Source organism: Massilia sp. TSP1-1-2 (genome assembly GCF_049896185.1).
Classification (GTDB): domain Bacteria; phylum Pseudomonadota; class Gammaproteobacteria; order Burkholderiales; family Burkholderiaceae_D; genus Telluria_A.
The window spans coordinates 1-114,124 of record NZ_JAFCTU010000007.1; the positions used below are offsets into that span (position 1 = coordinate 1).

A 114,124-nucleotide genomic window follows, 5' to 3' on the forward strand; every position below is an offset into this window, starting at 1 on the left:
CGAAACCGTATATATGGACCGCGAAAGCGACCGACATTCTTGCCAAAGTCACGCGCGCTCGTGCCAAACTTAATAAGCTTCAATCTGTTTGACGCACTACACTAGTGCCAAATGCGGTGCGCCTGTTCGATGAATTCAGTTACAAGGCTGGCTCATGGCCGAGGGCCTGGCGCGTGCTATTGAAGGCGGAGGTCATGGCGCCTGCGAAAACACGCGTTTCATCGTAACGTCGCTCCCTGGACTTGATGCCGGCACGCTGTACGAAGACGTTTATTGCGAGCGTGGTCAATCCGAAAATTACATCAAGCACCTCAAGGGCGATCTGGCGTCAGACCGCACTTCCTGCACGAGCTTTCTTGCCAACTGCATGCGTCTGCTTCTGCATGCCGCTGCTTATGTCCTACATCAACAGATGCGCACCGAAGCACTGCAGAATACGGAGCTGTCGCAGGCGCAACCGTCAACCGTGATCAAGAAACTGTTCAAAATTGCTGTGCAGGTCCGGCAATACAAGAATAAAATCGTTCTTCATCTACCAAGCTCGTGCGCTCTCAAACATCTCCTACAGACATTGACCGAGCGACTCTATCTGCCGACTCCGGCAAAGATCCTCAACTCGTCCTGAACAGGGCACGTCGGGTCTGCCGAGAATTGACCGCCCACCATCAACCGCTAACCCTCATGCCGCTTCATTCCTTTCCCGTTCGCTCGGGTAGGGCAGATTTCGTCCGAGACATCCGAACTACGGTCAGCGCCAAGCGATGCCGAAAAACCGTAAGCGCGATGGAGATTCATGCAACATTCGGGCTAGGGCACGCGCCTGGGCCGCCAGCAGCTTACCCTCGCTGGCAATGCACAGGTAATCGTTGCCGGCAAGCATAAGTGCGCCGGCGCCGGCCGGCTTCCACACATGCATGTGTTCACCGCCGAGCAGTTGTTGAACCCGCGTCACATAATGCTCGTCCATACGCTTTGTTACGAAAGAAGGCATGCGCAATTCGGCGCGGATGGGGTTTAACGTTTGATTTGCGGCAGATGTCATGATGATTTCTCCTGAGAAAAGAAATTTCATTTTCTGCCTTCAATTATTGGCATTGGTGCAACATCGACGATGTTTGATCTAAATCAAGTTATCCATTGTCAACATAAGACAGGATTACGATTGATGCGAATCAATTTGATAAATATCAAGAACTTACGAGATGACTGCAGATGGGCTTGCCGAGGCGCACTTTTAAAACGACCAGACGCCGGCTGCAGCAAAGTTCGCTGCGGGCCGTGCAGCGCTATGAACGCAAATTCGATCACGCCACCTGGCGCTACATCGTGCTGGCGTGGATAGGCTGCCTCGGCATGCCCACTTACTACCTGATCTGGACCTACGTCTTCCCGCAGGCGTACGAAAGCCTGCCCCTGCGCCTGGTGGGAGCGGCCCTGTGCGTGCCGGCGCCATGGGCCGGCACGCTGTTCAAGGGCCCGCTGCGCGACACTTACCTGTTCGTGGCCGTCACCTACGTACTGCCATTCCAGTTCACCTTCCTGTTCCTGATGAACCATGCCTCCGGCGTGTGGAGCCAGTCGCTGCTGGTGGCGCTGATCGTGCTGTTTCACTTCTCGACCGCGTGGGCGCTGATGTCGTTTGCGACCGGCGTGGCCGGCGCCTGCGCGCTGTTCGCGCTGGTTGGCGACCCGGCTTTTTTAAGCAGCCACCAGGTACTGCAAAACCTGCCGATCTACGCCTTTACCATTGTCGTGGTCGCAGTGTCCAAGGTCGGGCGGCGCGTGCTGGCCAACGAAAAGCTGGCCGGCATGGCGCAGGGCCTGGCCACGGTCTCGCATGAATTGCGAACGCCCCTGGTGAGCGTGGACGCCAATGTACGCGGCATCCACCGGCGCCTGAACGCGGCTGCCAATCCGTCGCCTGCCGACTGGCACGAGATGAGCGAAGCGATGACGCGCATCCAGCATGAAGTGCGCCACATGAACCACATGGTCGACCTGTTCCTGCTGTCGGCGGCGGCCGTCAACGAGCAGCTTGAAGCGGACGAATATGTCTCGATGCAGGAGGTGGTCGAATCGGTCATCCGGCGCTATCCGTTCACCGCGCAGTCACAGCGCGACGCCGTCAGGATCGACGTGCGGGCCGACTTCACCTTCGCCGGCAAGCATGAACTGTCGGTCGTCATCCTGCTCAACCTGCTACGCAACGCGCTCAAGGCGCTGCACCGCGCCGGCAAGGGTCGCATCCGGATCATCATCGACGGCAAGCGCGCCACCCCGCGCTTGCTGTTCATCGATACCGGCTGCGGCATTCCGGCGCCACAGCTGCCGATGATCTTCAAGCGCTTTTATTCGTACCCGCCCAAATCGGGATCGGGCATCGGCCTGGCGCTGTGCAAGGAAATCGTGGACGCCTGGAAGGCGCGCATCCGCTGCGTCTCGCGCGAGTGGGCGTACACCATTTTCGTCCTCGAATTCCCCCCGGTCCAACTCGCCAAAGCAAAGTAATCGCCCCCACTCTGTCAGGATACCGCTCCATGCCACTGCCGATTTATCACCATCCCAGCCTGACCGTCCTGATCGACGACAGCGACAGCTTCCTGAAAAGCCTCTCGTTCCAGCTCGACCCGGCGCTGGCCAGCAAAGCCTTCCACGACACCAGTTCCGCGATCGCGTGGCTGACGGGCCAGGGCGGGCGCGACGAGGCGCACCAAAACAAGCTGTGCGCCAGCTATGACACCTATCCCAATTCGCACGAACAGGCCAACGTCACCTTCGACGTCGACCAGATCCACCGCATCAGCTTTGAGCGCAGGCGCTTCGTGACGCCCTCGGTGCTCGTGGTCGACTACTCGATGCCGCAGATGAACGGGGTGCAGCTGTGCGAAGCGCTGGCCCACCTGCCCTGCAAGAAGATTCTGTTTACCGGTGTGGCCGATGAAAAGGTGGCGGTGGACGCCTTCAACCGCGGCCTGATCGACCGCTACATCAAAAAGAGCGACGACGACGCGCTCGACAAACTCGAGGCCGAGATCGTGGCGCTCCAGCGCGAATATTTCGCAGCCAGGTCCGATCCGCTGCGTGAACTGCTCGCGCTGCACAATTACAGCTTTGTCAGCGACCCGGTGTTCGCGCAGCTGGTCAAGGGCATCCTCAAAGAGCAGCGGATCGTCGAGCATTACGTGTTCTCGAACCCGGCCGGCATCTTGATGTACGACGCCGACGGGCAGGCGCAGTTGATGGTGGTCGAAACCGAGGCCAGCATGACGTCGCACTATGAAGTCGCCTGCGACAACGAGGCGCCGCAATCGTTGCTGGTGGCGCTGCGCGAGCGCTGCATCATCCCGTGGTTTCGCGAAGGCGACGGCATGTACTCGGCCGACTTTGCGGCCGGCTGGCACAAATACATCGCGCCGGCGCAGGTGTGCGAGGGCGCCCAAAAATATTACTGGGCCTTGTTCAAGCTGGCGCCGGGCGAATTGGCGGAGATGGCCACCTCGTTTTCCGACTACCTGCACGAGCGCGAACCGGCGCTGTAACAATTCGCGACTGCATCACGGCACCCGGGGTCAGGCTTCGCGCAGCGTTTGCAGGGGCGGCTGGCTGAGGACGTGGCGCAATCCTAGCCAGCCGCCGATGACGGCGCAGGCGGCGCCCACCACCACGCCGGCCAGCCATACCGTCGGGCTGAACGTCCATTCGAACTTGAATTGGTAGGTTGCCAGCGCCCACCCCAGCGCCGCCGCGCCGCTCGCGGCCAACAGGCCGGCCAGGGCGCCCACCAGCGAAAACTCGATCCACTGCGCGCGCGCCAGCTGCCGGCGCGTGGCGCCCAGCGCCCGCAGCAAGCCCGACTCGCGCGTGCGTTCATCTTGCGAACCCATCAAAGCCGCATACAGCACCAGCACTCCCGACGCCAGCGTGAAGGCGAACAGGAACTCGACTGCCGTCACCACCTGGTCAAGCACATCTTGTAATTGGCGGATGATGCCCGAGACGTCGATCACCGATACGTTAGGATAGGCGCGCGCCAGTTCATTGGTCAGTCCCGATGCGTTTTGCGGCAGGTGGAAAGCGGTCATGTAGGTCTGGGACGTGTTCGCCATCGCGGACGGATTGATGATGACGAAGAAATTGGCCCGCATCGAACCCCATTCAAGCTTGCGCAAGCTGGTGACCTTGGCGTCCACCAGCGTCCCGCCCACGTCGAAGCGCATCACGTCGCCCAGTTTCAAGCGCAGCGTTGTGGCGATGCCCTGCTCGACCGATGCTTCGGCCACGCCCGGCTTGTCCTGGTACCACGTGCCCGCCACGATGCGGTTGGTGGGCGGCAGGTCGGTGGTTGTCGAGAGGTTGAATTCGCGGTCCGACATGCGCCTGGCGTTTTCATCTTCATAAGTGGCGCCGGTGATCGGCACGCCGTTGACGGCCGTCAGGCGCCCGCGGATCATCGGGTACAGCACCGGCCCGGCCACCTTGGCCGCTGCCAGGCGGCGCGCCACATCCGCCTTTTGGTCGGGCATGATGTTGATGATGAAGCGGTTCGGCGCGTCCGGCGGCGTGGCGCTGCGCCAGGCCGCCATCAGGTCGCCGCGCACCACGGTCAGCAGCAGCAGCGCCATCAGGCCGAGCGCCAGCGACACCACCTGCACGATGGTGGCGCCGCGGCGCCGCTGCAGCGAGGTGACGGCAAAGCGCCAGCTCTGGTTGTCGATGGCGCCGCGCAGGCGCTTGAGCGAGAGCAGGCCAAGCCAGCCGGCCAGCGCGAACACGCCAAAGGCGCCCAGAAAGCCGCCGGCCGTGACCAGCGCCAGTTTCAGGTCGCCCGCCTGCCACAGCAGCAGCAGCGCAAACACGATCACGCCCAGCGCGTAGGTGGCCAGCGCCAGCGGTGCGGGAGCGGCCTGCTCGCGCCGGATCACGCGGTTGTGCGGCACGTTACGCAGTTGCAGGATGGGCGGCAGCGCAAAGCCGACCAGCAGCAGCATGCCGGTGACGACGCCCTGCAGCGCCGGCATCCAGGACACCGGCGGCAGCTCGGTTTCGATCAGTTTGCCGATCAGTTCGAGCAGCACCAGATGCCCGCCCAGCCCCACCAGCACGCCCAGCGCGCTGCCCACCAGGCCGACCAGCGCGAACTCGGTCAGGTACAGCACCGTGACCTGGTTTTGCGTGAGCCCCAGGCAGCGCAGCATGGCGCAGGCGTCCAGGTGGCGCAGCATGAAGCGGCGCGCCGCCATCGCCACGGCCACCGCCGCCAGCATCGCCGAGAGCAGGCCAACGAGCGACAGGAAGCGGTCGGCGCGCTCCAGCGTGGCGCGCATTTCGGGGCGCCCGTTTTCAAGCGACTCGACGCGCACGCCCTTGATGGCGCCGGCCTCGATGCGCTCTTTGAGCCAGGCTTCGTAAGCGGCCACGGCGGGCAGCGCGCGGGAAGTCGGCGCGGCCACTTGCAGGCGGTACGTCACGCGCGAACCGTTGTCGATGAGGCCCGTGGCGGCCAGGTCGGCCGTCGAGAGCATCACGCGCGGTGCAAAATTGGCGAACGAGGCGCCCCGGTCGGGCTCGGAGGCGATCAGTTGCGTGATCGTGAAATCCTTGTCGCCCACCTTGATGGTGCCGCCCACGCGACTCTTGAGGGCAGTAAGGATGTTGGGGTCGACCCAGACCGTGCCGCTGGCCGGCGTGGCGTCGGTCTTGACGCCGAGCGCGGACGTGGCCTGCGATGCGTCGGTGGTGATTTTGAGTTGCCCGCGCAATGGGTAGCCGGGCGAGACGGCCTTGATCGAGGCCAGCTGGGCCACCGACTGCTCGCCCTCGCCCGCCTGCGCCATGCTGGGAAAGGTGACGGTGTCGGCCAGCACCAGGCCGCGCCGCAACGCTTCCGCGCGCCAGGCCGGCAGCAGCGGGGAGTCGGCGTTGATCAGCAGGTCGGCGCCGAGCAGTTGGTGCGCATCACGCTCTAGCCCGGCGCGCATGCGGTCGATGAAAAACCCCACCGCCGACAGCGCGGACACGGCAACGATCAGGGCAATGAGCAAAAAGCGCAGCTCGCCGGCGCGCCAGTCGCGCGCGGTCATGCGCAGGGATTGGGCGAGGATCGGGGTGCGCATGGGAGTGGACATGACGGTCGGCATCGGGAAAGGAGTTGGCGCGTCTATTTATATAGTGGCGAAAAAACGGTCGACTTCATCGAGGTAGCCCTGCTTTTGCACGGGATCGAGAAAGGCGGCGAGGAAACTGTTGCGGGCCAGGCGCTGGGCATGCACACGGCTGAGCGGCAAGGCATCAAATACGGCCAGGAAATTATCATTCATGTAGCCGCCAAAATACGCGGGATCGTCCGAGTTGACCGTGGCCAAGAGACCGGCGTCGAGCAAGTCGAACAAGTTGTGCGATCCCATGTCGCCAAACACGCGCAACTTGACGTTCGACAACGGGCACACCGTCAGCGCCACCTGCTCGCGCGCCAGGCGACTGGTGAGCGCGGCATCTTCCAGGCAGCGCACGCCGTGATCGATCCGCTCCACCTGCAGCACGTCGAGCGCGGTGCTGATGTAGGCGGGCGGACCTTCCTCGCCGGCATGGGCCACCAGGTGCAGCCCCAGCTGGCGGCAACGGGCGAACACGCGCGCGAACTTTTCCGGCGGATGGCCTTGCTCCGAAGAGTCAAGGCCGACGCCGATCAGCTTGTCGCGAAACGGCAAGGCATCCTCGAGCGTGGCCAGTGCTTCCTCTTCGGACAGGTGGCGCAGGAAACACATGATCAGGCCGGCACTGATGGGGCCATCCTGGCAGGCGCGCCAGATGCCGTTGATCATCGTCTCGAAGGCAATGCCGCGCTCGGTGTGGGTTTGCGGGTCGAAAAAGATTTCGGCATGCACCACATTGTCGGCTGCCGCGCGCGCCAGGTAGGCCGCGGTCATGTCATAAAAATCTTGCTCCTTAATGAGAACGCTGGCGCCGGCGTAATAAATGTCCAGGAACGATTGCAGATCGGTAAACGCGTAGGCGGCGCGCAAGGCGTCGACCGATGGGTAAGCCAGGGAGATGCCGTTGCGCTGCGCGAGTGCAAAGATCAGCTCGGGCTCGAGCGAACCTTCGATATGGATGTGCAATTCCGCCTTCGGCATCTGTTGCACAATGGCGCGCAGTTGGTCGTTCGGCATGAGGATTCTCCGTGGCGTTGGTGGGGCGTGCTGCAAATCATGCAGTGTAGCGCAAGCGCGCCGGACCGATTGGACGGGCCTTGAAAGTGTGACACGCGCGCCATGTTCGTGCGCCATCGGCCGCCCAGATCGTGCACTATGTAACGGCCCTCTGTGGATGCGGTGCACTACTTTCCCGGCCCCTCTAAAGCGTGTGGCAATAAGCATATGAAAGCGCGATGAATCACCCCGAAACGTCACGCTTTATCCACATAAAGTTGAACTTTTTTCGTTTTAAATCAACCGCTTAATTCGGTTACATTCGCTCACACGACATTGCTTTGACTTCCAGAACTATTAGGCACATAATTAATTTCATAGGCGTAAGAATACCTTGCAGCACGCACAATTCACCGGAGGAATCCGGAACAAAAATAAAACGTCGTTACACGTTTTTTTGTTTCAGAAAGATTGGAACTTGGAATGGTCGTAACGATTCAAAGAGGAGTACGCAAAGCAATCGGCCTGGACGGAACGCCAATAAATCCCTGCCAGTGACAGTGATGTAGTGTTAGCCCATTAAAGGACATTCAAATGACCATTTTTGACAACTACGCAGCTCGCTACGAGCGTACCCGGGAAGAGGAATATTCCCTCTCAGAGTATTTGACACTGTGCAAGAAGGACAAGCAGACCTACGCCAGCGCTCCGGAACGCATGCTGGCAGCCATCGGCGAGCCCACGCTGGTCGATACGCGTAACGATACGCGTTTGTCGCGCATCTTCGCCAACAAGGTCATCAAGATCTATCCCGCGTTCAAGGAGTTCTACGGCACCGAGGAAGTCATCGAGCAAGTCGTCTCTTACTTCCGGCACGCCGCGCAAGGCCTTGAAGAGCGCAAGCAAATCCTCTATCTGCTGGGCCCGGTCGGTGGCGGCAAATCGTCAATTGCGGAAAAACTCAAGGTTCTGATGGAGCAGGTGCCCTTCTATTGCCTGAAGGGTTCGCCCGTCAACGAGTCGCCGCTCGGCCTGTTCAACGAAGACGAAGACGGCGTGATCCTCGAAGAAGACTTCGGCATCCCCCGTCGCTACCTGCGCACCATCCCCAGCCCGTGGGCCGTCAAGCGCCTGCACGAATTTAACGGCGACATCAACCAGTTCCGCGTGGTCAAGCGCTACCCGTCGGTGCTCAAGCAAATCGCCATTTCCAAGACCGAACCTGGCGACGAAAACAACCAGGATATTTCCTCGCTGGTGGGCAAGGTCGACATCCGCAAGCTCGAGGATTATGCCCAGGACGATCCGGACGCTTACAGCTATTCGGGCGGCCTGTGCCTGGCCAACCAGGGCTTGATGGAATTCGTGGAAATGTTCAAGGCGCCGATCAAGGTGCTGCACCCGCTGTTGACGGCGACGCAGGAAGGCAACTACAAGGGGACCGAAGGCTTCGGCGCGATTCCCTTCGACGGCATCATCCTGGCCCACTCGAACGAGTCGGAATGGAAAACGTTTCGCAACAACCGCAACAACGAAGCTTTCCTCGACCGGATTTATATCGTGAAGGTGCCTTACTGCCTACGCGTGGCCGACGAGATCAAGATCTACGACAAGCTGATTCGCAATTCGTCGCTGGAAAACGCCCCGTGCGCGCCCGGCACCATGAAAATGATGGCCCAGTTCGCGATTTTATCGCGCCTGAAAGACCCGGAAAATTCATCGATCTTCTCCAAAATGCTGGTCTACGACGGCGAAAACTTGAAGGACACCGATCCCAAGGCAAAGTCGATGCACGAGTACGTCGATTACGCGGGTGTGGACGAAGGCATGAATGGCTTGTCGACCCGCTTCGCCTTCAAGATCCTGTCCAAGGTCTTTAACTTCGACAACACCGAAGTGGCGGCCAATCCGGTGCACCTGTTATATGTGCTGGAGCAGCAGATCGAGCGCGAGCAATTTCCGCCCGAGACCGAACAGCGCTATTTCTCGTATATCAAGGAACACCTGGCGCAGCGCTATGTCGAATTTATTGGCAAGGAAATCCAGACCGCTTACCTGGAAAGCTATTCCGAATACGGCCAGAATATTTTCGACCGCTACGTCACGTTCGCCGACTTCTGGATCCAGGACCAGGAATTCCGCGATCCGGACACGGGCGAGAGCTTCGATCGCGATTCGCTGAACAACGAACTGGAAAAGATCGAAAAGCCGGCCGGCATCAGCAACCCCAAGGATTTCCGAAACGAAATCGTCAACTTCGGGCTGCGGGCGCGGGCGACCAACGGCGGCAAGAATCCCGCCTGGACCAGCTATGAAAAGTTCCGTACCGTGATCGAGAAGAAAATGTTCTCCAACACGGAGGAGCTGTTGCCGGTCATTTCGTTCAACGCCAAGGCAAGCGCGGAAGACGCCAACAAGCACGCCGACTTCGTTGCCCGCATGGTGGGAAAAGGGTACACCGCCAAGCAGGTGCGCTTGCTGTGCGAATGGTATTTGCGGGTACGCAAGTCGTCATAGTCCGCCGCGTGGCGGTACGCCAACGCGGCCGCGCACCGCCCGCTTGCACAGCGGCGCGATGCGCGCGAAGTAAACGGTTTAAGGCAGGAGGCCCGTTTTGACCTATCTCATCGACCGACGCTTGCAAGGCAAGAACAAGTCTGCGATCAACCGCGAGCGCTTCCTACGGCGTTACAAAAGCCAGATCAAGGACGCTGTCGGGCGTGCCATCAAGGGCCGCTCGATCACCGATATCGAAAGTGGCGAGAAAGTATCGATTCCCGTCAAGGATGTGAATGAGCCGAATTTTGGCCACGCCCACGGTGGCGTGTGGGAAACCATCAACCCCGGCAACAAGGAATACCAGAAGGGCGACCAGTTCAACCGGCCGCGCGGCGGCGGCGGTGCGGGCCGCGGCAAGGCCGGCAACAGCGACCAGCAATCGGAAGACGATTTCATTTTCGAATTGTCGCGCGAAGAATTCATGAATTATTTCTTCGAGGATCTTGAGCTGCCGAATATGGTCAAGACCCAATTGACCGCCACCACCGAATTCAAGAACCAGCGCGCCGGCTACAATATGTCGGGCACGCCATCGAACATCCACGTGCTGCGTTCGCTGCGCGGCGCGCTGGGCCGGCGCATCGCCGTGGGCGGCACGTCGCGCAAGTCCTTGCTGCATGCCGAACGCGAACTGGTCGCGCTGATCGAAGAAGGCATACCGCTCGACGATGCGCGCGTCATCGAGCTCAAGCACCTGATCCATCACCTGCATACCAAGCTGCTGGCGATTCCCTTCATCGACCCGTTCGACCTGCGCTACAGCAACCGCGTGAAGGTACCCAAGCCGATGACCCAGGCCGTGATGTTTTGCATCATGGACGTTTCCGGCTCGATGGACGAGTCGCGCAAGGACACGGCCAAGCGTTTTTTCATCTTGCTGTACCTGTTTTTAAAACGCGCCTACGACAAGATCGAGGTCGTCTTCATCCGCCACCATACGGCCGCGGCCGAAGTGGACGAGGAAGAATTTTTCCACTCGCGCGAATCGGGCGGCACCGTCGTGTCGTCGGCGCTGCATTTGCTAAGCAAGGTGATCAGCGAGCGCTACGGCAGCGGCGCATGGAACAGCTACGTGGCCCAGGCCTCCGACGGCGACAACTGGGACAATGATTCGGTGCTGTGCAAGCAGTTGCTCGTCAACACCATCATGCCGGCGGTGCAGTATTACACCTACGTGGAAATTACCGACGGGCCGCCGCAAAACCTGTGGGAGCAGTACGCCGAGGTCGGCGACCATCACCAGAATTTCGCCATGCAAAAGATTGTCACGCCGGCCGACATTTATCCCGTCTTCCGCGAACTGTTCAAAAAGCAGGCCAAATAGACCAGGGGGCATGATGCCAAGAGATCCAAAACATCCGCGCGCCCTGCCCGAACAGTCGGAGTGGACCTTCGACCTGATCGAGCATGCGCACGAAGAAATCCGCCGCGTGGCCAAGTCCTTTGGCCTGGACACCTATCCCAACCAGCTCGAAATCATCACCGCCGAGCAAATGATGGACGCTTACACGTCAGTGGGCATGCCCGTGTCGTATAACCACTGGTCCTTTGGCAAGCATTTCCTGTCGACGGAAAAGAGCTACAAGCGCGGCCAGATGGGCCTGGCTTACGAAATCGTCATTAACTCCAATCCCTGCATCGCCTACTTGATGGAAGAGAACAGCTTGACGATGCAGGCGCTGGTCATCGCCCATGCCGCCTACGGGCACAATTCCTTCTTTAAGGGCAATTACCTGTTCCGCACCTGGACCGATGCGGACGCCATCGTCGACTACATGGTGTTCGCCAAGAACTACATCGCCGAATGCGAACGGCGGCATGGCATCGATGCCGTCGAATTGCTGCTCGACTCTTGCCACGCCCTGCAAAACTATGGCGTGGATCGTTACAAGCGGCCCGCCAAGCTGTCGATGGCCCAGGAAAATGCGCGCCAGAAAGAACGCGAAGAGTACGCCCAGTCGCAGGTGAACGCGCTGTGGCGCACGGTGCCGCGGCGCGACGAAGAACTGGCCGACGTCGCCGCGCCCCGCTTTCCCCCGGAGCCCGAAGAAAACCTGCTGTACTTCATCGAGAAGTACGCACCGCTGCTCGAACCCTGGCAGCGCGAGATGGTCCGCATCACGCGCAAGATTTCCCAGTACTTTTATCCGCAGCGCCAGACGCAGGTGATGAACGAAGGCTGGGCCACCTTCTGGCACTACACTATCTTGCAGGAGCTGTACCAGGAAGGCGTCGTCGGCGACGGTTTCATGCTCGAATTCCTGCAAAGCCATACCAACGTTGTCTATCAGCCGCCGGCCACCAGCCAGCATTACAGCGGCATCAATCCGTATGCGCTCGGCTTCGCCATGATGGCCGACATCCGCCGCATCTGCGAAGACCCTACGCCCGAGGACCGCGAATGGTTCCCTGCGATTGCCGGCAGCGACTGGCGCAAGACGCTGGACTTTGCCATGCGCAACTTCAAGGATGAGAGCTTCATCGCGCAATACCTCTCGCCCAAGCTGATCCGCGACTTCCACTTTTTTGCCGTGCTCGACGATGACAGCAACGACAAGCTGACCATCTCGGCCATTCACGACGAGCGCGGCTACCGCGACGTGCGCCAGAAATTGGCCGACCAGTACAACCTGGGCAACCGCGAACCGAACATCCAGGTCTGGCAAGTCAATACCCGCGACGACAGGGCGCTCACGCTGCGCCACGCCCAATACCAGCGCCGCCCGCTCAACGGCCAGGCGCAGGAGGTGCTCAAGCACGTGGCGCGCCTGTGGGGCTTCGACGTGCGACTCGATACCGTCGATCCTGACGGTAACGTGGTTAGTACGCTGGAATGCAAACGCGAAAAACGCAACCGCAACTGACCTCCTTCCCCATCTTCGGGCCGCTTTCGCGGCCCGTTCGCTGTTGATATGACTTCGCAACAACACTACGAACTCCCCTGCCGCCCTGCATGCCAGAGTCAAGCAAGAAGATTTGCCATGCTCGCGCAAAAAACACTAGGCAGGGTCCGTCAATATGCTATATTGCGATCGTGATGACCGTCATTCCCCAGCCGCATAGCTGAGGAGATCCAGCCAGTCCAGACAGCGCGCACTGAAGCGTCGGCAAAGTCAGTGTCGCAGGCGCTTTTCATGCGCCTGGCTGGTCCGCCCGGATGACGTTCAATAGAACGCCCCGCCTTGCTGAAACTAGTTATAGTTAGCATAAATGCCATGCCGGCTGCAAACTATGTTCGGTATTGGTCGCCTAGGTCCGTTAAAACATCACGCAATACTGAATGCGACCGTTTTATCTGCGGTTAGAAGGAATGCTCCAGAATGGTGCGGTCGCCGAGTATTGATTTTTTTATCAGAAGGTGCAGGTCGGAGCGAAAAGACCCACTCCGGCACCCACTTCTCCCCATGAATCGAACCGATTTGGAGGTGCAAAAAAGGGATGGTAAAAAATGAATACGTAGGTATAATTCGCCGACGTCCCGGATACGGCTCAAGGTTTCGTCGTGTTTTGTGGGTTTAGTCGCTACAAAAAGAGTTGGTATTGGAGAAAGCAGGCATGAATTTTTCGCACGAGAAGAACCCCGGGAAGAATTTCACTGGCATTGCAGTCGTCATCTTGATTCACGCGTTGGTTGCTTGGGGCATAGTCTCTGGTCTGGGCACCCGCATGGTCGCGAAAATGGCTGATGCTGTTGAAACCAAGATCATTGAGGAAGTCAAGCCTCCTCCACCGAAGGAAGTGCCGCCGCCGCCGCCGCCGCCGGAAATGAAGGCGCCGCCGCCTCCATTCATTCCGCCGGTCGAAGTGAACGTGCAACAACCTCCACCGGTTCAGACCGCGATCGCCAACGCGACCAACGTCAAGCCGGCAACCACTGAACTGCCACGCCCTTCGGCACCGGCAGCGCCAGCACCGGCCGCTCCCGCCAACCCGAACCCGGTTCGGACGGCAGCAGTGGCAGACTTCAATACTTGCGCTAAACCGGAGTATCCAAAAGCTTCGCTGCGTAATGAAGAAACTGGCACCGTCACCGTGTCGTTCCTGATCGGCGTCGATGGCCGCATGGTCGACTCGAAGATTACCAAGTCCAGCGGCTTCCGGGACTTGGACAAGGCCGCTCAGGCAGCGATCGGCAAATGCCGCTTCAAGCCTGCGATGGTCGACGGCAAGCCGGAACAAGTTTGGCAGCCAGTACAGTACCAGTGGACGCTGGAATAAAAACCGAGGCGCTCAGCCTCACACCGTGATTTTCGTTGTCATCATGTTCAGCGAACTGATTATTTTATAAATTTGGAGGAAGCATGTTTAAGAATACCCGTTTGTCCGCTGTTTTGGCGGCTGTCCTGTTTTCGGTTACGGCAGCTTCAGCGCTGGTTTCCGCACCAGCCTTCGCTGACGCTCCTGCACCGGCAGCTTCCGCTCCAGCAGCGGCCGCAACCGATCCAATGGCAGCACCAGCAGCAGCGCCGGCCGCCGCCGACGCAGCACCAGCAGTTGCGCCGGCAGAAGCCGCAGCCGCACCGGTAGTCAAAGAAGAAGTGCGCAACCCGTATGGCATCGGCGCACTGTGGGCCGAAGGCGACTTCGTTTCCAAAGGCACGCTGATCATCCTGTCGCTGATGTCCATGGGTTCGTGGTACATCATCATCACCAAACTGATCGACCAGATGAAAATCTTCAAGCAATCCGCTGAAGTCCAGCAGAAATTCTGGAAAGCTTCGTCGATCGCCGCAGGTTCGGCTTCGCTGAAAGAAGGCAGCCCATTCCGCTTCATCGCTGAAACCGGCACCAAGGCTACCGTGCACCACGACGGCGCCCTGCTCGAGCAGATCGATCTGTCGACCTGGGTGACGATGTCGATCGCCCGCGCTGTTGAAAAAGTCCAGTCGCGTCTGCAAGATGGCCTGTCGTTCCTGGCAACCGTTGGTTCGACCTCGCCGTTTATCGGTCTGTTCGGTACCGTATGGGGTATTTACAATGCACTGACCGCCATTGGTATGTCGGGTAACGCATCGATCGACAAGGTTGCAGGTCCCGTGGGTGAAGCGCTGATCATGACCGCCTTCGGTCTGTTCGTCGCCGTTCCTGCTGTTCTGGGTTACAACTGGCTGGTTCGCCGCAACAAGTCGGCAATGGAAGATGTTCGCTCGTTTAGCGCCGACGTTCACTCGGTCCTGATCTCTGGCGCCATGTCGACCAGCGAAGCTGGCCGCGCTGCCGGCGCTAAAAAGATCGGGTAATCACCATGTCCATGAGCGTCGGCTCCGATAGCGGAGAAGAAGACCAGGTCATGTCAGAAATCAACACGACGCCGCTAGTCGACATCATGTTGGTTCTGCTGATCATCTTCCTGATTACGAGCCCGGTTGTTCTGAAGCTGCAAAAGATTTCGCTGCCTTCCGAGACCAACCAGGCACTGAAGCCAAAGCCGACCACGGTCAACATTGTGGTCAACAAAGATGGCGACATGTACTTCGACCAAAAGCGCCTGGCCGATACGAACGAACTGTTCGATTTCCTGAAGAAGGAATCGGTCAAGCTGCCGCAGCCTGAAGTGCACGTCCGTGGCGATCAAGAAGCACGCTACGAGTTCATCGGCAAGGTGATCTACACGGCACAACGTGCTGGTATCCAGAAGGTCGGATTCATTACCGAACCGCCAGATAAGACTCCTGGCAGTAAGTAACGTCCTTCGGTAGCGCGCGGTGGTGACACCTGCCCGCGCGCTGCGGGTCCCAACATTAGAAAGGAAATACCATGAGTATGAATGTCGGTTCTTCTTCCGCCCCAGGCGCGGATCCGGAACCAATGATGGAAATGAACATGACTCCCTTGATCGACGTGATGTTGGTCTTGATTATCATGTTGATTATCACCATTCCGAAGCAGCAACACTCGGTCAACCTGAACATGCCTGTCGGTACGCCACCGCCTCCGACCAAAGAGCCAGTCGTCATTACCATTGACGTTGACTTTGACGGTACGATCCTGTGGGACGGCGCAGTTGTTCCTGACCGTAAGGCTCTGGAAGCAAAAATGTTGGCCGTTGCAGCCACAGCAGACCAGGCCGAAGTTCACCTGCGTCCGAACAAGCTGGTGTCTTACAAGTATGTGGCTGGCGTCATGGCTACTGCCCAACGTCTTGGTGTCACCAAGATCGGCATGGTCGGCAACGAACAGTTCCAGTAAGCGCTATTGTTGATAGACGAACGGCAGGTATCCCCTGCCGTTTCTTTTTGATTGAAAGATTTCCTATGATCAAGTCACGCCTCGCACATCTCGGCCTCGCTCTGGCCGCACTCGGTTTTACCGCCGTCAGCCCGGTTATCGGCTTGTCCACCGCGCACGCTGAAACGGTGCGTCCGGAAATCGGCGGCCCACTGCAAGCCGCCCAAAAAATGATGTCCCAAGGTAATGCCAAGGGCGCCATGAACGAGCTGCGCAAGCTCGACGGCATGAAAAAATCGGACAACGAAGCCTATCTGGTCGAGCGCGTGCGCGCCGCCGCCGCTTCCTCCTCCGGCGACTACGATACGGCCGCCCGCGCTTTTGAATACCTGATCAATTCGGGCAAGCTGTCTGGCGCAGAAAGCAATAAATTTTCCGAAGGCCTGGTCGGCATTTACATGCGCGCCCGCGAATACGGCAAAGCCAACGCCGCCATCAACAAGGCGCTCGCCAAAGGCGACGACGCCCGTCTGCGCGGCTACCTGATCCAGAACTATGTTTCCATGGGCAACATAGGCGAAGCCATGCGGCTGCTGCAAAACGACTTGCGCAACGCTGAAAAAGCCGGCCGTTCGCCACAGGAAGACCAGCTCAAGATGCTGGCCAACCTGCAAAACATGAAGGGCGACAAGGACGGCTACGTCAATACCATTGAAAAGCTGGCGCAGTACTATCCGCAGCCAAGCTACTGGGCTGACCTGCTGAACCGCGTCAAGGCCAAGTCCGGCTTTTCGTCGCGCCTGAACACCGACGTGCTGCGTCTGCAACTGGCCAACAACCTGCTGAAAAAGCCAAGCGAGTTCATGGAACTGGCCCAACTGGTGCTGCGTGACGGCGCCCCCGGCGAAGCGGTCAAGATCCTTGCCAAGGGTTACAAGGACGGCGTGCTGGGCGTGGGTCCCGATGCGCCGCGCCACCAGCGCCTGAAAGACCTGGCCGACAAAAACCTGGCCGATGCGGCCAAGAATCTGGCCACCGAAGAAGCCACGCTGACCAAGGCCGCCGACAACAACGGCCTGCTCAACCTCGGTTACGGCCTGGTGCAGTCCGGCCAAGCCGACAAGGGTCTGAAGATGATGGAAAACGCCATCAAGGCCGGCGGCCTGAAGCAGCCTGAAGACGCCAAACTGCGCCTGGGCGAAGCCTACGCCGCAGCGGGCAAGAAGGCGCAAGCGATTACGACCTTGAAATCGGTCGGCGGCAAGGACGGCACCGCCGAAATCGCCCGCTACTGGATCCTGGCGATCAACCGCCCGATGGCTTGATCGTTCCTGCGGTCGTGCCTCGCTTAAAGCGCTGCCTGCATCTTGCAGGCAGCGCTTTTTAGCTTTGACCGTATAATCTCCATTTCCATAGTTTCATCACAAGGTTCTTGTACCCCAGCCCATGAAGGTATTTCGCGGACTTCCCAACGACAGGGCACGCGCGCCGTGCGCGCTTACGATCGGCAATTTTGACGGTGTCCACCGCGGCCACCAGGCCCTGCTCGCGCGCGTGCGCGAGAACGCAAGCCGGCTGGGAATCGAGGCGGCCGTGATGACGTTCGAGCCGCACCCGCGCGAATTTTTCGCGCGCCGCTCGGGCGACATGTCCAAGGCGCCAAAGCGCATCGCGAACCTGCGCGACAAGCTGCAGTCGCTGGAAAGCGCGGGCATCGACCGCGTCATCGTCGAACACTTCAATACCCAGTTTGCCGCCATCGCGCCGGACGACTTTACGTCGCGCGTGCTGGTCGATGGCCTGCACGTCAAGTGGCTGATGGTGGGCGACGACTTTTGCTACGGCGCCCGGCGCGCCGGCACCGTCGCCATGCTCAAGGAGGCGGGCGCGCGCCACGGCTTTCAGGTCGAGACGCTGCCCACGGTGCTGCTCGGCGCGCAGCGCGTCTCGTCCTCGGCGGTGCGCGCGGCGCTGGCCGGCGGCGACTTTGCCCAGACCCGCGAGCTGCTCGGCCACTCCTACAAAATATCCGGCCACGTGATCCACGGCGCCAAGCTTGGCCGCACGCTCGGCTTTCCGACGCTGAACCTGCGCGTGGCGCACCGCCCCGCCCTGGCCGGGATCTTCGTGGTCCAGGTGCACGGACTGGCGGACCAGCCGCTCCCTGCCGTGGCCAGCCTGGGTGTGCGCCCGACGGTCGACGACAGCGGGCGCGTGCTGCTCGAAGTGCACGTCTTCGACTTCAACGCGTCCTGCTACGGCAAGGTGGTGCAGGTTGAATTTCTCGCCAAGCTGCGCGACGAAGAAAAATACACCGACCTGGCCACGCTGACCGAAGCCATCGCGCGCGACGGCGAACAGGCGCGCGCCTGGTTCCGCCGGCGTGCAGGCGCCCTCACCGCCACCGACCGAATTTGACGCCGAATTTGACGCCGGCTTTGCCGCCGACTTTGCCACCACACCCCTGCGCGCGCCGTGCGCCGCTCCCCGAATACCCAGATACACACCTTTGAAGAAAAATATGTCCGATACCAAGCCAGACCAGCCAGTCCATGCCAGCACCAACGCCGCCGCACCGACCGCAAACGCCCCGCGTGCGGGAAAGAAAGAAGCTAAACCTGCCTCCAGATACCCGGTCAACATGACCGACACGCCGTTCCCGATGCGCGGCGACCTCGCCAAGCGCGAACCGGGCTGGGTCAAGCAATGGCAGGACAAAAAAATCTACGAGCGCGTGCGCAAGGCCGCCAAGGGCCGCCCGATGTTCATCCTGCACGACGGCCCGCCGTACGCGAATGGCGACATCCACCTGGGCCACGCCGTCAACAAGATTTTGAAGGACATGGTCGTCAAGTCGCGCACCATCGCCGGCTTCGACGCGCCGTATGTCCCGGGCTGGGATTGCCACGGCATGCCGATCGAAATCCAGATCGAAAAACTGCACGGCAAAGGCTTGCCCACCGCTGAAGTGCTGACCAAAGCGCGCTCCTACGCGCTCGAGCAGGTCGACCGCCAGCGCGCCGGCTTCATCCGCCTGGGCGTACTGGGGGAATGGGACAACCCTTACCTGACGATGGCCTACAAGAACGAGGCGGACGAGCTGCGTGCGCTTGGCACGCTGCTCGACAAAGGCTATGTCTACCGCGGCTTGAAACCGGTGAACTGGTGTTTCGATTGCGGCTCGGCGCTGGCCGAAGCGGAAGTCGAATACCAGGACAAGCGCGACCCGGCAATCGACGTCGGCTTCCCGTTCGCGCAGCCTGACAAACTGGCGGCCGCTTTCGGCCTGCCCGCCATGCCGGCCGGCGACGGCTTTGTCGTCATCTGGACCACCACACCCTGGACCATCCCGTCCAACCAGGCGCTCAACGCGAACGCGGAAGTCACCTACGCGCTGGTGGAAACGGCGCGGGGCGGCAAGCCCTTGTTCCTGATCCTGGCGCAAGACCTGGCCGAGTCGTGCTTGGCGCGCTACAAGCTCGAAGGTAAAGTCATCGCCACCTGCCTTGGCGCGGCGCTCGAAGGCATCTCCTTCAAGCACCCGCTGCACGCGGCCGATCCTTTCTTTGACCGCCTCTCGCCGATGTACCTGGCCGACTACGTGACCACCGAAAGCGGCACCGGCGTGGTGCACTCGGCGCCCGCCTACGGCCAGGAAGACTTCATCTCGTGCAAGGAGCACGGCATGCAGGACGATGACATCCTCACGCCGGTGATGGGGGACGGCCGCTTTGCGTCCACCCTGCCCCTGTTTGGCGGGATGACCATCTGGGAAGCGTCCAAGCCGATCTGCAGCGCCCTGACCGCTGCCGGCGCGCTGTTCGAGGTGAAGATGTTCGACCACAGCTACATGCATTGCTGGCGCCACAAGACCCCGATCGTCTACCGCGCCACGTCGCAGTGGTTCGCCAGCATGGACAACACGCCCAAAGACGGCGGTCCATCGCTGCGCGAAACAGCCTTGAAAGGCATTGCCGAGACCAAGTTCTTCCCTGACTGGGGCCAGGCGCGCCTGCATGGCATGATCGAGAACCGTCCGGACTGGACGCTCTCGCGCCAGCGCCAGTGGGGCGTGCCGATGGCCTTTTTCCTGCACAAGGAAACCGGCCAGCTGCACCCGCGCACGCCCGAGCTGCTCGAACAGGTCGCCAAAATGTTCGAGGAGCGCGGCATCGACGCCTGGCTGTCGGTCGAGCCAAAAGACTTGCTGGGTGAAGACGCCGACATGTACGTCAAGAACAAGGACACGCTCGACGTCTGGTTCGACTCCGGCTGCACCCACCAGACCGTGCTGCGCGGCTCGCACGCGGCGCAATCGCGCTTTCCGGCCGACCTGTACCTGGAAGGCTCGGACCAGCACCGCGGCTGGTTCCATTCGTCGCTGCTGACGTCGTCGATGTTGAACGGCTGCCCGCCATACAAAGCCCTGCTCACGCACGGTTTCACGGTGGACGCCGAAGGCAAGAAAATGTCCAAGTCGCTGGGCAACACGCTGGCGCCGCAAAAAATCTCCGATACGCTGGGCGCCGACATCTTGCGACTGTGGGTGGCCGCCACCGACTACACGGGCGAGCTGTCGATCTCCGAAGAGATCCTCAAGCGCGTGACCGAGTCGTACCGCCGCATCCGCAATACGCTGCGCTTCCTGTTGGCCAACACGTCCGACTTCGACTACGCCAGCAATGCCGTGCCGGTGGCCGACCTGGTAGAGATCGACCGCTACGCCATCGCCAGCATGGCCGCGCTGCAGGCGGACATCGCCGCCCACTACGAACGCTACGAATTCCATCCGGTCGTGGCGCGCTTGCAAAACTACTGCTCGGAAGACCTGGGCGGCTTTTACCTCGACATCCTCAAGGACCGCCTGTACACGTCCGCGGTGGATGCGCCGGCGCGCCGCTCGGCCCAGACCGCGCTGTGGCACATCACGCAAAGCCTGCTGCGCGTGATGGCGCCGATGCTCTCCTTTACGGCCGAAGAAGCGTGGGCCGTGTTTGCCAGCCCGGAAGCGTTCGCCGCCAGCGACGAGACCATTTTCACCCAGACCTTCTGGGCTCTGCCGGCCATTGACGGCGCCGGTGCGCTGCTGGAAAAATACGCGGCGCTGCGCGCGGTGCGCGCCGACGTGACCAAGCAACTGGAAGAATTACGCGTCTCCGGCGCCATCGGCTCGTCGCTGCAGGCTGAATTGACCATCCAGGCTGCTAGCGCCAAGTACCAGCTGCTCGCCAGCCTGGACGACGACCTCAAGTTCCTGTTCATCACTTCGCAGGCGCAAGTGAGCGAAGTGGCAGCAGAAGCCGACGAAGCGATTGCCGTGACCGCGTCGGACGCACCGAAGTGCGAGCGCTGCTGGCACTACCGGGCCGACGTGGGCAGCCACGCCGAGCACGCGGGCCTGTGCGCGCGCTGCGTGAGCAATCTGTTTGGCAGCGGCCAAAAACGCGCCTTTGTATAAACGATAATAATCACATCTATGGCAAGCAAAAAACAGCTGTTCTCCACCTCCAAGTCCTCCGGCGGCAGCCTGCTGCCGTGGCTGGGCGTGGCCGCCATCGTGATCTTGATCGACCAGCTCACCAAGATCACGATCGCCAAATTGTTCACCTTTGGCGAAGAAAAGGCGTTCACCTCGTTCTTCAACCTGGTGCTGGCGTATAACAAGGGGGCCGCCTTCGGCTTCCTGAACAACCAGCCGGGCTGGCAGCGCTACTTTTTCACTGCCATCGCGCTCATTGCCGTCGGCGCCATTTTGTACATGCTCAAGAAGCATTCCGGACAGCGCCTGTTTTGCTGGGCGCTGGCCTTGATCATGGGCGGCGCCATCGGCAACGCGATCGATCGGGCACTGTACGGGCACGTGATCGACTTTCTCGACTTTCACGTCAAGGGCCAGCACTTCCCGGCCTTTAATGTCGCCGACAGCGCCATTTTCCTTGGCGCGGTCCTGTTCATCTACGACGAGCTGCGGCGCGTGAACAAAAATTGAAGGAGCCATGCCGATGGATTTGAAAGGTAAGAAAATCGTGCTCGGCCTGTCCGGCGGCGTTGCCTGCTACAAGGCTGCGGAGCTGTGCCGCGCGCTGGCCCGCGAAGGCGCCACCGTGCACGTCGTCATGACCGAAGCGGCCAGCCACTTCATCACCGCCGTCACCATGCAGGCCCTGTCGGGCAACCCGGTCTTTACCGACCAGTGGGACGCGCGCGTGGCCAACAACATGGCCCACATCGACTTGACGCGCGGCGCCGACGCGGTGCTGATCGCGCCCTGCTCGGCCGACTTCATGCGCAAACTCGCGCACGGCGTATGCGACGATCTGCTCTCGACGCTGTGCCTGGCGCGCCCGCACCTGGTGCCGCTGTTGATCGCGCCGGCCATGAACGTCGAGATGTGGCAGAACCTCGCAACCCAGCGCAACGCCAAGCAGCTGCGCGCCGACGGCGTGCGCATCCTGGGCCCGGCCGCCGGCGAACAAGCCTGCGGCGAAGTGGGCCTGGGCCGCATGCTCGAGCCGCTCGACCTGCTCGATGAACTGGTCGCCTCGTTCCAGCTTAAGGTCCTGGCCGGCAAGCGCGTCCTGATCACGGCCGGTCCGACCTTTGAAGCCATCGATCCGGTGCGCGGCATTACCAATCTGTCGTCGGGCAAGATGGGTTACGCGATTGCGCGCGCCGCGCGCGAAGCGGGCGCCGACGTGCAGCTGGTGTCGGGACCGACCGCGCTGGCCACGCCGCACGGCGTGCGCCGCACCAATGTGCAAAGCGCGCAGCAGATGCATGACGCCGTGATGGCCCAGCTCAAGGGCCAGCACGTGTTCATCGGCGTGGCCGCCGTGGCCGACTGGCGCGTCGTCAACGCCAGCGACCAGAAAATGAAAAAGCAGGATGGCGCCATCCCGACACTCGAATTCGCGCAGAACGCCGACATCCTGGCCGACGTCGCGGCGACCACGTCGATTTCAGGCTGGCCGTACTGCGTCGGCTTTGCCGCCGAATCGGAAAACCTGCTGGATTATGGCGCCACCAAGCGCGAGAAAAAAGGCATTCCATTGTTGGTGGGCAATATCGGCCACCACACCTTCGGGCAGGATGATAACGAGATCATCCTGTTCGACGAGAGCGGCCACACCGTGCTGCCGCGCGCCGACAAGCTGACCCTGGCGCGCCAGCTCATTTCCGAGATCGCCAAGCGCCTCGAACAACGCTCCCTGCTCAAATAAGACCATGAAAACGATAGACATCAAGATCCTCGATCCGCGCATGACAGACCTGCTGCCCGCCTATGCCACCGAAGGCAGCGCGGGCCTGGACCTGCGCGCCTGCATCGACGCGCCGCTCACCATCGAAGCGGGGCAGACGGTCCTCATTCCCACCGGCCTGGCCATTCACCTGGCCGATCCTCGCTACGCGGCCATGATCCTGCCGCGCAGCGGCATGGGCCACAAGAACGGCATCGTGCTCGGCAATCTGGTAGGCTTGATCGACTCCGACTACCAGGGGCAACTGATGGTGTCGACCTGGAACCGAGGACAAAGCGCCTTCACCCTCACCCCCATGGAGCGGCTGGCGCAACTGATCGTGGTGCCTGTCCTGCAGGTGGGATTCAATATCGTCGATGAATTCGACACAAGCGAACGCGGTGCGGGCGGTTTCGGCAGCACCGGCAAACAATAAAAATATGGAGAATGTTATGACCCGATTCATCGGTCTGCGCCCGGCTGCGCCGGCAATCCTGGTCGCTCTGCTGCTGTCGGCGTGCGAAACGATCGCGCCGGTCCAGACCGGGCCGGTCGTCGCGCCCAGCGTGCCGGTCGACACCACCCCGGTCATTTCGCCAAAAGTGGCGGCGGCGGCCGACTCGCTCACCAAGCTGGCCGCGATGCAGGACCGCCTGTATCGCGTGGCGGCGCCGCTGTTGATCAACAACGCCGAACTATGCAAGGCGCATGCGCGCAATCTGCTCGGCTTCACGGCCCGCAACCGCTACTGGTACCCGGGTGAATACAACGAGGCGGCGCAAGTGGCCTTTGGCATGGGCGAGCGGCTGCAGGTCACCGGCGTACTGGCCGGCAGCGGCGCGGCGCGCGCCGGTTTGCGCCGCGGCGACGACCTGATCTCAGCCAACGGCAGGCTGCTCCCGACCGGTCCGAACGCGTCGAGTTCGGCCGGCGCCGTATTCGGTCCGCTGGTGGCCTCCAAGGCGGCGCTCGACATGCAGATCGAACGCGATGGCAAGAACCGCGAACTGAATATTCCGGTCACGCGCGCCTGCGGCTTTCTGATCGAGCTTGGCAACACCGACAACATCAATTCCTACGCTGACGGCAATCGCGTCATGGTCACGCGCGGCATGCTGCACTTTGCCCAGTCCGACGCCGAAGTGGCGGTGCTGCTGGCCAAGGGCATGGCGCACAATATCTTGAACCATCCCACGCTGATGCGCAGCACCGGCACGCTTTCGAGCATGATCGACAACCTGGCCCATGTGCGCCCGGACAGTTCCATGCTCATCGGCAGCGCCGGCATCAAGGCCACGCCGGCCGAGATGGACGCCGTGGCCGACGGCCTGAGCCTGTACCTGCTCTCGCGCGCCGGCTACAGCATCGACGCCGCGGCGCCGTTCTGGAAGCGCCTGGCGGCGACCTATCCAGCCACGGTGCTCAACAGCTATGTGGCCAATCACCCCGCCACCGCGGCGCGCCTGGCCGCGATTGAAAAAACCAGCGCGGACATCAAGGCCAAGGGCAACAAGAAGACGCAGTAATCCGGGGCACGAGGCTGCCGCGAAAGAGGCCACGATGCAGCACAGCACATCGTGCTCGCGCACGCGGGGACCCATAGAACAGTTGCTCAGTTGACCTGTTCGATGGATCCCCGCATACGCGAGGACGATGTTGTTTGGGTGTTCGCGTAGGCAAAAATTGGCGATGGCTGTGCAGTTAGATGGTTGCACAACATGCGTAACAACTGCGGCCGCAACAAGCAAGCAGCTGAAGGAAAAGTGCCGGCAAAACCGCCTTTAGCTCGGGAAATTCGGGAAATACGTCCCCATCACCCACGTCAGCACCCCGCAAAACACCACCGCCCCTACCAGCACCACAAGCAGCTTGCCGAACTTGGGCGAGCCGTCGTCATTTTTCGTATCATTGCTCATCATCGCGCCGTATGCTGGTCTAAACCACCAGTATATTCGACGCCGCAGCCATTTCACAGCGGACATGCCGCGCGTGGTACGGGCATGGTATCGTCCCGCTCTCATGCAACAGTCCATAGGCCTCCAACTTGACCAGGTCGATTCCACTACCGGATGACTACCGCAGCGACGACATCCTCGCCTTTCACAGCCGCGACCGCGAAGCGCTGGCCGAAAAAGTCCAGCCGCAGCGCATCCGCAAGGGCGTGCTGATCGACGGCGTGCCGGTGCTGCTCGACGTCGCGCTTGCGAGCGGCGCGGCGCGCTGCACGGTCGACGCCGACGGCGTGCTCACGCCTGCGGCTCTGGACCAGGTCGACGATGCGCTGCTCAATATCCTCGCGCTGCGCATCGACCCCGCGCCGTTTCTAAACGCCGTGCGCGCCGACACCCTGCTCGGCCCCGTGGTGCAGCGCCAGCGCGGTCTGCGCATCGTGCAGTCGGCAACGATTTTCGAAGCGCTGACCTGGGCCATCATCGGCCAGCAGATCAACCTCACGTTCGCCATCGCGCTGCGGCGCACCTTCATCGCCCAGGCCGGGCGCGCCCACGCCAGCGGCCTGTGGTGCTATCCGGAGGCGGCCGACGTCGCCCGCCTCGCGCCGGAAGAGCTCACCACGCGCAAATTTTCGCGCGCCAAGGCCGACACGCTGCTGCGCCTGGCGCGCCTGGTCGACAGCGGGAGCCTGGTGCTCGATCGCAGCGCCGACGTCGCGCAGCTCAGCGCTGCGCTGCTGGCCGTCAAAGGCATCGGTCCATGGACCGTCAACTATGCGCTGCTGCGCGGCTACGGCTATGCCGACTGCTCGCTGCATGGCGACGTGGCGATTCGCGCCGCCTTCCAGCTGCTGCTTGGCGAAGAGGCAAAACCGGACATTGCGCGCACCGAAGCGTTGCTGGCGCGCTATGCGCCGCACCGGACCATGGCCGCCGCCCACCTGTGGGCCAGCCTGCATCCGCCCACGACAGAAAACGCTTGACCCTCACGCCGCGTCAGCTTTCACACTGGCTTTACGTTGAAGACATGGAGCAAAGATGGAGCACCGCATGGAACACCGCATGATGCATCTGAAAATTGGCGAGCTGGCGAAACGGTCGGGATTGACGGTGCGCGCGCTTCACCACTACGACAGCATCGGCCTACTCCGTCCTTCAACGCGCACCGATGCCGGCTACCGCCTCTACAACCGCGATGACATCGCGCGCCTGCACCAGATCCAGGCGCTGCGGCGTTTTGGCGTGGCGCTGGCCGACATCGGCACTTTCCTGGCCAATCCCGGCTCCCGCCTCCCCGCCATCGTCGACCAGCAGATCGCCGCGCTCACGCGCCAGATCGAACAGGCCGGCGTCTTGCGCGACCAGCTCACGCGCCTAAAGCGCCAGCTGGCCGCCGACGAGGAGCCGGCGCTGGCCGACTGGCTGACTACTTTGGAGCTGATGACCATGTACGATAAATATTTTACGCAAGAGCAGCGCGAGCGCCTGCCGTTTTTTAACGGCAGCGAGGAATGTATCGCCGAATGGGATGCGATGGTCGCGCGCATGCACGCGTTTCGCGATGCAGGCACGCCGCCGGAGACGCCCGAGGTGCAGCAGGCAGCACGCACCTGGATGGCGATGCTTGAGCGCGACACTGGCGGCGACGCGCAGCAGTTGGTGCGCCTGAATGCGATGCAGGATAACGAACCGGCGGCGCGGGCGCAAAACGGCATCACCGCCGAATTGGGGGACTACGTCAAGGCGTCCTTCAGCGCGTGGCGCCTGGGTCTGTATCAAAAATACCTGAGCCCGGATGAATTTGCTTTTATGAAGGCCAACTATCCCGTCCGCATGCAGGAGTGGGGACCGCTGATCGCCAAGGTGCGCGCGCATATCGCCACGGGCGCGTCGCCGCTTGATCCCGCATCGAAGCTACTGGCGGGCGAGTGGATGGAACTGTTTTGTTCGTATGCAGGGCAAGATCCTGCTACACATATGAAAATCCGGGAAGCGCACGAAAAGGAAGCGGGGCTAAAGACGGGAACCTTTGTCACTGACGAATTGCTGATGTTCATACGGGCGGCCGTGGCCGGCTAGCCTGTGGCATACAGAGCAGCATAAGGGCAACCGCCCCAGACACCAAAAAGCCGCTGAACTCTTGCGAATTCAGCGGCTTTGGAATTTGGTTGCGGGGACAGGATTTGAACCTGTGACCTTCGGGTTATGAGCCCGACGAGCTGCCAGACTGCTCCACCCCGCGTCTGTATGCAGTGATTATACGGGCGTTTTCCGTCTTAGGCAATATCAATCTATCTTCAATGTGCGATAGCAGCACGAAAAATCCGGTGCCGCCGCCCTTTCGCCGCATTCTCGAACCGCCACGCCCCGCGCAATCGGTGTAAAGTAGGCGAAAATCCAACTGACGGTCACATATGAAATTCTGCTCCGAGTGCGCCTACCCGGTCGTGCTGCAAATTCCCGAAGGCGACAACCGCCCGCGCTACGTCTGCGCCCAGTGCGAGACCATCCATTATCACAATCCCAAGCTGGTGGTCGGTTCGATCCCCGTGTGGGATGAAGACGGCCGCATCCGCGTGCTGCTGTGCAAGCGCGCCATCGAGCCGCGCCATGGCTTTTGGACCTTGCCGGCCGGCTTCATGGAAAACAATGAAACGACAGCCGAGGCTGCCGTGCGCGAAACCGAGGAGGAAGCGGGCGCCGACATCGAGATCGGCGAACTGTTCAGCCTGCTGAACGTGGCCCAGGTGCACCAGGTGCACTTGTTTTACCTGGCGCGTTTGCGCAGCCTGGACTTCAAGGCCGGCATTGAAAGCCTGGATGTGCAACTGTTTGCCGAACATGAAATTCCTTGGGAGGACCTGGCCTTCCCCACGATCCGCAAGACGCTGGAACTGTTTTTTGCCGACTGCGTCCAAATCAAGGAGAGTGGTGCCGGCTTCGGCTTTCACACCCATGACATCACGCACCCCATGCGCATAGCGAGCCTGCCGAAAGACTCATGATCCCCTGGCTTGAGACCCACTCGCCCTTTCCCGACGTGTCCGAAGCATTGACCTTGGACGCGCCGGGACTGCTTGCGGCCGGCGCCGACCTGTCGCCCGAGCGCCTGCTGGCCGCCTATCAGCGCGGCATCTTCCCGTGGTTTTCCGAAGGCCAGCCCATCTTGTGGTGGAGTACGGACCCGCGCATGGTGCTCAAAACCGCCGACTTCAAGGTCAGCGACAGCCTGCGCAAGGCGCTGCGCCGGGTCGAGCGCAGCATGGCCGAGCATGGCCGCTGGCAAGTGAAGTTCGACAGCGCCTTCGAGCGCGTCATGCGCGCCTGCGCCGCGCCCCGCAAGGACGGGCCCGGTACGTGGATTTCGGAAGACATCATCGACGGCTACACCGGCCTGCACGCGCTCGGTTACGCGCACTCGTCCGAACTGTGGCTCGATGGCGAACTGGTCGGCGGCGCCTACGGCGTGTGCATCGGGCGCATGTTCTACGGCGAATCAATGTTCGCGCGCGTGACCGACGGCTCCAAGATCGCGCTCGCTTTCCTGGTCGACTTTTTGCGCAGCCAAGGCGTGACGATGATCGATTGCCAGCAAGAGACCGGGCATCTGGCGTCGCTTGGCGCCGCACCCATCGCGCGCGCTGCCTTTTTGCACCATTTGCGCATCGCCATCGGGCAGGGGGCGGTGTCCGGATGGGAGTTGCCGCCCCGCTTGCGCGCGATACGGTAAAGACGGTAAAGGCGGTAAAGACGCCAAAGTTTCGATACAATGGACGCCAGAGGAAGCAACCACGTCGCCTTGAAAGCTCATGCATGGCCCACTTAAATGACCTGCCCTTCTCGACGCTGCAGTTCTACACCACGGCGCCCTACCCTTGCAGCTATCTGGACGCGCGCCAGGCCAGGTCCCAGGTGGCCACCCCTTCGCACCTGATCAACGCCGACGTGTATTCCGAGCTCGTCAAAAACGGCTTTCGGCGCAGCGGAATTTTTACGTACCGCCCGTATTGCGACGGTTGCCAGGCTTGCATTCCGGTGCGCGTGCGCACCGCCGAATTCAAGCCCAGCCGCGCCCAGCGCCGGGCCTGGACGCGCCATGCGGCGCTGGTCGCCAGCGTCGCCAACCTGAGCTTTTCGGACGAACATTACGCGCTCTACCTGCGCTACCAGACCACGCGCCACGCAGGCGGCGGCATGGACCAGGACAGCCGCGACCAGTACGCCCAGTTCCTGCTGCAAAGCCGAGTCAACACGCGGCTGGTTGAATTTCGCGACCCTGAAGGCGTGCTGCGCATGGTCTCCATCATCGACGTGTTGTCCGACGGCCTGTCGTCGGTCTACACTTTTTTCGACCCCGACCTGGCCGGCGCCTCGTTCGGCACCTACAACGTGTTGTGGCAGATCGCCCAGGCGCGCGAACTGGTCTTGCCGTACGTGTACCTGGGCTACTGGATCGAGCAAAGCCCCAAGATGGCTTACAAGATCAATTTCAAGCCGCTCGAAGCACGCATCGACGGTGCCTGGAGCGTGCTGGACCGATAGGCGGACTGGGCTGTTACCGCGGTACAAGGTAAAATGCTGCACCCGCACCAACCCGAGTGGCCCATGTCTGAAAAATTGTTGTACGCCCTGACCCGTCCCCTGCTGTTTTCGCTCAATGCGGAGGCTGCGCACAACCTGACCCTGCCTGCGCTGCGCAAGGCGCACGCGCTGGGCCTGACGGCCAGGCTGCGCAAGGCGGCGCCGGATCCGCGCGTGGTGATGGGCCTGACCTTTCCCAATCCGGTCGGCCTGGCCGCCGGGCTGGACAAGGACGGCGCCTACATCGACGCGCTGGCCGCACTCGGTTTCGGATCGATCGAAGTGGGCACCGTCACGCCGCGCGCGCAGCCGGGCAACCCCAAGCCGCGCATCTTCCGCCTGCCGGCCAAGCGCGCCATTATCAACCGCATGGGCTTTAACAATGGCGGCGTCGATGCGTTTGTCGCCAATGTGCAGTCGTCGAAATTTTATCAAAATAAAGAAGGCATCCTGGGCCTGAACATCGGCAAGAACGCCGCCACCCCGATCGAGAATGCGGTCGACGACTACCTGCACTGCCTTGAAAAGGTCTATCCGTACGCCAGCTACGTGACGGTGAATATTTCGTCGCCCAATACGGCCAACCTGCGCCAGCTGCAGGGCGCCTCGGAACTGGACGCGCTGCTCGCCACGCTCAAACAGGCCCAGTTGCGCCTGTCGGACCAGCACAAGCGCTACGTGCCGCTGGCGCTCAAGATCGCGCCCGACCTCGACGCCGAGCAGATCAAGAACATCGCCGACACGCTGCTGCGCCACAAGATCGACGGCGTCATCGCCACCAACACCACGCTCAATCATCGCACGGTGGACCGCGTGCGCAACGGGAACGAACAGGGTGGCGTCTCGGGCGAACCGGTGTTCGAACTGTCGAACATCGTGATCCGCGCGCTCAAGCGCGAAATGGGCGACGCGCTGCCGATCATCGGCGTGGGCGGCATCATGAATGGCGACGATGCGCGCGTCAAAATGAAGCTGGGCGCCTCGCTGGTGCAGCTGTACACCGGCCTCATTTACGCCGGCCCGGGGTTGGTGCGCGAGTGCGCGCAAGCGATTGGAGGACAACATGGACAAGATGGACAAGCGTAAGCTGGGCGCCACGGCGCTGGAAGTATCCAAGGTATGCCTCGGCACGATGACCTTCGGCGAGCAAAACAGCGAGGCCGACGCCCACAGCCAGCTCGATTACGCGCTTGAACGCGGCATCAACTTCATCGATACCGCCGAGATGTACCCGGTCATGCCGCGCGCGCAGACGCAGGGTGCCACCGAGCGCTTCATCGGCTCGTGGCTCAAAAAAAGCGGCCGGCGCGGCGAGATCGTGCTGGCCTCCAAAGTGGCCGGTCCCAACGCGGCGATGCACTGGGTCCGCAACGGCAAGAACAACCTCGATGCGGTCAATATCCGCGCCGCCGTCGAGGCCAGCCTGGCGCGCCTGCAGACCGACCATATCGACCTGTACCAGATCCACTGGCCGAGCCGCAACGTGCCGATTTTCGGCGCGACCGCATTCGAGCCGGCCAAGGAGCGCAGCTGCGTGGCGATTGAAGACACGCTGGCCGTGCTGGGCAAGCTGATTGACGAAGGCAAGATCGGACACATCGGCGTATCCAACGAAAGCGCATGGGGCGTGAGCGAATACATCAAGCAGGCCGAGGCCAAGGGCCTGCCGCGCATTGCCACGATCCAGAATTTGTACAACCTGACCGCGCGCAGTTTTGAAACCAGCTTGCTTAACGAAACCTGCTATCGCGAAGAAGTGAGCCTGCTCGCGTATAGCCCGCTGGCGTTCGGGCAGCTGAGCGGGAAGTATCTCGATGACCCGACAGCGTCGGGACGGCTGACGATTTTTCCCGCCAACTGGAGTCCGCGCTATTTGCGGCCAAGCGTGCTGGCGGCGGTCAAGGACTATGTTGAACTGGCCAGGGCGAACGCGATGACGCCGACGCAGATGGCGCTGGCGTGGTGTTATTCACGCTGGTTCGTGGCCTCGACCATCATTGGCGCGACCAGCCTGGCGCAGCTGAAGGAAAATATCGATGCGGCCAGCGTGGTGCTGGCGGCAGAAGTGGTTGATGCGATTGATGGGATTCATGCGCGGATAACGAATCCGGGGGCATAGCCTCGGCACTGAACGACAGCGCCTGAAAGGCACGCCCGCCCGCCTAGGATCAAACAACAACGCCACCCTCGGGTGGCGTTGCTGCATCTTGCGGCTCACATTTTATTTCATCGGTACGCCATTTACCATGTCGGCCGACGCTGCCTGCGCAGGCGCTGCGGATGGCGCCGCCGCTGTCGATGGTGGCAACACTGAATTGGCAACCGCGTCGTTCATTTTGATCTGTAACAAAACCGGGTAATCATAAGCTGCACCGGAAGCTGCATCGACGCCGGCGCCAATCACGCCGCCGAAAATGATATTGCCGGCCATCATACCTTTAGTTTTGGACTTGACGCTGGCCATACCCGTTGGAAAGCCCGCCTTTTCGCACTTGACATTCATGTCGCCATAAGCACGGCGGACTGTCACGGTGCCAGGCGTCGTGACAAAATAAACACCCTTATCATTTTGAAGTTTGCAACTGGCGCCATCGACTTTACCAGCGTCGGAGAGTGTTTCGACCGAAATAATCTGGCTCGTTCCACTAACGATTGACGCGCAGCCGGGGGTAATGATCAGCGCGGCCAATGCGGCGCTCGTTCCCGCCAAACCGATATAACGTTTTGCAAACATGTTTTGATCCCTGTATGGTCAGACCGAAGTTTCCGGAATGAATTGTTCTTATGAGGAATCATTATATGATGTAATTAAATATTTGCAATTTTTTAATTGTTATTATTTCAATCTGCTTGTCTATACAAACAGTTAAAAATAACAAGGTACTTATTGCACATCTGCATTTAACGCCTTCTCCACTTGCGCGCGCGTCACCTCGGGCGCGAATTGCGCGATAAACCGATACGCATACTCACGCAAATACGCCCCCCGCCGCAGGGCCAGCCGCGTCACATTGGGCGCAAACAAATGCGACGCCTCGACCGCGCGCAACCCCTTGTCGCGCCCGTGATCGAACGCCATCGAGGCCACGATCCCCACGCCCATCCCGAGCGACACATACTGCTTGATCACATCCGAATCCATGGCCGTAAGTACGATATCGGTCTTCACGCCAGCCTGGGCAAACGCCGCATCGATATGCCCGCGGCCCGTAAAGCCCACGTCGTAGGTAATCAGGGGAAAAGCGGCCAGGTCCTCGAGCCGGATCGGCGAATGGCCCAGCAGCGGATGCCCGTCCGGCACCACGATCAGGTGGCTCCAGCGGTAGCACGGAAACGACACCAGATCGGGAAACTGCGACAAGCCCTCGGTCGCAATGCCGATGTCGGCCTTGCCCGACAAGACCCACTGCGCGATATGGTCGGGCGTACTTTGCTGGAGCGCGATGCGCACGTCCGGAAAATCCTGCCTGAACGACTGCACCACCTTCGGCAGCGCATAGCGCGCCTGCGTGTGGGTGGCCGCGATGGTCAGCGTGCCGCTATTCTGGCCCGCGTAATCGAGGCTTGCCTGCTGCAGGTTTTCCGCTTCCACCAGCAGCCGGTCGATGATTTTGAGGATGCCCTTGCCCGGCTCCGTCATGCCGGTCAGGCGCTTGCCGTTGCGCTCGAAAATGACGACGCCAAGTTCGTCTTCGAGCTCGCGGATCTGGCGGCTCACGCCCGGCTGCGACGTAAACAGCGCGTTGGCCACCTCGGTCAGGTTGTAGCCGCGGCGCGCCGTTTCGCGAATCGAGCGCAATTGTTGGAAGTTCATATCGATGCTCCCTGGTCGACAAACACGTGCATCCGGCGCGGGCGCACCAGCAGCGTGTCGCCTTCGCGCAGCTGCAGCTGGCTGTAGCGCTCATTGGGAATGACGGCCTCGATCAGTTCCGCGTTGTCGGCCCGTTCCAGGTCCAGCTGGGCGAGCGGACCGATCGCATGCGCGCGGCGCAGCGTGACGACGATGCCTTCGCCGCCGGCCACGTAGCGCTCGACGTCCAGGTCATGCGGACGCACGTAGGCGATGCCTTTGCTGTCTTGTACCTGGGCGTGGTCGGGCACCGTAAAGCTGGCGTCGCCGCTGGCCAGCACCCCTTCGTGCACCCGCCCGTGAAACAGGTTGACGTTACCCAGAAAGCCGTACACGAAGGGCGACGCCGGGTTGTTGTAGACCTCGTCGGGCGCGCCCAGCTGTTCGACCCGCCCCTTGTTCATCAACACCACCTGGTCGGCCACTTCCAGCGCTTCCTCCTGGTCGTGCGTGACAAAGATGGACGTCACATGCAGGTCGTCGTGCAGGCGGCGCAGCCAGCGCCGCAATTCCTTGCGCACCTTGGCGTCGAGCGCGCCGAATGGCTCGTCCAGCAGCAGCACGCGCGGTTCGACCGCCAGCGCGCGCGCGAGAGCAATGCGCTGGCGCTGTCCACCCGACAGCTGCGGCGGAAAACGGTCGCCCAGCCAGTCAAGCTGCACCAGCTCGAGCAGATCCTTGACCTTGCGCCGGATCTGGTCTTCGGGCAGGCGCTCCTTGGCCGGCTTGACGCGCAGGCCGAAGGCGACGTTCTCGAACACCGTCATGTGCTTGAACAGCGCATAGTGCTGGAACACGAAGCCGACCTGGCGCTCGCGCACATGGCGGCGCGACGCATCCTGGGCGTCGAGCAGCACGCTGCCCGAATCGGGATGCTCCAGGCCCGCAATGATGCGCAGCAGTGTCGTCTTGCCGCAGCCGGAAGGCCCGAGCAGCGCGGTCAGTTCGCCCGCCGGGAACTGCAGCGACACATTGTCGAGCGCGACGAATTCGCCGAAACGCTTGTTGATATTCTTGACTTCGATCGTCATGGTCAATGCTCCCTGTTGCGTGCTGCCGATTCGACCGGGTCGGTCTCGTGCAAACGCCATTCGATAAATGATTTGATTGCCAGCGTCACCAGCGCCAGCAACGCCAGCAGCGAAGCGACGGCAAAGGCGGCCGCGTAGTGGTATTCGTTGTAGAGGATCTCCACGTGCAGCGGCATGGTGTTGGTCTGGCCGCGGATATGGCCCGACACCACCGACACCGCGCCAAATTCACCCATGGCGCGCGCGTTACACAGGATCACGCCGTACAGCAGGCCCCATTTAATGTTCGGCAGCGTCACCTTGATGAACGTCTTCCAGCCCGACGCGCCCAGCACCAGCGCCGCTTCTTCTTCCTCATTGCCCTGCGACTGCATCAGCGGAATGAGCTCGCGCGCCACGAACGGGAACGTGATGAATACGGTCGCCAGCACGATGCCCGGCAACGCGAACAGGATCTTGATGTCGTGCTCTTGCAGCCATGGGCCAAACCAGCCCTGGGCGCCGAACATCAGCACGTAGATCAGGCCCGAGATCACGGGCGAAACCGAGAACGGCAAGTCGATCAGCGTGAGCAAGATGCTCTTGCCGCGAAACTCGAACTTGGCCACGGCCCACGCCGCGCACACGCCAAACACAAGGTTCAGCGGCACCGAGATGACGGCGGCGATCAGCGTGAGCTTGATGGCCGAGACGGCGTCCGGGTCGGTGATCGCGGTCAGGTAGGTTTGCCAGCCCTTTTTGAAGGCCTCGACGAACACCGCCACCAGCGGCACGAACAGGAACAGCGCGAGAAAACTCAAGGCGACCAGCGTGAGCACGATCCGGATCCAGGCCGGCTCAAGCACGTTGTTGGATGACTGGCGTGAACCGTTCATTATTTGCCCGCCCGTTTGCGCGTCCACGCCTGCAAAAGGTTAATCGACAGCAGCATCAGAAAGGATGCGACCAGCATCACGACCGCGATCGCCGTGGCGCCCGCGTAGTCGTATTGTTCCAGCTTGGTGATGATGAACAGCGGCGTGATCTCGGACACCATCGGCATGTTCCCCGCGATGAAAATGACCGAACCGTATTCGCCGGTGGCGCGCGCAAAGGCGAGCGCGAAGCCGGTCAGCATGGCCGGCATGATGGTCGGGAAAATGATGCGGGTAAAAGTTTGCAACGACGTGGCGCCCAGGCTGGCGGCCGCTTCCTCGAGTTCGCGCTCGGCGTCTTCGAGTACCGGTTGCACCGTGCGCACCACGAACGGCAAGCCGATGAAGGTGAGCGCCACCACCACGCCGACCGGCGTAAAGGCGACCTTCCAGCCGAGTTTTTCCAGGTACTGGCCAATCCAGCCGTTGGACGAATACAGCGCGGTGAGCGTAATGCCGGCCACTGCGGTGGGCAGCGCGAACGGCAGGTCGACCAGGGCGTCGATGATGCGCTTGCCGGGAAACTGGTAGCGCACCAGCACCCAGGCGACGATGCCGCCGAAAAACACGTTGATGGTGGCGGCAATCAGCGACGCGCCAAAGCTGAGCCGGTAAGACGCCATCACACGGTCCGACGTGACGGCCGCCCAAAAGGCTTCCCACGTCATCGTGAAGGTTTTCAGGAACACCGCCGAGAGCGGGATCAGGACGATCAGCGCCAGGTAGAAAATGGTGAACCCCAACGACAGGCCGAACCCGGGCATGACCCGGTAAGGCGCGCGTTGAGGCTTGGGGGTAGGAGACATGGAGCCCTCTTATTACATTTTTATCTAAGAAGGCTCAATAATCGCACTATGGAGTCATAAAGGAAACGAAGCTTTCCTCATTTGCATAGTCGTTTTTTGTTATTAGGAATGCGCTGAGCGATCAGTAAATGAGTTTTGCAGCGACGCCGGTCAAGGTCAGGGCCAGCAGTACGCGCAGGAATTTTTCCGGCACGGAGCGTGCGAACCAGGAACCGATGGTGATCCCGGGAACCGAGCCGATCAGCAGCATGGCCAGCAGCGTCCAGTTGATCGATCCCAGCCACCAGTGGCCGAAGGCGGCGATTGCGGTCAGCGGCACGGCGTAGGCGATGTCGGTGCCGGCCACTTCGGCCGAACTCAGGCGCGGGTAAAGCATGACCAGCAAGGTGGCGCCAATGGCGCCGGCGCCGATGGAGGACACCGTCACGAGCGTGCCGAGCACAACGCCGGCGACGATGGTTGCCGTGTCCAGTGCCCTGCCTTGCAGTTGGCGCTCCGGATGGGCGGCCAGCCAGGCCAGCATTTTCCCCTTGAACAAGATGGCGACCACGGTCAACAAAACCGAGCCGGCGATGGAGTAGCGGATGACTTGCCCGATGCTCTTGTCGACGGTGCCGAAGTATTTCAGGGCCAGCGTGGTGAGGACGGCCGCAGGCAAGGCGCCGTAGCACAGCAGCTTGACGATGTCCCAGCGCACCGTGCCGCGCAGGCGGTGGGTGAAGGTGCCGGCCGTCTTGGTGATGGAGGCGAAGGCCAGGTCGGTGCCCACGGCCACGGAGGGTGGAATACCGAAGATGAGCGTGAGCAGCGGCGTCATCAGGGAACCGCCGCCCACGCCGGTCATGCCGACCAACAAGCCGACGGCAAAGCCGGAAATAATATATGTAGTAAGCATGCGAGAACCCCTAAAGTAGCTGCAAGGGTAAAGGGGCTCAGCAGTAAAACAAACGACAGAAAGCTTATTTGCTTATGCGTGTGGTGGAAATGAGCGGGGTTTGAGCAAAATACACCGTGTCTGCGCGCATGCTCTTCCACCACGTTGTTGGGCAAGCTTACTTGTTCGGCTGTGGCGTCAACCGCAAATATGGCCGGGCTGCAGTAAAACCTTTCGGATACTTTTGCTTGATCACATCCGGATCCTGCACGGTCAAGGGAATGATCACATCGTCCCCATCCTTCCAGTTGCCGGGCGTAGCCACCGTATGCTTGTCGGTCAGCTGCAAGGCATCGATCACCCGCAGCACTTCGTCGAAATTGCGCCCCGTGCTCATCGGATACGTGATCGACAGCCTGATCTTCTTGTTCGGATCAATCACAAACAGCGAGCGCACCGTGGCCGTGGCCGATTGCTCCGGATGAATCATGTCGTACAGCGCAGCGACTTTCTTGTCCGCGTCGGCAATGATGGGAAAGCCCACCACCGTCTGCTGCGTCTCTTCGATATCTTTGATCCACTGCCGGTGCTGGTCGGCCGGGTCGACCGACAAGGCAATCGCCTTGACATTGCGCTTGTCGAACTCGGGCTTGAGCTTGGCTGTCAAGCCCAGCTCGGTCGTGCACACGGGCGTGAAGTCGGCCGGGTGGGAAAACAGCACCACCCATGAATCGCCCGCCCACTCATGGAACTTGATGGGACCCAAGGATGAATCCTGCTCAAAATCGGGGGCGGTATCGCCCAGACGCAAAGTCATAATGATCTCCGTGAAATGAATCAAGTGAATAATACTAAGTCAATCATGCCGGAATGGCCGCCATCCTATTGTGCGCCTTTTCAGCCAGCCGGCGCAATAGCGCCTGTCCCTGCGGCCAATTTCCCAGGCCGGACTCGGCATTGATATGCCCCAGCAGCCCTCCTTCGACCAGCTCGCTGCCCCAGCGCCCCGCCCACCGCGCGGCGTTGTCGGCGCGCATCCACGGGTCATTGCTGCTGGCGACCATGATGGACGGACACGGCAGCGGCAGCGCCGGCAGCAGATCGGCAACGGAAAATTTGTCCGGATCGGCCGGCGCCACCAGCAAGGCGCCCGCCAGGTTGCTGCAGTCGCGGGCAATGCTGTGGACCGCCGTCAGGCAGCCAAAGCTGTGAGCGACCAGCAAGGCCGGGCGCGGATCGGCAGCGCGCACCTGCCCGAGACGGGCGGCCCAGGCAGCAAGCTGCGGGCGGTCCCAGTGGTCCTGGCGCACGCGCGCAAATTCGGGATGGCGGCGATGCCAGCGCGATTGCCAGTGATCCGGGCTGCTGTCATGCAAGCCGGGAACAATAATGACATGAAAATCGGGAAAAAGTTGAGTAGCCATGCGCGCCTCCTGAGTCAGGAGAATACGGGCAGGCGCAGCGAAAGTGAACGAATGCTTTCGTGCTAGTTTATGCGCTTAGTGGAGCGGTCTTAGTAAAAACGGTTGAACAGCACCACAGCCCAGCATGCCACGGCCAGGAAAATTGACAGCATGACGGCCGCACTGCCCATGTCCTTGGCGTTCTTGGACAAGGGATGGCGCTCGAGCGAGACGCGGTCGACGATCGCTTCAATGGCCGAGTTGAACAGTTCGACGATCAGCACGAACACCAGCACGCCAACGAGGAACAATTTCTGGAATGACGACACTGGCAGCAACAGCGCCACCACGGTACCGATGACAAACAGCACCAACTCCTGGCGGAACGCATGCTCATTCTCATAGGCAGCTTTCAAGCCTGCGATGGCATAGCCCATGGCGGGCAGGATACGCTGGAGTCCGCTCTTGCTCTTGAATTCGCTCACTGGCTGGGTCATGGTGGTCATCCGCTGCAATTTCGATGCAGCATTATGCCTTACCTCCCTGCCCCAAAGTCATCCACAACAGGGAAATTGCCAATCCTTTTCACATTATGGTATAAAGGATCCATATATACTGCAGCGCACAAACCACATTATGAAAATTGAAACCGTCGAAGCCCCGAAAACATCCATCCAGGTCATCGAACGCATGGTGGCCTTGCTCGACGCGCTGGCCAGCTACACCGATCCGGTGAGTCTGAAGGAATTGTCCAAGGTGTCCGGCTTGCACCCGTCGACCGCGCACCGCATCCTCAACGACATGGTCATCACCCGTTTTGTCGATCGCGTCGAACCGGGCACCTACCGGCTCGGCATGCGCCTGCTGGAACTGGGCAACGTGGTCAAAAGCCGGCTGTCGGTGCGCGAAGCGGCGCTCGACTTCATGCGCTCGCTGCACAAAAAAACCCAGCAAACGATCAACCTGTCGGTGCGCCAGGGCGACGAAATCGTCTACATCGACCGGGCTTTTTCGGAGCGCTCGGGCATGCAGGTGGTACGCGCCATCGGCGGGCGCGGCCCGCTGCACCTGACCTCGACCGGCAAGCTGTTCCTGTCGGTGGACGAGCCAAAGGCGATCCGCGCTTACGCCACGCGCACCGGCCTTGCCGGACACAACAAGAATTCGATCACGGACCTGGCCAAGCTCGAACGCGAGCTGAGCCTGGTACGCACGCGCGGCTATGCGCGCGACAATGAAGAACTGGAATTGGGCGTGCGCTGCATGGCGGCAGGCATCTATGACGATTCAGGCAAACTGGTGGCCGGCCTGTCGATCTCGGCGCCGGCCGACCGGCTCCAGGAAGAATGGCTGGATGACCTGGTCGACACGGCCAAGCAGATTTCAGCCACCCTGGGTTACACCGGGCTGTGAATTGCTGGCAGGTTGCGGCACCGCCGGTTGCGGTGTGGCCGGGCGCACGATGGTCGGGCGCGTAAAGAGCGGTCGCATGGTGGACGGTTGCGCCGTCGCCGGTTGCGCCATTGCCGGCGCCATTGCCGGCTGCGCTGTTACCGGTTGAACAGCGGCCGAGCGCGTGATGACCGGCCGCGTGACCGGCAGCGTATTGTCGCTCTGCGTGTACAGCGGCTGGGTCAGCGCCGGCGGCTTGTTGAACGCTTCGAGCCAGCGCTTGACGCGGCCGGCGTCGGCGGTACGTGACTGCTTGCCCTTGGAATCCAAAAACACCATGATCACCGGGCGGCCCTGAATAATGGTTTGCATCACCAGGCAACGCCCCGCCTCATTGATGAAGCCGGTTTTTTGCAGGCCGATATCCCAGTCAGGGTTTTTCACCAGGTAGTTCGTATTGTTGTACTGCATGATACGTCCACCCGCATCGACCTGCGACTGCGGATCGGTCGAGAACTGGCGCAACAGCGGCTGGTGGTAGGCAAACGCAACCAGCTTGGCCAGGTCGCGCGCGCTGGACACGTTACGGCTCGACAGACCACTCGAATCGACATAGCGCGTATGAATCATGCCCAGTTCGCGCGCCTTGGCGTTCATCGCTTCGACAAAGCCGGCCACGCCGCCCGGATAGTTGCGCCCCAAGGCTGCCGCGGCGCGGTTCTCCGAACTCATCAGCGCGATATGCAGCAGGCTGCTGCGCGTCATTTGCGAGCCCACCTGCAGGCGCGAGCGGGTGAATTTTTCGTGGTCGACATCGTCGTCAGTGACGGTGAGCACTTGCTCCATGTCTTGCTTGGCTTCGACCACGATCAGGCCGGTCATCAGCTTGGTGATGGAGGCGATCGGCAAGGCGACATTCGAATTTTTCTCGAACAGTACTTCCGAGGTGCTCTGATCGAGCACCAGCGCCACGCTCGACGCCAGATCGAGCGCATCGCGCGTCAGGTTCAAGCCGGCGCGGTCGCCCGCACTCATCGCGACCACCGGTGCGATGTTGCGCGCGGTGACGATGCGCTCATAGACCAGCTTGCGCTTGCCCCTGACGACAACGCTGCGGCTGACATAGTTATTGTGTGGCACGGCATCGGCCCGACCGGCACGGCGCTTGCCGCTCGCCTTACCACCAACGCGGACCTTGTTGGCGCTGGTGGCTTTGCCGGCTTTGCCGGCCTTGGTGACCTTGGTGACCTTGGCCCGGTGATCGGCGCGCGCGGCGTCGGCTGGCGTGGCAACAAGCAGGACTGATACGAGGGCACTGAAGACAAATTTATACATCTGGAAATCCTTTACCGCAGACATCTGCATCTTGTTGCAGTGTAACAAAGCGGACGTCGATGGCAAGCGAATTCAGCCTCGACGTAGCGCCTGTTGTGCACTGGCTGCTACGCTATTTCGGGCGAGCAGTTATTGCGATGTAACAGTGTACCCTCAATCAAAATATCGAGCGAAGCCTGAGACCGGCTCCCGTGCGGTGACCAGGGTATTCTCAATTTTGTCGGGGTCGGCGTAGCCGAGCGCCATGCCGCACACCACCATTTCGCCGGGCGGCAGCGCCAGGTGTTGCTCGATAATCTTGTGGTATTGCGTAAACGCCGCCTGCGGACACGTGTCCAGCCCGCAGCCTCGCGCAGCAATCATTATGCTTTGCAAGAACATCCCATAGTCGAGCCATGAGCCCTGCTCCATCACCCGGTCGATGGTGAAGATGAAGCCGACGGGCGCGTCGAAAAAGCGGTAGTTGCGGCCATGCTGGGCCGCCATGCCAGCCTTGTTGTCGCGCGTCAGGCCAAGCAAGGCGTACAGGTCCCAGCCGACCTTGCGCCGGCGGTCAACGTAGGGCGAGACCCATTCGCGCGGATAGTAAGCGTATTCCTCGCTGTGCTGGGCGCTGAGCGTTGGGTCCTGGTGGGCGGCGAGAATGGCGTCCGACAGGCGCGTCTTGCTGTCGCCGGTCAGCACATAGACTTTCCAGGGCTGGGTGTTGGTGCCGGACGGCGCGCGCGCGGCCACTTCAAGCAGGCGCTCGATGTCGGCCCGCGCAATCGGGTCTGGCAAAAAAGCCCGAATCGCGTGGCGGCTGGTGATGGCGGCATCGACAGCGTCCTGCCGCTGTTGCTGTTGTTGCTGCTCTTGCTGCTCTTGCTGCTGGCTGACAAACATGACTGCTCCTATTTTTTAACGACACACACAACGCCGACAATGGCGACCGCCATGCCCGCCACGCCCAGCAGGCTGAACGCCTCGCCGAACATGATCCACGCCATCACGGCGGTGGTGGGCGGCGTCAGGTAAAGCAAGCTGGTCACCACAGTCGCGTCACTGCGCTGCAGCAGGGTGAACAGCAGGAAAATGGCGCCGATGGACAGCGCAAAGACCGACCACAGCAAGGCGCCGATGAAGCTTGGCGTCCATTGCACAGTCGCCAAGCCGGGCGAGAAGCCTTCAAACACGATGGCCAGCGGGAGCAGCAAGGCCACGGTCGCGCCGAACTGGATCACGGTACCGGTGCGCAGGTCAAAGCGCGGGCAAAAGCGGCGCTGGTACATGGTGCCCGCCGTAATCGACAGCAACGCCAGCACACAGTAGCCGACTGCCAGCGGCGACAGGCCGACCAGCGACATTTTGGCATACACCACCAGCGCCACGCCAGCCAGGCCCAACAGAAGCCCAAGCCACTGGCGCGGACGCACCGATTCGCCGATCAGCGGAGCGGCCGCAGCCGTCAGGATGGGCTGCATGCCGACGATCAGGGCCGTGACGCCGGCGGGCATGCCCAGCTTGATGGCGCACCAGACGCCACCCAGGTAGCCCGCCTGCAGCAGCAAGCCGGCCACGGCGATATGGCCGATACTTCCCGTCGGCCATGGCGCCCTGACCGCCCCGACCAGCGGTACCAGCACCAGCAGCACGCACGCGCAGCGCAGCAGCAGGAAGGTGAGCGGGGGCGCGAATGGCAGGCCGAACTTGGCAACGATGAAACCGGTACTCCACAAGAACACGAAAAATACCGGTATCGGACTCAAGCGCGCTCCGGATTGTCGCGTTGCAACATTTTTTCAGCGTTCTTTGACATTAATCAATAGTTTAGTTGGTCACACATGTGATATTGCGCCAGATCACAAGCTCATCAACATGGCGTGACGAGTCTAGCACGCCCCTGTTGGGGACGTGCCCTGGACCCTTGTTCTCCTATGGAAAGCACTGTTGCAGCGGCCTCGTCATGGCATGGCAAAATGCGCTGACAGTTGGTGAGAATTGATTTTGGTGCACCGCACAAAAAGCGCTTGACTCATCACCAGATCTGAGTAAAATAGAACTTGTTGCGCTGCACAATACACCGTCAGCCTGAAAGTTTAGGATCTACCTGCTTCATTAGTTCTAAGCAGCACCCATTCATTTATACAATACCGGAGAATTCTATGTTTGCAATCCCAGAGCAGTTTTCGAACGCCACCAAAGCCAATTTCGAATCGCAATTCGCCATTTTCTCCTCGCTGACCTCGAAGGCATTCGAAGGCATGGAAAAGCTGATCGAACTGAACATGACTGCTGCCAAGGCATCGCTGGAAGAGTCGTCGGCCGCCGCCCGTCAGTTGCTGTCGGCTAAGGATCCACAGGAATTCTTCTCGCTGAGCGCCGCACAAGCCCAGCCAAACGCTGAAAAAGCGATGTCGTACAGCCGCCAGGTTGCAGCGATCGCCGCCGGCACCCAGGCTGAGTTCACCAAAGCAGCCGAGCTGCAAATTGCTGAAACCAACCGCAAGGTCATCACCCTGGTTGACGAAGTGACCAAGAACGCGCCTGCCGGTTCGGAGAACGTTGTTGCTGCCTTCAAGTCGAGCCTGGGCAATGCCAACGCTGGTTACGAGCAAATCACCAAGACGGCCAAGCAAGCTGTTGAAGCCATGGAAACCAACGTGAACACGGCTGTCAGCCAGTTCACCCAGGCTGCACAGAATGCCGTGCAAAAAGCCAAGAAGTAATTCCTGGTTGCTGAATGAAAAACCCGCCGAGGCGGGTTTTTTTACGTCTGCGTCATCAAGCAGCGGATCGTCCCCGCGTGGACGACTCTGGCAAAAGCGTAAGCCGCAAAGTTACATCTGGCTCACGATGCTGTCGCAATCACGGTGACGGTACAGCAGAGCAACATCGTCCTCGCGAACGCGGGGGCCCATGGAACGGTTCAACTGAGCAACTGTTGTATGGGTCCCCGCATCCGCGAGGACGATGTGAGCTATCGCTACTACCCGGCCTCTTCGCCCAGATACGCCGCCTTTACCCGCGGATCATGCAGCATGTCGTCCGCATTCCCGCTCATGATCACGGCGCCCGAATCCATCACATACCCGCGGTGCGCCGCCTGCAGCGCCAGCTTCGCGTTCTGCTCGACCAGCAGGATCGTAATCCCCTGCTTCGACACATCGCGAATCACCTCAAAAATCTTTTCCACCATGATAGGCGAGAGCCCCATCGACGGCTCGTCAAGCAGCAGCAAGTCAGGGTGACTCATCAGCGCGCGCGCCATCGCCAGCATCTGCTGTTCGCCGCCCGACAAGGTACCGGCCATTGCCGACGCCCGCTCCTTTAGCCGCGGGAACACCGTGAACCACTTCTCCACATCCAGCGCAATGCCCGCCTTGTCGTTGCGCGTGTAAGCGCCCATCAACAGGTTTTCTTCAATCGACATGCGGGTAAAGACGCCCCGCCCTTCCGGCACCATGGCCAACTTTTTCTCAACCAAATGGAACGACTTGGCATCCTTGAGCGACACGCCCTTGTAGCTAATCACCCCTTCCACCGAGCATGGCGGCAAGGTACCGGTGATCGCCTTCAAGGTCGTGGTCTTGCCCGCGCCATTGGCCCCGATCAACGTGACCAGTTCGCCTTTGTTCACTTCCAGGTCGATCCCCTTGACAGCTTTGATGCCGCCGTAGGCAACCTTCAGACCCTGGATCTTCAGCATAGTTTCGCTCATTAGTGGCCACCTCCCAGATAGGCTTCAATCACGGCCGGATTTTTTTGTATCTCGGCAGGCAAGCCTTCTGCAATCACCTTGCCATACTCCAGCACCGTGATGCGGTCGCACAAACCCATCATCAGCTTGACGTCGTGCTCGATGAGCAAGATCGTCTTGCCCTCTTCCTTGATTTTCACCAGCAACTCGCGCAAGGCCAGCTTTTCCGTCGCATTCATGCCTGCGGCCGGCTCGTCGAGCGCCAGCAGCACCGGATCGGTGGCCAGCGCGCGTGCAATTTCCAGGCGCCGCTGGTCGCCGTACGACAAGAATTTGGAGGTGCGCTTGGCGAACGCGCCAATGCCGACAAAGTCGAGCAGCGCTTGCGCGCGTTCGCGGATCATCGCTTCTTCGCGGCGCGCCGCCGGGAAGCGAAATACGGCGCCGAACACGCCCTGGTGCGTGCGCACGTGGCAACCGACCATGACGTTTTCCAGCGCCGTCATTTCGCCAAACAGGCGGATGTTCTGGAAGGTGCGGGCAATCCCGGCCTTGGCCACGGTGTGCGGCGCCGACGGCGAATACGGTTTGCCGGCCAGGAAAAAACCGCCCGTATCCGGCTGGTACAGCCCCGTAATGACATTGAAAAACGTGGTCTTGCCGGCGCCGTTGGGGCCGATCAGGCCATAGATCTGGCCTTGCTGGATCTCGATGCCGACATTGGTCAGCGCCTGCAAGCCGCCAAAGCGCTTGTTCACGCCTTCGATTTTAAGGATAGTCTGTTGGCTCATCGTCATCTTCCTCACGCAGCCGGAAAGGCGTCTTGCTTGTTGGTCTCGGCCGCGTCCGGACGGTCTTCATGCTTGGGCGAGGGCCACAGGCCGGCCGGGCGATACAGCATGATCAGCACCATCGCCAGGCCGTACAGCAGCTGGCGCAACACTTCCGCTTCCACCAAGACCTTGCCGAACACCAGCATCTGGAACGGCTCGACCGTGTGACGCAGCACTTCCGGCAAGGCAGCCAGCAGCACGCCGCCCAAGATCACGCCCGGCACGTGGCCAATACCGCCCAGCACCACCATCGCCAGCACGGCGATCGATTCGGTCAGCGCAAACGATTCAGGCGACACAAAACCCTGGAACGACGCAAACATCGCGCCGGCCACGCCACCGAAGGACGCGCCCATGGTGAACGCGAGCAGCTTGATGTTGCGCGTGTTGATGCCCATGGCCTTGGCGGCGATTTCATCTTCGCGAATCGCGACCCAGGCCCGGCCAAGGCGCGAATGCTGCAGGCGCGAGGTGACGAACACGATGGCGATGCACAGGAACAGGAACAAGAAGTAATACGCATTCACCGAGGGCATGGCGTAGCTGCCCAGCATGACGGTGGCCTTGGAACCGGCTTCGCCCGCCAGCGAAACGCCGGCGATCGAGACCGGGTCGATCATGTTAATGCCTTGCGGGCCGTTGGAAAAATTGATGGGCGCATTCAGGTTGTTCATGAAAATGCGGATAATTTCGCCAAAGCCGAGCGTGACGATGGCCAAGTAGTCGCCCCGCAGTTTCAGCGTAGGCGCGCCCAGCAAGGCGCCGAAAAAGCCCGCCACCAGCGCGGCCAGCGGCACGATCAGCCAGACCGACAGGTGAATGCCGTTATCCTGCACATCCTTGGAAATGAGGCCGCTGCCCAGCAGCCACTCGCTCAAGCGCGGATACTCGTCGGCCACCGACGTTAGCAACACCGCAAAATGGGGTGACGCCAGCAGCGCGGCCAGGTAAGCACCGATCGCAAAAAACGCGATGTAGCCCAGGTCCAGCAAGCCGGCAAAGCCAACCACGATGTTCAAGCCCAGCGCCAGCATGATGTACAGCAGCGCCATGTCGATGATGCGCACCCACGAGTTGCCAAAATTTTGGGCAACGAAGGGGAAAATCAGCAGCAGGAGCAGCACCACGCCCATGCTGGCAAATGCTTTTTTCTTGTTGTGCTCAACGTCAAAAGTGAGAAGTGCCATGGTGATCCTTTATCGGTTGTCGGTCAGGCGCGGTCGGCGACGCGTTCGCCCATGATGCCGGAGGGACGCACCGTCAGCACCAGGATGAGCACCACAAACGCAAAGATGTCCTGGTAGTGGCTGCCCAGAAAGCCGCCCGTCAGGTCGCCGATGTAGCCGGCGCCCAGCGCTTCGATCAAACCCAGCAAAATGCCGCCGATCATGGCGCCGTAGATATTGCCGATACCGCCCAGCACGGCGGCGCAGAAAGCCTTCAAGCCGGGCAGGAAACCCATCGCAAACTGGATCGATGAATAGTTGGCGCCCCACATCACGCCGGCGATGGCGGCCAGCGCCGCACCGATGGCAAAGGTTGCTACGATGACCTTGTTCGAGTCCACGCCCATCAGGCCGGCAACGCGCGGGTTTTCGGCGGTGGCGCGCATCGCGCGGCCCATCTTGGTTTTTTCAACCAGCACCACCAGCGCGGCCATCGCCATCACGGCCAGCGCCAGCAGCACGACCTGGGTTTGCGAAATGACGGCGCCGCCGATATTGATCGGCTCGGACGAGAGCAGTTGCGGGAACGACAGCGGGCTGCGGCCCCAGATCATCATCGCAAACGTAGTCAACAGGTAAGAGACGCCAATCGCCGTAATCAGGGGCGCCAGGCGCGGCGCGTTGCGCAAGCGGCGGTAAGCGACCCGTTCGATGATGACGTTCACCAGCATGCACACGGGAATGGCGCCGGCAATGGCAATGCCCAACATCGCAAAGCCGGGCAAACCAGGCGCGACAATGGAGAGTCCTTTGAGGATCGACAGGCCGACCATGGCGCCGATCATCAACACGTCGCCGTGCGCGAAGTTAATCAGGTTCAATACGCCGTACACCATGGTGTAGCCGAGGGCGACCAGGGCATACATGCTGCCGAGCACAAGACCGTTGATAATCTGTTGGATGAATGTATCCATGTTTAAGCGCCTCTTTTAAATCGTCGTAACAAAAACGGCACCCGGGGAAACCCCCGAGGTGCCGCTCCTTGTTTCATGGTTCCAATGTAACCGCGCACCGCACGAGGCGTATTTACTTGCCTCCAGCGACAAAAATTCCGAGCGTCGTCATGATAGCGAGGAATGATAAAAACTAATATCGGAAAATAACACGTGTTCCAAATATTATTTCGCCAAGCACGGTTTTTTTGGCTTAAGCTGCCCCGACCAAGCCTTTGGGCAGCGGGAACGTCACATGTTCCTCCACGCCATCGAGCGCGCGCACGCTGCGCGCACCGAGTTCCTTGAGCCGGTCGATGACGGCCTGCACCAGCACTTCAGGCGCAGAAGCACCAGCCGTGACGCCGATCCGCAGCTTGCCAACGAGCCATTGCGGATCGATTTGCGAGGCGTTGTCGACCATGTAGGCGGGCGTACCTTTCTTTTCAGCCACCTCGCGCAGCCGGTTCGAATTCGAACTGTTGGGGCTGCCAACCACGATCACCACGTCCACCTGCGGCGCCATGAATTTGACTGCTTCCTGGCGGTTGGTGGTGGCGTAGCAGATATCGCCTTTTTTAGGCTCGATCACGTTTGGATATTTTTGCTTGATGGCGGCAATGATGTCGGCCGTGTCGTCCACCGACAAGGTGGTCTGCGACACAAACGCCAGATTGTCCGGGCTCGTCACGGCCAGGGCGGCCACGTCGGCCACGGTTTCAACCAGGTACATGCCTTCATTGGTTTGGCCCATCGTGCCTTCCACTTCCGGATGGCCGTCGTGGCCGATCATGATGATTTCGCAGCCCTGGCGGCGCATCTTGGCCACTTCCGCATGCACCTTGGTGACCAGGGGACAGGTGGCGTCGAAAATGGTCAGGCCGCGCGCTTCGGCCTCGGCCCGCACCGCTTTCGAGACGCCGTGCGCGGAAAACACCAGCGTATTGCCGGCCGGGACGTCGTCCAGGTCTTCGATAAAGATCGCGCCCTTGTTGCGCAAGTCGTCCACCACATAGGCGTTGTGCACGATTTCGTGGCGCACATAAATAGGCGCGCCAAACTGCTGCAGCGCGCGCTCGACGATTTCAATGGCACGGTCGACCCCGGCGCAAAAGCCGCGCGGCTGGGCCAGGAGAATTTCACTGGTCATTATGTTTCCCTCACGTTACTTGTTACTTGTCACTTGTTACAGCACCGAAATCAGTTTGACTTCGAATGTCAGCGACTGGCCGGCCAGCGGATGGTTGAAGTCGAAGGTGGCGCCGTCCTCGCGCAGTTCGCGCAGGATGCCGGCAAAGCGACCGCCGCCGGGCGCTGCAAAGTCGACCAGGTCGCCGATGCGGTAGTCGGCGCCCGGCGCCGAGTTTTCATCGAGCGTGGCGCGCGAGACGTCGCGCACCAGCTCGTTGTTGCGCTCGCCGAAAGCTTGTCCGGGAGCGAGCTCGAACACCTTGTGCGCGCCCTCTTCCAGGCCCAGCAAGGCGTCTTCGAGGAACGGCGCGAGCTGTCCCTGGCCCAGCATCAGCGTGGCCGGGTTGCCGCCGAAGGTCGTGATGAGGTCGGTGCCCTGCGCGCTGGCAAGCCGGTAATGCAGGGTCAGGTAGGCCGACGGGGTGACGACCAAGGGAGTGGCATTGGACATGATGTTCGCTAGAGCTGGGAAAGCGATATTGTACCGCGTCAGGCTGGTGCATTCCGACCCCACGATGAGCACATTAATAGTTCCATTCGGTCAACTTTGCCGTATGCTACATGTTTCCCCATTTCAGGTGCCGCCATCATGGGCTTTGCCATACTCTCGCTGTTCTGTTCTTTTCTGATGTTTCTGACTGCCTGGCTGGTGCTGCCGCTGCTGGTGCTGTTGCCGGTATCGATTTTCTTCGGCTGGAAAGGCTACCGGGAAACGATAACGACCTATCCCGAAGCGGGCATCCTGGTGCGCCTGCTGGCGATGGCGCCGATCTTGGTCGCCATCGCCACCGTCCCGCTGGCACTGCTTTTTATCAATGCCAATTACCAGGCTTGACGGCGCCGCGAACTCCAGCCTGCCTCAGCGGTCCAAATAACACGGTTGCAATCGGGCGCCGTAGACCGGTGGAGAATGTGGATGGGAAGCATCAGCGACTGGCCGGAACAGCAGCGTCCGCGCGAACGCATGAACCGCGAAGGCGCCAAGGCGTTGTCGGACCCTGAACTGCTGGCGCTGTTCTTGCGCGTGGGCGTGCGCGGCAAAAGCGCGGTCGAACTGGGGCGCGACCTGATCGCCACCTTCGGCTCCCTGCACGCCTTGCTTGGCGCCGGCGCCGGGCAGCTGTCGGCGGTGCACGGTCTGGGTCCCGCCAAGTCCGCTCAGTTGCAAGCCATCATGGAACTGGCGCGGCGCGCCATCGGCGAGCAGCTGCGCGACGGCACCACCCTGTCCTCGCCCGACGCGGTGCGGCTTTACCTGCGCCTGCAACTGGGGCGTCAGGCGCATGAATCCTTCGTCGTGTTGTTCCTGGATGTAAAAAACCGCTTGATTGCCAGCGAAGAAATGTTCCGCGGCACGCTCACGCACACCAGCGTCTATCCGCGCGAGGTGGTAAAGGCGGCTCTCGTTCACAATGCGGCCAGCGTGCTGCTGGCGCACAATCATCCGTCCGGGGTCGCCGAGCCGAGCGAGGCCGACCTGCTGCTCACGCGCGCGCTGACGCAGGCGCTGGCGCTGGTCGATGTACGCGTGCTGGACCATTTTGTCGTGGCCGGGGCGAGCGTTCACTCCTTTGCCGAGCACGGCCAACTGTAGTTCGTCGGCGCTGCGCCGTTCCCGGGCGTTCGTCATGTTCAACCATCCATGACGCTGCCAAGCGCTATTCCCGTAGCTCCTTCAGGCGCGCGCGCCGGCTCTTGAACTTGAGAAGCGACAGGATCGCCAGCGCAAACACGGCGCTTAGCACGGCCGTCCCCTCGCGTCCCATGCCCGCCGCGACCCCGATCGCAGCTGTCAGCCACACCCCGGCCGCCGTGGTCAGCCCGGTCACCTGTTTTTCGTTCTCCGACTTCAATATGGCGCCCGCGCCCAGAAAGCCGACGCCGGCGGTCACGCCTTGCAGCACACGCGACGCATCCATCAAAGGCATGCCCGCCTGCAAGGGAATCAGCACGAACAAGGCAGAGCCGAGCGAGACCAGCATGTGCGTGCGCAGGCCGGCCGAGGCGCCCACCGATTCGCGCTCGTAGCCGAGCATCGCGCCCAGCACGATCGCCACCGTCAGGCGCACAACCACCCGGGTAATGTCCGAGGCATCGCCCAAATCGGAAAATTCTTCCTGCACGGTCATCCAGCATTCTTGAAACCACGGCTCCATGCGCAACTCCTGTTTTATTGGTATTTGACAGACCAGATTGTAGATGGATTCTTGCCCAGCCCCACGAACGTTGCAATGTGTCGCACATTGTTAAGTTTAATAATCTTAGAAGACACAATTGTTTTTCACAAGTCGTTGATTCTCTAGCGCTTTTCACGCTATACTCTTTCTTTTCCAAGTTTGGATTTATTTTAGGAGTGCGCTATGGCACGTGTTTGCGTAGTAACTGGCAAGGGCCCGATGGTTGGTAACAACGTCTCCCACGCTAACAACAAAACGAAGCGTCGTTTTTTGCCTAACCTGCAAAATCGCCGTATTTTCGTCGAATCGGAAAATCGCTGGGTCTCCCTGCGCTTGTCCAACGCCGGTCTGCGCGTCATTGACAAAGTCGGCATCGATGCCGTCTTGGTCGACATGCGTGCCCGTGGCGTTAAAGTTTAATTAGGGAGCTATCATGGCAAAAACTGGCCGCGACAAAATCAAGCTGGAATCGACTGCAGGTACGGGTCACTTCTACACCACCGACAAGAACAAGCGCACGATGCCTGCAAAAATGGAGATCATGAAGTTCGATCCCAAGGCACGCAAGCACGTCATGTACAAAGAAACAAAGATCAAGTAATCCGGATCCCCATTTCAGTACCAAAAGAGCCGCCCACGCAAGTGCGCGGCTCTTTTGTTATGGGCCGTGTTGTGTGCCCTGTTATGTGCCTTGCTGTGTGATCTATCTGTGTCGGCGCAAGTGCTCGATCAAGCCGTCGGAAGCGTCTTCAATGTAGCCCAGGACCAGGTCAAAGCCATCGTCCTCGCCCTGGTAGGGATCGGGCACGATGTCCGAATCGGCATGCCTGGCGTACTGCATGAACAAGCCCAGCTTGTGGCGATGCTCGGGCGGACAGGCGCGCGTGAGCGCGGCCAGGTTCTCGTTATCCATGGCGTAAATATGGTCGAACTCGACAAAGTCGCTCGCCACGACCTGGCGCGCGCGCAAGCCCGACAGGTCGTAGCCGCGCCGTGCGGCGCAGGCTGCCGAGCGCGGGTCAGGCTCGCATCCGATGCGGTAGTTGTGGGTGCCGGCCGAATCGATCTGCAGCCGGTCGGCCAGCCCCGCTGCGAGGGCGCGGGCGCGGAAAACGCCCTCGGCCGTGGGGGAGCGACAGTAGTTCGCCATGCACACGAAAAGGATGGAAGTAATTTTCATGTTGCAATCATCCCACAGGCTTTCCGGAATCACTCCACGCCGTTGACGTTCTTGTACATCACATCGGTGCGCAGCACGTACTTGACCTCGCGCAGCAATTCGGCCCCCTGGTGCGTCGCACGGTGCGGAAACACCAGCGCCATTCCCGTGCGCGGCTGGATCACTTCCACCTTGAATTCGGTCGCGCCGCCATCAAAGCCGTCATTGAGGTAGATCATAAACGTCAACATGCTCTCTTCATCCGGCCCTTTGGCGAAAGAGCCGTCCCTGTGCCACTTGAAATACTGTTGCGGCGTGTAGCGGTAGAAACGCAGCCGCTCATTGAAGCCGGAAAGCTGCCAGCCCGAAACCTCAGCCGGCAGCATGTGCCGGGCACGTTCGAACAGTGTCGCGGCGAGCGTTGCATCGTCGAAAATGACCCGGTCATTGTTGCGAATTTCTGCGGCGCGGCGCGACCCGGTGGAAAAGTTCACTTCAGACTCAACATAACCAATGTCGTCACCCAGCGCAATATAGCGCGCGCATTCCTCGGGGCTGAAAAAGTGTTCAATTGTGAAGACGCCCGGCGTCAGCTTGTTCACGGGCAGGGTCGCATTCATAGTGGTACTTTCAGAAAATAACAGGCCGAGGGCGATAAGTTCATCATAGCCGACTTAATTATCTACTGCAACTAACTTATTTTCCGTTTGCCACCAACCGCCTTGACGCCGTACAATCTGCCCTTGCATCGAGAGGAAAAGTATGTCGCCCACTGAAATGACGGAACAAGAATTTCTTCAAACATACGATATTCACGCATTCGACGTACCGCTCACCAGCGTTGACCTGGTCATTTTCACGCTGCGCGAGCAAGCGCTGCAAGTGCTGCTGGTCAAGCGCGGCGAGCACCCTTGCAAGGGCAAATGGGCGCTGCCCGGCGGCTTTATCGACATCCGGCGCGATGCCGACCTGGACGCGACGGCCTTGCGCAAACTGCGCGAAAAGACCGGCGTCGACGCGCCCTATTTGGAGCAATTGCAAGGCTTTGGCAGCGCCACGCGCGACCCGCGCGGCTGGTCGGCCACGTTTGCCTACTTTGCGCTGATCGATGCGAATGGCGTGAGCCTGGCCCACGGCGGCGGCAGCAACGCGGCCTCGTGGCATCCGGTCGACGGCCTGGCCGAACGGCTCGACCTCGCGTTCGACCACGCGCAGATTTTCAACACGGCACTGCTACGCCTGCGCAACAAGGTGGAATACACGTCGCTGCCGGTGCACTTGCTGGCGCCTGAATTCACGCTGTCCGATCTGCAGCACGTGTACGAGACAGTATTGGGCCGCAAGGTCGACAAGAGCGCTTTTCGAAAGCGCATCATGGATGGCGACTTCCTGCAAGAGATTCCCGGCAAGCAGCGCCACGCCAGCAACCGTCCCGCGCAGCTCTACACCATCCGGCAAGGCCAGCCCACCGTGTATTTTGCCCGCGCGATGGGTGCGTTGCGCTGAAACACCACTGAAACCGCTGAAAAAAAAAGCGGCTCCCGAAGGAGCCGTGTTAGCGAAGTAAGGTGCGCCGCTGGCGCGTTATGCGTAGCTGCGCAAGCGCATCGAGAACTCTTCCAGCGACTTGATGCCCGATGCCTCGGCGCGGTTGCACCAGTCCTGCAACTGCTGCAGCAACTGGTCGCGCGTAAAGTGCGAGCGCTCCCAGATAGCGCCGAGCTCGACACGCATTTCATGCATGGTCTGCAGCGCTTTGCTATGCTGAAATAGCTCAACTAATTGTTGCTTGTGCGACGCTTCCAGCTTGGCCGGTTCGCGCTGCAACAGCTTGCGCGACGACTTTAAAAAGCGTGCCTCCAGCTCGGCCTTGGTTTTCAGGTGCGCCGCTTCTTCGCGCCAGGCCGCCTTGAGCGACTTGGCATACTTGGCCATCACATCGTAGCGATTGGCGATCACGGACTGCAAGGTATCGAAGTCCGCCACCACCTTGCCCTGGTCGAAAGCCGGCTTGGGCGCGAGCTTCTTGACCTTGGCCAGGCCCATCACTTCAAGCACGCGGATGTAAAAATAGCCAATGTCGAATTCGTACCATTTGGACGACAGCTTGGCCGACGTGGCAAAGGTATGGTGATTGTTATGCAACTCTTCGCCGCCGATCAAAATACCGAAAGGAATGATGTTGGTCGCTGCATCAGCGCAATCGTAATTGCGGTAGCCCCAATAGTGACCAATGCCGTTGATGATGCCCGCCGCAGTGATCGGAATCCACGCCATCTGGATGGCCCAGATGGTGATGCCGATGACGCCAAACAACGCAAAATTGACGATAAACAGCAGCACGATACCCTGCCAGCTAAAACGCGTGTAGACGTTGCGTTCGATCCAGTCGTCCGGCGTGCCCGAGCCATACTTCTTGATGGTTTCCAGGTTCTTGGACTCGATGCGATACAGCTCGGCGCCTTCAAACAGCACCTTGCGGATGCCGCGCGTAACCGGGCTGTGCGGATCTTCTTCGGTGTCGCACTTGGCGTGATGCTTGCGGTGAATGGCGGCCCATTCCTTGGTCACCTGGCCGGTGGTGAACCACAGCCAGAACCTGAAAAAATGGCTCGGCAGCGCGTGCAGGTCAAGCGCGCGGTGCGCCTGATGGCGATGCAAATAAATGGTCACGCTGGCGATGGTGATGTGGGTCACCACCAGGGTGTAGATCACGACTTGCCATCCCGACAATCCAACAATACCGTGCACCAGGAAATCGAAAACCATACTTAACAAATCCATTACTGCTCCAAAATAGTGGCGCTCGCGCCAGCCTGCACAAGAACTGAGGAATACGCCTATTTTACGTCGAACAAGTGCCGCACGGCACGCTGGTAACGAATGATTTCAATTTATGAACGGGTCATCCCAGTCAATACAGCCAGCATTTGCGCGTCCAGTTCACGCATGTCGCGTGACGGATATGCAAGCTTGATTTTTCCATCACGCACCAGCGCGTATATGCCTTTGTTCACTTCGGACACCACGCCGCCACGACCGTTTTGCGGATCGGCGATCCAGAATCCAAGCTCGAGTTCATAACCGTCGGCACCGAACTTCTTGAGCGCGACACCCGGCCCGGGATCGGCCAGCACGCGCGGCAAATTGCGCGGCACCGCTTCGAGCAAGGCGATCACGGCGTCGAGATCATTATCGTACGACACTGTCAATTGTGTCGCCACCTGCACGTTAGGATTGGACAACGATTGGTTTTGCACGGGACCGGAAATGAGCATTTCGTTGGGCAGCACCGTGTCCACGCCATCGAGGCCTTGCAAGATGGTGTAGCGGGTATTGATCTGGGTAACTCTGCCGGAATACTTGTCGACCGTGATCATGTCGCCAATGGCCAGGCTGCGCTCGATCAGAATCACGAAACCGGACACATAATTGCTGGCGATCTTTTGCATGCCCAGCCCCAAGCCCACGCCCAGCGCGCCGCCGAACACCGACAGCACGGTCAGGTCGATGCCCACCAGCGACAGGCTGACCAGCACCGCCACCACGATCAGGAGCGCGCGGCTCATGCGCGCAATCACGACCCGCAGCGAACTGTGCAGTCCTGCCAAGCCCATCAGACGCTCTTCCATCAGGGCGCCGGCCCACATGGCCAGCATCAGCAAGATGACGACCGACACCGCGGCCTGCAAGATGGTCGATAGCGCGACGTGATTTTTGCCTAGCGGCAGCGTGGTTGTGTCCAGGAACAGGAACACATCGCCCCACAGCCCGGTCAGGTAGAGGGCAACCCCGAGCCAGACCAGCAGCGAAAAGATTTTTTCGAACGTCACGAGGGTCGCGCCCACCGTTCCGCGGCGCGCGACGGCGCCGCGCAGCAAGTAGAACGCCAGGCGGATCAAGGCCAGCGAACCGAACACCGGCAGCGCCACCTTCAACAGATTGACGTTGCCCAGGTACGCTTTGGCGACAAGTTTAGAAATGGCAATCAGGGCCGCAATCAATGCGGGCGTGAGTACATCGCGGAAATTGGTCGCGCCCACGCGCAGCGCGCCGTTGCCGTTGACGCGCAACAGGCGCTCGAGCAACCAGCCGAGCGCCACACACACAACAATGATGCCCGCCTGCCAGACGATCTCTGGCTTGTGGATGTCGCCAAACAGGTCGGTCAGCAGGTTATGTAGTGGCATAGGCTCGCTGCGCTTTATTGCGCAGCGTCGGCGTCAGGGTTGGCGTCGGCGTCGGCGTCGTCAAGCGGCTGTTCGCGCGGCGCTTTCTTTTCGATCGGTTTGCGCTGCATGACGGCGGCAAAGAAACCGTCGGTATGATGCTTGTGCGGCAGCAGCTTGAGATAGTCGCCCATTTCCAGGTCGATCTTTTGCTCGGCCAATACCTGGCTCATCGGAACCAAGTCGAACTCCGGGTGCGCGGCGAGGAATTGTTCGACGATGAAATCATTTTCTTCGTTGAGCAAGCTGCACGTCGCGTAGACCAGGCGCCCGCCGCCCTTGAGCAGGCGCGCCGCGCCGTCCAGGATCGACGCTTGCTTGACTTGCATCTCAGCCACTGCCTCCACCTTCTGGCGCCACTTGACGTCAGGATTGCGGCGCAAGGTGCCCAGGCCACTGCACGGTGCATCGACCAACACCCGGTCGATCTTGCCGGCCAGGCGCTTGATCTTGGCATCGCGCTCGTGCGCAATCTGCACCGGATGCACATTCGACAGGCCGCTGCGCGCCAGGCGCGGCTTGAGCTTGGCGAGACGCTTTTCGGAAATGTCAAAGGCGTACAGGCGGCCCGTGTTGCGCATCAGCGCGCCCAGCGCCAGCGTCTTGCCGCCGGCACCGGCGCAAAAGTCGACCACCATCTCGCCGCGCTTGGCGCCGACGATCTGCGACAGTACCTGGCTGCCCTCGTCCTGCACTTCGATTGCGCCGCTTTTGAACAGCGGCAGGTTTTGCAGCGACGGCTTTTTCAGCACGCGCAGGCCGAGCGGCGCATACGGCATCGGCAGCGCCGCGATCGGCGCTTCGAGCAAGCCGGCCTGCACTTCGTCGCGCGTGGCCTTGATCGAATTGACGCGCAGGTCGAGCGGCGCGGGCTGGTTCAAGGCGTCGGCCAGGGCCAGCGTTTCCGCTTCACCATATTGGGCGACGAATTTGTCGAACAGCCACTTGGGCAGGTTGGTGCGCATCTGCGCCGGCATCAGGGTCCGGTCGATTTCCTTGATGCGTTCCAGGAAGGCGGTCTCTTCTTCGGTCAGGCCGCCCAGCGCGTCGGCGCCCACCGCTTCGGCCAGGCCGAGGATGGTGAGGCGGCGCATGGTCGGGCTCTGGCCCGCTTCGGCAAAGTCGGTGAAAAAGGATTTGTTGCGCAAGATGGCATAAATGCCTTCGGCAACGGCGCCGCGCTCACGCGAGCCCAGGCGCGGGTGGTCCTTGAAGTAACGCGACAAGGTCGAATCGGCGGGCGCCGAAAAACGCAAAATCTCGCGCAATACTTCTTCTGTATTGCCGAGTATTGCTGGTGGCAATCTCATGGTATTCCTTGGTTATTTTGTTGACTCGTGACGTGGCTCGGCGATCCGAACCTTGCCCTGATCAATACTGAGCCGGTCCTCGATGAACAGGCGGATCGCGCGTGGATAGAGCTGGTGTTCCTGCACCAGCACGCGCGCGGCCAGTGTGTCTTCGGTGTCGCCCGGCATCACGTCGACGCTGGCCTGGGCCACCACCGGCCCGTGATCAAGTTCGGCGGTCACGAAATGGACGGTGGCGCCGTGAATTTTTTCGCCGGCGTCGATTGCCTGCTGGTGCGTGTGCAGCCCGGGAAACAGCGGCAGCAGGGACGGATGGATGTTCAACAGCCGCCCGTCATAATGGTCGACAAAGGCAGGCGTGAGGATGCGCATGAAGCCGGCCAGCACCACCAGATCGGGCGCAAAACCGTCGATCACTTGTTGCAAGGCAGCGTCGAACTGTTCGCGGCTGGCGTAATCCTTGTTGGGAACGACGACCGTGGGAATGTGGTGCGACTGCGCAAATTGCAGCCCCTTGGCATCGGCCCGGTTACTGATGACAGCCGCAATACGCGCCGGCCATTGCTCGGCCCGCGCTGCATGCACGACCGCTTCCATGTTGCTACCGCGACCGGAAATGAGGATCACAATGTTTTTCATAAGGCGGCATTGTACCCTGAGCGGGAAGCCGGACCAAGCAGGCAGGAAAAATATGTTGCAGTGCAGCAGCCCGCTGCGGCCTTATTCGAAGGAGTAAAACACGCGGAACGGGACCTTTTTCTCGGCCCAGAAGTCGGCCGCGTCGCGAAATACGTCGAGCAAGGTTTCGCGCGCTTCCTTGTCGAATTTCTGAGTATTGGGCAGTTGCTCGATGACGACGATGAAGCCGGGCTGCGGACCGGCCTTGCTGATCGTGTCGGTCAATACCTCGCGCAGTGCGTCAAAATTTTTGCTGCTGGGTTTGGGGAAATGAAAGCTTTCGCCGATCCGTCCACACACCTGCTGCTTGGTCAGCGTGTTGGCGCAATGGGCATACAAAAAATGCTGGCCAAGGCGCCCCGCTTCCTCCTGCAATTCCACAACTCGGAAAGCACGGATGGACTGTACAAGATTGGGCGGCACTGTTATCAACAAATCCATTATTCCCTCAAGTCGTCCTGGTGTATCGGGTGCGCTATCTATCCTCGAATGCCTGTTGGTGGTTGCCACGCGCCAATATACCCCCTAATCGTATAAGGGTAACGTTTTGTGTAACTTGAATCAACCCGAATGTGATTTCAAACGCAATATTTGTTAATAATCAGAAGGTTTTACCTAAATTTACGGGTCATGGCGAAGTCATGCGTTGATTGTGCGGTGCTGCGTGGCTCTCGCCATTTGCTGTTACATCTTGTTGCCACGAGACTTACGTAAAAGGCGCGGACCGGATTACCATACAAGCATGGCGCAAGCCAGCCTGTCAAATTGCACGTAATAACGACCTAGAGGTAATCATGAAACTGTCTATCACGCTTTTGCTGTCTGCCCTGGGCGCCGCCGCCGTGCCGGGCGCCAGCGCCGCCCAGTTTGAAGAATTTGGCCGCGTCCTGCGCGTCCAGCCGCGCACCGAGCAAATCCGCCAGCCGCGCGAAGAATGCCGCACCGAATACGTACAGGGGCAATCCCAGTATGCGCAGCCGCAGTATCAGCAGCAGCCCCGCAGCGCCGGCGGCGCCATCCTGGGTGCGATTGCGGGCGGAATCATCGGCAACCAGGTGGGCGGCGGCAGCGGGCGCGCGGCAGCAACGGCGGTCGGCGTCATGGCCGGGGCCGTGGCGGGCGACCGGATCAGCAACCAGGGCCGTCCGGTGGACCAGGGCCAGTACGCGCAGTCGCAGTATCCGCAAGAGCAGGCGGTGCGCCAGTGCCGCATGGTCGACGCGTACGAATCGCGCACCATGGGCTATGACGTCACGTACGATTACCGCGGCCGCAGCTACACCAGCTTCATGCAGCGCGATCCGGGCGAGCGGGTGCGCCTGCGCGTGACGGTGGAGCCGGACCAGTACTGATCGCTATGTAAATCGCGCCCCAGCACGACCGCCACATCGTCCGCCCCCGGGGACGATGTGGTTTTTTTCGCTTGCACTACGGTAAGGCACCAACAGATAATGGGCGATCGAACCAGGCCCCTTATGCTCATCAAACGAAAATCCATCGAACAAGTCGAATCCTCGCGCCGCCCCGCGCGCAAACCCAAATTTGCCCCCGTCACGCTATCTGAACAGGATGGCGTGCGCTACCTGCATTTCGGCACGGAATGGGTCCAGGGCGCGATGCGCATCCGCAAGCCCGACTGGCCGGAACTCGAATACGCGCAACAAATGATGGCCTGGATGCTGTTTCTCGAACAGCCGCGCGCCATTGCCCAGCTTGGTCTGGGGACCGCCACCCTCACCAAATTTTGCTACCGCCAGTTTCCCGAAGCCAGCGTCACCGCGGTTGAACTCAATGCCGCGGTCGTGACGGTGTGCGCCTCGATGTTCAAGCTGCCGCCCAACGACGCGCGCCTGAACGTGATTGAAATGGACGCGCTCGACTTCGTCAACGACCCGGCCAATGCCGACGCGTTCGACGTCCTTCAGTGCGACCTGTACGACGCAACCGCGCGCGGCCCGGTGCTCGACACGCCCGAGTTCTACCGCGCCTGCTGCGCCTGCCTGGCGCCGGGCGGTATCATGACGGTCAACCTGTTTGGCGACCACCCGAGCTTTGCTCGCAACATCAAGGCCATGAAATTCGCCTTCGCGCACGTCATTTGCCTGCCTGAAGTGCATGATGGTAATGTAGTGGCGATCTGCTTCCAGGCCCGCCCTGCCCTCGACTTTGACGTGCTGACCGCGCGCGCGCTCCAGATCGTGGCCGCCACCAAGCTGCCGGCCAAATCGTGGGTCAAGGGTATCAAGACTGCAGTGCAATAAGCAACGCAACCGGAGCGAACTTGAACGCAGAACACCATAAAGAAACGGCGCCCAAGACCCGGCCCAAGGCGCTCGACCTGCAAGCCATTTTCACCTGGCTGCTGGCCGACGGCATTGTTGAAAAAGCCACCGTCAAGGCCCAGTTCGCGCACGCGCAGGGGATCCACAAAAATGCCGTGGCGATGCATCCGCTGTCGGCTGTGGCGCTGTGCAAGATCGTCTCGGCATTGCCGCCGAATCGCTTGATGACGCTTGACGCGCTGACCGAGTGGGCGGCCGGCAAGGTTCACCTGCCCTTCATCCGCATCGACCCGCTCAAGATCGACTTCACCAAGGTTGCCGACGTGATGTCGGCCAGCTACGCGGCGCGCTTTAACATCTTGCCGGTGGAATTGAGCGCGACCAGATTGGTGGTGGCCACGGCCGAGCCGTTCAATATCGACTGGGCCCGTGAAATCGCCAAGATTTCGCGCCGCGACATCGAATTGGTGCTGGCCAACCCGCTCGACATTGCCCAGTATATTTCGCAATTTTTCAGCCTGGCCAAGACCATCAAGGATGCCAACAAGTCCAAGGGCCAGGACCTGGCGCTGCGCAACAACTTCGAGCAACTGGTTGAACTGGGCAAATCGAACAAGCTCGACGCCAACGACCAGCACGTGGTCAACATCGTCGACTGGCTGTGGCAATACGCGTTCGAGCAGCGCGCTTCCGACATTCACCTGGAACCCAAGCGCGAAATCGCGTCGATCCGCTTTCGCATCGATGGCGTGCTGCACCAGGTGTACCAGGTGCCGGCGGTGGTGATGATCGCCATGACGGCGCGCATCAAACTGCTCGGGCGCATGGACGTGATTGAAAAGCGCCGCCCGCAGGACGGGCGCATCAAGACGCGCACCTCCGGCGGCCAGGAAGTCGAGCTGCGCCTGTCGACCATGCCGACCGCGTTTGGCGAAAAGATGGTGATGCGTATTTTCGATCCCGACGTGGTCGTCAAAACGCTGCCTGAACTGGGCTTTCCGCCCGAGGACGCCGTGCGCTGGGACAGCCTGACGGTGCGTCCGCACGGCATCATCCTGGTGACCGGGCCGACCGGTTCGGGCAAGACCACCACGCTGTACACCACGCTCAAGGCCTTGGCCACGTCGGAAGTGAATGTGTGCACGGTGGAAGACCCGATTGAAATGGTGGAGCCGAGCTTTAACCAGATGCAGGTCACCCCTTCGATTGACCTGACCTTTGCCGACGGCGTCAAGGCGCTGATGCGGCAAGATCCGGACATCATTATGGTGGGCGAGATCCGCGACCTGGCCACCGCCGAAATGGCGATCCAGGCCGCGCTGACGGGCCACCTGGTGCTTTCGACGCTGCACACCAACGACGCCCCGGCGGCAGTGATGCGCCTGCTCGAACTGGGCGTGCCCTATTACCTGCTGGAAGCGACGCTGGTCGGCATCATGGCGCAGCGCCTGGTGCGCACGCTGTGCAAGCACTGCAAGTCGGACGATGGCGAGATTGCGGACGATGTGTGGGACAGCATCGGCGGCAATTGGAACATGCCCAAGCCGGCCAAGGTGTACCGGGCGGTCGGCTGCCCGGAATGCCGCCAGACGGGCTACCGGGGCCGCACGGGCCTGTACGAGCTGCTGACCATCTCGGAAGACTTTACCAGGATGATCGGCAAGGAAACCAACCTGGCGTCGCTGCGCGCGCAGGCGGTCAAGGATGGCATGAAGCCGCTGCGCATTGCGGGTGCGTTCAAGATCATGGAGGGCTTGACCACGGCTGAGGAAGTGCTCAAGGTCACGTCCAAGCTGACCAATTAAACGACAGGTAAAAAAACTGCCTAGCGGAAATCGGATTCAGCGGCTATAATATTGCCTCTTCGGGTCGTTAGCTCAGCTGGTAGAGCAGCGGACTTTTAATCCGTTGGTCGCAGGTTCGAATCCCGCACGGCCTACCACGAATACCCAAAAAGCCCACAAGGTAACTTGTGGGCTTTTTGCATTTGCGCGCCATTTCGGCTTGTGAACTGGCAGCGTTGGGTGTTTTGGTACCGTCCCGCCGAGCCGGACCGTCGCGTTTTGAACCATGCGGAACACAAGCCGGATTGCTTGATGCAACTCAATACCGAAATTCGCAACCCATCCAAATTTATGGTTTCCCAACGGCATTTTCTGCCGGGCGACAAGGCGCGATTATTACCGTCGCCAATACACGTTTCGCGGAGCCTCTGTTTTTCCTGTTTCGATAACATTCTTAGCATAAGTTCACTAAGCAATTTTCTTCGCGCACTTGCAGTGCGCCCGCCACGATAACAAGGCGCCCTTTCGCTGGAGGACCGTGCATGAACTTGAGCAATCTCCCCCTTGACCTTAGCGGCCTCACAGAAGCGAATCGCCCCATTCGTTTGCGCCTGTCCAATGAGAAAGGCGTCGTCGACGATCTGTTGCTGGTCAAACAAGTGAGCGGAGTAGAAACAATCTGCGGCGGGATCGAATACGCCTTGCTGTGCGTGTCCACCAAGGCGGGCATGCAGCTTAAGCAATTCATCGCCAATCCCGTCGAATTGCAGTTTGTGACGGATTCAGGTGGCTTGCGCTCCGTGTGCGGCATCGTTGGCGCCGTGGTGGAAGGGCACGCCGATGGCGCTCTGGCCACGTACCAGTTGATCGTGCGCGATGCATTCTCGCTCTTCGAGAAAACCTGCAACACGCGCGTCTTTCGCAACGCAAGCGAAGTCGATATCACCAACGTCATATTGCGGGAATGGCGCGAAGCCAATCCGGTAGCGGCGCGCGCGTTCAACTTCGATCTCGGGTACCTGAAAAGCTATCCGTCGCGTGAATTCACGATGCAGTACAACGAATCGAATGCGGGGTTTCTGCGCCGTCTATGGAAACGGCGCGGTATCGCTTGGTTCGTCCAACCTGGTTCGGCTACCGACCGGGGAAACGACCAGACGCCCGTGCACACTCTGGTTTTGTTCGACGATGCCATGTCGCTCAAGGAAAACGCCGCGGGTGCTGTGCGCTACCATCGCGACGCCGGCACTGAGCTGCGCGACACCATCACCAATTGGCAAGCGGTTCGAACCCTGACAGCGGGGAACGTCACGCGCCGCAGTTGGGACTACGCGCAAGCATGGTCGATGGGCAGCGCCGACATCAGCGGCAACGACCAGGGGATCCTCGGCAATCAGTTCGCGGCCAGTCTGGATGACTATTTGATTGACGTCCCACACGCCGGTGATGATCCCACGGATTACCGCAGCCTTGGCGCGCTACGCATGCAGCGGCAAGAGTACGAGTCAAAATTCTTCCAAGGCGAAGGCAGTGACCGCAACATGTGCTGCGGCCAGTGGAATGCTGTCACGGGCCATCCGGAGATAGACTCACACCCTGCCGAGGAACGCGAATTTATCATCACGGAACTGCGTATCGAGGCCGAAAACAATCTCCCCAAGACGCTCGACGAGCGGGTGCGCCGCCTGTTCGCGCTGAATCACTGGGGCGGCAGCAGCGGCGACCTTGAACAAGCAAGCTTCGAGCGCGGTGTGCGCTATACCAATCACTTCACCTGCGTGCGGCGCGGCATACCCATCGTACCCGCCTATGACCCACGGTTTGACCTGCCCCGCACTGAAGCGCAAACAGTCACCGTGGTCGGCCCCGTCAATGAAGAAGTCCATTGCGACGAATTCGGCCGCGTCAAAGTGCGCTTCCCGGGGTGCCGCGTACCCGACCACGCGCATGCGCAGGGCGCGGGTACATCCGACAGTGATAAGGACTCCGCCTGGCTGCGGCTTGCCGGCAGCTGGGCCAGTGCGCAGTATGGCGCGATATCCTTGCCGCGCGCAGGCGACGAGGTGGTGGTTATCTTCCTGGGGGGCGACCCGGACAAACCGTTGATCGTCGGCCGCGTGCACGGCGCCAAGACGCCGCCGCCCTCCTTCAGTCGCACCAGCAAGCTGCCCGGCGACAGATACCTGTCCGGCATCCGGAGCAAGGAAGTCAAGGCGCAGCGCTACAACCAGCTGCGGATGGATGATACGCCGGGGCAGATCAGCGCGCAGCTGGAAAGCGAACACGGACACAGCCAGCTCAATCTCGGTTACCTCACTCACCCGCGCTGCGACGGCAAAGCCGACGCGCGGGGCGAGGGCTTCGAACTGACGACCAACGACAGTGGCACTATCCGCACTGCCAAGTCGCTTCTCATCTCGGCGTGGAAGCGGCTTGATGCCTGCGGCAAGCAGTTAAGCAGTGAGGAGCATCTTGGGCTGATGCAGAACTGCCTGGACTTGTTCAAGTCGCTTGGTCAGTATGCTGCCGAGAATCAAGCACTGGCCCTCGACGCCGCGCCGCAGGCGGAGATCAGAAAGGACGTCGAGGCGGCCGCGGCTGGCAGCAACACGGAACCGAATGGCGATGGGGGCAAGCCGAGCATCAGCGTCACCGCACCCGCCGGCCTGGCCTTCACGACGCCCAAGACCATCGTCAGTTATGCCGGCGCCAACATCGATACGGTGGCTCAGCAGCACCTTCAGTTGACCGCTGGCCAGCGTTTCAATCTAAACGCGGGCAAGGGCATTTCAATGTTTGCGCATCACGATGGGATCAAGGTCATTGCGCACAACGGCGACCTGCTGATGCAAAGCCAGCACGGCGACATCCATATCAACGCCGACAAGAACATCAATTTAACGGCCACCAATGGCGCGATCAAACTGATGGCCAAGGAAATTCACGTCATCGCCGAAGATGGTTCCTTCATCAAGATCGGCGGCGGGATCACGCTTGGCACGAAGGGAGACATCGCCCACAAGGCAGCGAATTTCCCGTTTGGTGGCCCAGCAACAATGGCGACTGAATTTCCCACTTTTAGCGGTGGCGCTCCCGACCAGAAATTTACGCTCCAGTACCACCCGTTCGGGGAAAGCGCGGTCATCGCGCCCAACGTCCACTACGAGATCGACATGTCCGATGGGAGCCTCCTCAAGGGCGTCAGCGACGCGCAGGGCAAGACGGACCTTCTGCAGCGCGACGCCATGCATATTGCCGCCATTCGCATCTTGAAGCAAAACTCGTAAGGGCTACACCATGGCACTCTACTCAAAAATACCTTATGTTGGCGGCGAAGACACCAGCGTCCTGCAAACCGGCCGTAAGTCCGACAAGACCGTGGCGGTCAAGCCGGACCTGCCTGGCAATGTCATTGTCATTCACGGCGTGAACGACGTCGGCGTGGGCTTTAACGCCGTCGAGGAAGGCCTTTGCGCCGGGCTGAGCAAGCGATTGTCCGTTGGCCTGGTGCCGGCCGGCTACCGCATGCCTACTGCGGACGACAAGGGCAAGCTCGTTGACGACCCAGACGCCTTGTTTTTCAAGCGTCATGTCACCAAAGAGACCTTCAGTCCCGTCATTCCGTTTTACTGGGGCTACCGAGAGGAAACCAACGCGGGGAAGGTCGCGTTTGGGCAAAAGACCGATCGCAACGGCAATCGCATGGATAAGGATTTGTCGAAAGGGGGTGGCCCGTTCGCCAACGCCACCGGCACCATTCCCGATATGTGGAACAAGGGAGCGGGTGCGCCGACCGACCCGGTAGGCGATCCGATTCGCCCGGTTCTGAACGCCCCGGGTCGGATGTACATGATTTTGGCCGCCAAGAGACTGGCGGCGCTTATCTCGATGATCCGCGATTACGATGAACACGAGGTGGTATCCATCGTCGCCCACAGCCAGGGAACCATCATTAGCCTGCTCGCGCAAGCGTTTCTGTTGGATTTGGGCGCACGGCCAGCGGACACGCTCGTTCTAGTGAATTCCCCCTATAGTCTTGAAGCGCATACGAGTTTATTGATGGATGCTGCCGAGTTGTTTGCCGGTGAAACGAACACGGCAATGACGAGTCGCGACTACAATATGATCCACGGTCGGCAGGCCTTCGACGCGCGTTTGGACACGCTGATCAATATCGTTCAAGGCGTTGCGCAAAAAAAATCTGTGACGCCCGTCTTCGCTACCCTCGACAATCATGCAAAACATTGCGGCATGGTAGGCGCGAAATGGGTTGCGGAGAACGACCGCGATAACCGCGGCAAGGTGTATGTTTATTTCTCTCCGGAAGACATGACCGTTGCGCTGGACCATTTGCACGGAATCGGATGGCAAGGCGTACAGGATGTTGCCAGCGATGGACGCGGTGGAATGGCTAGTAGACATGCGATGGCGGAATTGACCAAGAACGTGGGCACCCCGCCCGCATCGGGTTTCTATCAGCGCGTTTTCACTATTAAACGCCGGTTCGACCTCGCGACAAAAAAGGTGGGACCGGTATTACTTGGAAGAAGTCCTCCCTATGATTTCGCCCTGCGCATAAAAGGCGAGGACATGGGCTCGCACGTTGCGGCCGACAATCGAAGCCATCGTGGCACTTCAAAAGAAGTGGCTTGGCCGGTCGTCGACAAGGGCCCGTCTTGGTATGAAGCCAAACAGGCGCACGACAATGACGTGCGCGATGGCATTCGCACTATCAACGGGGAAGAATTGCGAACCCCGGTAGCGGCGCAACTGCGCGGGGGAGAAGCGGTCGTCCCAGCCACTTCGCTGCAGGCCAAGCTCAATCTGCCCCGCGATAAACAAGGCCCATGTGAGGAAGTAGACCCGATCGACGCAGCAATTGCCGTCGCCGGCGCAAAAGGATATTTGGATGTGTGGATCAGCATTACGGATCCGGGGCCGGTGGACAAAGGCAGGAACCCGAGAGCTGGGTCCCGCGACAGCCCGGCACCACACCTCTACAAAGGCAGGGCGCAACTCACAACAGAGAAGATGGCGCTGGTGCAGAAGCACTTAAACGAAGGCAAACCAGAAACCCAGCAGTGCGTGGTGGTGGAAGTATTCAGCTGTCAGGGACCAGACCTGTCGGCAACCGGGCAGTTACTTGTCAAGCGCAAGGAAACTCCAGACGAGGCGCGCAAGCGATGGCAAAGCGAAGTGAGCCCGAAATCCTTCCACGGCGCTATTTTTGGCAACAAAGCCAACCATGCCAATGTGACCGCCTATGATGTCGCCATTGGCGGTGGCCTTGCTTCTTCCCATCCGATTTTTTACGCCTATCTGTGCGCTGTAGCGGACTGGCGGTTGAAGAAAGGGAAGTCGAAGGAGCTACGCGATGGGATTTTTAGTTGGAAGGAATTCTTAACGACATTTGCGGCGGCGCCATCCGCGGACCCGAAGCACCCGACCGCCAACTACTGGTCGGTGGAACCCAAGTGGCGCAAGGATGTGATAGAAGGCAATGCCCATTACTATAGTACCGGGGTGCTTCCAGCCTGCATACCATCCATCACTACCGGATTGCCAGGCGCGGTGATTTGTCAACAAATCGACAGACCTGCAATGCAGCATCCGCTCCGTGCCGTTGCCAAGCCAGTTGCCCGTGTCACCAAGCAGGAAGCGGCCAAATGAATACCGATCAGATGCCTGAGCCGCCAAAATTTGGGCGATACTTGCTGGGCTGCGCCATTGCGATGATCATCTTGATTCCGCTGTGGACAATCTTCGTCATGTCGGTGGTTCAGCCAGTCAGTTTAATGTCACAGGAGCAGACGATGGGAGTTCGACTTTGGTGGTGGGTTGCAGGACCGGTGACAGTCATCGCATTGTTTGCCGGTGCCCGTTGGGTGATGGCATCTAAAAACGCGCAGCCGGCGCCGCAGGTGCAGGCGCAGCAGCCGGCCGTCCTCACTGACCAGGCAAAACGGGAATACGTGCTGGAGGTGATCGGCCTTGGCGTTACATTTGACAAATATCGTCAAGGGACCTTGTGGGATGAATTGCAAAAAGGTAGTCCGCACACGACTATTCGCGAGCAAGACAAGAACAAATACCCATGGAGCGTGAACGAGCGGAACGGCCAGACCGGCAACCGCTTCGGCAACACGCTTGAGAATGGCGCGAACGATACGCCGACGTATTGGGGCGTGCCGGTTTTTAATGCGGAAGCACCGATACACGATCCTGACTTCAAGGATCAGCCAAACGATCCCACCATGGGATTGGCCGATGGCGCCAATTCGTCCGGCATGCAATTTCATCTGTTCGTGGCCGGTCCGCGGCGCTTCGACGAACGCCCCGACCGCATTCTGGACGATGTGTTCGCATTCTTCGATGCGCATCCGGATATCCCGTACATCGTTCTCAATTCCTCAGACGACATGTATACGCGTAACCTGACCCGTACGCCGGGCACGCCACCGCTGTCAACCGATGGCAATGCCATTCCCGCAATGCCAGATGCTTCCGCGCTGTTCGTGCTGGCACGGCGCGAGCGGGTCGATGCGGTGCGGCGGTTCGCATTCGAGGATCTAAACGACGACACGGAGACCGTGGCAAAGCTTAATCAACACGGTTTCGCACGTCGTTTATTCCTCGCGCATAACGCGCTCGCACGTTCCCTGCCCCATCCCGACACGCGAACCGAGCGGCCACCGTCGGTCTCGGAGTGGTTGGCGGCCACCGCGCAATTCGCCCATCGCCCCGAGATCAACGGCACCGGCACCAGCACCAGCGAGCTGCTCAGCGATCTTGCCCAAGGGGGCCACCGCCCTCCAAAAGAATGGAAGCCAACGCCATGGTTCCCTATCCCATGGAACAAGGCCCAACTGGAAAAATTCGACAGGCTGCCGACCCTGGGCTACATTCACCGACCCACGTTCGTTAGCTTTGTCGACAAGGACGGCCACCCTTTGATCCGCGCGGACGAGCGCCAGAAGGCAATGCAGGCCGGATGGGATCAGGCATTGCAAACGCTGCCAGAGGCGCAACGAAAAGCCGCTCCCGCGCGCGTCATCGTCGCTACCGGCGGCAATACCGATCAGATGCGCGTCTTGCACGGAGCACTGAACGAGCACGCGTCCAAGGGCGGGCCAGAGCTGACGGGCAGCGCTCCGGGCCTGCTGATCGATACCGACCGCCGGCTGGGCAATACCGGCGCCGCCACCCTGTTCATGCAAATGGCCATCGGCGTCATGGGCAGCTACCGCGCCGGCGGCGTGAGCGCTGCGGTCAACATGCGCGACCCGAATGAGGCGAGCATCATCATGGTCAGTCCGCCATCCGAGGCGCTGCGCAAGACCCAGCACCATCCAAATGGCGGCGACGTATTCCAGCATCACGGCACGCCTGCCGTCGATCCCGAAAATTACAAGCAATAGAGGAGCGCCATGCGCAACGTTATTCGCCTGAACGACCCCACCAGCCATGGCGGAAAAGTAGAAAGCGTCACCGCCAGTCACTTTATTGTGCAGGGCATTGCTGTGGCTCGCGTCGGTGACCCATGCAGCTGCCCAATAGCGGGCCACAGCGGCTGCACCATCGCCGAGGGCGACCCGCACTATACGATTGACGGCATCCAAGTAGCCTTTCACGGGCATCACACGACTTGCGGTGCTACACTGCTATCGACAGTGGGAAACTTCACTCTGGCATAGTGGCGCCACAACGCAAACCGTGCAGGGATTGTCATCCCGCAGTCCCGGCGCCCGGGAAAAAATCTCCAGCGTTTTTCGCGCGCGTCAAAGCAAGCAATACCCAGAACCGGGCGCCACGATAGCGCCCGCTCCCCTCACCTTAAAAGCGCAGCAAGCGCCCCGACAGCGGCGCCACCGTGATCAAGAACTTGCCGTTGGCGTCCACTTCCACTTTACCGTCAGTCATCAGATCGTTCAGCGCCGCTGCACCCGACACCACCGCGCTGTCGAGCGTGATCGTCGCCGCCTTGTTTTTCACGTTCAGCACCAGCAGCACCCGGTTGCTGCCACTGTCCTTGCGGTCAATGTACACGTTGGTATCGGAATAGACGTGGGTCCGCGCACCGCCCGCCAGTGCCCCATTGACGGAGCGTACCCGCATCAGCGACGCCACATAGCCCTTCAACTCGCGCGCCCTGGCGCTCAGGGCGGGACCTGCCACGCCATCGACGACGCCGTCATCCCGGCTGACATGATCCTCGCACAGGCCCGCTTCGACACAGTTGACGCTGACCTTGGCCGCAAAGTTGGGTACTTCCTGGCCAATTTCATCGCCGTAGTACAGCGTGATCGGTCCGCTGAACGCAGCCATGAAGGTGAACGCCGCCTTGTGGCGCAACCAGTACTGCTCATCGTCCGGGTTGCCCAGTCCGGCGCGCTGCACCAGGTCGCCGAAGCGCACCAGATCGTGATTGCCGAGCATGAGGTTGGGCATGGCATGGTCGGGGTAGACAGCGTGCGTGGCAAAACCGGCGTTCAGCGTACTGGCCGGCTGGCCCGACAAACCCGATTCTTCGGTTGCCAGCGTCTGCACCAGCTTGTAGCGCAGCGGGAAGTCGAAGGCTGAGCTCAGCGCCGGCGCCAGCGTGCTGCCGTAAGTGGCCGCGATCTCGGACTCGCCCTTCCACACTTCGGCAACCATGTAGCCAGCTGGCCGAACAACCACGCCGTCGGCATTGAGGTAGCTGTTGCGGCTGGAGGCTTGCTGCACCGTGTCGCGCAGGCTGGCCAACGCCGCCGGCGGCACCTGGTAGGCCTGGTCCAAACGCCAGCCGTCGATCTGCAGCTGATCGATCCAGTAGCTCGCTACTTCCCGGTAGAACGCCAGTGTATCGGGATGGGTGTAGTCGACCGGATCGTGGCCGCCAAACGGCTTCAGGCCGCCGGGCGAGGCCGCGATATTCGCCTTGTGATGGCCGAACACGCCATCGAACAATACCGCCAGGCCGCGCTTGTGCGCTTCCTGAACCAGCGTGCGCGCCTGCGCCAGGGTGCCAAATTTCGGGTCAATCTTGAAGTAGTCGCTCGAGAAGTACCCGGTGGCGTCGAGGCGGTCTGCCCCCAGGTCCTGGCCGGCAACGGGTGCGGAAAGGAAGATCGGGGTCAGCCACAGCGTGTTGGCCCCGGTGCTCTTGATGTAGTCGAGCGAAGCGGTAATGCCGGCCAGGTCGCCCTTGTGCTTGCTCGTGCCATAGCCAGCGTTAAAGTTGGCGGTCGGGTCGCCATCGACAAAAGCTTCCACCATGACCTGGTAGATGCGCATCTGGCAGGCCGCCTGCGCCAGTACCCGGTTGCAGGCCAGCCGTTGTTCGATGCTGCCCGAAGCTTTCAGGATGCTTACTTCATGCGTTGCCGGCACCGGCGCCGGTGCCGGCGCGGGTGCAGGGGCAGGCGCCGGAGAGGCACCGGCACCGGCACCGCCGCCGCCACAACCGGCAAAAGCGGCCAAAGCGAGTCCATAACCGAGTGCTGCTATGCTCTTTTTCATTTTTGTCTCCAATCAATGTGAACGGGTGTTATTTATTATTTTCTGTAATGTTACTACACCATTCGCAATATTTTGGAATAAGATCACCCAAAAGCCCGTTGCAGCTTGTAATTTGATTACATTTGGAGTCCTAACGATGGTCGTTGCGCACCGTGTCAAAAAACAGCACTTCACCGTTGCTGTTGGCGACGATGAGCTGGCCGTCGTGCCACAGGCGCGAGGCGACAAAGGCGCCGAGTCGCTTGACATGCTCAAGCGCCGAATCGAGCGCATGCAACTGCCCCTTCATCGATGCGCCCACCAGCATGCCGTCCACGACCAGCGGCGCGGCAAAGGTCCACACAGCGGTACTGAAGCGGAAGCGCTCCTTGCCGGTGCGCTGGTCGAGCGCCAGCAGCAAGCCGGTGTCGGAGGTGCCGAAGTAGACGGTGGCGCCATCGAAAGCTGCAGCGAAGACAATCCACGAGCCCTGCGCATCGTAACGCCAGTTCTGCTTTCCCGTGGCCGCATCGAGCGCATAAAAATAGCCGTCGCGCGAGCCGATGTAGACGCTGTCGCCGTGGACGCGGGGCGAGGCCTGGATGCCCAGCACGATGCTGCTCTTTTGTTCGGTCTGGGTCTGGAAGCGCCAGCGCTGCTCGCCGCTGGCCGCGTCCAGCGCATACACCGCGCCATCCCAGCTGCCCACGACGATACTGGCGCCGGCCAGTGCGGGCGAGGAATGCACCATGCCGCCGGTCTTGAATACCCATACCGGCTTGCCGCTGCGCGCGTCGAGCGCGTAGACGCACTGGTCACTGCTGCCAAAGTAGACTTTGCCATCATGCACCAGCGGCGACGAGAGGAACAAGTCCCAGGGATCGCGCACCGGCGTTGCGGTCAGCTCCATGCCGAACATGCCATGGGCCGAGAACGATGCTTCGCCCCCCGTGCGAAAACTCCACAGCGGTGCGCCCGTTGTGGTGTTCAGCGCGTGCCGGCGCCCGTCGCGGCTCAGAAAGTACACGCTGTCGCCGGCTACGGCAGGCGTGGAACTGACGCCGGGGCCGGGTGCATCAGCGTTCGCCTTGAAGCGCGCCCGAGCGCCGGCGCTGCGGGCAAAGGTGTTTGAACGTGTTTACCGGATCCCGTGGCAAGACCAGGAAGGCACTGGACTGGGATTGGCGATCGCCGAGCGGGCGGCCGCCAAGAACGGCGCCACGATCCGGTTCGCCACCGGCGCAGGCGGGCAAGGCCTGGCCGTCATCATTGACTTTTACAAGGAAAACCACACGTGCTAACCAATAAAAGAACCTTCTTTGCGCTGGTCCTGGCGCTGGCGTGCGCCGCCTGCGGCAACAGTGGCAATGGTCCCGTCACCGCCCAGCAAGCGCCGTCGGCTGCCGTTGCGGCCACGCCGAGTGCACTGCCCGCTGTCCTGCTCTTGCCGGAGCAACTAAGCATGCCAGGACTGAACCGCAAGCGCCAGATCCGCCTGTACCTGCCGCCCGCTTACGCCACCTCGACCAAGCACTATCCGGTCCTGTACATGCACGACGGCCAGAACCTGTTCGACAACGCCACCGCCTACGGGGGAGAGTGGAAGGTGGACGAGACGATGGACGCACTTGCGCGCGAAGGCAAGCTCGAACTGATCGTCGTTGGCATCGACAATGGCGAAGCCAAGCGCATGACGGAACTGAACGCCTGGAGCAATTTGCAGTACGGCCCGGGGGAAGGCGAACTGTACATGGACTTCATCGTCAAGGTGCTCAAGCCGCTGATCGACAAGCAGTACCGCACCATGCCAGAGCGCGACCATACTGCACTGATGGGTAGTTCAATGGGGGGCCTGATCTCGCACTACGGCATCAACCAATACCCGGAAGTGTTTGGCAAGGCGGGCATTTTTTCGCCATCCTACTGGGCGGCGGGAAGCGCAGCGTTTAACTTTGCCGCTTCAAGACCGGCGCGCTCGGACGCCCGTCTGTACCTGCTGATCGGCGCACTCGAAGGCGGGCCGATGGTGCCCGACGCGCAGCGCATGTACGACCAGGTCATCAAGCGCGGCCACCCGAGCGCCAATGCGACGCTGAAAATCGTCCCGAATGGGAACCACAACGAAGCTTTCTGGAGCAGCGAGTTCCGCGAGGCGATACTGTGGCTGTTCCCTCCTGCCTGAGACAGAACCGGGCGCAGGCGCACGAGCAATTCTTGATCAGTGCCCATGATGGCGACATGCTGCCACAACTCCTACGCGTGATTGCGCAGCAGGCCCCGCGCCTGCAGAAAAACACGCCCTTGTTCACGCAGAAACGCTTTCAAACAATTTTCGTTGTCATTTTGCCGTCATTGCCACGTAGTTTTTGCTTGGTTTAATCACGTCCACGCTGACGCCGGCGCTAAACGGCGCGTTACCAATCTCCCGGACAAGGATTCGCCATGACTGACAACGTTCTCTCTTCATCCCGCCGCAACATGCTCAAGGGCTTGGCCAGTGCTTCCGCTTTGCCTTTTGTCGGCGCCTTTGCCGCCATGCAGTCTCAGCAAGCGCTTGCTGCCAATGGGTCGACGGCGCTGATCGACAGCCCTTACGGCCCGATCGCGCCTGCCAACGATTTGTCGACGGGCTTGCCTTTGCTCCAGTTGCCACCAGGCTTTAGCTACAAAAGCTACGGCTGGCGCGGCGACCTGATGACCAACGGCAAAAGCTGCCCGGCGGGCCACGATGGCATGGGCGTCATCGTCTCGCGCAAGGTTGGCCGCAGTACCGAACTGGTGTTGGTGCGCAACCACGAAGTGGGCGCCACATCGGCGGCCAGTTTCATCAATGCGCCGGCCGTCTATGACAACGGCAACAGCGGCGCAGCGACCAGCAACAAGTTCGGTGGCGGTACCAGCAACTTGCTGTTCCGCGATGGCAACTGGGTCAGCATGACGCCCAGCCTGGGGGGCACGCAAGGCAATTGCGCTGGCGGCGTGACGCCGTGGGGAACCTGGCTCACGTGCGAAGAAGTCGGTTCCGACGCGGTGGGCGTGGCCGGCAAAAAACATGGCTACGCCTTCGAGGTGACGGCCGATCCGGCGCACACGGTTGGCGTGCCCATCGTCGGCATGGGCCGTTTCGCGCATGAAGCGGCAGCCGTCGACGCGGCCACCGGCATCGTCTACGAAACCGAAGACAGTTCGGGCAAGTCCGGCTTCTACCGTTATGTGCCCGACATCACGCCTGGCTACCCTGGCTCGCTGGCAATGGGCGGGCGCCTGCAGATGGCCAAGGTCAAGGGCGTGGCCAATGCCAACCTGGCCACCGCGCCCGTGAATGCCACCTACGCACTGGAATGGGTGGACATTGCCGAACCGGACCGCAACCGCGGCAACGCCACCGGCCCTACCGGCATCACGGTTTCGAACGCGGCTGGCCCCTTCGTGCAAGGCTGGAAGCAAGGCGCGCTGCGCATGAACCGCGGCGAAGGCATCTGGTATTCGCTCGGCAAGATGTTCATCATGGATACCTCCGGCGGTTCGGTCGCGCGCGGCACCATCTGGGAACTCGATCTGGCCAGCCAGGTGCTTACCTGCATTTACTCCAGTCCAAGCGCGCTGGTCGGCAACATGGGCGACAACCTGACCGTCAGCCCGCGCGACGCCATCCTCATTTGCGAAGACGCATCGAGCGCCGCCAACGACAGCTTCGGTTTTGGCCAGCGCCTGATGGGCTTGACCGCCCAGGGCGATGCGTACATTTTTGCCAAGAACAATATTGTGCTCTCCACCGAGCAATTGATCGTGACGGGCAAACAACTTGGCTTGCAAGGCGACCACCGCGCGAACGAATTTGCCGGCGCCTGCTTCGACCCCACCGGCCGCTATCTCTTCGTCAACATCCAGACGCCCGGCATCACGTTCGCCATTTCCGGACCGTGGGCAAAAGGTCCTTTGTAATCGCTCCGCCCTTCATACCATTACCAGGAAACTTACGATGAAACTCAAACAGCTTTGTCTTGCAATCGGGACCGCACTGGCCTTGTCCGGCGCGGCCAACGCGGCCCTGCTGACCGGCAGCACCGGATCCTCCGCCAATCTTGTCACCGATTACAGCGCGCCTGGCATGCTGTCCTTCGACCTCGACCTTCACAATTTTGCGGCAACGCGGTTTGAATTCACCATCGAAGACAGCGACCTGATCGGCCCGATGAGCATGAATGCCCTGGTTCGCAATCTCAGCGGCAGGAGCTTGACGAACTTCTCGTTTTATCTGGAAGGCATTGCGTTTTCAAGCGCGGGCAGCGTCACGCCGACCTTTGGCACCACCAGCCAGATTAACTACACCAGCACGGCCGCCGCGATCACTTTTGCCACGCCAGAATTCGCGGAGTTTAGTTTTGGAAACCCGTTCAGCTTGAATAACAAGAGCGACTGGTACTTCGACACCACCGGCCTGCGCGCAGGCGACGCCTTTTCGATCAGCGCAACCGTGCCGGAACCGTCCACCGCAATGCTGATGCTCTCTGCGCTGGCCATGTTCGGCGGCCTGTATCGCCGACAACGGCGCATGCAGCCTTAAGCGAGCTATGTCAAAATCGTATCAATCACGTTAAAAAAATCATCACTCCGGGCTAATTTTCCGATGCTACTATGGCATCACCTTTTTCCGGAGAGCACATTCATGACAACTTCATCTGCTTTATCGGCGGGCCGCCCGTTCGCCGCCATCGCCGCCTGGCTGGCCGTGTCGCTGACACTGCTGGCCAGTCCTGCCCAGGCCGCCAACTGCAGCGCACCCGTGGTCAACGGCGGCCTGTACAGCATTGCCAATATGGGTTCAGGCAAGGTACTCGACGTCACAGGTGGCGCACTGCAGGGTGGTGCGTATATCCAGCAGTGGGGCTACGGCGGCAGCGCGAACCAGCAATTTACCTTGCGCGACCTGGGCAATGGTTATTGGAGCATGACGGCGCGCAACAGCGGCATGCTGCTTGACGTGCTGGAGCTGTCAATGATCGAAGGCGGGCGTCTGGTCCAGTGGCCCGCCAACGGCGGCACCAACCAGCAGTGGCAGCTCAAGCGCTCCCTGGCGGGCGGTTACAACGTCGTTGCGCGCCATTCCGGCAAGTCCTTGACGGTGGCCGACGGCGCCAGCGGCTCGCGCGTGTATCAGGCCAGCGACCTGGCCAAAGCCCAGCAGCGCTGGTTTTTCAATCCCGCCTCGGGTCTGTGCAACGCGACGCCGGAAGGCTTTGCCTCCCAGGCCGGCCCGGACGGCTTGTCCAGCACCACCGGCGGTGGCTCAGTGCCACCGGTCACGGTCAACTCGTGCAGCGCACTGGTTGGCGCCTTGCAATCGAGTGCGCCGGCCGTGGTGCACATTGCCGCAGGAACGGTGATCGATTGCCGCACGCCAGCCCGCAGCCAGGGTGCGTGCGCCATCAGTTGCCCGAGCTATCAGGATGCGGGCAAGTCCATCTATCGCATTCCTGTCGGCGCCCAGACCTGCACAGAACTGGGCGCGACCAGCGAAACCAAAGTGGCCCGCAGCCGCAACGAGATCAACATCCAGGTCGCTTCCAACAAAACGCTGTTGGGCCTGGACAGCAACGCCACCATTGTCGGCGCGACGCTTAACCTGAGCAACGCCAAGAACGTCATCATCCGCAACCTGTCGATTCAGGACGTCAATCCCGGTCTGGTGGAAGCGGGCGACGCCATCACCCTTGCCAACTCAAGCCACGTGTGGATCGACCATGTCCGTTTCAGCCTGATCAGCGACGGCCACGTGGATATCACCGAAAGCAAGAATGTGACGCTGAGCTGGAATCGCTTCGACGGCGCCAACCCGGCGGTCTGCGGCAACCAGCATTTCTACACGAATATGGTGCTCAATTCCCAGGTAACGTTCCACCACAATTTCTGGAACCGCAGCGCGGGACGCAATCCCAAGCTCGATGGCGGCGCCACCCGCGCCCACCTGTACAACAATTACTGGCTGGACATTCCATACTTTGCCATCAATGCCGCGAACTGGGCACAGGGAAAAGTCGAGGGCAATTTCTTTGCGAATGCTTCCCGGCCACACTGGAACGCGGGTCTCGGCGCCCTGGACGCGCCGCTCTGGTCCAACCGCTACACCGGCATCTCCGCCACGGATATCCGCCGCGATACCGGAGACACCGTCTTTAGCGGCCTCTCCATGTATCCGTACACGGTGGACAATGTCGACGACATTCCCGCCAAGGTAAGCGCGGGCGCCGGCCCACGCTGACAAAAAAAAAGCGGCCGCCCGGCCGCTTTTTTTATTCTGCCCGCCACTTATGCCGGGGCGCGGCGCCGCCGCGCGCCCAGCAGCGCCAGGCCAAGCCCAAACAGTGCAAGCCCGGCAGGCTCGGGCACCAGCGTGATGTTGCCGTCTGTTGCTTCGACCAGATAGTCGGCATAGCTGGCGAGCACCACGCCGCCAAAGTACGTGCCGAAGGTGCCAGGTTCCTGCCCGTTGAACCAGCCGCCGAAGGTGTTGTTCGCTACCAGCATCAATTCCCCATACATGTTGACGAAAGACGGCCCGCCCGAGTCGCCTCCGCCGATGCCCGCTTCGCGGTTGTTGGGCAACTGCGGCGAGCAGGCGTCGAAAAAGTCGCAGAACGTGTCCTGGCCGGCGCCGTCGAAGTCCGCGTACCAGACTTCCCTGGGGCCGCCAAAGCCTTGCTCGTCGTCGCCATCGAACAGGTCGACATAGTTTTCGCCCGTGCGCTTGATGCGAAAGTCCGCCCCTACCGTAAAGCCATTGATGCCGTCGCCCGAGGTCCCGTAGCCGGCCATGGTGACGCGCGTGCCCGCCTGCAGCTCATTGACGGCGACCTTGTAGATCCTGGCGCTGGCCGGCGCGTCGGCGCCTAGGGTGATGACGGACAAGTCATCGTTCAGGCAAAACGCGGTCACGCCCAGCGGGCACTTGCCGAACCCCTGGTAGGCGGGATTGAGCGAGACCGCGCTGGCGGTGATGACGGAATTGGCAACGCCGTCATTGAAGACGACGCGCACATCGTTGCCCGGCGCATTGAGGTCGATCACGGTGCCGGCACCAGTGACGTCGACACAGTGCCCGGCCGAAATGACCTGGCGCCGCCCCACCAGCGCGCCCGAGCAAATATACGATGCGCCGTCAAACCGGATGTTGATGCTGACCACGCCCGAAAAAGGCGACGCCGGCAGGTTGGGGTCGATCCGCGCGTCCGGCGAATCGGGCGGCGCACCGGCGGTGATGAGGGGCACGAAGTGTCCCGTGCTGACAACCGAGGCTTGCACCGGCGCGGCCGCGACGAGCACCACGCACGCGGCCAGCACGCGCACCAACTTGTTTTTTAACGACAATGTACGAGCAAACATGATTGTCCTTTTCATTTTGCAAAGCAAGACATCCCGAAACCAGACGGATGCATGCAAGGCCCCGTGCAGGAACCATGCCCGGAAAAAAGAAGCACGTTTTCAGGGAGTTGCCGCGCTGTCCGCAACAGCCGGGCCCGCCTTGTCAATTTTGCCGACGGTGGGTCACGGCGAAAAAAAACGGCCCCCAGGCCGTTTTCTTATTTTGTCGCACTATCCTATCGGCCACGGTGTCAACATTTCCGACACACCTTGGCGACCGTTACAGCGAGCGTGTATCAAACGTATTGCATTGCTCCATCTGGCCGCCCTGCAAGCCCTTCGAGAACCAGCGCGCGCGCTGCTCGGACGTTCCGTGGGTAAATGAATCGGGCACGACGCGCCCCTGCGACTGCCGCTGCAGCGCATCGTCGCCAATGGCCGTAGCCGCTTTCAGCGCCGACTCCACATCGCCCTGTTCGAGGATGCTGCGCGCCTGGTTGCCGTGGAAAGCCCACACGCCGGCAAAGCAGTCGGCCTGCAATTCAAGGCGCACCGACATTTGATTGGCTTGTTTCTCGGAACCGCGTTCGCGCACTTGCTGCACCTTGTCTGAAATATGTAACTGGTTTTGCACATGGTGGCCGATCTCGTGCGCGATGACATAGGCCTGGGCGAATTCGCCGGAGACGCCGAAGCGCTCTTGCATCAGCGTGTAAAAACTCAGGTCGATGTAGACGTCCTGGTCGGCCGGGCAATAAAACGGCCCGCTGGCGCTTTGCCCGGTACCGCACGCGGTGCCCGTGGCGCCGGAGAACAACACCAGCTTGGGCTTGACATACTGGGCCCCCTTTTCCTGGAACAGTTTGCCCCACACGTCTTCGGTATCGGCCAGCACGACCTTGACGAAGCGCGTCTGCTTGTCGGTCGCCGGCGTTTGCTGCGTGGCCGGCTGGGAGGATGGCACTGCACCACCGCCGCCGCCGCCACTAAGCATGTCGAGCACCTGCAGCGGATTGATGCCAAATACCGCGCCACCGATCAGCGCAATGACGATGGTGCCGATCCCGATACCGCGCCCGCCCAGGCTAAATCCCCCGCCCCCGCCACCACCGCCTGCGCCGCGCCGGTCTTCAACATTGTCGCTTTCGCGATTGCCTTCCCATTTCATACTTCTCTCCGCTAGGTTTTGTCAATTTACAAATAGAATACGCTGAATGAGAAATATTTGGCGCTACGTAAGACCGGCGTCTTGCTGCGATAATCCAACACCGCTCAACCTGGATCACCATGACCCTCAGTTCCTTCGCCGGCACGCTCATCCGGATCGTCGCCATGCCCCCCACCAACCTGCTGCTGCTGATTGCGTTCGGCTACCTGCTGCGGCGGCGCTGGCCGCGCGCGGCGCGCGTGGTGAGCGGCGCGGGCGTGGCCGCGCTGCTGGTCATTTCCACCAATGCGGGCTCGCTGTTGCTGGTCGCCCCCCTCGAACAGCGGACCGCGCCGCTGGCCAACGCCGGCGCTGCCGGCGCCCAGGCCATCGTGGTGCTGTCAGCCGGCATCGTCGACGCCGCCCCGGAGTATGGGGGCCAGGACACGCCGGACCCGGTCACGCTGGTGCGCTTGCAGTACGGCGCCTGGCTGCAGCACCAGACCGGCTTGCCCCTGCTGGTGAGCGGCGGCATTGTGCCCGGCACCGAATCGACCCGCTCGCTGGGCGCGATGATGGCGCGCGCGCTGCGCGAAGACTTCAAGACGCCGGTGGCATGGATCGAGGACCAGTCGGAAGACACCGACCAGAACGCCGTGAACAGCGCGCGCATGCTGAAGGCGGCCGGCGTCAAGCGCGTGCTGCTGGTGACGCATGCGATGCACATGGCGCGCTCGCGCGAAGCCTTTGTGCGCCAGGGCATTGAGGTGGTGGAAGCGCCCACGATGTTTTACTCGCGCGCCAGATGGTCGGCCTTCATGCTGGTGCCCAGCGCCAGCGGCCTGTACCGCTCGTACTATGCCATGCACGAATGGATCGGCCTGGCCTGGTACCGGATGAAGGCGTAAGCCCTCACGCGACGCTCACACCACGCTCAGACCAGCAAGGCCGCGCTCATCGATTGCACTTCGCCTTCGGACTCTTGCAAGATGCTCTGCAAGGTTTCGTCGTCGATGACAAAATCGAGCACCGAATCGGCATGCTCGGGCATGGCGACTTCCTGGGGGCCGAGCGGCGATGGGACGGGCGAAAACTGATTGGCCAGCAGCAGCGTGTCGAGCAGCGTGCTGGGGGGCATGGTGAGCCAGCCGTCGCGCAGCGCCAGGATGGCATTGGCGACCTGCTCGGGCACGGCCAGCTTTTTCAGCACTTCGCGGCTGACCACTTCTTCGCACAGCTCGGCCCACTTCTCGGGATCTTCGTCAAGCAGGCCGGGGAACTCGTCGGCGCGCGAGAGCAGGTAAAACCCGCCCACTTCGTGCACGATGGCGGCAAACATGGCGGTATCGGGATTGACGAACGTGACCCGGCGTGCGATCACTTGCGCGAGCGCGGCCACATGCGCCGTGTGGACCCACAATTGCTCGGCTTTGGCCCGCAGTTGCGGGTCAACGATGCGGGCGCCGAACTGGCGCACCACAAGGCTGGAGACCAGCGTTTGCAAGCTGCGGTAACCCACCCGCATCACCGCCGAACGCACGTTGGTGATGGTGGAGTCGCCATTGCGGTTGAATGCTGCGGAGTTGGCCAGCGCAACAGTACGCGCGGCCAGTTGAGGTTCGCCCAACACCAGTTTGATGGCGTCTTCAATATGACAATCGGGGTTGTCGAGGGCTAGTTGCAGGCGCAAGGCGGCGTTCACGCTGGTTGGAAGAGTGATCTCCCCACGCGCGGCTTGTGCGGCAATATATCCGAAGGCTTCTAGTCTGTTCACGGGAAAATTATACCCTCGACCAGACGACCCCAAGCGAAAATTCGAACGCGGACATGCCGCCGGTGACTGCAATGCCACAACGGGCATTGCAGTTCCGAAAAATGCTGATGTGCGCGCTTGTTTTCGCCCGGCTTGTCGGGCGCGATTGCGCACTTGCATGCGCGTCACATTCAACGCGCGATTCAACGCACATTTCAGCGCTAGCTTCAGCTCGCTTCAGCGCTTGCGTTGGCGTTTACTTCACCTTGATCGCACTCTTGACCTGGCTCACGCCGTCCACGCTCTTTGCCAGGCGCACCGCCTTGTCGGCGTCAGCCTTATTGTCGACAAAACCGCTGAGCATGACGACGCCTTTTTCAGTTTCCACGTGGATCGCCATCGCGCTCAATTCCGGCTCCTTGAACAGGTCGGCCTTGACCTTGGTGGTAATGACCGAGTCGGCAACCACTTTGCCGCTGCGGCTGGCAGCGTCCGCCGTCTTGTCGGCCATGCGGTCCGTTGCGCCGTCAGTCTTGATGGTGGCGCGGTCGGTGGCCGCTCCCGTACGGTCGGCAACGCGGTCAACGGCGCGTCCAGTCTTGTCGGCAACGATAGCGGCCGCGTTCTTGGTTTTTTGCACAGCGGTTTCCGCCACGCTTTCGGTCTTTTGGCCCACCGTTGCGGCCCCGTCGCGGGTATTGGCTGCGGCGTTGGCAACCGAGCGGTCCTTGTTGTCGATCAGGCAGCCGGTGCTCGGTTTGCCTGCGATCTGGGCACACTTGTCTACGGCAGCCGCCTTGGCCGGCTCGCGCGTCTGGGTATTGGCGACCAGGCCTTTGTCGTCCACGCGGGCAGTGGCGGCAACGCGGGTATCGCGGTCTGCCTTGGCGTCGGCCAGCGCAGCGGTGTGGACCGACGTGGCCGTCGCCATGCAACTATCCTTGTCGGCGCCGGTCATGGCGGCGCACTTGACCTTGGCCAGCGCGTGCTCGGCATGGGCCAGCGCATTGCGCGCGGAAGTGCGCGCCTTCAGCGTGTTGTTGTGCTCGGTTACGGCGTCCAGATTGGTGTGGGCGCGCGCCACCTTGGCTTCTTCGAGGCACGTCGATTTTTCATTGCCCGTGCTGCCGGTGCATTGCGCGGTGGCGGCCTTGTAGTCGGCCGCTGCCTTTTGTGTCACGGTTTTGTAGCTTGCGCTGTCGGCTTTGCCGTCTTGCTGTGCGGCGTAGGCGCCCGAAAAGGCGAGGGTCAGTGCGGCGGCGAGCAGGGTAGCTTTAAATGGTTGCATAGTGTGGTCTCTTTGTTTGTGGTTGTCGGTACAACATTTAACAACCAGCAGCGGAGCCATTCTGTGCGAGAACGTACATACCGGGACAATTAGCGGCGATTATCCCGACAGCAGCGCGCTAGTCGTCGCTCAGCAAACCGGCGCGCCAGAGCACGCCGGCCGCGTCGAACGGCGTTGCCGCCTGCTTGAACACGCCGCCGTCTGCGGCCAGGCTGGCCCAGGCGCGCGTGTCGTGGGCGCCGCCCGCTGCCGGCTGCTCGGCGCGCACTGCGGCCAGCCAGGCATACACCGGGCCGTAGCTGTCCGCATGGAAACGCTGGGTCCAGGCCAGCGCGACCATGTCGGCAAAGCCCTCCTCGCGCCGGCTGTCGCGCAGCGCGGCCGATTCGCCCGCCGGCCCGCTAGCCGGTGCCGCCGCCGTTTCGGTAAATCCGGTTGGCAAGGCGTGCCACGCACCTTGCGCATAACGCCAGCAGTGGCCCACTTCATGGGCCGCCATCGCTTCCATCAACACGCCGCGCTGTTCTTGCGGCACGCTGTCCAGCAGTTTTTCGGCGTCCGGATTGCCGCGCATCGACAACACCAGTTTGCACCGCCCATCCATGAAACCCACAGCCAGCGGCACGTCGCTCGGGCGCGCCCGCGGTTGCACAATGATGTCGATGGGAAGCTTGAGGCGCTGGGCGTAGGCCAGCACGGGCGCAGCTGCTTTCAGCCAGCGCGTTTCGATCTCGGTCAGCTGCGCGCCGGCGTGGGCCAGCGCGGGTACTGTGGTGATCGCGGCGAACAACATCTGCTTGAACATGGGATGCTCCGGTCGAGTCTATAAATGCCTATCGGCAATTTTATAGTCGTCTGCACCCCATTTTACGAAATATATTTCTTTGTGGAAAAATATTCACACGGGTTCAAGTGGAATTGAGCCCGCCCGCTACTTACAAGCTTTCCCATTCGTCAGCATCCGATCTGGAATTGACAATCTTGCGCTGCGGCGCAGCCTGGCGTTGCACGGGCCGGGCACGCGCCGGAACCCGCAGCAACTGCGACGGCGCGGCGGCCCGCTCTTCGTGACCCAGCGTGAACACGCTTACCACCTGCGCCAGCGCCTGCGCCTCGTCCTTCAGGGCTGCCGACGCGGCCGTGGCCTGCTCCACCAGGGCCGAATTTTGCTGGGTCACTTCATCCATCTGGCCAATCGCCCGGTTCACCTGCTCGATGCCGGCGGTCTGTTCGGCGCTGGCATGGCTGATCTCGGCCATGATGTCGGTCACCCGCTTCACGCTAGAAACAATTTCCTGCATCGTGCTGCCAGCTTCATCAACCAGTTTCGCGCCCACTTCGACCCGTTCGACCGAACTGCCGATCAGCGCCTTGATTTCGTGCGCCGCCGCCGCCGAGCGCTGCGCCAGGTTGCGCACTTCGGCCGCGACCACCGCAAAGCCGCGCCCTTGCTCGCCGGCGCGCGCCGCCTCTACCGCCGCGTTAAGCGCCAAAATATTGGTTTGAAACGCAATGCCGTCGATGACGCCGATGATGTCCACGATTTTCTTCGACGATTCATTAATCGAGGCCATCGTGTCGACCACCTGCGCCACCACCGCGCCACCCTTGACGGCCACGGCCGACGCGGAAACGGCCAGCGTGTTGGCTTGGCGCGCGTGCTCGGCATTCTGGCGCACGGTGCCGGTCAGTTCTTCCATCGACGAGGCGGTTTCTTCCAGCGTGCTGGCCTGGGTTTCGGTGCGTGCCGACAAGTCCATATTGCCGGCTGCAATTTCGCTCGAGGCCGTGGTGATGGTCACGGTGCCGGCCCGCACCTGGGCCACGATGGACACCAGGTTGTCGCGCATGCCTTTCATGGCGTACAGCAAGCTGGCGCTGTCGTTGACTTTGGTATCAATCTGCACCGCCAGGTTGCCGGCCGCAATGCTGCCCACGATGGCGGCCGCGTAGTCGGGCTGCCCGCCCAGCTGGCGCAACAGACCGCCACTGATGTACCAGGCCGCCATTGAGCCGACCGCCACCGCAATGGCGCACAACACCACCATCCACAGCAAAAAGGTGCTGGCAAGGTTGGATGCCTTACCGGCCTCGACGGCGTTCAGTTTTTCTTCCAGGTCGATCAGGCGGTTGACGCTGGCGAGCCATTCAACAAACGCTGGCGCGGCCTGGGCCGAGAGCAAGGCTGCGGCCTCGGCATTGGCTGGTGCAATGGGTGCAACCGGTGCAGCCGGCGCGCCTGCCTGTGCGGTGGGAGCGGTCTCGGCCGACAACAGCGTTGCAGGGGCCGGCGCAGGCTCGGGCGCGGCCAGACGCAGTGCAATCACGCTGGCAATCAAAGGCTGGGTCTTGCGCTCGCTGTCCTTGATGCCGGCCAGCGCCGCTTTTTCCTCGGCACTGGTATCGGTGCGGGCAGCAAACAATTCATCGAGCGGCGCGGCCGAGCGGGCGTAATTGTCGGCCAGCTTCTTGATCAGTTCAACATGGGGTGCGGCAGCGCCGGCATCGGCCGCCAGCACCACGTCGCGCAAGGCAATGGCCCGGTCATGCACGCTGCCGCGGAAATTGATCGCGTAGCGCTGTTTGACGTTATTGACCTGGTTGATCTGGTTCAGGCTCATTTCAATCCCGCGCACGCGCGAAATCGCCATCGCCGAGAGCAGCATGATAAGAATAAATACACCGCCAAAGCCGATTGCCAGGCGTGTCCCAATGGTCATGCTCGATGTCTTCATCTGTATCCCGCGTGAGTTTAAATTCCTAAAAGAAACCTTAGCATGCTTCACAGCACGCACGCGAAGCACAATGACGAAGCGATTGAACGTTTCGCACGGACGATATCAAGAAAACAAAAAACCACGGCATTCCGTGGTTTTTTGACCCTGCTTTACCATCAAGCTGTTAGCAAATTATTACTTTGCCGTCAGCGTGGCGGCCGTGCTGAACGCTGGCCGTATATCGTTGGGCACCACCTTCATCTTGTCGAGCGCCTTTTGCACGTCGGGACGGATGACGATGTATTTAGTCATCAATTCCTTGGCGCGCGCATAGTCGCCGGTCGCTTCGATCGTGAGGAACTCGCGGTTCAAGTCGATCACGCCCTGCTTGACCTTCTTGAAGTCGGTCGAGAACGTACCGTCGCCGTGCGAGATGAAAGCGCCCTTGTCGAGCAGATAATTGAGCTGGATCGCCATGCCGCGCGCGTGCGAATCGGTCAGGCCGAAATGCAGCGTGCGGAAAGCCGACGCCAGGAAGGTGTTGTACAGCTTGCGTTCGGCAGCCGCGCCCTGCCCCAGCGTGTCCTTGAGCTGGCCCTTGTCCATCATGTAGCCCAGCGCCCACAGGCCGGCCATGTCGGCCTTGGCTTCCTCGATGGTCGAATAGGCTTCCTTCAAGTCCTGGCGCGGCGTCGATTGCTTGCCGTTCACCTTGGTCATGTGCGGGCCCAGGCCGTGCGTGATTTCATGGGCCAGGATATGCGTGAAAAACGAATCGAAATCGAGGTCGGCCTGCGCTTCCGGGCGCAATACCAGTTTGGCGATCGGCGTGAGGGTCGACGTAAACTTCGCTTCCTGTATGTTCTTGAGCATGACGCGCTTGGAACCGCGCTGGCTGATGATGCGCTCGTCGTTGGGCAGGTTGTAGGCAGCCGTCTGTACACCCATGTTGCCGTCGCCCGCGCCATACACCTGGTTGACCACGACCATTGGGGCCTGGGCGCCCACTTTCGGATTGCGGTATTGCTTATCGAGCGGCAGGTGGTCTTCCAGCTCCTGCATGTGCTTGCTGAAGAAGTCGAGCTTCTGGCTCTCCTTCTGGTCTTTGATATTGACGTAGGCTTCGAACGCGGCCTTGTAGCCGAACAGCTCGTCGTTATACGTTTCGTACGGGCCGATGGTGATGTCGACCGGCGCATCGAGGTCCATCCATGCAAAGTCGGACGCCAGGTAGTCGTTCGACAGGAAGGCGTCGGCGCGCAGGGTCAGGAATTTTTTCAGCGAGGCGTTGTCGGTGGCGGCAGCCGCTTCGCGCAGCAGCTTGGCCAGCTTGGTCAGGTCGGCCTTGTATTCATCGGCATACTTGACGGTCTTGAACTTGCCGTCGGCCCCGGCGCGGATGGTCGTGAAGAACCACTGCGCCTGTTCCTTGTCCTTGGGCGCGAGGCCGTTCATCCATGCTTCCAGGGCGCTCTTGGTGGCGCCGGCCGGATAAAAGTTCGCGCCTTCCGGCTTTTTGGCGGGGATCTTGATCCCCTTGAAGTCGGCCGGCATGAACGACTGGTTATCGTCCAGGATGGACCAGGGGCCCTTGTTGACCCAGAAGTAGTCCAGGCGCGCCTTGCCCAGCGGCGTGGTATCTTTTTTGAGCACGGCCCACAGCGCTTCGTTGCCGGACCAGCGCTGGCGCAGCTGCAGCACGTCGACAATTTTCGCCGCTTCGATCAGTTTGGCGATGGCGGCCTTGTCGCCGGGCGACAGGGCCGAGATGTCGGCGCTCAGCTCGACCGGGGCGTAGCGGCGCGTCATCACGCCAAGTTCGCCGACAGTGGCCACGCGCGGGGCGGCCACGGCTGCGGTGTCAGAAGCGGCGGCCGAAGCGCCGAGCAAAAGGAGGAAGGGAACGAGCAGCGTCTTCATGGGTCCTTGTGATTGAGATGGCAATGACACGCATTGTAATCCCACCGGGGCCGGCGCAGGCATCGGGGCTGTCGCCGTACGCGTGGGGGACTTTTGCCGGGCAGGACTTGCAATCATGCGCGACGACGAAAACCGGACCCACATCGTCTCCCGCGCAAGGCCGTAGCGGAGGGGGGCGCAGTGAAGCAGAATCACATCGTCCTCGCGCACGCGGGGACCCATGGAACGGTTGCTCAGTTGAACCGTTCCATAGGTCCCCGCCTGCGCGAGGACGATGTCGTTTCAGTTTTCGAGTTGCCAAATATCGCAATTGTTTGCGCAGTCAACTGCTCGCAAGGCGCCCTGCAGTCGCCTGCTTACTTGCTGTTGGCAATCGTCGCCACCGGCGCCTGCGGCGTCCAGCCCGCCCCGAGCGAGCGCGCCACCGCCACCGTCGCCAGCAGGCGCTGGGTGCGGATCTGCGCCGTCGTGCGGTCCGCCGCCAGCGAACTGCGCTGCGCATCCGTCACTTCCAGGTAGCTCGACAAGCCGCGCTCATAGCGCGCATTGGCCACCAGTACCGCGCGCGCCGCCGCCTGCTGCGAGCCGGCCTGCACCTCGCCCTGCATCTGGCGCTGCTTCACATCCGACAGCGCGTCTTCCACTTCACGCAGCGCCGTCAGCAGGCGCGTCTCGTGGTTCGCCAGCGCCTCGCCATAGCGCGCTTTCGACAAGGCCAGGTTGGCCTTGTTACGCCCGCCATCGAAGATTGGCAGCGACAACGCCAGCGGCCCGACCGAAAACTGGCGCGCCCCGCTCCTGGCCAGGTCCGACAGGCTCTCGGACGCGAAACCGAAGTTGCTGGTGAGCGTGAGCGACGGATAAAACGCGCCCTCGGCCACGGCCACATTGGCGTTGGCCGCGCGCAGCAGCGCCACGCTGGCGGCCAGGTCCGGGCGCTGCGACAGCAAGCTGGCGGGCAGGCCCACGGGAATGACGGGCGGCTCCGGCAGCGTGGTGCCGGTCAAGCTTGCAATCAGCGGCGCCGACGGCGAGACGCCGGTCAGCACGGCCAGGCCGTTTTCGAGCAGATTGCGCTGACGCTGCACCTCCACCAGATCGGCTTGCGCATTCGAGCGCTCCACACGCGCGCGCGCCACGTCAAGTTCGTTGGTCAAGCCACCGTTGTAGCGCGCCTCGATCACCTGCAGCGCTTCGCCGCGCGTACCGAGCGCCTGCTTGAGGATCGCCATCTCGGCATCCATGCCGCGCAGCTGCCAGTAGGTGCTGGCCACTTGCGCCGACAGCAGCAAGATCACGCCGTCACGGTCGTTCTGGGTTGCCAGGGCCTGGGCGTCGGCCGCTTCCACCACGCGCCGAACGCGTCCCCACAGGTCCATCTCGTACGAGAGCGACGCGCCCACGGTGTAGTTGTTGCCTTCGATCGAACGCCCACCCAGCGCCAGCGCCTGCGACGTGAACTGCGACGAGCGCGAATTGGCGACCGAGGTGCCCAGGTTGACGCTCGGGCCTTGCGCGGCGCGCAAGGTGGAAAGCTGCGCCTGCGCCTGCAGCAGGCGCTGCGCGCTCGCTTTCACGCCCGGGTTGTCGCGCACGGCGCGCGTTTCCAGCTCGTTGAGCGTGGCGTCGTTGAACACGGTCCACCACTGGGCCGGCAGACGCGCGCTGTCAACGCTGGCGCCGCCATTGCGCCAGCCCGGTGCGGACACGCCGGGCGGAGCGACGAAGTCGGCGCCGATGGTGGTGCAGCCGGACAGCGCGAGCAGCGCGCACAAGATCAGCGGTCGAGAAAAAGGCGTCATGGGAACTCTCCGTACTTATTAGTGGGCGCCGGCGCTGGCGCCGGATGGTGCTTGGACTTTATCGGCGAGCATCAGCACGGCAACGCAGCCGAACAAAAATACCGCCATGATCACAAAGCCGTCGTTATAGGCCATTACGTACGCTTCGCGCCGGATGATGCGGTCGATCGCAGCCAGCGCCTGCTGGCCGGCGGCCACGGCGTCAACTCCCCTGGCCATGAAGGCACTGGTCAGCTGGTCCAGCCGCAGCTGGGTGGCCGGCGCCAGCGACGACACCGATTCGCCGATCACGGCCGAATGAAAGTGCTCGCGGTTGGTGAGCATGGTGCCGAGCATTGCAATGCCGATCGAGCCGCCCAGATTGCGCGTCATGTTGAACAGGCTGGACGCGGAGGCGGTATCGCGCTCGCTGATGTGATGCATGGCGAACTGCGACAGCGTGAGCATGATGAAAGGCTGGCCCAGCGCGCGCACCACCTGCGACCAGAACAGCTGGTCGTAGCCGGTAGTGGCGTCCATGTGCGCGTTCATCAGGCACGAAATGCCAAACAGCGTCAGGCCGAAGGCGCACAGGATGCGGTTGTCGACCTTGGACGAGAGGATCGCGGCGAACGGCATGATGAACAGCTGCGGCAGGCCGGCCCACATGATGACCAGGCCAATCTGGGTCGGCGTGTAGCCGGCGATCTGGCCCAGGTACAGCGGCAGCAGGAACGAGGAACCATACAGGCCCATGCCGATAACGGCCGAGAGCACCGTGGCGACCAAGAAGTTGCGCTGCCCATACAGGCGCAGGTTCACGAACGGCTCCGGACGGCTCATGCTGGTGTACACCCAGCCCAGAATGCCGAACAGCGCCAGGCCCGCAAAGGTGATGATGAAGCTCGAATCGAACCAGTCTTTCGAGTTGCCTTCTTCGAGCATGATGGTGAGGGAGCCGAGGCCCACGGCCATCAGCGCGATGCCGAGCCAGTCGGCATTGGCCAACAGCTTCAAGCGCCGCGGTTGCGCGTCCAGGCCCCACCAGATGCCGAAAATGAGCAAGATGCCGGGCACCCAGTTGATGTAGAAAATGGTCGGCCAGCCGTAGATCTCGGCCAGGTAGCCGCCCACGGTCGGGCCCATCGATGGCGCCAGCGTGGCGGTCAGGCCAAAAATGGCCATGCCGGCCGCACGCTTGGACGGCGGCAGCTTGGCCATGACGAGCGTGAGGGCCATGGGAATGAGCGCGCCGCCGGTAAAGCCTTGCAGCGCGCGGAACACGATCATGCTCTCGAGGTTCCAGGCGGCGCCGCACAGCGTGGAAAACACCAGGAACAGCGCAGTGGTGCCCATGATATATCCGCGCAGCCCGAACACCTGCGTCAGGAGCGCCGTCATGGGAATGACGACAATTTCGGCGCACAGGTAGGCGGTCGAAATCCACGAGCCTTCTTCCTGGGTGGCCGAAAGCGAACCGAGAATGTCGCGCAGCGACGAGTTGGTGATCTGGATGTCGAGCACCGCCATGAAGGCGCCGAGCATCCCGGCGGCCACCGCGATCCAGGTGCGCAGGTCGACATGCTCGGATGGCGCCGCGCGCGCCGGCGCGGCGCCACCGTGAAGTGTTGTGCTCGGTGTTGTGCTCGAACTGGTCATGGCGTGCTCTTAGCGGGCAGCTGGCGCGGTTTGATTGAGTTCAATTTCGGCCATCGCCGACATGCCCGGCACCAGGCGGCCTTTGAGGGCCTTGATGTCTTCCGGGCGCAGCACGATCTTGACCGGCACGCGCTGGACGATCTTGGTGAAGTTGCCGGTGGCGTTATCGGCCGGCAGCAGCGCGAACTGGTTGCCCGAGGCCGGCGAAAAGCTCTCCAGGCGGCCGATCAAAGGCTGCTTGGGCAGCGCATCGATGAGGACCTTGACGGCCTGGCCGCTATGCAGGCCACCCAACTGGGTTTCCTTGAAATTGGCGGTAATCCAGACTTCTTCCTGCACGATGGCGGCCAGCTGCTGCCCGGCCTGCACGCGCGCGCCCACTTCCACGCTGCGCCGGCCCAGGCGACCGTCCACCGGCGCGACGATCCTGTTGTAGCCAAGCTGCTGCTTCGCATCCTTTAACTGCGCCTGCAGTACCTTGATCTGGGCCTTGACGACGTCGCGCGCGGCGCCGGCGGCGCTGATCTGCGCCTGCGCAGCTTCGGCGTTGCCGCGGCGCGCGGCCAGGTCGGCCTTGGCGCCGGCGCGGCTGGCGTTGGCCGCGTCCACTTCGGCCTTCGATACCGCTTTCATGGTGCTGCTATAGAGCTGGCCGAAACGCTCGGCATCCTGGTTGGCGCGCACCAGCAGCGCCTGCGACTGCGCGACCTGCGCGCTGGCGGCCCCCGCCTGGGCGCGCACTTGCGCCACCTGCGCGTCGGCCTGGATCACCTGCTGCTGGGCGCTGCCGATCTGCGCCTCGATTTGTTCAACCTTGACACGCTGGTCGGCCGGATCGAGTTCGGCGATGACGTCACCCGCCTTGACCGCCTGGTTGTCTTCTACCAGCACCTTGGTGACGACGCCGCCGATGCGCGACGAGACCGGGTGGACGTGTCCGGCCACATAGGCGTTTTCAGTCTCCACGAAATGGCTGCTGTGGTACCACATCTTGGCGCCGAAGCCCAGTGCCACCAGCGCAATGACGGCAATGATGCCGCGCGCACGCCAGTTCGGCGGCGTCGCGGCCGGCTCGGTGGCGGGTGGCACGGGAGCGAGTTGGCTCAACTCCGCTTTGCTTTGCGTCTGGGACATGGCACTACTCCGAAATGAAATGGGGTTCGAGCATTATATTCATTCCTTAAAGCAAGTCAAGAAATGAAACGGTTGCATTTCATTTTATTTTACCTTAAAGTGCGTGCCATGATAAAAGCAGCAGGACGCCCGCGCGCCGCCGACCTCGAGGCGCGCAACAAAAATCTGATCACGAAGGCAGGGCAGCTATTCCTGGAGCTGGGATATGGCAAGGTCAGCCTGGAGTGCATCGCCCGCGAAGCGCATGTGGCAGTGCGCACTATTTACGTCAAGTTCGGGGGCAAGGCAGGCTTGTTCAAGGAAGTGTTGATCGCCAACCGCGGCCGTTTTATTTCACCGCACGAGATGGAAACCGACCTGCGTCCGATGAAAGAAGTGATCGGCGAATTCAGCGAACATTTTCTGGCCATGATCACGGCACCCGAAGCGCTGGCCGTGCAGCGCATGGTCGTTGCCGAAGCGAAGAACAATCCGGAATTGGCGCATTCGTTTTATGACGCCGGGCCACGCCAGTCGCGCGACATGCTGGCGCACTATTTCGCCAGGCCCGATATCCGCGCGCAATTGCGCGACGACCTGGAGATGGAGCTGATACCGCCTTTCCTGATCAACTGCGTAATAGGTGATTTTTTTTCGCGCTTCCTGTTCGATCCGGCGACCGAGCAGCGCGCGCAAGTCAATGCCCGGCTGCACCAGCGCCTTGCACTGTTCTACCACAGCGTAATGCGCGCGCCTAAAGACGCTTGAGGCCCGCAAGGCGAACTGGTCGAACGTGCGTCAGCGCACCGAGCACTAGTTCATGTTCTGGCAATCTATAGTCTTTCGAGGAGGTCATATGAGCAAGTCCGCTCGTTACGAATGGCGCGACCAGCAGGCCGCGCTCAATGAACGCATGAAAGGGTTTTTGGCCAACCCGAGTACCGAGCAAATGGAAGCCATGCTTGCCGAACTGCGCGCCTATGCCGACGCTGCCCGCAGTGGCAATTTGGAGATTCCAACCACGTGGACCAGCTACAGCTAATCAAAAAGAAACAACAGCCACGACGCTGTTCTGGCGCTTTGTAAAGCGCAGCATCATCAGAAACTGAAAAAGGGAAGCGTGAGCTTCCCTTTTTTTGCCGTGCCATCGAGGGCGCCCCACATCGGGCGCGCGCATGCTGCGGCGATGTGAGGTCCCTTGCTTTTCGCGTACTAGCGCTTGCGCATCGGCGGCAGATCGGTGCACACACCCTTGTACACTTCGGCGGCCATGCCGATCGATTCGCCCAAGGTCGGATGCGGGTGAATCGTCTTGCCAATATCGACGCCGTCGGCGCCCATCTCGATCGCCAGCGCGATTTCGCCGATCATGTCGCCTGCATGCGTGCCCACGATGCCGCCACCGACAATCCGGTGCGTCTCGGCGTCAAACAGCAGCTTGGTGAAGCCTTCGTCGCGGCCATTGGCAACGGCGCGTCCGCTGGCAGCCCACGGGAAGTGGCCTTTTTCCAGCTTGATGCCCTGCGCCTTGGCTTCGTCTTCGGTAATGCCAACCCACGCCACTTCCGGATCGGTGTAGGCCACCGATGGAATCACGCGCGCGTCGAAGAAGGCCTTTTCGCCGTGCGCCGCTTCGGCCGCCACGTGCGCCTCATGCACCGCCTTGTGCGCCAGCATCGGCTGGCCCACCAGGTCGCCGATGGCGAAGATATGCGGCACATTGGTGCGCATCTGGGCGTCGACCGGAATGAAGCCGCGCTCCGTCACCGTCACGCCGGCCTTGTCGGCGGCGATCTTCTTGCCGTTCGGGCTGCGGCCAACGGCCACCAGCACCAGGTCGTAGAGCTGCGGCTCGGGCGCCTTGGCGCCCGCTTCGGCAGCTTCGAACGACACCTTGATGCCTTCGGCCAGCGCCTCCACCGCGACCGTTTTGGTCTTTGTGAAGATGTTGTCGAAGCGCTTTTCGTTGAACTTTTGCCAGACCTTGACCATGTCGCGGTCGGCCCCTTGCATCAAGCCGTCAAGCATTTCAACGACGTCGATGCGCGCGCCCAGCGTGGAATACACGGTCGCCATTTCGAGACCGATGATGCCCCCGCCAATGACCAGCATGCGCTTGGGGATCTGGCGCAGTTCGAGCGCGCCGGTGGAGTCGACGATGCGCGGATCTTCCGGCACGAACGGCAGGTTCACCACCGACGAACCGGCGGCGATGATCGCCTTCTGGAACGCGATGACTTTCTTGCTGCCGTCTTGCGCCGTCACCTCGAGATGGTTGGCGCTGACAAAGCTGCCCACGCCCTGCACCACATTGACCTTGCGCGCCTTGGCCATGCCGGCCAGCCCGCCGGTCATCTTGGTGATGACCTTGTCCTTGTAGGCGCGCAGCTGGTCGATGTCGATTTCAGGCTTGGCAAAGCTGATGCCATGCTTGGCCATGCCGGCCGTTTCATCGATCACGGCCGCCACGTGCAGCAGCGCCTTCGATGGAATGCAGCCCACGTTCAGGCACACGCCACCTAACGCCGCGTAGCGCTCGACCAGCACCGTGTTCATGCCCAGATCGGCCGAACGGAAGGCCGCCGAATAGCCACCGGGGCCGGCGCCGAGGACCATCATCTCGCATTCGATGTCGACCTTGCCGTCGTACTTGGCCATGGTGGGCGCCGGTGTTGCCGACGCTGCCACGGGCGCTGCGTCGGGACGCGCCGGCGCCTGGGATTCGGCTGGCGCCGAGGCCGGGGCCGCCCCTGCCGCTGTTACTGGCGCCGCCGGCGCGGCAGCTGCAGCGCCGGCGCCCTCTTCCACCACCAGCAGGATCGAGCCTTCGGCCACCTTGTCGCCCACCTTGATTTTCAATTCCTTGACCACGCCTGCATGGGTCGACGGAATCTCCATGCTGGCCTTGTCGGATTCGACCGTAATCAAGGACTGGTCGACCTTGATCGTGTCGCCAACCTTGACCATCAGCTCGATTACTTCCACTTCCTTGAAGTCGCCGATATTCGGGACCTTGACGTCTGTGCTCATCGTTCGGTCTCCTTATAACAGTGACTTGCGCAGATCCGACATGACTTCTGCCAGGTATGCGGTAAAGCGCGCGGCCATGGCGCCGTCGATGACGCGGTGGTCGTACGACAGCGACAGCGGCAGCATCAGACGCGGCTGGAAGGCAGCGCCGTCCCACACCGGCTTCATGGCCGACTTGGACAGGCCGAGGATGGCCACTTCAGGCGCGTTGATGATCGGCGTGAAGGCCGTGCCGCCAATGCCGCCCAGCGACGAAATGGTGAAGGTCGCGCCCTGCATGTCGGCCGGCTTGAGCTTGCCGTCGCGCGCTGCGCCCGACAGTTCGCCCATTTCGACGGCGATCTGCGAGATCGATTTCTTGTCGGCGTCCTTGATTACCGGGACCATCAGGCCGTTCGGCGTGTCGGCCGCAAAGCCGACGTTGTAGTACTGCTTGAGGATCAGGTTGGCGCCGGTCTCGTCGATCGACGAATTGAAAGCGGGGTATTTTTTCAGCGCAGCGACACTGGCCTTGATCACAAAGGCGAGCATGGTCAGCTTGACGGTCGACTTGGACTTGGCCAGCGCCGCGTTGGAATCGACGCGGAACTGTTCGAGGTCGGTCACGTCGGACTCGTCAAACTGCGTCACGTGCGGGATCATCACCCAGTTGCGGTGCAGGTTGGGTCCGCTGATCTTCTTAATGCGCGACAGCGCCAGCAGTTCGGTCGGGCCGAATTTGCTGAAGTCGAGCGACGGCCACGGCAGCAAATCGAGGCCGACGCCGCTGCCGCCTTTGGCCGCAGCAGTGCCGTTGCCAGGCGAAGCGCTCGCCATCACGCCCTTGACGAAACCTTGCACGTCTTGCTGGGTGATGCGGCCTTTGGGACCGCTGCCGGCGATGCGGGTCAGGTCGACGCCAAGTTCGCGCGCGAATTTGCGAATCGATGGCGATGCGTGGGCCTTGGCGTTCGATGTGGCGGGTGCCGCTGGCGCTGCCGCCGGTGCTGCAGCTGGAGCCGGCGCTGCTGCAACTGGCGCTGGTGCTGCTGCCGCTGGTGCCGGTGCCGCAGCCGCTGGTGCCGCCGCTGCCGGTGCTGCCGGTGCTGCTTCTGCCGGCGCTGCCGCATCGGATGCTTCAAGAATCAGCAACAGCGATCCTTCGGCGATCTTGTCGCCCATCTTGATGCGCAATTCCTTGACCACGCCGGCATGACTGGACGGGATTTCCATGCTGGCCTTGTCCGACTCGACAGTGACCAGCGACTGGTCAACCTTGACGGTGTCGCCCGGCTTGACCATTAATTCAATGACTTCGACTTCCTTGAAGTCGCCGATATCCGGGACTTTGACTTCCACTATGCTCATAGCTGCTCCGTTCTTATTCGCGTTCTTATTGGTTTAGGCACACGCAACACATCGTCCTCACGTACCTGGGGACCCATAAAACCTTCGGTCTACGCAACCGTTCCATGGGCCCCCGCTTGCGCGAGGGCGATGTGGTGGCGGTTCTTATTGCGTCACTGGATTTGGCTTGTTCGGATCGATGCCGTACTTGGCGATGGCGTCAGCCACCACCGAGGTGGCGATCGCGCCTTCGTCGGCCAGCGCCTTGAGCGCCGCCACCACGATGTAATGGCGATTGACCTCGAAGAATTCACGCAGCTTGACGCGGCTGTCGGAACGCCCGAAACCGTCGGTGCCCAGCACCTTGTAGGTGCGCCCTTTTGGCATGAATGCGCGGATCTGCTCGGCGAACAAACGCATGTAGTCGGTGGTGGCGATGATCGGACCGGTCGTCTTTTCCATCAGCGACGTCACATACGGTGAACGTTGCTCGCCGGTCGGGTTGACCATGTTCCAGCGCTCGGCGTCCTGGCCGTCACGGGCAATCAGGGTGAGCGATGGCGCGGACCAGACGTCGGCGGCGATGCCGAAATCCTGCTCCAGCAATTGCGCCGCGAAGATCGACTCGCGCAAGATGGTGCCCGAACCGACCAGCTGCACGCGCTGCTGGGCGTCGGCCTTGCCTTCCTGGAGCAGGTACATGCCTTTCAGGATGCCTTCTTCGCTACCGGCCTTCATGCCAGGCATCGGGTAGTTCTCGTTCATCAGGGTGATGTAGTAGAACACGTCTTCCTGGTTGGCCACCATGCGGCGCAGGCCATCCTGAATGATGACCGCCACTTCGTGACCGAAGGTCGGGTCATACGGCAGGCAGTTCGGAATCGTGGCCGCCATTACGTGGCTGTGGCCATCTTCGTGCTGCAAGCCTTCGCCGTTGAGCGTGGTGCGCCCGGCGGTGCCGCCCATCAGGAAGCCGCGTGCGCGCATGTCGCCCGCCGCCCAGGCCAAATCGCCAATGCGCTGCATGCCGAACATCGAGTAGAAGGTGTAGAACGGGATCATGATGCGGTTGTTGGTCGAGTACGACGTCGCCGCGGCAATCCACGAGCTCATGCCGCCTGCCTCGTTGATCCCTTCCTGCAGGATCTGGCCGGCCTTGTCTTCGCGGTAGTACATGACCTGGTCTTTATCCACCGGCTCGTACAACTGCCCTTGCTGGTTGAAGATGCCGATCTGGCGGAACAAGCCTTCCATGCCGAAGGTACGCGATTCGTCGACCAGGATCGGCACGATGCGCTGGCCCAGGTTCGGGTCGCGCAGCAGCGTGGAAATGATGCGCACATACGCTTGCGTGGTCGAAATTTCACGCCCTTCCGGGGTGGCGTCGAGCACGTTCTGGAATGCCGACAGCGCAGGCACCGGCAGCGTTTCGGCCGCTTGCGGACGGCGCTGCGGCAGGTAGCCGCCCAGCGCTTCGCGGCGCTTGTGCAGGTACACCATTTCAGGGGCGTCGTCGGCCGGCTTGAAGAACGGAATTTCGGCCAGCTTGTCGTCAGGAATCGGGATGCCGAAACGGTCGCGCATTTCGCGGATGGCTTCGTCGTCGAGCTTCTTGGTCTGGTGCGCGGTATTGCGCGCTTCGCCGGACTTGCCCATGCCAAAGCCCTTGACGGTCTTTACCAGCAGGACGGTCGGCGTGCCCTTGTTTTCTTGCGCGATCTTGAAAGCGGCGTAAATCTTGTGCGGATCGTGACCGCCGCGGGTCAGGCGCCAGATGTCGTCGTCGGTCATGTTGGCGACCATTTTCAACAACTCCGGGTGCTTGCCGAAGAAGTGCTTGCGCACGTAGGCGCCGTCTTTGGCCTTGTAGTTCTGGTATTCGCCGTCAACGGTTTCCATCATCACGCGCTGCAAGATGCCATCCTTGTCCTTGGCCAGCAGGGCATCCCAGCCCGGGCCCCAGATGACCTTGACGACATTCCAGCCGGCGCCGCGGAAGTCCGCTTCGAGTTCCTGGATGATCTTGCCGTTGCCGCGTACCGGACCGTCCAGGCGCTGCAGGTTGCAGTTGACGACCATCACCAGGTTGTCGAGACGCTCCCGCGCGGCCATGCCGATCGCGCCCATCGATTCCGGCTCGTCCATTTCGCCATCGCCGCAAAAGACCCAGACCTTGCGGTTTTCAGTGTCGGCGATCGAGCGTGCATGCAGGTACTTCAGAAAGCGCGCCTGGTAGATCGCCATCAGCGGGCCCAGGCCCATTGAGACGGTCGGAAACTGCCAGAACGTTGGCATCAATTTTGGGTGCGGGTAGGACGACAAGCCCTTGCCGTCGACTTCACGGCGGAAGTTCAGCAACTGGTCTTCGGACAGGCGTCCTTCCAAAAAGGCGCGCGCATAAATACCGGGCGAAGAGTGACCTTGAATATACAGCAGGTCGCCGCCGTGGTCGGCCGACGGGGCGCGCCAGAAGTGGTTAAAGCCAATTCCGAGCATGTTGGCGAGCGACGCGAAGCTGGAAATGTGGCCGCCCAAGTCGCCGTCGGCGCGGTTGGCCTTGACCACCATGGCCATCGCGTTCCAGCGCATCCACGAGCGCAGGCGCTCTTCGTACTCGAGGTTGCCGGGGCAATGCTCTTCGAGGTGGGTGGGGATGGTGTTGACGTAGGCGGTATTGCTGGAAAATGGGATATGGGCGCCGCGGCGGCGTGCCAGGTCGACCAGTCGTTCCATCAGGTAATGGGCGCGTTCAGGCCCTTCGTTGTCGATGACGGCCTCGAGCGCCTCCAGCCATTCCTTGGTTTCGAGGGTATCGGGATCGTTGGCGGCCTGGGCCGTCAACTGGTCGAGTTGAGCTGACATTAATGCGTCTCCTTTGTTGGCGCCCGAAATCATGTACGAGCGGTTTTGCTGACAATTTATCATTACCCAAAATTAGTGCGTGAATTCTAACAGTGTTTTTATAGTTTTTCAAATTACGATATCGTGTTTCATATTGTGGAATATACCCAGGATTCTCCTTGCCGTGCACCGGCGTATTTAAGCCCCTCCCCACCGCCAACGCGCGCACCGCTTTATAATCTCGACTCCCCCTGCAACCGGCTAGCTAATCATGTCCGCACAACTGATCGATGGTGTCCTCCTCTCCCAACAACTGCGCACCGAAATCGGCCGCCGCGCCGGCGCGCTGAGCGCCAAGGGCAAACAGCCCGGCCTGGCCGTCATTTTGGTAGGCGAAGACCCGGCCAGCCAGGTGTACGTGCGCAACAAGGTCAAGGCGTGCGCCGATGTCGGTTTTCACTCCCTGCTCGAAAAATACGACGCCGATCTCACCGAGGCGGCCCTGTTAGACCGCATCGCCGCATTAAATGCTGACCCGGCGATCCACGGCATTTTGGTGCAGATGCCTTTGCCAAAGCACATCAACCCGCACAAGGTCATTGAAGCGATCTCGACCTCCAAAGACGTGGATGGCTATTCCGTCCTGTCCGCCGGCGAACTGATGACGGGCCTGTCGGGTTTCCGCCCGTGCACGCCGTACGGCTGCATGAAGCTGATCGAAAGCACCGGCTACGATCTGCGCGGCAAGCATGCCGTCGTGATCGGCCGCAGCAACACGGTCGGCAAACCAATGGCGCTGCTGCTCTTGCACGCGAACGCCAGCGTCACCATCTGCCATAGTGCGACACCGGACCTGGCTTACCACACGCGCCAGGCCGACGTCATCGTGGCCGCGGTGGGCCGGCGCAACACGCTGACCGCCGACATGGTCAAGCCGGGCGCCATCGTGATCGACGTGGGCATGAACCGCGACGAGAACGGCAAGCTGTGCGGCGATGTCGATACGGCAAACGTGCGTGAAATAGCCGCGCACATTACGCCCGTTCCCGGCGGCGTGGGCCCGATGACGATTACCATGCTGTTAATGAACACGGTCGAAGCGGCCGAGCGGACCTGAGCCGTTTGGCGGGCCGCAACTGAACAACCAGGAGAGAACATGCATACCGACACCACCAATCCCCTCCTCGACTTTAGCGGCCTGCCGCGTTTCGATGCCATCGCGCCGCAGCACGTGGCGCCGGCGATCGAACAATTGATCGCCGAGGCCAGCAGCGTGCTGAGCGCGCTCGAACAACCGTCCACCAACGTGACCTGGAAAAACTTCGTCACGCCGCTGGAAAACACCACCGAGCGCCTGGGCCGCGCCTGGGGCATCGTCGGCCATTTGAATGCCGTCGTCGACACCCCCGAACTGCGCGCCGCCTACAACGAGAACCAGCCGCGCGTGACCGAATTCTGGACCGCGCTGTCGCAAAACGAGACGCTGTTCGGCAAGTACAAGGCCATCAAGGCCAGCGAGGCCTACGCGGCGCTGTCGCCAGCGCGCAAGAAAATCATCGAGAACGCCCTGCGCGACTTCCGCCTGGGCGGCGCCGAACTGTCGGCCGACAAGAAGGAACGCTTTGCAGCGATCCAGGAACAGCACGCGGCCGTCTCCACCCGTTTTTCCGAGAACGTGCTCGACGCCACCAATGACTACAAGCTGCTGGTGGCCGACGAAGCCGACCTGGCGGGCCTGCCCGCCGACGCAAAGCAGGCGGCGCGCGCCGCCGCCGAAGCCGACGGCAAGAGCGGCTACCAGTTCACGCTGCACTTCCCTTCTTACTTCCCGGTCTTGCAGTTCGCCGACAAGCGCGACTTGCGCGAAACCATGTACCGCGCCAGCGCCACCAAGGCGTCCGACATGGGCAGCGTGTTCAGTCAGCTTGAAAACTGGGATAACACCAACAATATTTCCACGCTGCTCAAGCTGCGCGACGAAGAAGCCAAGTTGCTTGATTACCGCAACTTCGCCGAAGTGTCGCTGGTGCCAAAAATGGCGCAAAGCCCGGAACACGTGATTGCCTTCCTCGAAGACCTGGCCCGGCGCGCGCGCCCGTTCGCCGAGCAAGACCTGGCCGAGCTGCGCACCTTTGCCCGGACCGAACTGGGTATCGAACAACTCGAAGCCTGGGACCAGGCCTACGCCTCGGAAAAGCTGCGCGAGCGCCGCTACGCTTTTTCGGCCCAGGAAGTGAAGGAATACTTCCCGGAGTCAAAAGTCATCGACGGCTTGTTCCAGTTGGTGCAAAGCCTGTTCTCGGTCCAGATTGCGCCGGATACGGCGCCCACCTGGCATCCCGACGTGCGCTTTTACCGCATCGAGCGCGACGGCAAGCTGGTCGGCCAGTTCTACCTGGACCTGTACGCGCGCAGCGGCAAGCGTCCCGGCGCCTGGATGGATGACGCGCGCGGGCGCCGCAGCGAGACGGGCGGCACCCTGCAAACGCCGGTCGCCTACCTGACGTGCAACTTTACGTCGCCGGCCACGGTCGACGGCGTGCAGCAGCCATCGCTGTTTACGCATGACGAAGTGACCACGCTGTTCCACGAGTTCGGCCACGGCCTGCACCACATGCTTACGCAAGTTGACGAACTGTCGGTGTCCGGTATTTCGGGCGTTGAATGGGATGCCGTCGAATTGCCGTCGCAATTCATGGAAAACTTTTGCTGGGAATGGGAAGTCCTGCAAAACATGACGTCGCACGTCAAAACCGGGGAACCCTTGCCGCGCGCCTTGTTCGACAAGATGACAGCGGCGAAAAATTTCCAATCCGGCATGCAAACGCTGCGCCAAGTGGAATTCTCGCTGGTCGACATGCATTTGCATTTTGATTACGATCCGACCAGTTCCAAGGCCGTTCAAGACTTGATCAACGAAGTTCGCGCCAAGTTCTCGGTCATGACGCCGCCCCCGTTCAACCGATTCCAACACTCTTTCGGACATATCTTTGCAGGTGGGTATGCCGCCGGGTACTATAGCTACAAGTGGGCAGAAGTCTTGTCCGCCGATGCCTACGCCGCCTTCGAAGAGGCGGTGGCGGCCGGCGGTGGGACATTGTCCGAGGACACCGGCAAGCGGTTTCAACAAGAGATCCTCGCAGTCGGTGGTTCGCGCCCGGCGCTCGAATCGTTCAAGGCCTTCCGCGGCCGCGAACCGAGCATCGACGCGCTGTTGCGCCACAGCGGCATGCAAGCCTGAGCGTGCCCGCAGGAGACCGAAAAATGATTTTTGCAATCACATCGAACGTGCGCCACGGCGCTTTCCTCGGCCTGGCCATGCTACTGTGCATGGGCAGCGCCAGCGCGCAAATGTACAAATGGGTCGATGCCAGCGGCAAGACGCATTTTTCGGATCAGCCCCCGCCGCCAACGGCCAAGCCGTCGCAGATCAAGGCCGGCGGCGGCGACATGGGCGGCGTCTCGTTGCCCTACGCGCTGGCAACGGCGACGCGCAATTTCCCGGTCATCTTATTTACGACCAACCCCTGCGCCGGCTGCGACGAGGGGCGCAATTTCCTGAAAGCACGCGGCATCCCCTTTATCGAGAAAACGGTGGGCTCGGACGCCGATGTGGCAAAACTCAAGGAGGCAGGCGGCAACGGCAGCATGCCTTTTCTGACCGTTGGCAGCGCCAAGTCGACCGGCTTTCAGGCGGAGGCCTGGAATTCGATGCTCAATGTCGCGCTTTACCCAACGAGCAAGATGCTGCCAGCGAACTACCAGTATCCAACGGCAGCGTCCGCCGCGCCCAAGCCCGTCAAGGCCGGGCCCGACCAGGCAGCTCTGCGCGCAGCGGCCGCCGCCCAGGAAGCGGAAAAGCGGCGCAAGGAAGCCGCCGCGGCCAAGCCTGCATCCTCCACGGCGCCGCCGGGGTTCCAGTTTTGAGCGATGCAATGACGCGCATTGACTTTCACACCAATATTTCGGACAAGGTCAGTTACGCCTGCCGCCTCGCGCGGAAGGCCTACGGCGCGCGCGGCAAGCTGGTGCTGCTGGCCGCCGACGCCGCCCAGGCCGCAGCACTGAACAGTGGCCTGTGGACCGTGGGCGAGACCGATTTTTTGCCTCACGCTATGGCTGGCGATGCGCTGGCGCCGCACTCGCCCATCATCGTCACCGACAGCCTGGAGGGCGAGTTTCCCCATTACGATATGCTGGTCAACCTGACGCAGGCGACACCGCTGCGCTTTGAACGGTTCCAGCGCGTATTCGAGATCATTTCCACGGCCGAAGATGACGCCGCCGCCGGACGCAAGCGCTACCTGGCCTACAAACAGCAATCCTTTCCCCTCACCCACTTCGTCGCCGCCTAGACCATGAGCCAGAATCCCGCCTTCGACCACAGCATTCCGGTATTGACGGAAGTTTTCAGCGACAAGGCGGACAAGCCGGCCGCTCCCGCCAGGCTGGACGCGGCGCCGCTGGCGGACCAGGCCAACGCCGACCTGGAAACGCGGGCGATTGACAACTGGACCGAACCCCAGTGGAACCTGCTGGAACGGCGCCTGTCGGAACGCATCTTGCAGCAACTGCAGGGCCGCGTCGATTTTGTGCTCGAACAGCGCCTGCGCGACAGCCTGGAAGAAATCCTGAAGGCGGCCATCGGTGGTCTGGCCGAGGAAATCCGCGCCGGACTGCACGATACCATCGAAAAGATCGTCGTGCGTGCCGTGGCGCAGGAAGTATCCCACCTGCAAACGCTAAAGAAATAGCGTGTTGCTTTCAACTGCTTACAATAATGTTCACGCATTGCAAGGCGCGCGTACACCGCTGCAGCAATGAGACGTTGATGGTGTGGCTAGCGGCATTTGCCCGGTCTTGGCAGACATTCGGCTTTGCGAACCCGACAATTTGTTGTACCTTTTGCCCTACGCAAAAAATATGAAAATCGGCGCCACAAGCGCTGTTGTTATCACACCATTGGAGAATGCACATGCAGTTCACGACCAAACTTATTCCACTCGCCATCGCCCTGGCATTTGCAGGCTCGGCAAGCGCCCAGGAAGTCGTCAAGATCGGCCACGTCGGTCCCATCTCCGGCCCTAGCGCGCACTTGGGTAAAGATAACGAATACGGCGCCAAAATGGCGATCGAGGAACTGAACGCCAAGGGTTTCCTGATCAACGGCAAGAAAGTCACTTTCCAGCTAATCACGGAAGATGACGGCGCCGATCCCAAGCAAGGCACCGCAGTGGCCCAGAAGCTGGTCGACGCCAAGGTTATGGGCGTGATTGGTCACTTGAATTCCGGCACCACGGTTCCGGCATCGAAGATCTACAACGATGCGGGCATTCCCCAGATTTCGCCATCGTCCACGCAGCCGATGTACACCAAGCAAGGCTTTCCCGGCGCATTTCGCGTTGTCGCCAATGACAACAAGCTTGGCGGCACGCTGGGCAAGTACGCCACCACCAAGCTGGGCGCGAAGAAAATCGCCGTCATCGACGACCGCACGGCTTACGGCCAGGGCGTGGCCGGCGAATTCGTCAAGGGCGCCAAGAGCGCGCCGGGCGTGACCATCATCGCCAAGGAATTTACCACCGACAAAGCAACCGACTTCACCGCCATTTTGACTTCCTTGAAAGCGAAGAAGCCTGACCTGGTCTTCTTCGGTGGCATGGATGCGGTCGGCGGCCCGATGGTCAAGCAAATGAAGGCGCTGGGCATCAACGCCAAGTTCATGGGCGGCGACGGCATCTGTACCGAAGCGATGATCCGCCTGGCGGGCGACGGCCTGGGCGAGGGCAACGTGACCTGCGCCGAAGCGGGCGGCGTGATGGGAGCACAGGAAAAAGTACTGGCCGACTTCTCGCAGCGCTTCAAGAAGCGCTTCAATGTCGACGTGCAGTTGTACGCCCCGTACGTGTATGACTCGGTCATGGTGATGGCGCATGCGATGCAGAACGCCAAGTCGGCCGATCCAGCCAAGTATTTGCCGGAACTGAAGAAAATCAAGCACCAGGGCGTGACCGGTCTGATCCAGTTCGACGACAAGGGCGACATCAAGGATGGCGCGCTGACGCTGTTCACCTTTAAAGGCGGCAAGCGCGCCAAGCTCGAAGTCATCAAGTAAGCCTGGCCTGCGGCTTGCGCCGCAGGACGAAAAAAAACGCGCTCAAGTGAGCGCGTTTTTTATTGGTGCGGCCGGGAAGTACGCCGGCCGCACATTACCACGGCCAACTACCTCAACCAACTACCTCAACCAACTACCTCAACCAACTACCTCAACCAACTACCTCAACCAATTACTTCTGCGCCAGCACCCACTTGACGAGGATGCGGGTTTCCGCCTCCGTCACTTGCGGGTTGGCCGGCATCGGCACGGCGCCCCATGAACCGGCGCCGCCCTTCAAGACCTTGGCGACCAGCTTGTTTTCCGCATCTTTTTGGCCGGCATACTTGGCAGCGACGTCCTTGAAGGCGGGGCCGACAACCTTGCTCGCAACCGCGTGGCACGACATGCAGTTTTTTGCCTTGGCCAGATCGGCACTTGCCATCGCACTCGACGACGCCAGCGCCGACAACACCATACACAACATCAGGGAACGTTTCATCACTCTCTCCAAAGTATTCCAACTGCCTTGATTCTACCGCGTTTACGCAATCGTAGAGCCGGCAGCAATGTTTGTTACAACGGTTACCTGCGCGCCACGGTTGACGGTACGCCAGCGCGATTAATAACCACAAGCAAGTAAATTGTTTGTAAGATGGGAGCACGAAAAGGAGTTTCCATGCCCATTATCATCTTAATACTCGTCCTCGGCGCGCTGAAGTTTTTTGAAGTCTGGAAGTTCGCCGCCATGTCGTGGTGGTGGGTGATCGGCCTGATGTGCTTTGCCTTCATCTGGTTCGAGTACGTCGAAAAAATCTTTGGCCTCGACAAGAAAAAAGACCACAAGCTCGACGAGCAGCGCAAAAAAGAACGTTTGAACAATACCTTCAACAAGAGAAAGTAACCGCCAGGTCATGCGTTTGGCGGAAGGCGCTCTTCGGGTGCTTTCGCTCTACGTGATCGCGCGCTGAGGGTAGAATACCGGACGTTGGCAGCACGTGCTGCCTGGCTTTCAAGAAAGACACCCAATGCTGACTCATCCGATGCCGGATCCGATTGCCTTGCATCTCGGCCCCGTGTCCATCCACTGGTACGGGCTGATGTATGTGCTGGCCTTCGCCATGTTCATCATTCTGGGCCGCGTGCGCATCAAGCAGGCGCATATTGCCGCGCAAGGCTGGAAAAACGATGACCTCGACGACATGCTGTTTTATGGCATGCTTGGCGTCGTGCTGGGCGGCAGGCTGGGCGAAGTGTTCTTCTATCAGCCCGCGCATTTCATGGCGCACCCGATCGATATCTTCAAGATCTGGCAGGGCGGCATGTCCTTCCACGGTGGCTTTTTGGGGGTGCTGGTGGCAATGGCGCTGTGGGCGCGCAAGGCCAAGCGCAATCTGCTCGACGTGTATGACTTCATCGCGCCACTGGTGCCGCTCGGCTACGCCGCCGGCCGCATGGGCAACTTCATCAATGCCGAACTGCCGGGGCGGGTTGCCGATGCGACCTTGCCGTGGGCCATGCGCTGGCCGGATATCCGCTTCCCCTTGCATCCGGATCCGGTGTTCCTGGACGGTCTGCGCCATCCGTCGCCGCTTTATCAGATGCTGGTCGATGGCTTGCTCGTGTTTGCGCTGTTGTGGCTGTTTTCACGCACATCGCGTCCGCGTCTCGCGGTGGGCGCCATGTTTACGCTGCTGTATGGCTGCGCGCGTTTCTTTACTGAATATTTCCGCGTGCCGGACTGGCAAGTCACGGTGGCCGGCCTGCCGATCACGTCGGGCCAGATGCTGTCGCTGCCGATGATCATCGGCGCGTTGGCGATGTTGTGGTGGGCGTATTCGATGCAGGCCAGGCAGGCCGCGCAGGTTTAAAACCCGACGACTCGCGACCCATAGAACGGTTCAACTGAGTAACTGTTCTTTGGGTCGCGAGTCGTCGCACCGCCGCCTCCGGGAGGACGATGTGTGTGGCGGAACTTATGCAACCGCGGTGGCGTAAGCCTTCCACAGCATATAAGCGGCCAGGCAATACAGCACCATCGCAAATATCCGCTTGAGTTTTTGCACCGGCATCCGGTGCGCCGCCCTCGCCCCCACCGGCGCCATCAGCACGCTGGCCGCCGCAATCACCAGCAACGCCGGCACATAGATATAGCCCAGCGAATGCGCTGGCAAGAGCGGCTCGTTCCAGCCGAAATACATATTCGACAGCGTGCCCGACAAGGCAATCGGAAAGCCGAGCGCCGCGCTGGTGGCCACCGCATTGTGCATTTTTACATTGCACCAGCCCATGAAGGGCACCGACAAAAAGCCCCCGCCCGCCCCCACCAGCCCGGCCACCACGCCAATCACGGCGCCCACGGCAAACATGCCGGGCGGCCCCGGCAATTCACGGGAGGCCGGCGGCTTGCGATTGAGGATCATTTGCGTGGCCGACAAGGCCACGAATACCCCGAACACCAGCGCCAGCGCCGACGTATTGAGTTGCTTGGCCAACCACGGCCCCAGCCACGAACCGATCGCAATGCCGGGCGCGAGCAGCCAGACAATCGGCCAGCGCACCGCGCCATGCAAATGGTGTGCGCGTACCGACGAGAGCGACGTGAACATGATGGTGGCAAGCGAGGTGGCAATTGCCATGTGCACAAGCACAGTCGGAGGAAATCCCTTGGCGGCAAAAATCATCGTGATGAACGGCACCAGTACCATGCCGCCGCCCACGCCCAGCAGCCCCGCAGCGAAGCCGCCGCCCGCGCCCATGATGAGCAAGATGACGATCAGGCCCCAGTCCATCAGCGCCGCCCCGCAGCGCTTGCTTTCGTCCGTATCATCGCTGCTTGCCTCGCCTATATTGAAAGCAAGCATTTTACAGCGTCAAGGAGTGCACCGTCCTCAGGCAGCCAGTGCACGCGGCCCGGGCCGACCAGGGCGCGCGGGAACGGCAGACGCGCGCGCAAGCTTGAAGGTGTCGACCAGCCGCGCCAACTGCTGCGCCTGCTCCTGCATCGATGCTGCGGCGGCGGCGGCCTGCTCCACCAGCGCCGCGTTCTCCTGCGTGATGCCGTCCATTTGCGTGATGGCCACGTTGACCTGCTCGATGCCTTCTTGCTGCTCGTTGCTGGCCGTACTGATATCGCCAACCAGGCCGCTCAGGCGCCCGATGCTGGCCACCACGTCCTGCATTGTCGCGCCGGCCCGCGCCACCTGGCGCGAATCGATCTCGACTTTGTCGACCGAGTCGCCAATGAGTTCCTTGATTTCCTTGGCCGCTGCCGCCGAACGCTGCGCCAGGCTGCGCACTTCCGCCGCCACAACGGCGAAACCGCGCCCCTGTTCACCCGCGCGCGCTGCCTCCACGGCCGCGTTCAGCGCCAGGATATTGGTCTGGAATGCAATGCCGTCGATCACGCTGATGATGTCGACAATCTTGCGTGACGAATCGTTAATCGTACCCATGGTGGCCACCACCTCGCTCACCGCGTCGCCACCCTGGCGCGCCACCGCCCGGGCGTCGATCGCCAGCGTGTTTGCCTCGCGCGCATGGGCGGCATTGTTTTTTACCGTCGCCGTCAGCTGTTCCATCGACGCGGCGGTCTGTTCCAGCGAACTGGCTTGCTCTTCCGTACGCGAGGACAAGTCCAGATTGCCGCTGGCAATCTCGCGCGATGCTGTATTGATGGTGTCGGTGCCAATGCGCAACTGCGATACCAGCCCGACCAGATTGTCATTCATGTTTTTGAGCGCTCCCATTAGTTGGCCAGTCTCATCGCTGGTCTCGACTTCAATGTTGCTGGTCAAGTCGCCCGCAGCAACGGCGCGCGCCACGCGCACCGCTTCAGCAATAGGCCGGGTGATGCTGCGCGTAATGATCAGCGCGCAGCTTGCCGCCAGGATGACGGCAAGCACGCCCAGCGCAATCATCAGCTGGCGCCCGCTGGCGTAGTTGGCATCGATTTGCGCGCCGCTCTGGTCGAGCAGGCCGCGTTGGGTGCGGGACAGCTGGGCCAGGCTGGCGAGGTAGGCTTCGCGCTTGACGGCCATCTCCTTGTCGAAAATTTCCTTGGCCCCCGCGAGATTGCCGGCAGCTTTTTCCTTGAAAACGCGTGTGCGCGCTTCGGTGTAGGCGGCGCGCGTGGCAAGCACGCTATCCAGCGCCGCCTTGGCGGCTGGCTCGGTGATCGACGTTGCCAGGATGGTTTGAATCTCGGTCGCGTGGGCCGACGATTTTTTCATCTCGGCTTCTATCTCCTTTTGCTCGGCCGGATCGACGGCGCGCCAGGCGGTGGTGGTGCGCGCCGCGTTTACTTCAATTATCTTGAACCATTCGTCGACCATGCGCTCGTTGGGCAGCCGGGTGTGGAGCATGTGGCGCGTCATCTCACTGGCGCTGTTCATGCGCCATACGCCGATGGCGGTTACCGCGAGCAGCAGGAGCAGAAGCAAGGCAAACACGCTTCCCAGGCGCACACCAATTGGCAGGTTTTTCATTGTCGTCGTTACTGAGTTTGACTATCTTACCGACTCTACCAGCAAGTTTGCACGTGCGCCGCGCAATTACCCTGGCTGGCGCAGCAGCTTATCGATGAACTTCCACTCCGAGACTTCCACCGGCATCACGGACAGCCTGCTGCCCTTGGCCAGCAGGCGCATCGCTTCCAGTTCCGCACAACTGCGCAGTTCCTTCAGGCTCAGCAAGCGCGTCTTGCGCACCGCTTTGACGTCCACGCTGATCCAGCGCGGCGTCTCCCGCGTTGCCTTCGGATCGTAATAGTGGCTTTTGGGATCGAACTGGGTGGCGTCCGGATAGGCGCCGCTGGCAATTTCGACGACGCCCGCGATGCCCGGTTCCGCGCAACTCGAATGATAGAAAAAGGCCAAGTCGCCCGCTTGCATGTCGTCGCGCATGAAGTTGCGCGCCTGGTAGTTGCGAACGCCAAACCATGGCACCGTCTGGCCGGGTGCCGCCAGCACGTCGTCGATGCTCACTTCATCGGGTTCGGATTTCATCAGCCAGTAACGCATGTCGTTTGCCCATAAAAAAAGCGGTTGCGCCGAAAGGCGTGCAACCGCTTTTACAGAATAAGACCCCGCATGTGCCGTTCTTGCCGGCATCCTGAACCTAATGGTTCAAGGCGGTCACAGTTAGTTCAATTTCGGGTTCGTCAAACAAGTGACGCTCACTCCCATCAAACAAAATTCCGCAACCTGTGCACATAAATGGTTCAAGGAATATATGGCAATCGCGAACACCGCAGGGTGAGACGGAGTTTACTCCGATGTGTCGCCATGTCAAACGAAAACAGGTTTTAAAACAAATTTTCCTGCGGCGTCAGGGCGTCGTCCAGTGCGGTATGCATGGCACCGATTTTTTCCTTGACTTCCAATATCGACAAGTCCGACAGCGGTCCTTGTCCCGCTTTCGAGGATAAGAATTCAGCCGTCACGCTCAGCGCGGCCATCACGGCGATGCGGTCGTTGCCCTTGACCTTGCCGGAGTCGCGCAGCGCGCACATTTTGCCGTCAAGGTAGCTGACCGCTTCCTTGAGCGTGCGTTCCTCGCCCTCCTTGCAGGCCAGTCGGTAGGGATTACCCATGAGGGTGACATCGAGTTGGATCATTGGGCTGCCTCGTCATGGATGGTCGCTTCGGCGGGAAGGTTGTCTTCATCGCCGGCCTCGGCGGGAATGCTGGCCAGCAAGGCCTCAACCCGGCGCTGGGCTTCGGACAGGCGTTCCATGAAGGCTACGTTCTCAGCAGCAAGTAAAGCATTGGCTTGGCGCAGAGTGGCATTCTCGCGGCGTAGGGACAGCGTCAACGCGGCAAGGCGGTCGATTTTGTCGGACAGGTCATTGAATTCAGAAATCATCCCAATACTATAGAGCCGTCAACGATTTTTAGTCAACCGATTCAGTACGTTAGCGTCGATTATTGAAGCAGAGCATGATTGCAAAACGGGCGACAAGGAAAGGAAAAGTTTGCGCGAGATCAAGCAGTTTATTGAAATAAAAAGGATGATGCCTTGAAAATACGCGGTACCGTCCCTATAATTAGCACTCGTTAGCAGAGAGTGCTAACAATGATTTCCAGGCCCTGCACGCCGTGTACTGGCCAAGAATAGCAAGTCAAACCATTGAACATTAAGGAGTTTTGCATGAACCTTCGCCCATTGCACGATCGCGTTATCGTCAAGCGTCTCGACCAGGAAACCAAAACTGCATCCGGCCTGATCATTCCTGACGCAGCCGCAGAAAAACCGGACCAGGGCGAGATCCTCGCCATCGGCAACGGTAAAGTCCAGGACGATGGCAAAGTTCGCCCGCTGGAAGTCAAAGTCGGCGACCGCGTGCTGTTCGGCAAATACTCCGGCCAAACCGTCAAAGTTGACGGCGACGAACTGCTGGTGATGCGCGAAGAAGACATCATGGCCGTCCTGGTCAAGTAATCACCTCATATTCTCGCAACACCAATTTTCGGAGAAAAAAACATGGCAGCTAAAGATGTAGTATTCGGCGACGCAGCGCGCGCCAAGATGGTTGAAGGCGTCAACATTCTCGCCAATGCAGTGAAAGTCACCCTGGGTCCTAAAGGACGCAACGTGGTCATCGAGCGCTCGTTCGGCGCGCCAACCATCACCAAGGACGGTGTATCGGTTGCGAAAGAAATCGAACTCAAAGACAAGCTCATGAACATGGGCGCGCAAATGGTCAAGGAAGTTGCTTCCCGCACCAGCGACAACGCCGGCGACGGCACCACCACCGCGACCGTGCTGGCCCAGGCCATCGTGCGCGAAGGCATGAAGTTCGTGGCCGCCGGCATGAACCCAATGGACTTGAAGCGCGGCATCGACAAGGCAGTTGCTGCCACCGTCGAAGAGCTGGCAAAAATCGCCAAGCCATGCACGACGACCAAAGAAATCGCCCAGGTTGGCGCCATTTCGGCCAACTCCGACTACTCGATCGGCGAGCGGATCGCGGAAGCGATGGAAAAAGTCGGCAAGGAAGGCGTCATCACCGTTGAAGACGGCAAGTCCCTGAACGACGAGCTCGACATCGTAGAAGGCATGCAGTTCGACCGCGGCTACCTGTCGCCGTACTTCATCAACAACCCAGAGAAGCAAGTCTCGATCCAGGACAACCCATTCGTCCTGCTGTGCGACAAAAAAATCTCGAACATCCGTGACCTGCTGCCAATCCTGGAACAAGTCGCCAAAGCCGGCCGTCCACTGCTGATCATCGCAGAAGACATCGAAGGCGAAGCGCTGGCAACCCTGGTTGTCAACAACATCCGCGGCATCCTGAAAACGTGCGCAGTCAAGGCCCCAGGCTTTGGCGACCGTCGCAAGGCCATGCTGGAAGACATCGCAGTGCTGACCGGCGGCCAGGTGATCGCTGAAGAAGTTGGCCTGACGCTGGAAAAAGTCACGCTGGCTGAACTTGGCCAGGCCAAACGGATCGAAGTAGGCAAGGAAAACACCATCATCATCGACGGTGCGGGCCAGGCTGAAAACATCGAAGCGCGCGTCAAGCAAGTACGTGTGCAGATCGAAGAAGCAACGTCGGACTACGACCGCGAAAAACTGCAAGAGCGCGTTGCCAAGTTGGCAGGCGGCGTTGCAGTGATCAAGGTTGGCGCTGCAACCGAAGTCGAAATGAAAGAAAAGAAAGCACGCGTTGAAGATGCACTGCACGCAACCCGCGCTGCCGTTGAAGAAGGTATTGTTCCTGGCGGCGGCGTAGCCTTGCTGCGCGCACGTGCCAACATCACCGTCAAGGGCGACAATCCTGACCAGGACGCAGGCATCAAGATCGTCATGCGCGCCATGGAAGAGCCACTGCGCATGATCGTGCAAAACGCCGGCGAAGAGTCGTCCGTTGTGGTGG

The 114,124-nt window shown here is 61.0% G+C and carries 105 protein-coding genes, 2 tRNA genes, 1 other RNA gene and 2 pseudogenes (1 of these 110 cut by a window edge); 57 read left to right on the forward strand and 53 right to left on the reverse strand.

Annotated elements, in window-relative coordinates; all coding sequences use genetic code 11:
- Positions 1-154: 154 nt before the first annotated feature.
- A complete protein-coding gene (locus ACP7BV_RS07825) occupies positions 155-625 on the forward strand; it encodes a transposase (protein ID WP_426103234.1) in 471 nt (156 codons plus the stop codon).
- Positions 626-748: 123 nt separating this feature from the next.
- Here ACP7BV_RS07825 and ACP7BV_RS07830 read toward each other — a convergent pair whose 3' ends face one another.
- Entirely contained in the window at positions 749-1,072 is a 324-nt protein-coding gene (locus tag ACP7BV_RS07830) for a hypothetical protein (protein WP_426103236.1), read from the reverse strand.
- Positions 1,073-1,278: 206 nt separating this feature from the next.
- Between ACP7BV_RS07830 and ACP7BV_RS07835 the strand changes: the two genes are divergently transcribed.
- Entirely contained in the window at positions 1,279-2,508 is a 1,230-nt protein-coding gene (locus tag ACP7BV_RS07835; protein ID WP_426103238.1) for a sensor histidine kinase, read from the forward strand.
- 29 nt (positions 2,509-2,537) lie between these two features.
- The gene (locus ACP7BV_RS07840; RefSeq protein WP_426103240.1) at positions 2,538-3,539 is read left to right on the forward strand and encodes a response regulator; all 1,002 of its coding nucleotides are present in this window, start codon (positions 2,538-2,540) and stop codon (positions 3,537-3,539) included.
- A gap of 30 nt (positions 3,540-3,569) precedes the next feature.
- Here the strand turns inward: ACP7BV_RS07840 and ACP7BV_RS07845 are convergent, their stop codons facing one another.
- Together ACP7BV_RS07845 and ACP7BV_RS07850 are read right to left on the reverse strand one after the other, a co-directional pair.
- Positions 3,570-6,125, reverse strand: coding sequence for an ABC transporter permease (locus ACP7BV_RS07845; protein ID WP_426103242.1), 2,556 nt, complete (start codon positions 6,123-6,125; stop codon positions 3,570-3,572).
- 36 nt (positions 6,126-6,161) lie between these two features.
- Positions 6,162-7,169: an adenosine deaminase gene (locus tag ACP7BV_RS07850; protein WP_426103244.1), complete on the reverse strand. Its 1,008-nt coding sequence runs from the start codon at positions 7,167-7,169 to the stop codon at positions 6,162-6,164.
- A gap of 573 nt (positions 7,170-7,742) precedes the next feature.
- On the opposite strand from ACP7BV_RS07850, the gene ACP7BV_RS07855 reads away from it, so the two are divergent.
- The 14 genes from ACP7BV_RS07855 (at position 7,743) to ACP7BV_RS07920 (ending at position 24,639) form a co-directional block, all read left to right on the forward strand.
- Positions 7,743-9,665 (forward strand): PrkA family serine protein kinase, encoded by a 1,923-nt coding sequence (locus tag ACP7BV_RS07855; RefSeq protein ID WP_426103246.1) that lies wholly within the window; start codon positions 7,743-7,745, stop codon positions 9,663-9,665.
- 97 nt (positions 9,666-9,762) lie between these two features.
- Entirely contained in the window at positions 9,763-11,031 is a 1,269-nt protein-coding gene (locus ACP7BV_RS07860) for a YeaH/YhbH family protein (RefSeq protein WP_426103248.1), read from the forward strand.
- 13 nt (positions 11,032-11,044) lie between these two features.
- Positions 11,045-12,571: a SpoVR family protein gene (locus ACP7BV_RS07865; protein WP_426103410.1), complete on the forward strand. Its 1,527-nt coding sequence runs from the start codon at positions 11,045-11,047 to the stop codon at positions 12,569-12,571.
- Between the two features lie 691 nt (positions 12,572-13,262).
- The gene (locus ACP7BV_RS07870; RefSeq protein ID WP_426103250.1) at positions 13,263-13,925 is read left to right on the forward strand and encodes an energy transducer TonB; all 663 of its coding nucleotides are present in this window, start codon (positions 13,263-13,265) and stop codon (positions 13,923-13,925) included.
- 83 nt (positions 13,926-14,008) lie between these two features.
- Positions 14,009-14,947: a MotA/TolQ/ExbB proton channel family protein gene (locus ACP7BV_RS07875; protein WP_426103252.1), complete on the forward strand. Its 939-nt coding sequence runs from the start codon at positions 14,009-14,011 to the stop codon at positions 14,945-14,947.
- 5 nt (positions 14,948-14,952) lie between these two features.
- The gene (locus ACP7BV_RS07880; protein ID WP_426103254.1) at positions 14,953-15,393 is read left to right on the forward strand and encodes an ExbD/TolR family protein; all 441 of its coding nucleotides are present in this window, start codon (positions 14,953-14,955) and stop codon (positions 15,391-15,393) included.
- A 71-nt stretch (positions 15,394-15,464) separates the two neighbouring features.
- Positions 15,465-15,896 (forward strand): ExbD/TolR family protein, encoded by a 432-nt coding sequence (locus tag ACP7BV_RS07885; protein ID WP_426103256.1) that lies wholly within the window; start codon positions 15,465-15,467, stop codon positions 15,894-15,896.
- Positions 15,897-15,961: 65 nt separating this feature from the next.
- Positions 15,962-17,200, forward strand: a complete 1,239-nt coding sequence (locus ACP7BV_RS07890; RefSeq protein WP_426103258.1) for a tetratricopeptide repeat protein — start codon at positions 15,962-15,964, stop codon at positions 17,198-17,200.
- 121 nt (positions 17,201-17,321) lie between these two features.
- Positions 17,322-18,293, forward strand: a complete 972-nt coding sequence (locus tag ACP7BV_RS07895) for a bifunctional riboflavin kinase/FAD synthetase (RefSeq protein WP_426103260.1) — start codon at positions 17,322-17,324, stop codon at positions 18,291-18,293.
- 103 nt (positions 18,294-18,396) lie between these two features.
- On the forward strand, positions 18,397-21,333 hold the full coding sequence (ileS, locus tag ACP7BV_RS07900) for an isoleucine--tRNA ligase (protein WP_426103261.1): 2,937 nt from the start codon (positions 18,397-18,399) through the stop codon (positions 21,331-21,333).
- An 18-nt stretch (positions 21,334-21,351) separates the two neighbouring features.
- The gene (gene lspA, locus ACP7BV_RS07905) at positions 21,352-21,864 is read left to right on the forward strand and encodes a signal peptidase II (RefSeq protein WP_426103262.1); all 513 of its coding nucleotides are present in this window, start codon (positions 21,352-21,354) and stop codon (positions 21,862-21,864) included.
- A 13-nt stretch (positions 21,865-21,877) separates the two neighbouring features.
- Positions 21,878-23,095, forward strand: coding sequence for a bifunctional phosphopantothenoylcysteine decarboxylase/phosphopantothenate--cysteine ligase CoaBC (gene coaBC, locus ACP7BV_RS07910; protein ID WP_426103263.1), 1,218 nt, complete (start codon positions 21,878-21,880; stop codon positions 23,093-23,095).
- 4 nt (positions 23,096-23,099) lie between these two features.
- Positions 23,100-23,549 carry a dUTP diphosphatase gene (gene dut / locus ACP7BV_RS07915; RefSeq protein ID WP_426103264.1) on the forward strand — a complete coding sequence of 150 codons (450 nt, stop codon included), beginning with the start codon at positions 23,100-23,102 and terminating at the stop codon, positions 23,547-23,549.
- A 16-nt stretch (positions 23,550-23,565) separates the two neighbouring features.
- Positions 23,566-24,639, forward strand: coding sequence for a M48 family metalloprotease (locus tag ACP7BV_RS07920; RefSeq protein ID WP_426103265.1), 1,074 nt, complete (start codon positions 23,566-23,568; stop codon positions 24,637-24,639).
- 255 nt (positions 24,640-24,894) lie between these two features.
- On the opposite strand, the gene ACP7BV_RS07925 is transcribed toward ACP7BV_RS07920, so the two are convergent.
- Positions 24,895-25,029: a hypothetical protein gene (locus ACP7BV_RS07925; RefSeq protein ID WP_426103266.1), complete on the reverse strand. Its 135-nt coding sequence runs from the start codon at positions 25,027-25,029 to the stop codon at positions 24,895-24,897.
- 128 nt (positions 25,030-25,157) lie between these two features.
- Between ACP7BV_RS07925 and ACP7BV_RS07930 the strand changes: the two genes are divergently transcribed.
- On the forward strand, positions 25,158-26,048 hold the full coding sequence (locus ACP7BV_RS07930) for a DNA-3-methyladenine glycosylase family protein (protein WP_426103267.1): 891 nt from the start codon (positions 25,158-25,160) through the stop codon (positions 26,046-26,048).
- A gap of 82 nt (positions 26,049-26,130) precedes the next feature.
- On the forward strand, positions 26,131-27,144 hold the full coding sequence (locus ACP7BV_RS07935; protein WP_426103411.1) for a MerR family transcriptional regulator: 1,014 nt from the start codon (positions 26,131-26,133) through the stop codon (positions 27,142-27,144).
- An 86-nt stretch (positions 27,145-27,230) separates the two neighbouring features.
- Here ACP7BV_RS07935 and ACP7BV_RS07940 read toward each other — a convergent pair.
- Positions 27,231-27,307, reverse strand: a tRNA-Met gene (locus ACP7BV_RS07940).
- A 172-nt stretch (positions 27,308-27,479) separates the two neighbouring features.
- Between ACP7BV_RS07940 and ACP7BV_RS07945 the strand changes: the two genes are divergently transcribed.
- The 5 genes from ACP7BV_RS07945 (at position 27,480) to ACP7BV_RS07965 (ending at position 31,765) form a co-directional block, all read left to right on the forward strand.
- Positions 27,480-28,070: an NUDIX hydrolase gene (locus ACP7BV_RS07945; protein ID WP_426103268.1), complete on the forward strand. Its 591-nt coding sequence runs from the start codon at positions 27,480-27,482 to the stop codon at positions 28,068-28,070.
- Positions 28,067-28,795: a leucyl/phenylalanyl-tRNA--protein transferase gene (gene aat / locus ACP7BV_RS07950; RefSeq protein WP_426103269.1), complete on the forward strand. Its 729-nt coding sequence runs from the start codon at positions 28,067-28,069 to the stop codon at positions 28,793-28,795. Before ACP7BV_RS07945 ends, aat begins: the two co-directional genes overlap by 4 nt.
- Positions 28,796-28,878: 83 nt before the next feature.
- Positions 28,879-29,607: an arginyltransferase gene (locus ACP7BV_RS07955; RefSeq protein ID WP_426103270.1), complete on the forward strand. Its 729-nt coding sequence runs from the start codon at positions 28,879-28,881 to the stop codon at positions 29,605-29,607.
- Positions 29,608-29,670: 63 nt separating this feature from the next.
- Positions 29,671-30,732 (forward strand): quinone-dependent dihydroorotate dehydrogenase, encoded by a 1,062-nt coding sequence (locus ACP7BV_RS07960; RefSeq protein WP_426103271.1) that lies wholly within the window; start codon positions 29,671-29,673, stop codon positions 30,730-30,732.
- Complete coding sequence (locus ACP7BV_RS07965; RefSeq protein ID WP_426103412.1) at positions 30,719-31,765, forward strand: aldo/keto reductase; 1,047 nt, start codon at positions 30,719-30,721, stop codon at positions 31,763-31,765. The genes ACP7BV_RS07960 and ACP7BV_RS07965 overlap by 14 nt, the downstream gene beginning before the upstream one ends.
- 102 nt (positions 31,766-31,867) lie before the next feature.
- Here the strand turns inward: ACP7BV_RS07965 and ACP7BV_RS07970 are convergent, their stop codons facing one another.
- The 9 genes from ACP7BV_RS07970 to ACP7BV_RS08010 all read right to left on the reverse strand — a co-directional run bounded on the left by ACP7BV_RS07970 (position 31,868) and on the right by ACP7BV_RS08010 (position 39,033).
- Entirely contained in the window at positions 31,868-32,380 is a 513-nt protein-coding gene (locus ACP7BV_RS07970) for a hypothetical protein (protein ID WP_426103272.1), read from the reverse strand.
- Between the two features lie 150 nt (positions 32,381-32,530).
- Entirely contained in the window at positions 32,531-33,460 is a 930-nt protein-coding gene (locus ACP7BV_RS07975) for a CysB family HTH-type transcriptional regulator (RefSeq protein WP_426103273.1), read from the reverse strand.
- Positions 33,457-34,530: a sulfate/molybdate ABC transporter ATP-binding protein gene (locus ACP7BV_RS07980; RefSeq protein ID WP_426103274.1), complete on the reverse strand. Its 1,074-nt coding sequence runs from the start codon at positions 34,528-34,530 to the stop codon at positions 33,457-33,459. Before ACP7BV_RS07980 ends, ACP7BV_RS07975 begins: the two co-directional genes overlap by 4 nt.
- A 2-nt stretch (positions 34,531-34,532) precedes the next feature.
- A complete protein-coding gene (gene cysW, locus ACP7BV_RS07985) occupies positions 34,533-35,405 on the reverse strand; it encodes a sulfate ABC transporter permease subunit CysW (RefSeq protein WP_426103275.1) in 873 nt (290 codons plus the stop codon).
- The gene (cysT, locus tag ACP7BV_RS07990) at positions 35,405-36,250 is read right to left on the reverse strand and encodes a sulfate ABC transporter permease subunit CysT (protein ID WP_426103276.1); all 846 of its coding nucleotides are present in this window, start codon (positions 36,248-36,250) and stop codon (positions 35,405-35,407) included. The genes cysW and cysT overlap by 1 nt, the downstream gene beginning before the upstream one ends.
- Positions 36,251-36,371: 121 nt before the next feature.
- On the reverse strand, positions 36,372-37,145 hold the full coding sequence (locus tag ACP7BV_RS07995; RefSeq protein ID WP_426103277.1) for a sulfite exporter TauE/SafE family protein: 774 nt from the start codon (positions 37,143-37,145) through the stop codon (positions 36,372-36,374).
- Positions 37,146-37,302: 157 nt separating this feature from the next.
- Positions 37,303-37,941 carry a peroxiredoxin gene (locus ACP7BV_RS08000; RefSeq protein ID WP_426103278.1) on the reverse strand — a complete coding sequence of 213 codons (639 nt, stop codon included), beginning with the start codon at positions 37,939-37,941 and terminating at the stop codon, positions 37,303-37,305.
- A 43-nt stretch (positions 37,942-37,984) separates the two neighbouring features.
- Entirely contained in the window at positions 37,985-38,548 is a 564-nt protein-coding gene (locus ACP7BV_RS08005; RefSeq protein ID WP_426103279.1) for an RBBP9/YdeN family alpha/beta hydrolase, read from the reverse strand.
- Between the two features lie 89 nt (positions 38,549-38,637).
- Complete coding sequence (locus tag ACP7BV_RS08010; RefSeq protein ID WP_426103280.1) at positions 38,638-39,033, reverse strand: diacylglycerol kinase; 396 nt, start codon at positions 39,031-39,033, stop codon at positions 38,638-38,640.
- 130 nt (positions 39,034-39,163) lie between these two features.
- On the opposite strand from ACP7BV_RS08010, the gene ACP7BV_RS08015 reads away from it, so the two are divergent.
- On the forward strand, positions 39,164-39,940 hold the full coding sequence (locus tag ACP7BV_RS08015) for an IclR family transcriptional regulator (protein WP_426103281.1): 777 nt from the start codon (positions 39,164-39,166) through the stop codon (positions 39,938-39,940).
- A gap of 195 nt (positions 39,941-40,135) precedes the next feature.
- On the opposite strand, the pseudogene pbpG reads toward ACP7BV_RS08015, so the two are convergent.
- The 3 genes and pseudogenes from pbpG to ACP7BV_RS08030 all read right to left on the reverse strand — a co-directional run.
- Positions 40,136-41,254, reverse strand: a pseudogene (gene pbpG / locus ACP7BV_RS08020) (D-alanyl-D-alanine endopeptidase); the annotation flags it as partial.
- 153 nt (positions 41,255-41,407) lie between these two features.
- On the reverse strand, positions 41,408-42,139 hold the full coding sequence (locus ACP7BV_RS08025) for a nitroreductase (protein WP_426103282.1): 732 nt from the start codon (positions 42,137-42,139) through the stop codon (positions 41,408-41,410).
- Between the two features lie 8 nt (positions 42,140-42,147).
- Positions 42,148-43,002: a DMT family transporter gene (locus tag ACP7BV_RS08030; protein ID WP_426103283.1), complete on the reverse strand. Its 855-nt coding sequence runs from the start codon at positions 43,000-43,002 to the stop codon at positions 42,148-42,150.
- A 396-nt stretch (positions 43,003-43,398) separates the two neighbouring features.
- Here ACP7BV_RS08030 and phaP point away from each other — a divergent pair, with 396 nt between their 5' ends.
- Positions 43,399-43,962 (forward strand): TIGR01841 family phasin, encoded by a 564-nt coding sequence (phaP, locus tag ACP7BV_RS08035; protein ID WP_426103284.1) that lies wholly within the window; start codon positions 43,399-43,401, stop codon positions 43,960-43,962.
- Between the two features lie 260 nt (positions 43,963-44,222).
- Here phaP and ACP7BV_RS08040 read toward each other — a convergent pair whose 3' ends face one another.
- The 6 genes from ACP7BV_RS08040 to ACP7BV_RS08065 all read right to left on the reverse strand — a co-directional run bounded on the left by ACP7BV_RS08040 (position 44,223) and on the right by ACP7BV_RS08065 (position 49,566).
- Positions 44,223-44,954, reverse strand: coding sequence for an ABC transporter ATP-binding protein (locus ACP7BV_RS08040; protein WP_426103285.1), 732 nt, complete (start codon positions 44,952-44,954; stop codon positions 44,223-44,225).
- Positions 44,954-45,724, reverse strand: a complete 771-nt coding sequence (locus ACP7BV_RS08045; protein WP_426103286.1) for an ABC transporter ATP-binding protein — start codon at positions 45,722-45,724, stop codon at positions 44,954-44,956. The genes ACP7BV_RS08040 and ACP7BV_RS08045 overlap by 1 nt, the downstream gene beginning before the upstream one ends.
- 11 nt (positions 45,725-45,735) lie before the next feature.
- Positions 45,736-46,953: an ABC transporter permease subunit gene (locus ACP7BV_RS08050; protein ID WP_426103287.1), complete on the reverse strand. Its 1,218-nt coding sequence runs from the start codon at positions 46,951-46,953 to the stop codon at positions 45,736-45,738.
- 23 nt (positions 46,954-46,976) lie between these two features.
- Positions 46,977-47,906, reverse strand: coding sequence for a branched-chain amino acid ABC transporter permease (locus ACP7BV_RS08055; protein ID WP_426103288.1), 930 nt, complete (start codon positions 47,904-47,906; stop codon positions 46,977-46,979).
- A 232-nt stretch (positions 47,907-48,138) separates the two neighbouring features.
- Positions 48,139-49,074 carry a 4-hydroxy-3-methylbut-2-enyl diphosphate reductase gene (ispH, locus tag ACP7BV_RS08060; protein ID WP_426103289.1) on the reverse strand — a complete coding sequence of 312 codons (936 nt, stop codon included), beginning with the start codon at positions 49,072-49,074 and terminating at the stop codon, positions 48,139-48,141.
- 36 nt (positions 49,075-49,110) lie between these two features.
- Entirely contained in the window at positions 49,111-49,566 is a 456-nt protein-coding gene (locus ACP7BV_RS08065; RefSeq protein WP_426103290.1) for an FKBP-type peptidyl-prolyl cis-trans isomerase, read from the reverse strand.
- A gap of 138 nt (positions 49,567-49,704) precedes the next feature.
- Between ACP7BV_RS08065 and ACP7BV_RS08070 the strand changes: the two genes are divergently transcribed.
- Positions 49,705-49,950 (forward strand): hypothetical protein, encoded by a 246-nt coding sequence (locus ACP7BV_RS08070; RefSeq protein ID WP_426103291.1) that lies wholly within the window; start codon positions 49,705-49,707, stop codon positions 49,948-49,950.
- Positions 49,951-50,031: 81 nt separating this feature from the next.
- The gene (gene radC, locus ACP7BV_RS08075) at positions 50,032-50,709 is read left to right on the forward strand and encodes a RadC family protein (protein ID WP_426103292.1); all 678 of its coding nucleotides are present in this window, start codon (positions 50,032-50,034) and stop codon (positions 50,707-50,709) included.
- Between the two features lie 64 nt (positions 50,710-50,773).
- Here radC and ACP7BV_RS08080 read toward each other — a convergent pair whose 3' ends face one another.
- A complete protein-coding gene (locus ACP7BV_RS08080; protein ID WP_426103293.1) occupies positions 50,774-51,271 on the reverse strand; it encodes an MgtC/SapB family protein in 498 nt (165 codons plus the stop codon).
- Positions 51,272-51,475: 204 nt separating this feature from the next.
- Here ACP7BV_RS08080 and rpmB point away from each other — a divergent pair, with 204 nt between their 5' ends.
- Both rpmB and rpmG read left to right on the forward strand, forming a co-directional pair.
- A complete protein-coding gene (gene rpmB / locus ACP7BV_RS08085; RefSeq protein WP_426103294.1) occupies positions 51,476-51,712 on the forward strand; it encodes a 50S ribosomal protein L28 in 237 nt (78 codons plus the stop codon).
- Between the two features lie 10 nt (positions 51,713-51,722).
- Positions 51,723-51,893, forward strand: coding sequence for a 50S ribosomal protein L33 (rpmG, locus tag ACP7BV_RS08090; RefSeq protein ID WP_197422130.1), 171 nt, complete (start codon positions 51,723-51,725; stop codon positions 51,891-51,893).
- 102 nt (positions 51,894-51,995) lie between these two features.
- Here the strand turns inward: rpmG and ACP7BV_RS08095 are convergent, their stop codons facing one another.
- On the reverse strand, positions 51,996-52,472 hold the full coding sequence (locus ACP7BV_RS08095; protein WP_426103295.1) for a low molecular weight protein-tyrosine-phosphatase: 477 nt from the start codon (positions 52,470-52,472) through the stop codon (positions 51,996-51,998).
- A 29-nt stretch (positions 52,473-52,501) separates the two neighbouring features.
- Complete coding sequence (locus ACP7BV_RS08100) at positions 52,502-53,071, reverse strand: 2OG-Fe(II) oxygenase (RefSeq protein ID WP_426103296.1); 570 nt, start codon at positions 53,069-53,071, stop codon at positions 52,502-52,504.
- A 142-nt stretch (positions 53,072-53,213) separates the two neighbouring features.
- Between ACP7BV_RS08100 and ACP7BV_RS08105 the strand changes: the two genes are divergently transcribed.
- Positions 53,214-53,957, forward strand: a complete 744-nt coding sequence (locus ACP7BV_RS08105; protein WP_426103297.1) for an NUDIX hydrolase — start codon at positions 53,214-53,216, stop codon at positions 53,955-53,957.
- A gap of 78 nt (positions 53,958-54,035) precedes the next feature.
- Here the strand turns inward: ACP7BV_RS08105 and ACP7BV_RS08110 are convergent, their stop codons facing one another.
- From ACP7BV_RS08110 to ACP7BV_RS08130, 5 genes are all read right to left on the reverse strand, one after another.
- Positions 54,036-55,235: a DesA family fatty acid desaturase gene (locus ACP7BV_RS08110; protein ID WP_426103298.1), complete on the reverse strand. Its 1,200-nt coding sequence runs from the start codon at positions 55,233-55,235 to the stop codon at positions 54,036-54,038.
- A gap of 110 nt (positions 55,236-55,345) precedes the next feature.
- On the reverse strand, positions 55,346-56,641 hold the full coding sequence (locus ACP7BV_RS08115) for a mechanosensitive ion channel family protein (RefSeq protein ID WP_426103299.1): 1,296 nt from the start codon (positions 56,639-56,641) through the stop codon (positions 55,346-55,348).
- A 14-nt stretch (positions 56,642-56,655) separates the two neighbouring features.
- The gene (locus ACP7BV_RS08120) at positions 56,656-57,990 is read right to left on the reverse strand and encodes an RsmB/NOP family class I SAM-dependent RNA methyltransferase (protein ID WP_426103300.1); all 1,335 of its coding nucleotides are present in this window, start codon (positions 57,988-57,990) and stop codon (positions 56,656-56,658) included.
- A gap of 12 nt (positions 57,991-58,002) precedes the next feature.
- Complete coding sequence (gene purN, locus ACP7BV_RS08125) at positions 58,003-58,629, reverse strand: phosphoribosylglycinamide formyltransferase (RefSeq protein WP_426103301.1); 627 nt, start codon at positions 58,627-58,629, stop codon at positions 58,003-58,005.
- An 81-nt stretch (positions 58,630-58,710) separates the two neighbouring features.
- Positions 58,711-59,109, reverse strand: a complete 399-nt coding sequence (locus tag ACP7BV_RS08130; RefSeq protein ID WP_426103302.1) for a barstar family protein — start codon at positions 59,107-59,109, stop codon at positions 58,711-58,713.
- A 353-nt stretch (positions 59,110-59,462) separates the two neighbouring features.
- Between ACP7BV_RS08130 and ACP7BV_RS08135 the strand changes: the two genes are divergently transcribed.
- From ACP7BV_RS08135 to ACP7BV_RS08170, 8 genes are all read left to right on the forward strand, one after another.
- A complete protein-coding gene (locus ACP7BV_RS08135) occupies positions 59,463-60,020 on the forward strand; it encodes a glycine zipper 2TM domain-containing protein (protein WP_426103303.1) in 558 nt (185 codons plus the stop codon).
- Between the two features lie 123 nt (positions 60,021-60,143).
- Entirely contained in the window at positions 60,144-60,929 is a 786-nt protein-coding gene (locus ACP7BV_RS08140) for a spermidine synthase (RefSeq protein WP_426103304.1), read from the forward strand.
- Between the two features lie 20 nt (positions 60,930-60,949).
- On the forward strand, positions 60,950-62,755 hold the full coding sequence (locus ACP7BV_RS08145) for a GspE/PulE family protein (protein ID WP_426103305.1): 1,806 nt from the start codon (positions 60,950-60,952) through the stop codon (positions 62,753-62,755).
- 61 nt (positions 62,756-62,816) lie between these two features.
- A tRNA-Lys gene (locus tag ACP7BV_RS08150) sits at positions 62,817-62,892 on the forward strand.
- A 384-nt stretch (positions 62,893-63,276) separates the two neighbouring features.
- Entirely contained in the window at positions 63,277-66,021 is a 2,745-nt protein-coding gene (locus tag ACP7BV_RS08155; protein ID WP_426103306.1) for a type VI secretion system Vgr family protein, read from the forward strand.
- Between the two features lie 10 nt (positions 66,022-66,031).
- Positions 66,032-68,404, forward strand: a complete 2,373-nt coding sequence (locus tag ACP7BV_RS08160) for a T6SS effector phospholipase Tle3 domain-containing protein (RefSeq protein ID WP_426103307.1) — start codon at positions 66,032-66,034, stop codon at positions 68,402-68,404.
- Positions 68,401-70,152 (forward strand): type VI lipase adapter Tla3 domain-containing protein, encoded by a 1,752-nt coding sequence (locus tag ACP7BV_RS08165; protein ID WP_426103308.1) that lies wholly within the window; start codon positions 68,401-68,403, stop codon positions 70,150-70,152. The genes ACP7BV_RS08160 and ACP7BV_RS08165 overlap by 4 nt, the downstream gene beginning before the upstream one ends.
- Positions 70,153-70,161: 9 nt before the next feature.
- Positions 70,162-70,428 (forward strand): PAAR domain-containing protein, encoded by a 267-nt coding sequence (locus ACP7BV_RS08170; protein ID WP_426103309.1) that lies wholly within the window; start codon positions 70,162-70,164, stop codon positions 70,426-70,428.
- A 139-nt stretch (positions 70,429-70,567) separates the two neighbouring features.
- Here the strand turns inward: ACP7BV_RS08170 and ACP7BV_RS08175 are convergent, their stop codons facing one another.
- Together ACP7BV_RS08175 and ACP7BV_RS08180 are read right to left on the reverse strand one after the other, a co-directional pair.
- Positions 70,568-72,235: an alpha-amylase family glycosyl hydrolase gene (locus ACP7BV_RS08175; RefSeq protein ID WP_426103310.1), complete on the reverse strand. Its 1,668-nt coding sequence runs from the start codon at positions 72,233-72,235 to the stop codon at positions 70,568-70,570.
- Between the two features lie 130 nt (positions 72,236-72,365).
- Positions 72,366-73,232, reverse strand: a complete 867-nt coding sequence (locus tag ACP7BV_RS08180) for a PQQ-binding-like beta-propeller repeat protein (protein WP_426103413.1) — start codon at positions 73,230-73,232, stop codon at positions 72,366-72,368.
- 70 nt (positions 73,233-73,302) lie between these two features.
- Here ACP7BV_RS08180 and ACP7BV_RS08185 point away from each other — a divergent pair, with 70 nt between their 5' ends.
- From ACP7BV_RS08185 to ACP7BV_RS08205, 5 genes are all read left to right on the forward strand, one after another.
- Positions 73,303-73,515 carry a hypothetical protein gene (locus ACP7BV_RS08185; RefSeq protein ID WP_426103311.1) on the forward strand — a complete coding sequence of 71 codons (213 nt, stop codon included), beginning with the start codon at positions 73,303-73,305 and terminating at the stop codon, positions 73,513-73,515.
- Positions 73,509-74,396, forward strand: coding sequence for an alpha/beta hydrolase (locus tag ACP7BV_RS08190; protein WP_426103312.1), 888 nt, complete (start codon positions 73,509-73,511; stop codon positions 74,394-74,396). Before ACP7BV_RS08185 ends, ACP7BV_RS08190 begins: the two co-directional genes overlap by 7 nt.
- Before the next feature lie 260 nt (positions 74,397-74,656).
- Positions 74,657-76,159 (forward strand): PhoX family protein, encoded by a 1,503-nt coding sequence (locus ACP7BV_RS08195; RefSeq protein ID WP_426103313.1) that lies wholly within the window; start codon positions 74,657-74,659, stop codon positions 76,157-76,159.
- 37 nt (positions 76,160-76,196) lie between these two features.
- Positions 76,197-76,781, forward strand: a complete 585-nt coding sequence (locus ACP7BV_RS08200) for a PEP-CTERM sorting domain-containing protein (protein WP_426103314.1) — start codon at positions 76,197-76,199, stop codon at positions 76,779-76,781.
- 102 nt (positions 76,782-76,883) lie between these two features.
- Entirely contained in the window at positions 76,884-78,476 is a 1,593-nt protein-coding gene (locus tag ACP7BV_RS08205; protein WP_426103315.1) for an RICIN domain-containing protein, read from the forward strand.
- A gap of 47 nt (positions 78,477-78,523) precedes the next feature.
- Here ACP7BV_RS08205 and ACP7BV_RS08210 read toward each other — a convergent pair whose 3' ends face one another.
- Together ACP7BV_RS08210 and ypfJ are read right to left on the reverse strand one after the other, a co-directional pair.
- On the reverse strand, positions 78,524-79,597 hold the full coding sequence (locus tag ACP7BV_RS08210) for a trypsin-like serine protease (protein WP_426103316.1): 1,074 nt from the start codon (positions 79,595-79,597) through the stop codon (positions 78,524-78,526).
- Between the two features lie 259 nt (positions 79,598-79,856).
- On the reverse strand, positions 79,857-80,744 hold the full coding sequence (gene ypfJ / locus ACP7BV_RS08215; RefSeq protein ID WP_426103317.1) for a KPN_02809 family neutral zinc metallopeptidase: 888 nt from the start codon (positions 80,742-80,744) through the stop codon (positions 79,857-79,859).
- 119 nt (positions 80,745-80,863) lie between these two features.
- Here ypfJ and ACP7BV_RS08220 point away from each other — a divergent pair, with 119 nt between their 5' ends.
- Positions 80,864-81,631 carry a YdcF family protein gene (locus tag ACP7BV_RS08220; RefSeq protein ID WP_426103318.1) on the forward strand — a complete coding sequence of 256 codons (768 nt, stop codon included), beginning with the start codon at positions 80,864-80,866 and terminating at the stop codon, positions 81,629-81,631.
- Positions 81,632-81,657: 26 nt separating this feature from the next.
- Here the strand turns inward: ACP7BV_RS08220 and ACP7BV_RS08225 are convergent, their stop codons facing one another.
- The 8 genes from ACP7BV_RS08225 to ACP7BV_RS08260 all read right to left on the reverse strand — a co-directional run bounded on the left by ACP7BV_RS08225 (position 81,658) and on the right by ACP7BV_RS08260 (position 92,975).
- Positions 81,658-82,497 (reverse strand): HDOD domain-containing protein, encoded by an 840-nt coding sequence (locus ACP7BV_RS08225; protein ID WP_426103319.1) that lies wholly within the window; start codon positions 82,495-82,497, stop codon positions 81,658-81,660.
- Between the two features lie 235 nt (positions 82,498-82,732).
- Positions 82,733-83,764 (reverse strand): BON domain-containing protein, encoded by a 1,032-nt coding sequence (locus ACP7BV_RS08230; protein ID WP_426103320.1) that lies wholly within the window; start codon positions 83,762-83,764, stop codon positions 82,733-82,735.
- Between the two features lie 118 nt (positions 83,765-83,882).
- A complete protein-coding gene (locus ACP7BV_RS08235) occupies positions 83,883-84,569 on the reverse strand; it encodes a hypothetical protein (RefSeq protein ID WP_426103321.1) in 687 nt (228 codons plus the stop codon).
- Positions 84,570-84,699: 130 nt separating this feature from the next.
- The gene (locus ACP7BV_RS08240; protein ID WP_426103322.1) at positions 84,700-86,484 is read right to left on the reverse strand and encodes a methyl-accepting chemotaxis protein; all 1,785 of its coding nucleotides are present in this window, start codon (positions 86,482-86,484) and stop codon (positions 84,700-84,702) included.
- A 192-nt stretch (positions 86,485-86,676) separates the two neighbouring features.
- On the reverse strand, positions 86,677-88,401 hold the full coding sequence (locus ACP7BV_RS08245; RefSeq protein ID WP_426103323.1) for a dipeptidyl-peptidase 3 family protein: 1,725 nt from the start codon (positions 88,399-88,401) through the stop codon (positions 86,677-86,679).
- A 356-nt stretch (positions 88,402-88,757) separates the two neighbouring features.
- Positions 88,758-90,203, reverse strand: a complete 1,446-nt coding sequence (locus ACP7BV_RS08250; protein WP_426103324.1) for an efflux transporter outer membrane subunit — start codon at positions 90,201-90,203, stop codon at positions 88,758-88,760.
- Between the two features lie 18 nt (positions 90,204-90,221).
- Positions 90,222-91,841, reverse strand: a complete 1,620-nt coding sequence (locus ACP7BV_RS08255; RefSeq protein WP_426103325.1) for a DHA2 family efflux MFS transporter permease subunit — start codon at positions 91,839-91,841, stop codon at positions 90,222-90,224.
- 9 nt (positions 91,842-91,850) lie between these two features.
- Positions 91,851-92,975, reverse strand: coding sequence for an HlyD family efflux transporter periplasmic adaptor subunit (locus ACP7BV_RS08260; RefSeq protein WP_426103326.1), 1,125 nt, complete (start codon positions 92,973-92,975; stop codon positions 91,851-91,853).
- Between the two features lie 108 nt (positions 92,976-93,083).
- Here ACP7BV_RS08260 and ACP7BV_RS08265 point away from each other — a divergent pair, with 108 nt between their 5' ends.
- Positions 93,084-93,722, forward strand: coding sequence for a TetR/AcrR family transcriptional regulator (locus ACP7BV_RS08265; protein ID WP_426103327.1), 639 nt, complete (start codon positions 93,084-93,086; stop codon positions 93,720-93,722).
- Between the two features lie 88 nt (positions 93,723-93,810).
- Positions 93,811-93,996: a hypothetical protein gene (locus tag ACP7BV_RS08270; protein WP_426103328.1), complete on the forward strand. Its 186-nt coding sequence runs from the start codon at positions 93,811-93,813 to the stop codon at positions 93,994-93,996.
- Positions 93,997-94,166: 170 nt separating this feature from the next.
- Here the strand turns inward: ACP7BV_RS08270 and lpdA are convergent, their stop codons facing one another.
- From lpdA to aceE, 3 genes and pseudogenes are all read right to left on the reverse strand, one after another.
- A complete protein-coding gene (gene lpdA, locus ACP7BV_RS08275) occupies positions 94,167-95,984 on the reverse strand; it encodes a dihydrolipoyl dehydrogenase (protein WP_426103329.1) in 1,818 nt (605 codons plus the stop codon).
- A 12-nt stretch (positions 95,985-95,996) separates the two neighbouring features.
- A pseudogene (gene aceF / locus ACP7BV_RS08280) lies at positions 95,997-97,343 on the reverse strand (dihydrolipoyllysine-residue acetyltransferase); the annotation flags it as partial.
- Between the two features lie 132 nt (positions 97,344-97,475).
- Positions 97,476-100,172 carry a pyruvate dehydrogenase (acetyl-transferring), homodimeric type gene (gene aceE, locus ACP7BV_RS08285; protein ID WP_426103330.1) on the reverse strand — a complete coding sequence of 899 codons (2,697 nt, stop codon included), beginning with the start codon at positions 100,170-100,172 and terminating at the stop codon, positions 97,476-97,478.
- Between the two features lie 250 nt (positions 100,173-100,422).
- Here aceE and folD point away from each other — a divergent pair, with 250 nt between their 5' ends.
- The 6 genes from folD (at position 100,423) to ACP7BV_RS08315 (ending at position 106,266) form a co-directional block, all read left to right on the forward strand.
- Positions 100,423-101,268, forward strand: a complete 846-nt coding sequence (gene folD, locus ACP7BV_RS08290; RefSeq protein WP_426103331.1) for a bifunctional methylenetetrahydrofolate dehydrogenase/methenyltetrahydrofolate cyclohydrolase FolD — start codon at positions 100,423-100,425, stop codon at positions 101,266-101,268.
- Between the two features lie 39 nt (positions 101,269-101,307).
- A complete protein-coding gene (locus tag ACP7BV_RS08295) occupies positions 101,308-103,392 on the forward strand; it encodes a M3 family metallopeptidase (RefSeq protein WP_426103332.1) in 2,085 nt (694 codons plus the stop codon).
- A gap of 23 nt (positions 103,393-103,415) precedes the next feature.
- On the forward strand, positions 103,416-104,078 hold the full coding sequence (locus tag ACP7BV_RS08300; RefSeq protein WP_426103333.1) for a glutaredoxin family protein: 663 nt from the start codon (positions 103,416-103,418) through the stop codon (positions 104,076-104,078).
- 8 nt (positions 104,079-104,086) lie between these two features.
- A complete protein-coding gene (locus ACP7BV_RS08305) occupies positions 104,087-104,506 on the forward strand; it encodes a DNA polymerase III subunit chi (RefSeq protein WP_426103334.1) in 420 nt (139 codons plus the stop codon).
- 3 nt (positions 104,507-104,509) lie between these two features.
- Positions 104,510-104,905 carry a hypothetical protein gene (locus tag ACP7BV_RS08310; protein ID WP_426103335.1) on the forward strand — a complete coding sequence of 132 codons (396 nt, stop codon included), beginning with the start codon at positions 104,510-104,512 and terminating at the stop codon, positions 104,903-104,905.
- A gap of 221 nt (positions 104,906-105,126) precedes the next feature.
- A complete protein-coding gene (locus ACP7BV_RS08315) occupies positions 105,127-106,266 on the forward strand; it encodes a branched-chain amino acid ABC transporter substrate-binding protein (protein ID WP_426103336.1) in 1,140 nt (379 codons plus the stop codon).
- A gap of 172 nt (positions 106,267-106,438) precedes the next feature.
- Here the strand turns inward: ACP7BV_RS08315 and ACP7BV_RS08320 are convergent, their stop codons facing one another.
- Complete coding sequence (locus tag ACP7BV_RS08320; RefSeq protein WP_426103337.1) at positions 106,439-106,747, reverse strand: c-type cytochrome; 309 nt, start codon at positions 106,745-106,747, stop codon at positions 106,439-106,441.
- A gap of 177 nt (positions 106,748-106,924) precedes the next feature.
- Here ACP7BV_RS08320 and ACP7BV_RS08325 point away from each other — a divergent pair, with 177 nt between their 5' ends.
- Both ACP7BV_RS08325 and lgt read left to right on the forward strand, forming a co-directional pair.
- Positions 106,925-107,149, forward strand: coding sequence for a TIGR04438 family Trp-rich protein (locus tag ACP7BV_RS08325; protein WP_426103338.1), 225 nt, complete (start codon positions 106,925-106,927; stop codon positions 107,147-107,149).
- Between the two features lie 124 nt (positions 107,150-107,273).
- Positions 107,274-108,116: a prolipoprotein diacylglyceryl transferase gene (lgt, locus tag ACP7BV_RS08330; RefSeq protein WP_426103339.1), complete on the forward strand. Its 843-nt coding sequence runs from the start codon at positions 107,274-107,276 to the stop codon at positions 108,114-108,116.
- 105 nt (positions 108,117-108,221) lie between these two features.
- Here the strand turns inward: lgt and ACP7BV_RS08335 are convergent, their stop codons facing one another.
- The 6 genes from ACP7BV_RS08335 to ACP7BV_RS08360 all read right to left on the reverse strand — a co-directional run bounded on the left by ACP7BV_RS08335 (position 108,222) and on the right by ACP7BV_RS08360 (position 112,110).
- The gene (locus tag ACP7BV_RS08335; protein WP_426103414.1) at positions 108,222-109,037 is read right to left on the reverse strand and encodes a sulfite exporter TauE/SafE family protein; all 816 of its coding nucleotides are present in this window, start codon (positions 109,035-109,037) and stop codon (positions 108,222-108,224) included.
- Positions 109,038-109,136: 99 nt separating this feature from the next.
- Entirely contained in the window at positions 109,137-110,732 is a 1,596-nt protein-coding gene (locus ACP7BV_RS08340; protein ID WP_426103340.1) for a methyl-accepting chemotaxis protein, read from the reverse strand.
- Between the two features lie 66 nt (positions 110,733-110,798).
- Positions 110,799-111,266 (reverse strand): EVE domain-containing protein, encoded by a 468-nt coding sequence (locus tag ACP7BV_RS08345; RefSeq protein WP_426103341.1) that lies wholly within the window; start codon positions 111,264-111,266, stop codon positions 110,799-110,801.
- A 58-nt stretch (positions 111,267-111,324) separates the two neighbouring features.
- Positions 111,325-111,505, reverse strand: a non-coding RNA gene (gene ssrS, locus ACP7BV_RS08350) — 6S RNA.
- Between the two features lie 45 nt (positions 111,506-111,550).
- On the reverse strand, positions 111,551-111,862 hold the full coding sequence (locus ACP7BV_RS08355) for a cell division protein ZapA (protein WP_426103342.1): 312 nt from the start codon (positions 111,860-111,862) through the stop codon (positions 111,551-111,553).
- Positions 111,859-112,110, reverse strand: coding sequence for a hypothetical protein (locus tag ACP7BV_RS08360; RefSeq protein ID WP_426103343.1), 252 nt, complete (start codon positions 112,108-112,110; stop codon positions 111,859-111,861). The genes ACP7BV_RS08355 and ACP7BV_RS08360 overlap by 4 nt, the downstream gene beginning before the upstream one ends.
- 285 nt (positions 112,111-112,395) lie before the next feature.
- On the opposite strand from ACP7BV_RS08360, the gene groES reads away from it, so the two are divergent.
- Both groES and groL read left to right on the forward strand, forming a co-directional pair.
- Positions 112,396-112,686 carry a co-chaperone GroES gene (gene groES / locus ACP7BV_RS08365; protein WP_426103344.1) on the forward strand — a complete coding sequence of 97 codons (291 nt, stop codon included), beginning with the start codon at positions 112,396-112,398 and terminating at the stop codon, positions 112,684-112,686.
- 42 nt (positions 112,687-112,728) lie between these two features.
- Positions 112,729-114,124, forward strand: partial view of a chaperonin GroEL gene (gene groL, locus ACP7BV_RS08370; protein ID WP_426103345.1) — the 5' portion only. It continues 254 nt past the right edge of the window; the window shows 1,396 of its 1,650 coding nt (coding positions 1-1,396); its start codon is at positions 112,729-112,731; its stop codon lies beyond the right edge, outside the window.

Bases quoted from the DNA above. Each gene is read 5' to 3' on its own strand.
- ACP7BV_RS07825 (WP_426103234.1), top strand. From the start codon at position 155: ATGGCCGAGGGCCTGGCGCGTGCTATTGAAGGCGGAGGTCATGGCGCC.
- ACP7BV_RS07830 (WP_426103236.1), bottom strand. From the start codon at position 1,072: ATGAAATTTCTTTTCTCAGGAGAAATCATCATGACATCTGCCGCAAAT.
- ACP7BV_RS07840 (WP_426103240.1), top strand. From the start codon at position 2,538: ATGCCACTGCCGATTTATCACCATCCCAGCCTGACCGTCCTGATCGAC.
- ACP7BV_RS07845 (WP_426103242.1), bottom strand. From the start codon at position 6,125: ATGTCCACTCCCATGCGCACCCCGATCCTCGCCCAATCCCTGCGCATG.
- ACP7BV_RS07850 (WP_426103244.1), bottom strand. From the start codon at position 7,169: ATGCCGAACGACCAACTGCGCGCCATTGTGCAACAGATGCCGAAGGCG.
- ACP7BV_RS07855 (WP_426103246.1), top strand. From the start codon at position 7,743: ATGACCATTTTTGACAACTACGCAGCTCGCTACGAGCGTACCCGGGAA.
- ACP7BV_RS07865 (WP_426103410.1), top strand. From the start codon at position 11,045: ATGCCAAGAGATCCAAAACATCCGCGCGCCCTGCCCGAACAGTCGGAG.
- ACP7BV_RS07870 (WP_426103250.1), top strand. From the start codon at position 13,263: ATGAATTTTTCGCACGAGAAGAACCCCGGGAAGAATTTCACTGGCATT.
- ACP7BV_RS07875 (WP_426103252.1), top strand. From the start codon at position 14,009: ATGTTTAAGAATACCCGTTTGTCCGCTGTTTTGGCGGCTGTCCTGTTT.
- ACP7BV_RS07880 (WP_426103254.1), top strand. From the start codon at position 14,953: ATGTCCATGAGCGTCGGCTCCGATAGCGGAGAAGAAGACCAGGTCATG.
- ACP7BV_RS07885 (WP_426103256.1), top strand. From the start codon at position 15,465: ATGAGTATGAATGTCGGTTCTTCTTCCGCCCCAGGCGCGGATCCGGAA.
- ACP7BV_RS07890 (WP_426103258.1), top strand. From the start codon at position 15,962: ATGATCAAGTCACGCCTCGCACATCTCGGCCTCGCTCTGGCCGCACTC.
- ACP7BV_RS07895 (WP_426103260.1), top strand. From the start codon at position 17,322: ATGAAGGTATTTCGCGGACTTCCCAACGACAGGGCACGCGCGCCGTGC.
- ileS (WP_426103261.1), top strand. From the start codon at position 18,397: ATGTCCGATACCAAGCCAGACCAGCCAGTCCATGCCAGCACCAACGCC.
- lspA (WP_426103262.1), top strand. From the start codon at position 21,352: ATGGCAAGCAAAAAACAGCTGTTCTCCACCTCCAAGTCCTCCGGCGGC.
- coaBC (WP_426103263.1), top strand. From the start codon at position 21,878: ATGGATTTGAAAGGTAAGAAAATCGTGCTCGGCCTGTCCGGCGGCGTT.
- dut (WP_426103264.1), top strand. From the start codon at position 23,100: ATGAAAACGATAGACATCAAGATCCTCGATCCGCGCATGACAGACCTG.
- ACP7BV_RS07920 (WP_426103265.1), top strand. From the start codon at position 23,566: ATGACCCGATTCATCGGTCTGCGCCCGGCTGCGCCGGCAATCCTGGTC.
- ACP7BV_RS07925 (WP_426103266.1), bottom strand. From the start codon at position 25,029: ATGAGCAATGATACGAAAAATGACGACGGCTCGCCCAAGTTCGGCAAG.
- ACP7BV_RS07935 (WP_426103411.1), top strand. From the start codon at position 26,131: ATGCATCTGAAAATTGGCGAGCTGGCGAAACGGTCGGGATTGACGGTG.
- ACP7BV_RS07945 (WP_426103268.1), top strand. From the start codon at position 27,480: ATGAAATTCTGCTCCGAGTGCGCCTACCCGGTCGTGCTGCAAATTCCC.
- aat (WP_426103269.1), top strand. From the start codon at position 28,067: ATGATCCCCTGGCTTGAGACCCACTCGCCCTTTCCCGACGTGTCCGAA.
- ACP7BV_RS07955 (WP_426103270.1), top strand. From the start codon at position 28,879: ATGGCCCACTTAAATGACCTGCCCTTCTCGACGCTGCAGTTCTACACC.
- ACP7BV_RS07960 (WP_426103271.1), top strand. From the start codon at position 29,671: ATGTCTGAAAAATTGTTGTACGCCCTGACCCGTCCCCTGCTGTTTTCG.
- ACP7BV_RS07965 (WP_426103412.1), top strand. From the start codon at position 30,719: ATGGACAAGCGTAAGCTGGGCGCCACGGCGCTGGAAGTATCCAAGGTA.
- ACP7BV_RS07970 (WP_426103272.1), bottom strand. From the start codon at position 32,380: ATGTTTGCAAAACGTTATATCGGTTTGGCGGGAACGAGCGCCGCATTG.
- ACP7BV_RS07975 (WP_426103273.1), bottom strand. From the start codon at position 33,460: ATGAACTTCCAACAATTGCGCTCGATTCGCGAAACGGCGCGCCGCGGC.
- ACP7BV_RS07980 (WP_426103274.1), bottom strand. From the start codon at position 34,530: ATGACGATCGAAGTCAAGAATATCAACAAGCGTTTCGGCGAATTCGTC.
- cysW (WP_426103275.1), bottom strand. From the start codon at position 35,405: ATGAACGGTTCACGCCAGTCATCCAACAACGTGCTTGAGCCGGCCTGG.
- cysT (WP_426103276.1), bottom strand. From the start codon at position 36,250: ATGTCTCCTACCCCCAAGCCTCAACGCGCGCCTTACCGGGTCATGCCC.
- ACP7BV_RS07995 (WP_426103277.1), bottom strand. From the start codon at position 37,145: ATGCTTACTACATATATTATTTCCGGCTTTGCCGTCGGCTTGTTGGTC.
- ACP7BV_RS08000 (WP_426103278.1), bottom strand. From the start codon at position 37,941: ATGACTTTGCGTCTGGGCGATACCGCCCCCGATTTTGAGCAGGATTCA.
- ACP7BV_RS08005 (WP_426103279.1), bottom strand. From the start codon at position 38,548: ATGGCTACTCAACTTTTTCCCGATTTTCATGTCATTATTGTTCCCGGC.
- ACP7BV_RS08010 (WP_426103280.1), bottom strand. From the start codon at position 39,033: ATGACCACCATGACCCAGCCAGTGAGCGAATTCAAGAGCAAGAGCGGA.
- ACP7BV_RS08015 (WP_426103281.1), top strand. From the start codon at position 39,164: ATGAAAATTGAAACCGTCGAAGCCCCGAAAACATCCATCCAGGTCATC.
- ACP7BV_RS08025 (WP_426103282.1), bottom strand. From the start codon at position 42,139: ATGTTTGTCAGCCAGCAGCAAGAGCAGCAAGAGCAGCAACAACAGCAA.
- phaP (WP_426103284.1), top strand. From the start codon at position 43,399: ATGTTTGCAATCCCAGAGCAGTTTTCGAACGCCACCAAAGCCAATTTC.
- ACP7BV_RS08040 (WP_426103285.1), bottom strand. From the start codon at position 44,954: ATGAGCGAAACTATGCTGAAGATCCAGGGTCTGAAGGTTGCCTACGGC.
- ACP7BV_RS08045 (WP_426103286.1), bottom strand. From the start codon at position 45,724: ATGAGCCAACAGACTATCCTTAAAATCGAAGGCGTGAACAAGCGCTTT.
- ACP7BV_RS08050 (WP_426103287.1), bottom strand. From the start codon at position 46,953: ATGGCACTTCTCACTTTTGACGTTGAGCACAACAAGAAAAAAGCATTT.
- ACP7BV_RS08055 (WP_426103288.1), bottom strand. From the start codon at position 47,906: ATGGATACATTCATCCAACAGATTATCAACGGTCTTGTGCTCGGCAGC.
- ispH (WP_426103289.1), bottom strand. From the start codon at position 49,074: ATGACCAGTGAAATTCTCCTGGCCCAGCCGCGCGGCTTTTGCGCCGGG.
- ACP7BV_RS08065 (WP_426103290.1), bottom strand. From the start codon at position 49,566: ATGTCCAATGCCACTCCCTTGGTCGTCACCCCGTCGGCCTACCTGACC.
- ACP7BV_RS08070 (WP_426103291.1), top strand. From the start codon at position 49,705: ATGGGCTTTGCCATACTCTCGCTGTTCTGTTCTTTTCTGATGTTTCTG.
- radC (WP_426103292.1), top strand. From the start codon at position 50,032: ATGGGAAGCATCAGCGACTGGCCGGAACAGCAGCGTCCGCGCGAACGC.
- ACP7BV_RS08080 (WP_426103293.1), bottom strand. From the start codon at position 51,271: ATGGAGCCGTGGTTTCAAGAATGCTGGATGACCGTGCAGGAAGAATTT.
- rpmB (WP_426103294.1), top strand. From the start codon at position 51,476: ATGGCACGTGTTTGCGTAGTAACTGGCAAGGGCCCGATGGTTGGTAAC.
- ACP7BV_RS08095 (WP_426103295.1), bottom strand. From the start codon at position 52,472: ATGAAAATTACTTCCATCCTTTTCGTGTGCATGGCGAACTACTGTCGC.
- ACP7BV_RS08100 (WP_426103296.1), bottom strand. From the start codon at position 53,071: ATGAATGCGACCCTGCCCGTGAACAAGCTGACGCCGGGCGTCTTCACA.
- ACP7BV_RS08105 (WP_426103297.1), top strand. From the start codon at position 53,214: ATGTCGCCCACTGAAATGACGGAACAAGAATTTCTTCAAACATACGAT.
- ACP7BV_RS08110 (WP_426103298.1), bottom strand. From the start codon at position 55,235: ATGGATTTGTTAAGTATGGTTTTCGATTTCCTGGTGCACGGTATTGTT.
- ACP7BV_RS08115 (WP_426103299.1), bottom strand. From the start codon at position 56,641: ATGCCACTACATAACCTGCTGACCGACCTGTTTGGCGACATCCACAAG.
- ACP7BV_RS08120 (WP_426103300.1), bottom strand. From the start codon at position 57,990: ATGAGATTGCCACCAGCAATACTCGGCAATACAGAAGAAGTATTGCGC.
- purN (WP_426103301.1), bottom strand. From the start codon at position 58,629: ATGAAAAACATTGTGATCCTCATTTCCGGTCGCGGTAGCAACATGGAA.
- ACP7BV_RS08130 (WP_426103302.1), bottom strand. From the start codon at position 59,109: ATGGATTTGTTGATAACAGTGCCGCCCAATCTTGTACAGTCCATCCGT.
- ACP7BV_RS08135 (WP_426103303.1), top strand. From the start codon at position 59,463: ATGAAACTGTCTATCACGCTTTTGCTGTCTGCCCTGGGCGCCGCCGCC.
- ACP7BV_RS08140 (WP_426103304.1), top strand. From the start codon at position 60,144: ATGCTCATCAAACGAAAATCCATCGAACAAGTCGAATCCTCGCGCCGC.
- ACP7BV_RS08155 (WP_426103306.1), top strand. From the start codon at position 63,277: ATGAACTTGAGCAATCTCCCCCTTGACCTTAGCGGCCTCACAGAAGCG.
- ACP7BV_RS08160 (WP_426103307.1), top strand. From the start codon at position 66,032: ATGGCACTCTACTCAAAAATACCTTATGTTGGCGGCGAAGACACCAGC.
- ACP7BV_RS08165 (WP_426103308.1), top strand. From the start codon at position 68,401: ATGAATACCGATCAGATGCCTGAGCCGCCAAAATTTGGGCGATACTTG.
- ACP7BV_RS08170 (WP_426103309.1), top strand. From the start codon at position 70,162: ATGCGCAACGTTATTCGCCTGAACGACCCCACCAGCCATGGCGGAAAA.
- ACP7BV_RS08175 (WP_426103310.1), bottom strand. From the start codon at position 72,235: ATGAAAAAGAGCATAGCAGCACTCGGTTATGGACTCGCTTTGGCCGCT.
- ACP7BV_RS08195 (WP_426103313.1), top strand. From the start codon at position 74,657: ATGACTGACAACGTTCTCTCTTCATCCCGCCGCAACATGCTCAAGGGC.
- ACP7BV_RS08200 (WP_426103314.1), top strand. From the start codon at position 76,197: ATGAAACTCAAACAGCTTTGTCTTGCAATCGGGACCGCACTGGCCTTG.
- ACP7BV_RS08205 (WP_426103315.1), top strand. From the start codon at position 76,884: ATGACAACTTCATCTGCTTTATCGGCGGGCCGCCCGTTCGCCGCCATC.
- ACP7BV_RS08210 (WP_426103316.1), bottom strand. From the start codon at position 79,597: ATGTTTGCTCGTACATTGTCGTTAAAAAACAAGTTGGTGCGCGTGCTG.
- ypfJ (WP_426103317.1), bottom strand. From the start codon at position 80,744: ATGAAATGGGAAGGCAATCGCGAAAGCGACAATGTTGAAGACCGGCGC.
- ACP7BV_RS08220 (WP_426103318.1), top strand. From the start codon at position 80,864: ATGACCCTCAGTTCCTTCGCCGGCACGCTCATCCGGATCGTCGCCATG.
- ACP7BV_RS08230 (WP_426103320.1), bottom strand. From the start codon at position 83,764: ATGCAACCATTTAAAGCTACCCTGCTCGCCGCCGCACTGACCCTCGCC.
- ACP7BV_RS08235 (WP_426103321.1), bottom strand. From the start codon at position 84,569: ATGTTCAAGCAGATGTTGTTCGCCGCGATCACCACAGTACCCGCGCTG.
- ACP7BV_RS08240 (WP_426103322.1), bottom strand. From the start codon at position 86,484: ATGACCATTGGGACACGCCTGGCAATCGGCTTTGGCGGTGTATTTATT.
- ACP7BV_RS08245 (WP_426103323.1), bottom strand. From the start codon at position 88,401: ATGAAGACGCTGCTCGTTCCCTTCCTCCTTTTGCTCGGCGCTTCGGCC.
- ACP7BV_RS08250 (WP_426103324.1), bottom strand. From the start codon at position 90,203: ATGACGCCTTTTTCTCGACCGCTGATCTTGTGCGCGCTGCTCGCGCTG.
- ACP7BV_RS08255 (WP_426103325.1), bottom strand. From the start codon at position 91,841: ATGACCAGTTCGAGCACAACACCGAGCACAACACTTCACGGTGGCGCC.
- ACP7BV_RS08260 (WP_426103326.1), bottom strand. From the start codon at position 92,975: ATGTCCCAGACGCAAAGCAAAGCGGAGTTGAGCCAACTCGCTCCCGTG.
- ACP7BV_RS08265 (WP_426103327.1), top strand. From the start codon at position 93,084: ATGATAAAAGCAGCAGGACGCCCGCGCGCCGCCGACCTCGAGGCGCGC.
- ACP7BV_RS08270 (WP_426103328.1), top strand. From the start codon at position 93,811: ATGAGCAAGTCCGCTCGTTACGAATGGCGCGACCAGCAGGCCGCGCTC.
- lpdA (WP_426103329.1), bottom strand. From the start codon at position 95,984: ATGAGCACAGACGTCAAGGTCCCGAATATCGGCGACTTCAAGGAAGTG.
- aceE (WP_426103330.1), bottom strand. From the start codon at position 100,172: ATGTCAGCTCAACTCGACCAGTTGACGGCCCAGGCCGCCAACGATCCC.
- folD (WP_426103331.1), top strand. From the start codon at position 100,423: ATGTCCGCACAACTGATCGATGGTGTCCTCCTCTCCCAACAACTGCGC.
- ACP7BV_RS08295 (WP_426103332.1), top strand. From the start codon at position 101,308: ATGCATACCGACACCACCAATCCCCTCCTCGACTTTAGCGGCCTGCCG.
- ACP7BV_RS08300 (WP_426103333.1), top strand. From the start codon at position 103,416: ATGATTTTTGCAATCACATCGAACGTGCGCCACGGCGCTTTCCTCGGC.
- ACP7BV_RS08305 (WP_426103334.1), top strand. From the start codon at position 104,087: ATGACGCGCATTGACTTTCACACCAATATTTCGGACAAGGTCAGTTAC.
- ACP7BV_RS08310 (WP_426103335.1), top strand. From the start codon at position 104,510: ATGAGCCAGAATCCCGCCTTCGACCACAGCATTCCGGTATTGACGGAA.
- ACP7BV_RS08315 (WP_426103336.1), top strand. From the start codon at position 105,127: ATGCAGTTCACGACCAAACTTATTCCACTCGCCATCGCCCTGGCATTT.
- ACP7BV_RS08320 (WP_426103337.1), bottom strand. From the start codon at position 106,747: ATGAAACGTTCCCTGATGTTGTGTATGGTGTTGTCGGCGCTGGCGTCG.
- ACP7BV_RS08325 (WP_426103338.1), top strand. From the start codon at position 106,925: ATGCCCATTATCATCTTAATACTCGTCCTCGGCGCGCTGAAGTTTTTT.
- lgt (WP_426103339.1), top strand. From the start codon at position 107,274: ATGCTGACTCATCCGATGCCGGATCCGATTGCCTTGCATCTCGGCCCC.
- ACP7BV_RS08335 (WP_426103414.1), bottom strand. From the start codon at position 109,037: ATGGACTGGGGCCTGATCGTCATCTTGCTCATCATGGGCGCGGGCGGC.
- ACP7BV_RS08340 (WP_426103340.1), bottom strand. From the start codon at position 110,732: ATGAAAAACCTGCCAATTGGTGTGCGCCTGGGAAGCGTGTTTGCCTTG.
- ACP7BV_RS08345 (WP_426103341.1), bottom strand. From the start codon at position 111,266: ATGCGTTACTGGCTGATGAAATCCGAACCCGATGAAGTGAGCATCGAC.
- ACP7BV_RS08355 (WP_426103342.1), bottom strand. From the start codon at position 111,862: ATGATCCAACTCGATGTCACCCTCATGGGTAATCCCTACCGACTGGCC.
- ACP7BV_RS08360 (WP_426103343.1), bottom strand. From the start codon at position 112,110: ATGATTTCTGAATTCAATGACCTGTCCGACAAAATCGACCGCCTTGCC.
- groES (WP_426103344.1), top strand. From the start codon at position 112,396: ATGAACCTTCGCCCATTGCACGATCGCGTTATCGTCAAGCGTCTCGAC.